Below are 115343 nucleotides of genomic sequence, written 5' to 3' on the forward strand. Positions count from 1 at the left end.
CATAGAAAAAATAAGGGTGCTGATTTGTTATCTGAGACCATAAAATAAGGACCGCGGATTTCTGCGGCCCTTATTTGGCATATCGGTGTAAGCCTTTTATAGGAGCCTTAGTCGACCAGCTTTAAAGGAACGGCAGCTTCCGGGGTGTTTACGTTAAACGTAAATGTTTCAGTATAATATAAGGATACTACTGTATCATTGTGCTCTTTATAACCGATCGAGATGTCCTGTCCCGATACGAGCTCGAAATCTCCGCCGCGAAGGGAGACAACTATTCCGTCGTTTATCTGGGAAGATAGGATTATCCTGCTGTCGCCAAGAATGTCGCTGATTTTCTTGTAAAGGGGATAGCCTTCTCCTGCGGAGAATATCCTGGTATAAAGGGCCGGGCTTGCAACAAGGGCGTAGGGTCCTTCGATGCCGTGTAAGGTAAAATGCGCCCTTACCTGTGCCAAGCTTGCTAGGAGCTCCGATGGGTCTTGAAGGGGCAGTTCCTGGACAAACTCTTTTGAGGCAGCGAAAATGCCTTCTATGCAGGCATCGTCCAAACCATAGAATACTGCTTTATCTTCGAAGGATGCTATCTTTCTGGCTGCTTCTTCGAGACTAGAGAGATCGGGAGATTTGGAGCCTCTGGCTATACTGTCTAATTCGCATAGGGATAGCTCGAAGGGCACGTAAGCTTCTACCAAAGGCAAACTCAGGCGCGTAGCATAGCAAACCTCTTTGGAGGCATCGCCCTTTTTAAGCTTTCCCGTCGGGTAGGCTGCATAGTCCCAACCGAGGGGGCCTATGAAATCCACAAACTTTCTTGCGGAGAGGTTCTGTTTTAATATCTCTTCCGATCTTTGGAGTATCTCTTCCCACGCAAGGTTATTTACGGGTGCGAGCTCTTTTTTTAAAAAATCCATCTGATTCATCCCTCCTTTACTTTTTAAGAGATCCGATGTTTAAGCTCGAAGGGGCTTTATCCTTCGAGGGTGTTTCGTTTGACGTCGCCGATTCTTCAATTTCCGTAATGGGCTCTTCGGTAAAAAGGTAGGTACGAAGAGCCTCGTCCCAACCCGGCATATTTCGCCTCAGCCATTCAAGAAGCATGGCTGCGTGTTCCATTTCTTCGTCGCGATTATGCTCTACTACTGCTTTAATCGCTGGATCCTTTGTGGCTGCAGCTCTGTCGTTGTACCACATGACTGCCTCTATCTCTTCTTTGAGGCTGGCCAGGGCTCTGTGAAAATCTCTATCCTGTGCAGTGAGCTCTTCTACCGGTTCATGATATTCGGCCATGGAAAATCCCTCCTTAATTTGATATGCTTTCGAAATTTATTATACTTCACAATTGGAGCTTAGGCAAAAGAACTTATTCTTTAGTACAATGAGATAGCTATCAAAGAATCAATATAAACGATCAGGGAGAGATATATAATGGAGAACAGGGAATTTCAAGTCGACGAAGCGACCGTCGATACTTCTTTAGATTGGTCGAGCCTCATTGCCTTGGCAGTTACTCTTTTAGTGTGGTCGTCGGCCTTCGCTGCGATAAAGGCAGCTCTAGAGCATTATACTCCTCTTCATCTCGCTGTCCTCCGTTTTATGATCTCTTCGCTAATATTGCTTCCCTTCGTATTTTTTAAGTTCGGTTTGCCCCAATTAAAGGATCTCTCATTCATATTTTTTCTGAGCGCTACGGGCATGCTCCTTTACCATATACCGCTTTGCATTGGAGAACAGACGGTTGCGGCGGGTTCGGCAAGTCTCTTGATCGCCACGGCTCCGGTTTTCACTGCCATATTGGCCGTTATCATCTTAAAGGAAAGGATGAACCCTTTGGGCTGGGCCGGCATTATCATAAGCTTTGCGGGAGCAGCCGTGATTTCACTTGGCGAAGGCGATTTTGGCCTGGAGTTGGGAGCTCTCTGGATTTCATGTGCGGCCTTTATGGAGTCCTTCTATTTCGTTTACCAGAAAAAGCTTTTACCTAAATATGGTGCCTTTCGTCTTACAACTTATGTAATAATGGCCGGAACTATCTTGATGATCCCCTTTGGAAAGGACCTTTTGAAGGCGGTTATAACGGCACCTCCATCTGCCACTATCACCGTCGTGTATCTCGCCATTTTCCCGACCTGCATCGGCTATGCGGGCTGGGCTTACGCCACTTCCAGAAATCCTGCCTCTCTGGTTGCCAGCAGTCTATTCCTGAATCCTGTAATGGCTATATTCATAGCTTGGATATGGCTGGACGAAATGCCCACTTTCATATCGATTATGGGTGGCGTAATCGCAATAGTTGGAGTTTGGATGTTGCAAAGATCTAGAAGGTCTGGTTCGATAGGGGATGTTTCTAAACGAAAAACCTAATACCCAATTAGATTAATATTATAAAATTTAGATAATATTTTGTTATTTATAAATTATAACATTGACATGATAAGTATTAGTATCAATGTAGAAGATATAAAGTGAGCACAAGAAGCATATGAAAATGAATTTTTAATGTATCAACCTATAATAGAGAGAAAGGCTATGGACCTTTATAGTAAAAATCCTGCTGAGGCGCAATCTTATTTGACGGATTACGTTAATGACAATATAAATAAGGTTGTTGATGTCTACCACACGATAGAGAAGACTTCTTTTCTATCGTGTAGTATTATAATCAAACAAGAGGTGTAAAAACATAACCAGATACAAAGTCCTTGTTACAGGAACAAGGGGAAAGAGCACTTTGGTAAGGTTAATGACGGCCGGGTTTAAGGCATTAGGTATCTCATGTTTTTCTCGTATTACCGGAGTCGTCCCGATGGAAATATCGCCCAGCGGTGTTCGGCAGATAGTCAGATCGAGAGAGGGGCATATCGAAGAGCTCCGGTGGTGGCTATCCCATGTGCCCGAAGATTCGGAAGCTATCGTCGTGGAAAACAGTGCTGTCTCCGCCGAGCTTCAGCCTCTGGCGGCAAAGTGGCTCAAGCCCAACCTAGTAATCTGGACCAACTTAAGGGAAGACCATCCAGAAGCTTGGGGTCCGACGAAAGAAGGTGCGATGCGGGCTTTGCTTTCTGGGATCCCGAAGGGCGTGCCTGTAGCATTGGGCCCTGACATGTATTTGGAAGAAAAATTGCTTGGGATTTTAAAACAAAATCGTAACGAGGTTTTTTTGACAGGAGATGCTGTAGATTTTGAGGAAGCAAATAAGGCTTTAGCTATAAATGCTCTAAAGACATACGGGCTTAATGTAACAGAGGAATCCCTGAGCAGTAATTTAACTGATGATCCAGGTAGATTTAGAGTTCTAAAGATGGGTAATGGTCTTCTGGCATGGGGTTTTTCGGCTAACGACGTAGAAAGCACCGTAAGCCTTCTTTTTTCCCTTAAATGGCAGAAAGAAGAGACTACTGTGCTTTTTAACAATCGTAGAGATAGGCCGGGAAGGCTGAAGGCGTTTGAACCATGGTTTAATAATGCTCGGTACAAAGGTATTTACATTTGCGGTTCCCATCCCCTTCGTCATGTAAAAGGTGCTAAATGGATTTATTTTAGGGATGTTAACGAGATCGTTTCTTTCGTGAGTGAAAGAGGTTTAGTTTTCGGTTGCGGTAATATAGCGGGGTTGCCCCTTCGAGAACTGCTCTCTTATGAAGAGGTGAATTAAATCTGCGACAGGATTTAATCATTATCGCTGTAAGTATAGCTTTAGGTTTGATATTTTATCGCAGGACAGGTGTAGCTACGGGAGGGATAATTTCGCCGGGCTTGCTGGCTTTGGGGCCATTTGCACCACGTACGTTTGCCTTCGTCATACTGAGTTCGCTTCTTGTACTCTCTTTACTGGAAGTCCTCGTCAGGGTTTTTGGCCTATACGGAAGGGAAAGGGTGTCCTTTGCTTTGCTCATCGCAGCATTGCTTGGCTTTTTCTCGAGCCCCCTTTTGCCATGGGTTGGATGGGTGGTCCCAGGCCTTATTGCTGCTGACATGCAGCGTCAAGGAGTCATTCCAACGACCTTGGCGCTATTTATCGTCACCGGATTATCTGTTTTAATGGGGAATTTGGTATATGAGATATTTTAACGCCTTCGTGCGTGGCATATTTTCGATGATCCTGGGAAAGGACACAACATTATCGCGAAGGTGTAATCTGTATCTTTTCATGCTTGCCGCCGTTTTATCTTTATTGATATGGTCCTGGCCTTCAGGAACTCTCACTGTCGAGGAGGAAAGGGTTTGGGATCGGATCAGAGAAGCTCAATTTTATCTTTACAGTTTAAAAACGCAAAGTGAAGGAGTTGCTCCCTCTCAAAGCTTGGATCCTTGGCAAAGCGGTCTTATCGGGACCGAATGGAGCATCATAACTACCACAGTGGGCTCTTTGGCGTCCAAACAGATTTCATGTAATCCCCTCTGGGGCGCGATCTTTCTGCGTTGGTTCGATAAGGCGGGACTAAAGCGAGGAGACAGGATTGCAATCTTAAGCTCAGGTTCTTTTCCAGGTTTTTTGATATCTTCCCTGGTCGCCGCGGAGGAAAGGGGGTTAGATGTGCTGCTTGTTGTCTCGCTGGGCGCATCTTCCTATGGCGCTAACGATCCGAATTTTCCTATCCCGATAATTCTAAGGGAACTGAGAAGGGCAGGATTTATCTCTACGAAGGCGGCTTTTTATACCTTTGGCGGAGACTACGAAATAGGAGCAGGCATTCCTCCGGATGGACTTGAAATATTGTCGCAATCTGCGATATCGGACGATGTACCGCTTTTACAAGCGAAGTCATTGCAAGAAGTGATTGATGCAAAGGTAGGACGTTTAGATATATTTAAACCTGCTTTGGTGGTGCAAATTGGCGGATCTCATGCAAATATGGGAACCGATGATGCTGTATTGTCGTTACCACCAGGTTTTTTGGATTCAAGATATGCCGAACGCGCCGGCAATGGGGTTATAGGATTGGTCCTTAAAAGAGGAATACCGGTTATACATATACTTAACGTCAAAAGTTTATGCCGGATGACCGGCGTTTCCGAAGGGGTAGAAGTTGCAAAGAAAGGACCAAAGCCCTTCAAATTTTCAAGGGCCTTTTTAGGCCTACTATTTTTTGCCGTCTTTTTGTATAAGTATGAGCGATGGGCCTTTGAGTAAAAGTGTAAGTATCCTCTTTTTAAATGATATACATAGCAGCTTAATATAACAATGAACTCGCCTTAATTCCTTTTTATATCAGGATAAAAATATATTTTTTTGATATTCGTGATACAATTAATCTTAACCTCTAAGTTCCTCTTTATTAAAAGATGTTGCGGAGGTGATTCGGAAGCGGGAGCTTCAAGGGGGTGTTTTGATTGAATGATGAAAGATTTGATCGACTGGCCGGTGAGCTTTTGAGGCTCATAGAAATTCCAAGTCCGAGCGGAAACGAAGGACCTATCCTGGAATACCTCGAAAAAAGGCTGCAGTTTCTTGACCTTCCTTCAAAAAGGCAAATGATAACCGAAAATATGGGAAATTTAGTCTTTAACCCGGGTTCTAAGGTGTTGTTCGATCTTCATGTAGACACCGTTCCTGAAATCATGGAAGGTATTAAGTGTAGCCCGTATCTGGACGGAGATTTGGTTTACGGCAGAGGGGCATCCGACATAAAAGGGTCAATAGCATCGCTCATAATTGCCCTGGAAGACTATGCACAGATAACCAAAGGGGATGTTGACTTTCCTGCGAGCATAGTTTTTACCGTGGACGAAGAACAGGGCGGCAGAGGAGCCTGCGAAGCAGTGAACCTAAAGCCGGAAGAGGTCATCGTCTTTGAACCGACGGAGCTTGATATATGCACAATGGAAGCAGGAGCCATAGGAGTCAGACTGAATTTTTCAGGTAGGCCCGCCCATGGAAGCGATTTCGAGGCGGGAGAAAACGCCATTACAAAGGCCATCGAATTTTTGTCCAAATTGAAGGAATTACCCTTTCTCGAAGGGGAGCATCCTCGCATTGGTGAGGCCGGATTCAACGTGCAGGCTCTGTTTGGCGGCTCTGCCGACGAACTGGTCATTCCAAGCCGAAGCGAGATGTACGTCGATTTCAGGTTATTGCCCGAGGTAGATCACAGAGAGGCAGAGATTCAGTTAAGGCAGTTCTTTGAGGAGAATGGGGTCGACTACGAGATCGACGATGTCTCGCCTTCCTTTCGGTTGGACGATGAAGTTCCAATCGCCAGGAAACTTAAGGAAGTTGCTTCAGCAAAGTTAGGCCTGAGCTTGCAGACGGGAGCTTTTAAAAGTTGGAGCGATGCAGAGCCCTACGTTACGGCGGGCATCCCCGCGATAGTTTTTGGTCCAGGAAAGCTCTCCATATCCCATACGCCCTTTGAACACATCTCCTTGGGGGAAATGGATGTTGCAAGCAGGATTTTGACGGCCTTTTTGGTTTCCCTTACAGATATCTCGAGGGATGAATTGAATATTTCAAGGGTTCGCTGAACATTTAAAAATAAAGGCTGTTTTAGGTTTAACCTAAAACAGCCAATGTTAACTTAAAAAGCATCCCTTCAAAGATTTTTTATAAACCTTATCCATTTTCCTCTTTTTTCTTTTTCCTCGAAACCCTGGCTTTTGTAAAAATTTTGGGCGTGGAAATTCTTTTCGCCCGCCCACAGCTCTATCATCTTGACGCCTCTTTTAGCCAATAAGTCCACGGCCTTTTCCAGTAGCAGTTTCCCGATCCTTTTGCCCTGGTAATTGGGGTCGACCAGGATTTCATGTATTTCTCCCACGATATGGCTCTCCGGGGAAAGCCATTTGTGGTCTATGGAGACGAAACCTACGATTCGCGATCCGTCAAAGGCGACCAAAAAACCGCCATCGGCTCGCCTGTAAAGCCATCCGAGATATCTTTTGATCGTCTCGATTTCGGTGTCAGCGTACTCCTCTAAGCCTTTGTAAGCACGTCTGTAGAGGTCAACGATCTCCGATTCGTAGTCGGCGGGGTTCACGCTCTTTATTTCGATAGTACCTGAGGCCTCTCCCTGTTCAAAACCCCATGGCTCACCACCTCCTTCCCTAAAGAAATTCATGTAAAGGCGCTATCTTTCCCTTGGGGGTAACATACCTTACCTCGCATTCGAGCCAAAAACCAGTCCTTTTGTGGACTGTCTCTCTAATCATGGAAATCAGCTCAAGGGCGTCTTTGGAGCGCCCGCCTCCGACATTAACTATAAAGTTGGCATGCATTGTGCTGACCATGAGCCCCCCCACGCGAAGTCCCTTCAAGCCCGCCTCTTCTATTATCTTGCCCGGCGGGCCGCATACTTCGTATATTTCCGCATTGTTCGTGAAGACGGAGCCGCAACTTGGAAGTTTAAGGGGAAATTTGCATTTTCGCTCGGCAAGTATGTCTAAAATGCGCCTTTTGATGTTTTTGGGGTCATCGCCTATGCCCTCGATGCAGGCCTTGAGGATTACATAATTTTTTCTTTGAAAAAGAGAGCTGCGATAAGAAAATTCGCACTTATCGCGAGATATCTCGATAAGATTTGTATCTTCGTCCAAAGCCAAAACGCTTTTTACATTATCGCCGATTGAACGCCTCAAGCTGCCTCCGTTCATGTAGATAAGCCCGCCCAAGGTACCAGGTATTCCGCTGACGTGCTCAAGTCCCGAGATGCCTTTTGAGGCGGCGATCTTTGCCAAGCGAGGAGTCCACATGCCGGCATCGGCGACAATACTTGTGCCGCTTGTCCGAACACTTGCGAAGGCTTTGCCGAATTTTGCCACTATGCCACGCAGGCCTTCGTCGGGAAAAAGTATATTGCTTCCCCTTCCGATGACGATAAAGGGGATGTCCCACTCCTTGGCGAAGACGATCAACTTCTGCAGGGAGGGTATGTCGCTCACATTTACCAACACATCGGCAGGTCCGCCGATCTTCCAGCTCGAGTGGAGGGCCAGCGGCTCGTCTTTTTTTAGGTCCTTTATGCCTATTTCTCTCAGTCTGTTGGCCAATATTTCAAGTTTCAATTCTATCCCTCATGTCTGCTTTGTATGTGAGATGCTCGACATTTCGTCTCGTAATAGGATATCAAACTTTCGTCATATTTCTAGGGGGAACTTCACGAAAAAGCTTCTTCCCAGAGCGCGATTTATCCTCAGATTTATCCTCATTAATATAATACAATATACAGATAATTTACTTTTAAAGCGTAGTATAATATAAAAAACATGTTACTAGTCAAACATATCACTATCACTAAAGAAGGGAAAGAGGTGAGGTGTGTGACTAAAGGCACTAAGGAAGTCGAGCTCGACATTAAGGAGCTAGAGGATATCGTAAACAAGGCTAAGGAAGAGAATTTAGGTTTAATACCTCTGCTCCAGAGGACCCAGGAGGTAATCGGTTATTTGCCGAAGGAGGCCCTGGTAGCATTGTCGGAGATGTTGCACATTCCCTACAGCAAGGTCTTCGGAGTAGCTACATTTTATGCACAGTTCCATTTGACGCCAAGAGGACGTCATGTGATCCAACAATGCGACGGTACTGCCTGCCATGTCAAGGGAGGTCCCAGGATAAGGCGTGTCATAGAGGAAAAATTGGGCATCTCTCCCGGCGAAACTACCGAGGATTTGAAGGCTACATACGAGATCGTCTATTGTTTGGGTTCCTGCGGCCTGGCGCCAGCTGCAATGATCGATGGCAAGGTGATTGGAAGGCTGACTCAGGAGAAAATGAAGAGAATTTTAGATTCGATGGAGTGAGGGGAGCGAAATGTGCAGCTTTAAGTTGAAAGGCCCCGAGGATCTTGAGAAGTTGGCCGAAGAGGCCAGGAAGGAGCTGGTAATTAGGGAGGGTGCTGAATTTACGGTAAAAGTCTTCATCGGACCGCTAAATAACAGAGAGACATATAAAAAAGTGGCCAAGGCCTTTGTGGATGAAACGAAAAGGGCTAACGTCAGAGCCAGGGTGATAATTGCAGAGGGTGAAGCTGCCTCCGGCTTCGATCCACTTGTCGAGATAGATACACCGCGGGACGGCGTTGTTCTTTATGCAAACATCACTCCCGACAAAGTTCCCATCTTGGTAAGAGAGCATTTGGTAAGGGGAAAAATTGTTTCTGAGTGGATCATCTCTCAGAAGCGCAGCCAGCATGTGCTCTTTAGCTGGCATTAATTTCTTATGATGTATTGGAGAGATTGTCATGTCAGTTAATTATCGTGCAAATATTTTGTGTTGCAGAGGTACGAGTTGTACGGCGGGCGGATCCCGTGAGATATTGGAATCCTTTAGAGAACAAATAAAGTTGCATGACCTGGAAGATGAGGTCTCCCTTTCCTTTTCCGGTTGTCACGGGTTGTGCTCCATAGGTCCTGTCGTGGTGATATATCCGGAGGATATATTTTATTGTCAAGTAGAGCCAGAAGATGTGCCTGAAATAGTGGAGAAAACCCTTATTCGGGGCAAATTGGTGGATCGACTTTTGTTTAAAGATCCTATCACGGATGAAGCTATCCCTCACTATCATCAGATTCCCTTTTACATGAATCAGACGAGAATTTTGTTGAGAAATTGTGGCCTCATAAATCCGGAACGCATCGAGGAATACATAGCAAGAGAAGGTTACCAGGGTTTGGCCAAGGCGCTCTATAAAATGTCTCCGCAACATGTCATAGAAGAAGTAAAAAGCTCAAATTTGAGAGGGCGGGGAGGCGGCGGTTTCCCAACGGGGGTTAAATGGGATTTAACAAGAAAAAACCCCGCGGAACCTAAATACGTGATTTGCAACGCCGACGAAGGGGATCCGGGAGCCTTCATGGATCGAAGCTTGATTGAGGGAGATCCTCATGCTTTGATCGAAGGGATGCTCATCGCAGGCTATGCTATAGGAGCGCAAAAAGGATTTATTTACTGTAGGGCCGAATACCCTTTGGCCATACAGAGGCTGAAAATAGCCATTGACCAGGCTAAGGAATATGGTTTGTTGGGAGAAGGCATTTTAGGTTCCAACTTTAATTTCGACATAGAAATAAAGGAAGGCGCTGGAGCCTTCGTCTGTGGTGAAGAGACGGCCTTGATTGCCTCTATAGAGGGCCGAAGGGGAGAGCCCAGGCCGCGGCCACCCTTTCCCGCAGAAAAGGGTCTCTGGGGCAAGCCGACGAATATAAACAATGTAAAAAGCTACGCCTTCGTCCCTCAAATCATTTTAAACGGTCATGAGTGGTTTTCTTCCATCGGCACGGAAAAAAGCAAGGGGACGGCAGTGTTTGCCCTGACCGGCAAGGTAAAAAACACCGGATTGCTTGAGATTCCAATGGGAACGACTATAGGGGAAATCATTTTCGATGTGGGAGAAGGTGTGGCCAAGGACAGGCAGTTCAAGGCAGTGCAAACGGGAGGCCCTTTGGGAGGATGCCTTCCCTCTGACGCTTTAAACCTCCCCGTCGATTTCGATTCCCTCACGGCTTCAGGCGCCCTGATGGGTTCCGGCGGAATGATCGTCGTGGATGAGACTACCTGCATGGTGGAGCTCGCGAGGTTCTTCCTACAATTTGCCGTGGCTGAATCCTGCGGGCAATGCACCCCCTGTCGGGTTGGCGGAAACAAGATGCTCGAGATACTCATGCGGATAACAAAAGGACAGGGCAAGATGGAAGATTTGGATATGCTGGAAGAGATAGCGAAGTTCATGAAAAAAGCTTCTCTCTGCGCCCTCGGACAAGGTGCTCCAAATCCGGTGTTGTCGACGCTCCGTTATTTTAGAGATGAATACGAAAGGCATATATTGGACTTAAGATGTCCTGCCGGGGCGTGTACGACTCTTGCGCCCTCCCCCTGCCAAAGCGCCTGCCCTGCAGAGGTAAAAATTCCCATCTATGTTTCTTTAATATCGGAAGGAAGGTATGACGAAGCGCTGGATATACACAGGGCATCCAATCCCTTCCCTTCCGTTTGCGGGCGGGTTTGTCCCTCTTTCTGCGAAGATAAATGCAGGAGAGGAGAGGTCGATGAACCCGTTGCAATAAGAGATTTGAAGCGCTTCATGGCTGATCGCGAATCTGAAGAATGGTTCCCTAAAGTTTACGAACCAGATAAAGGAAAAAGCGTAGGTATAGTTGGGGGCGGACCGGGAGGCCTTACCGCAGCTTTAAGATTGGCTCAACTTGGATATGAAGTTTTCATTTACGAAGAAAGCTCGGAACTGGGCGGCATGATGAGGTGGGGCATTCCCGATTACAGGTTGCCTAAGGACGTGTTGAGAAAGGAAATAAATTCGATCTTGAACGTCGGGAAAATCGATGTCAAGTTAAATACTAAAGTAAGTCGCGATATCACAATTGAAGACCTGCTAAAAACTCATGATGCCCTTTTGCTGGCCATAGGGGCACAGGGCTCCAGGGATTTAGGAATTCCTGGCTATGAGCTTTCCGGCGTCGAAAGCGGCGTTTCCTTGCTGCGAAAGCTAAATATGGGCGATGATCTCTCCTTCGTCAAGGGTAAAAGGGTAGTAGTGGTAGGCGGAGGAAATGTCGCCATGGATGCCGCACGATCCCTTCTCAGGCTAGGGGCCAAGGAAGTTCACCTGGTCTATCGAAGGGAGCGCAAAGATATGCCTGCCCTTGTGGAAGAAGTTGAGGCTGCCGAGGAGGAGGGAATCCACTTCGATCTCAGCACACGCAGATGGCGCAGACGGAGAATATCGGCAGAAGAGGAGAGGGTTATATTCCATTATTTAACATCTCCCGTAAAGGTGCTCGGAGAGAATGGAAGGGTTACAGGATTGCTTTGTCAAAAACTCAAACTTCACGACGAAAGTGGTAAAAGCCAGTTCGATTCCTCGGCCAGGAAGGTCTCCTTTCCGGTGAAAGGAAGCGAGTTTGTTCTTGACGCTGATGTAATCGTTGCCGCCATAGGGCAAAAGGTAGAGCAGCTCTCATTGGAGGATTTGGGCATCAAACAGCACAGGAATGGCACGATCTTGGTAGATGAGAGGAGCTTGATGACCAGTCGGGAGGGTGTGTTTGCAGTTGGAGATGTAGTGTTGGGGCCGGCAAGTATAGTGGAAGCCGTCGGCCAGGGAAACAAAGCGGCACGGGCAATCGACAGGTTCCTAAGAGGACTATCCCTTCCTGAACCGCCTTCATTTATCGAAAGACCGGAGCCGCAAAAGTACGAAATCTCCGAAGAAGAGGCGGAGCGACCGAGGGCTAAGACGTCCATATTGTCGCCCGAAACGAGGGTTTACGATTTTAGGGAGGTCAACTTGGGTTTTCCCAACGAAGCTGTGGCCAGGTCGGAAGCGAGAAGATGCCTTCGATGCGACCTGGAAGAGCGCTAAAGGAAGTGTTGACGATGTCTGATATTACCTTGGAAATTAACGGCAGGAAAGTTCAGGGGAGCTCGGGAGATACGATACTAAAGGTATGCGAGAAAAATGCGATTGTCGTGCCTACACTGTGTCATTTCGGGGGCCTTGCCGATATCGGAGTTTGCCGCATGTGTCTGGTTGAGGTAAAGGGCGCAAGAGGTCTCGTTCCAGCCTGCACAACGCAAGCTATGGATGGCATGGTGGTAGTTACCGAAAACGATGAAATCAGGGATCTCAGGCGTTCAAATCTCGAAATGCTCTTTTCCGAGCGAAACCATTTTTGCATGTTTTGTGAAAAGAGCGGAGATTGCGAACTTCAGAAATTGGCCTACGAGTATGGCTTGGACCACATCAGCTATGGTTTCTTTTGGCCCGAATTGCCCATGGATATCAGCAGAAAATATTTTTTATACGATCAAAACCGCTGTATTCTCTGCAGGAGATGTTTGAGGGCCTGCGAAGAGTTGGCTGGGCATGCCGTTTTAACAGTTCGAGACAGGGGGCCCAAAAGTATGATATGTGCTGACGTCGACCTTCCATTCAACGAGTCTACCTGTGTCTCTTGCGGAACCTGTTTGCAAGTCTGCCCAACCGGGGCCTTGGCGGACAGGAAGAGCACATACATCGGAAGGCAAGAACATATGACTAAAACGAGAAGTGCCTGTGCCTTCTGTAGCGTTGGCTGTGAAGTAGAGATATACTCTCGAGACGGCGAGCCATTGCGAGTAGAAGGAATATTCGGCCAGGGGCCTACTTCCGGAATTTTGTGTTCAAAGGGAAGGTTTGAGCCCCTTTTCGAGGCAAACAAAAGGCTGGACAGGCCGCTATTGAGGGAAGATGAGGGCAAAAGAGGCTTAAATCTAAATGAAGCCTTGTCTGTTTTAGCAAAAAAGATCAAAGAATGGGGAATTAATTCCTTTGCGGGATTGATATCCCCTCGAGCCACAAACGAAGCTGCGTTTCAATTCAAAAAGCTGTTTGGCGATAACGTCTTTTTAATCGATTCCTTTTCTGTGCCCCTTGGCAATGCCTCTATTGAGGAGATCGACGATGCAGATTGTATAGTCGTTGTCGGTGCAGATCTGGACGAGGAATTTAAGGCCCTAAGTTCCTTCGTCAAGAGGGGCGCGAATCTGGGATCGACCGTCGTAGTCATGGGTTCTGCCGGGGCAAAGGTAGATATTCGTGCGACATATCGCTTTCATGATGAAGATATTGACTCTCTGAGCGAGGTCATGGGAAGGTTCTCCAATCCACTTGTCGTCTATGGGCCGGGGACGAAAAGATCGGTTATGGAGTTTTTATGGGGGCTACGTCCCGGCGTCAGACAGCTTGGCCTGGCTCGAGGAAGCAACATTCGCGGTATTGAAAAGTTGAAGATCAAACCTTGGAAGAAAAACAAAGGGTTCAGAGGCTTATACGCTCTGCTGGGCGATTTCGAAGTTTCCGACGATTTGTTGGGACAACTGGGCAATGCCGAATTCCTTGCGGTACAGTCTTGCTACGAAAATGAAGCGGTAAATTACGCCGATTTGGCCTTGCCTTCCAGGCTTTGGTTCGAACGTTCGGGCACTTATATAAATACCGAAGGAAAAGTTAGACATCTCGAGGCCATACCTGAAATTGCGCTGTCCCTCCCTTCCGATGAGGAAATCTTAAAGGGTTTAATTAGACTGTTGGGTTAAACCGTAACATTAAATTGGTATATATCCTTAAAATAAAATATATGGGAATGTCTGAGACATTCCCATATATTTTGATGATATATATAAAAATTATATTATTATTTTATTTAAAAGCTATTATCGCTTATGCCGTCAATGAGACCTGACTCATCTCAACGGGTTGCATATCTTTAATCCAATCGCCGTTCTCGTCTTTAAACCATGTGCCATTACTTCCAAATATTTCGGTAAAAAGAGTATCTTGTAATATAAACCAGTTACCGCTTTTATCTTTCAACCACATATTTAAAACCTCCCAACCAGGAAAATTTTTTGGTGAAAATCAGCTCTTCCTTGTTGTGAGGCTTCGTCTTATTCGTCCTGGGCGTCGAAAGAAACCGTTCATATCTGTGATCCCCCTTTTTGTCCTTGGAAGATTTATATCACATCCGAAGAACATTGTCAACTTAGGTTTACTAAAAATCTATAAATCTTATATAAGTTTATGCAATCGTTTGCATTTCGGTCCCTTGCGCTTTATTAGCGGCCGAACGCTTTTTTTGCTATAATATATTTGGCTTAATAAAGTAGATACCCCGATGGAGGTCCTGTCTTGAAATTTTCGTCCAATAACGATGATTTTGCTTCTTTGGGTGACGTTGTGGCCTTGATCAATGCAGAGAAAGGTGCGTTGATCTACATGCGGAATGGGAAGATACTGGAGACGGACAAAAGCGTCAGGGCTTTGAAGAGAAAATACGAGGAAATCTTGGATTATTATCAAAAAAATTGGCGCGATAGATAAAGCCAAGACTATTGGATATGAAATGCAAAGGGGAAGTGGTGAGTCGATGAAGACAACAGTCGCTAATTTAAAGGAATATACTGCAAACGATATACAGATTTTGGAAGGCCTTGAGGCGGTCCGCCGCAGGCCGAGCATGTACATCGGCGATACGGGCATCAGAGGTTTGCATCATCTGGTCTACGAAGTGGTGGATAACGCCATAGATGAAGCAATGGCGGGATATTGCGATCAGGTGAGCGTGATCGTTTATCCCGATGGCAGCGTGTCCGTGGAGGATAACGGAAGGGGTATACCCGTAGATACCCATCCGAAGGTGAATAAGCCTGCGGCGGAAGTGGTGTTGACGATTCTCCATGCCGGTGGCAAATTCGACAACAAAGCCTACCAGGTATCGGGTGGGCTACACGGTGTCGGCGTATCCGTCGTCAACGCCCTTTCGACATGGCTTGAGCTTATCATATGGCGTGACGGGATGGAGTGGCATCAGCGCTATTCCAGGGGCGTTCCCCAGTGCGAATTGACCCCTGTAGGCAAGGCCGACCGGACTGGCACTAAAGTGCACTTCTTGCCCGACGATACTATCTTTGAAGAAAAGGATTTTTCCTTTGACGTTTTAAGCTCCAGGTTGCGGGAAATTGCCTTTTTGGTGCCCGGCTTGAAGATAGATCTGAAGGATTTGAGGAACAACAAATCTGTTGCCTTTAAATACGATGGCGGCGTGATTTCCTTTGTGGAGTATCTGAACAGAGACAAAAACCCTCTGTTCAAGGAGCCAATTTACATAAAGGGAGAAAAGGACGATGTCCTTGTGGAGGTCGCCCTCCAGTACAACGATTCCTTCCAGGAGAGGGTCTTTGCCTTCGCCAACCTAATCCATACCGTAGAAGGCGGCACACATGTGGTGGGTTTCAGGACGGCTTTGACCAGGGCTGTAAACGAAATGGCGAGGAGGCAGAAACTTTTAAAGGACAAGGATGCAAACTTGTCGGGCGATGATTTGAAAGAGGGGCTTACTGCGATAATATCGGTTAAGCTTAAGGAGCCCCAATTCGAAGGGCAGACCAAGACGAAGCTTGGTAACAGCGATGTCAGGGGTATAGTGGATTCGATCGTTTACGATGGGCTGATGGCCTTTTTGGAGGAAAAGCCCGATTGTTTGAGGCCTATCGTTGAAAAGGCCATAAAGGCAAGGCAGGCGAGGGATGCAGCGAAAAAGGCGAGGGAGCTGGTCAGGCGAAAATCGGCCTTCGGAGGGCTGGACTTGCCGGGCAAGCTGGCCGACTGTTCCAGCAAAGATCCTGAAGAGTGCGAGCTTTACATAGTGGAGGGAGATTCGGCGGGAGGCAGTGCAAAACAGGGCAGGAACAGGACCTTTCAAGCGATACTACCCCTTCGCGGCAAGATACTCAACGTCGAAAAGGCGCGCCTCGACAAAGTTCTGTCAAATGCCGAAATCAGGACGATTATTCAAGCCCTAGGTTGCGGCATAGGGGAGGATTTCGACGTCAATAAACTTCGCTACCATAGGGTCATAATAATGACCGATGCCGACGTCGACGGCGCACATATCAGGACCCTTTTGCTCGCCTTCTTTTATCGTTTCATGCCGGGAATAATCGAGGGTGGGCACCTCTACATCGCTCAGCCCCCTCTTTACAGGGTACAGGCGGGCAAAAGCGAATATTACTGTTACTCCGATAAGGAGTTGCGCAATATGGCGGACAAACTTGCTAATAAGAAGATATCGGTGCAGCGTTACAAGGGCCTTGGCGAGATGAACCCCGAACAGCTGTGGAAGACGACGATGGATCCCAACGAAAGAATACTGAAGCGCGTTGATGTAGAAGATGCCCTCGCTGCCGACGAGTATTTCACGATATTGATGGGAGACAAGGTGGAGCCCCGAAGGGAGTTTATAGAGAGCCACGCTAACGAAGTGAGAAATTTAGATGTATAATTTGCTATAATGACTAAAGTAATAGATTTTTCAATAAAGGGGGCTTCATCATGTCCGATAATCCCGGCGGCAAAGGCGTATCTTTGAGGTATAAGTCGGTTCTGATCTCGGGTCTGATCACCCTGGCTGTAGTAATGGCAGTATTTATGGGCAGCTATTTCGCTGCAAAGGGAAACTTGTTGCGCAACATGAACGATCAGGCTAACAGCTTCGCAGGAAGTTTGAAGGATACTTTAGAACTTGAAATAACTCTCTTTCAGGATCGCAGTCAATCCAATCTCTCGGTCGCCTTGAACCAGCTTCCGGGAGATAGGATTATGGAATCGGTGAACAAGGTTAAGGTTGGTGAATATGAACTTCCCACTCTTTTCGTAATGGGCGTCGGGAGCGGGCTTAAGCAGATTACCGCTTCCAACGAGCTCGTGGATCTTTGGGCCGAACAGTTGAGCAGCCATTTTTCGATATATCAAATACATAGAAGCGATAAAGGAGAGCAAGCCATCCTGGTATCGACGAGCTTTAAAAGCTCTTCCGACAGGACTGTGGGGAAGGTAATGGATCCCGCCTCCCCCATCTACCAAACTGTAGTTAAAGCCGAAGGCCTCTATCAGGGTTTTGTGGAAATAGATGGCATGCCCTATTGCGTGTCCTATAAGCTAATCAAGGATGCCAGCGCTGTTCCGGTCATAATCGTAGGCACTGCCGTCTCGATCGAGCCCGTGATGGATTACATCGCAAAGGCATCATTCACGGAAGGCAGCTATGCCTTTGCCGTAAACGAAAAAGGAAATATAACGGTCCATCCCAAAATTGAAAGAGGCGCCCTCCTCTCGGAGGCCATGCCCGGCTTCTGGGAGTCGTTCAAGGAGGTAGAACAAAATCTGTCGAAGGAGTCTGGGCAGATAAATTTCAACTACAAGACCGGGGAAGGAGAGGGCTATTTGGCATCCCTTTTTGAAATTGGCGGTTTGGGGTGGCGGGTTGTGTTGAACATACCCGAATCCTATATATTCGCCCCCGTCTCCGCTATGGAAAAGGGAATGCTTCTTTATGGCCTGCCCGCTCTCATCGCGGGCCTTGTTCTGTTGGTTTTGGTGTTGGGCAAGTTTCTTGCTCCCCTTAAGTCGGTGTTGACTGTGGCAACCTCCATAGCAGAAGGCGATCTCTCCCTCCCCATCGAAGGTGACATGAACAGCAAGGATGAGGTCATCGCCGTTTTGGGGGCCTTTGAGCGCATAAGGCTGTCTTTTAAGGATTTAGTAGAAAAGTGCAGCGAGCTTTATCGTAAACTTGAGGCCAGAGACGAAGACCTGGGGCGCATAGAGGACAAAATCGAAGCATCCAGCAACAGAAGCCTGGAGGCCTCTAGGGAGATAGTCTCGGTCATTGCTTCGGTGTCATCAGCCGTGGAAGAGACAAATGCAGGCGTTGAGGAGGTAGCCTCGGGTGCGCAGAATACTGCCAAGATAACTACAGAATTGAGCGAAAGGTCTAATGTTGTTAACGAAAGTGTTAAAGCCGGCAGTGAGTCGGTATTTGAAACTGTTGCAAAGATAAACAGCGTGGGGGAATCGGGAACTCGCATTCGCAATGCAATTTCATCGCTCGATTCGGCTATAAAAGGCATAACCCAATTTGTTGAAACTATAACCAGTATAGCCGACCAGACGAACCTTTTGGCTTTGAACGCGGCGATTGAGGCTGCCAGGGCCGGTGAAGCGGGCAAGGGATTTGCCGTCGTTGCAGATGAAGTCAGGAAGTTAGCCGAGGCGTCGGCCGAAGCGGCGAAAAAGGTGCAGGAAGTAATTAGCGATATCCAAGAAAGGGGCAAGGAAGCGACTAAAGAGGTCAACGAGACCGTGCACCTGATAGAGGAAGCCGTGGCTTCCTCTCAGGAGACGAGCGCACAGATACAGAGCATTACGGAGCAGGTGAAGAGTATAAGCGATGGAGTTCAATCCATAGCTGCCGTTGCGGAAGAACAGGCTGCCTCTGCCGAGGAAATAGCTTCCGCCATGGAAGATATTTTGAACAAAGTGACTCAAGGTCAAGTGCAAGCTGAAGGTGTGGAGGAATCGTCGCGCGAGCTGATGGAACAGATATCAGTCCTGGCTCAGATAAGGGAAGAACAAAGTGCTCTGGTAAGAGACCTTAAAGAAGCGTTGGCCTTTTACAGGCTTGAGAAATCCGAGAGCGCGGGTTTGGTTCCCCTAGATTAACCTTGAATAAATAATTTTGGAAGTCTTTGTGGCTTAAAGATATAAAATAAAGGGAGGAGGATTTCCTCCCTTTATTTTATAGTTTTTATTATCTTCGCGAAGGAGGAAGGCCACATGGAAATTTCGTACGAAAGATTGGTTTCTAAGGCAGAAGATGCGGTCGATCGATATTCGGGCGAAGCTGTTGCTTTGAGCGATTATCTGGCAGAACATCCCGAGGTCTCGGAAAGGGAATTTCAGTCTAGCAAAAGACACGCGGAGCTGCTCCGCCGTCACGGTTTTGAGGTCGAATACCCCTTTTTAGACATTCCCACGGCATTTTGTGCAAAAAAATCCAACGGAGAGGGTGCGAAGGTGGCTTTATTGGTCGAATACGACGCCCTTCCCGAGATCGGCCATGCTTGCGGGCATTGTCTCCATGGTGCCATGTCTACCCTTGCCGGCATAGGGCTGGCTCCTCTCCTGGATGAGGGAGATATCAAAGGCACCTTATTTATTATTGGGACTCCAGCAGAGGAGACGAACGGAGCGAAGGTCACTATGGCGGAAAAGGGCGTGTTCGATGATCTTGATCTTGCCATCATGATTCACTCTTCCGGGAATAAAAGCTACGTCAGATACAGGAGCCTCGCCATGGATGCCATGGAATTTAGCTTCAAAGGAAAACCCGCCCATGCGGCAAGTTGCCCCTGGGAGGGCCGTAACGCCTTGAATGGCGTTCAGCTGTTTTTTCACGCCCTGGACATGTTGCGCCAGCACATTCGATCGGAAGCGAGGATGCACGGGATAATACATAGAGGTGGCGATGCGCCAAATATCGTTCCCGAAGCTGCTGCCTGCAGATTTTACTTCAGAGCGCCCACCAGGGCTTATCTGGATCGTTTGGTAGAACGAATCAGGAAAATCTCCCTGGGCGCGGCCATGGCAACGGAGACGGAAGTAGAGATGAAGAACTTCGAATTTAGCTTCGACAATATGTTGAGCAACGAGGCGGCGGAAAGTAAGATGGAGGAAATAATGAAAGGCCTTGGCATAGAAATAAGCGAAGAGGAGGGTTATGAGGGTTCTTCCGACATGGGCAACGTGAGCCATCGCTGCCCCGCTTTGCAGCCAAAACTGGCTATAAGCGATGAACCTCTGGTGACCCACAGTCGAGAGTTCGCAGGAGCAGTGACGACTTCCAGGGCGCACGAGGCTTTGATCTTAGGCAGCAGGGCTTTGGTCAGGATGACCCTAGCCATTTATTGCGACGGAGATCTTAGGAGGGCTGTCAGGGAGGATTTTGAAAGGGCCAAGCATGGGGAAGAACTTTTTTGATCAATGTTTAAGAGGTGATAATTGATGATTTCTTTGGAAGACGTAAAGAAGGCGAGAGAACGAATAAAGGGTTGGATTCATGAGACGCCGCTTTTTTCCTCGGCTACCTTCAGCTTATGGTCCGGAAACGAGGTTTATCTAAAGGCGGAAAATTTACAGAAAAGTGGAGCCTTTAAGTTCAGGGGAGCGATGAACTTCATGCTTTCTATGGATGAAGAGGAGAGAAAAAAGGGAGTGGTTACGGGATCCTCAGGAAATCACGGTCAGGCCCTTGCCTGCGCAGCCAAGATTTTGGGTGTAAAGGCGATAGTGGTAGTTCCTGAAGATGCTTCTTCCGCTAAAGTGGCTGCTATCGAAGGATACGGAGCACTTGTAGAAAGATGCGGACGTTCGTCGACGGAACGCATATCAAGAGCTATGGAGATAGCAGAACAAAGAGGGATGACCTTTGTACCCCCCTTCGATCATCCTTGGATCATGGCAGGTCAGGGAACGACTGGTCTCGAGATCCTGGACGAATTGCCCGACGTCGATGCCGTCCTTGTCCCATGTGGTGGTTGCGGTCTGATCTCAGGAGTGGCTACGGCCCTAAAAGAATCCTCTAAAAAGGTCAAAGTTTACGGTGTAGAACCCGAGAGGAGCAACAGCACCTATTTGTCCCTTAAGGCCGGTCACATAGTAGAACTTAAAAACATCGAGACGATTGCAGATGGCCTGAGGACTGCAAGCCCCGGGAAGATTACCTTTCCGATAGTTCAGAAATATGTAGATGATGTCCTTCTGGTGTCGGAGGAGGAAATTAAAAATACGGTTCTCTTGCTCCTGGAAAGGGCTAAATTGCTCGTGGAGCCGTCGGGAGCGGTACCCGTTGCCGCACTTTTATACGGGAAAGTTCCCTTTAAGGCTAAGAAAACAGTGGCCTTGATGTCGGGCGGAAACGTAGACCTCTTGACCCTTAGCAAGTGGATAGAAGAATCGAAGGCATAAAAGTGAAGCTTTTGGTTAGCGCCTGTCTGGTAGGATGTCGCTGTAGATATGACGGCAAGTCCTATGAGGATGAAATTTTAAGGGTCTTAGTTGAAAAAGGCCTGGCGTTATCGGCTTGCCCGGAGGTGCTTGGAGGGTTTGCAATACCCAGGCCCAGGGCTGAAATAGTCGATGGGACGGGAGAGGACGTTTTGCTTCGACGTGCCAGAGTCATAAATGAAAACGGAGAGGATGTAACGCCTCAATTTGTGAGAGGAGCTTTTAAGTTTTTGGATTTAGCGATAAAAAACAACATTAAATATGCTATCTTAAAGGATAAAAGTCCATCCTGTGGTGTATATAACATTTACGACGGATCCTTCACGGGTAAACTTAAGCAGGGCAGAGGTGTATCCTCTGCCCTGCTTCGTAAATGGGGAATAATTATATATTCCAACGGTCAGATAAAATAAATGCCCATCGCAAAATACCTCCGTTATTTTCTGTCATGGCCTGCTCTATATTGCTATTTGACATGAATTTATTTAGAGTTTAAAATAAAACAAGATTAGGGTTACCTAATTATATGGAGGTGATTTATTTATGGACGTTATAGAGGCCATTCAAAAGAGAAGGGCCATCAACTTCTTCGATTCCGCTAAGGAAGTGCCCGATGAAACGATACAGAAATTGCTCGAGCTCGGCAGCCTTGCCCCATCTTCTTTTAATTTGCAACCCTGGGAAGTCATTGTAGTTAAAGATCCCGATAGGAAGAAAGCCTTGAGGCGTTGTGCCTCCGGCCAGCCGAAGGTGGAAGAAGCCTCGGCAGTTTTGATATTCATAGCCGATCCGGGTGCTGTGGAAAAGAACTTGGATAAAATACTGGATAAAAATGTCGAGCTTGGCTATATGAAACCGGAAGGACGCCAGGGAACGACAGAAATGGTCCATAAATTATATGGTCCAAAGGAAAGCGTCAAAAGGAAGATCTTCGCCGCCAAGAACACGGCCTTTTTCGCCATGATAGTCATGATTGCCGCACAGGGCTTGGGGCTTGAAACCCATCCCATGGATGGTTTCGATGAGGAGGCCATAAAGAAAGAGTTCGGTATATCGGAAGATAAGATCATACCCTGTATCGTTGCCCTTGGCTATATGAGAGAGGGGATAAATTTACTGCCCAGGTTCCGCTTCCCCGTAAAGGAGATAGCGAAGTTCCTTTAAATTCATTGTAAGATCAGGGGGGGAAGAAAGAAAAACCTCTTTCCCCCTGATCTTTATCCTTAGAGGGAACCCCCCAATAGTTTATTGGCGATAGAACCTATGACGAAGGAGATGGCGGCGACGCCGAAACTCACCAAAGCCATTTCAGTGAACATCGGCTTAAAGCTGACGGACCTTACGACGGAAACGAAGAAGGTAAACAGAGCAATGATAATGAGGGCGTTGACCAAGCTCCAAGCCAACGCTGCATATACCGAAGAGGATACGAAAAAGGGAAATATGAGCAAAGCGACTGTTATGATGTAAGCCACTCCCGTATACACAGAGGCCTGCACTGGGAGGGTATCTCTTTCTTCCGACTTTTGGGAGAGGTATTCCGAGGCTGCCATCGATAGTGATGCGGCGATGCCCGTAATCAGGCCGGCTAAACCGACTATTCTGCTGTTTGCCAAAGCAAAAGTCAGTCCGGCCAAAGTTCCGGTAAGCTCCACCAACGCGTCGTTTAGCCCTAATACTATTGAGCTGGTGTATTTTAGCCTCTCTTCGTCAATCAAGTCCAGCAGAGCTTGCTCATGTTTTTCCTCTTCCTTTAATACTTCTTCGGCGTCCGGAAGGAGCGTCAGAAACTTCTTGTATTTTTTCTGAGCCCTGTCTTCGTTTAGCTCCATGAGTTTCAAGGTGAAGGTAATTCCAAATAGCATATTCAAAAATGTGTACAAGATAACTGCCACAGGATTTGGCCTTACTTTTGTGTTCGTATATCTTTCCCATATCGAAGCATGTCGAGCCTCGTCTTCAGATATTTGTTCTAAAATTTCCGCGTTCCTGCCGCGCTGTTTTTTAGCTAACCTCTTGTAGACGACATGTTCCGTCATTTCAGTCTTTTGCGATTTTAAAACTGCATCTTTAGTTTTTGCGTCCAGTTTCGTTTCAATATCCTTCATCGTCATCACCTCATCCAGCCATGTTGTCGTATAATGCTAACCAAGGTAATAAAACATTCTAACATGATAAGGAGAAGGATGCAGAATGAAAATTGTTCGTTTCGCGGCCCCAAAGGGGTCAATTCATTGGGGTATAGTCGAAGAAAATGAGGTCAAAGAGACAGAAGGTTTGTTGGGATCTTTTACGGGAAAGAACTTTGTTCTTTCCGAAGTGAGGCTCTTGGCCCCCGTTGAGCCGTCAAAGATCGTGTGCGTCGGGAAAAATTACGTCGATCACATCGAGGAAATGGACGGGGATGTAAGCAGCCTTCCAAAGGAGCCCGGACTTTTTTTGAAGGCACCGAACGCTTTGGCCGATCCCGAGGACATAATACCCTACCCTGCTTTCACTAAGGAATTCCACTACGAAGGAGAGCTTGCGGTAGTAATCGCTAAACCGATGAAAGAGGTTCCGGAAGATGAAGCATTAAACTATGTGTTGGGTTATACCTGCGCCTTCGATCTTACAGCTAGGGACGCTCAGAGGGAAGACTTGCAGTGGATAAGGGCCAAATCGGCCGATAAATTTTGTCCCATCGGTCCCTGGATCGAGACTCGGCTCGATCCCACCGATCTCGGCATAAAAACGGAAGTGAACGGACAGATAAGGCAAAACAGCAGGACATCCCTTATGATATTTTCCGTCAGGAAGATATTGAGCTGCATATCTTCTTTCATGACATTATTTCCTGGAGATGTGGTTTTGACGGGAACTCCTAGCGGCGTTGGAGAGCTTCGCAGGGGGGACGTCGCTTCTGTAACGGTGGAGGGGATAGGAACCCTTAAAATCTCCATAGGCAGTCAAAAATAAATGGGTTGTCACGAGGCAGGGCGCTGAAGAACCTCTTGCCACATGGCCTTTAGTGCCCTGCCTTACTTTTTTATCGGTTCTTAAGATTTATCCCTGCGCCTTCCTGAACCAATTTTTACCTTCGAGGAATCGGGCCACAAGCATGGAGGAAGCTGTGTCCCCCGTGGCGTTGACCATGGTGGCTGCCGGATCGACGAGAAAGCCGATGGTTGCTATTATGGGAAAGGCCTCCGGGGGGAAACCGTATAAGCTTACGATCAGCATTTCGCCCACCAGGCCGCCTCCGGGAATCCCCGAGAGGACTACTCCGCTTAAGGCGGCAATTGCGATGGCGGTGGCGAAGGTGTTCACGCCTGAGAAACTCAACCCGTAAAAGCCAAAGAGAAAGGATATCTTAAGTATGCCGCTCAAGCACGATCCTTCCATATGAATTGTCGCTCCCAGGGGCAGGACCATGTTTCTTATGTCTTCCGGAACTCCGATATTTCTCGCGGCCTCCAGATTTACGGGCAGTGTGGCGTTGCTGCTTCCCGTTGCAAGGGCAGTAATGGCGGGGGTGATCATGTTCTTCCAGAAACGGGCGATACCCTCACCGTCCGTCGAAATGTAAGCATAGACGCTGAAGGCGATAAAAAAGTAGGCAAAGGTAACTGTGTGATAGACTATCATGGCTCTTGCGTATGAACCGAGAAGTTGCGGTCCGAAGTCGCCTACCAGGGTGGCGAAGTAAGCCCCAAGCCCGATGGGTGCATAATACATTACGATCTTGACCAGTTGCAACATGGCATCGGATAGTATTGATACGATATTAACTACGGGGCGAGCTTTCTCGCCGAGGGCGTTCAAACTGACGCCCAGCAATATGGAAAAGATTATCAGGGGTAAAATGTGCCGTCTCGAAAATAGGTCAGCAAAATCCTCTACCGTGAAGGCTTTTACGATTTGTTCGGCTGTGTTCAAGGGCTCGAAATCCTGAGGAGCAACTCCCTCTATCACTATGCCCTGTGCAGGAGGAAAAAATACTACGGCGGCGAGCATTAGTACGGCAGCTATGACGCCGGTTATCAGAAAAATAGATATAGTCGTTCCGAGCACTTTCCCCAAACGTTTAAGGGACGACATTCCGGCAACGGCGTTCGTTATGGTACAAAATACCAATGGCACGACTATCATGAACATTAGATTTATAAAGACGTCGCCTAGGGGCTTGAAGACCAATGCCTCTTTGCCCATCAAGGCGCCTATAGTCGAACCTACTGCTATAGATATCAGCAAGATTACGGGAAATCCGTAGTTCTTCAACAAGCCTGTCTTACTATCGGTCATTGCTTTCCCCTCCCGACGTCTTATTCAAAGCCTTCTTCTTCTGACAAGGCCTCTTCCGTAATAAGGCCTTCTGCCACTATTAGAGCTTTACCCGAAAGAGAGGCCTCGAAGACCTTTTCGGATGTGAGCCTCAATGCCACTTTATTTACGCCCCCCGGATTTTTAACCTTCATCGCAAGAGGAGAACCGAAAAGTAGATGGGATGCTAGGCAACAGGCTATGGATCCCGTGCCGCAGGAAAGGGTGAAATCCTCCACCCCTCGTTCGTATGTCATCGCCCCTATGCAGTCTTTATTCCTCTCTGCGAAGTTTACGTTTGCCCCTTCGTCGAAGATCGCGCCCTTCCGGCGTATATGGCGTGCAAGGGAAAGCAAACTGTCGCGCGGTATGTCCCGAAATCCAGGAAAAAAGAGGACGCAATGAGGTACGCCAACGTAAAAGGCCACATAGGGAATTTCTTTGCCAAAGGCGTTGATCTTTCCCTCTTTCAGGTTTGAGACATCGATTTCGCCCATGTCAATTGTAGCCCAGGGAGGATTTACGGAAGCCCTTATAGGGCCAGCTTTGGTCTCAAAGGTCATGTCGCTTTTTGCATGGCCTTTTTCAAAGGCATATCTTGCAATACACCTGGCACCGTTCCCGCACATCTCTCCCTCCGATCCGTCGGCGTTGAAAAGCCTCATATAAAAATCGAACGTTTTCGAACCCTCGAGCACCAGGACTCCATCTGCGCCTAAAGAAGTCTTTCTGCGGCATATCTTCTTTGCCAGATCGGATAACCTATCGTCGCTGTATGTCCCTTCTTTGTTTTCTATTATAATGAAGTCATTGCCGTTGCCATGGGCTTTTGCAAAGGATATCATTTGTGGGTCGCCTCCTTTTCAGGTAACATCATTACTGAAATTTTACACTAAATGCAGGCATTCGGGACAATGGCCAAGTTTTAAACTCCATCAAATATTTTTTATGCTATGCTTTCATAGGTTTAATATCGATATCGGAGGTGGAAGAAGTGATAGGCAACGTCTTTTTGAAATCCACGAAGATCAAGTCGAGACTGTTATTGCTCGTAGTTATTTTGATCATCGCCAATATTGGGACTTCCTGGTATTTGCTCAGATCCATGCAGAACCAGAAAGGCAACGTAGAGCTTTTAAGGCAAAGCGGAGAAGGCATCAGATATGCTGCCGAGGCCAACGTCAACATTGTAGGCGCTTTAAGCAACGTTTACAGAGTAGTCAACGAACCTCAGGCTACCTGGTCGCTTGAATCAATGAACATAGAAAGCCTGCTTCAAAACGCCAGGCTAGCCTTCGAGCGGTACGAAGGGGCTTTGTTTACCGAAGAGGCGCGTCAGAGATACGACCGGACGGCTGAAGTATTCGAACGTTGGCTTAAAGCTATGGAAGGCATTAATAAAATGCTCTCCGAAGGTGCGTCCCATTCGGAGGTGTTGGACGGCATCAATAAGATCTATCTTGACACCAATATGCTGACCGGAGCAATAAACGAGGCCTTTGCCTTTTCCGCTCTCGACATGAACTCGACGGCCGATGAGGTTTCTCAGGCGATAGATTCGACGACGAAAAGCTCGATAATAATTGTTGCAGCTATAGCCCTCGTTGCGCTGTTTTTCGGAATTATGCTGGTGCACTCGATAAATAGGCCTCTGAAAGATATGGTGATTTTCGTCAATTCAATTGCTGACGACTTGGATTTGACGAAAAGGTCTGAAGGTGCAACCAAAGATGAAATAGGAGAAGTCTTGAAAGCCATCGAGAAATTGCTCTCCCGATTTAGAGATGCCCTTCTCGGTGTTATGGATGCCAGCAGGGATCTTGCCCTTACCTCCGATGAATTTTCAGATTCCACGGAAAAGGCTACGCGGATCATGGAAGAAGCCATGAAAGAGGTCAACAGGGTGTTCGACGACATCTCCTTCCTGGCTTCTGCCGTGGAAGAAATCAGCGCAAGCTCGCAAGAAGTTGCCGCAGGAGCCCAATCGGCAGCAAAGAGGAGCACCGATGTGGCGGAGCAGGTCGAAAGGTCGCGGCAATCGGCGCAAGAAGGGATCGATGCAGTCAAGAGAGCCGTGGCGTCATCCATGGAGGTATCGGAAAGCGCCAACAGGTCCGTTGCCGTGGTTAGCGACTTGAGCGCTAGGGCAAAGCAGATTCAAGGGTTCGTCGAGACGATTGGCCAAATAGCCGATCAGACCAACCTGCTGGCCCTGAATGCAGCCATTGAAGCAGCAAGGGCCGGCGAGCACGGGAAGGGTTTTGCCGTCGTCGCGGAGGAAGTGAGAAAACTGGCAGAACAATCAAATAATGCGGCGGGACAGATCACGAATCTGGCCGAAACGATAGTACAAGATCTTGAACAGGTTGTTGGCATAACGAAGGAGAACGCCAAGCTGACCGAGCAGGCCAAGGAAGAGGCAAACGGTGCCGAAAAGGCCATAGAGAAGATAATCGAATCGCTCGATTCTATCGCAGGCGCTGCTCAAGACATGGCAGCTGTTGCCGAAGAACAGGCTGCCTCGGCCGAGGAAATAGCAAGCACCGTCCAAAACCTGAACGAAAGGTCGGCCACCTTAAACAAGTCAGTCGAGCATTTGCTCGAGAGCATTAAAACAGTCTCGGGAGTTATAAGTGGTATAGCTGACGAATCGCAGAATTTGGCCTCTCTGGCGGCAAGGATGGAGACTCAGGTAAGGGCCTTTAAATTGGCAGAGGAGGGGGAAGAAGCCGGCGAAGAAGAGATGATCGCCCTTGAAAGCGGACGGACTAGTCCTTGAAGGAAAATTCGCCGTTTTTAAGTAGGCTTGAGCAGGCTTCCACTACCCAAGGATCGTAATACGTGTCTTTGAAGGCCTCTATTTCCGCAAGGACGGTTACTACGGGGAGCCCCTTTCTGTAGGGCCGGTCTGAAACCATGGCCTCCACTACGTCGGCGGCGGTCAGTATGAGGGCTAAGGGGTGAATTTCGCTTCTCCATAGCCCTCGCGGGTACCCGCTGCCGTCCAGTTTTTCGTGATGCTGATAGACGATCTCGGCTATGGGCCACGGAAACTCTATACTTTTCAAGATTTCAAATCCTACACGGGGGTGCGTCTTCACGAGCTCGTATTCTTCGAAGGTAAGTTTCGACGGTTTGGTCAGTATCTCCGCAGGAATGCGAATCTTGCCTATGTCGTGAACTAGGGAAGCCATATAGAGGGCCTTAACGTCATCTTCTGTCAACTGTAACTTCAAGGCTATGGCTTTGGCTAATTCTGCGACCCTCCGTTGATGACCTGCCGTGTAAGGGTCTCTTTGTTCCAATGCGAAACCCAAAGCCGATATAGTCTGAATCCATGCCCTTTCTAAGTAGCCGACGTATTCTTTCAGCTTTCGTGCGGCCCTTTTCCTTTCGGATATATCCCTATAAATAGTGTATATTCCGAAGAATTCGTCACCGAACTTAACGGGGATTGCGGTAATGGCTACTTCGAAAAGGGTGCCGTCCTTCTTCTTTCTCACCGATTCCAAATCGAGAGCTTTGCCGGAAGTTACCAGGGAGCTCAAATGAGATGCCTCTTCGAAGTAGGGGGAGTCTTTTGCCACGATCTCGTCGACATGCTTTCCCCTAACTTCCTCTTTATCGTATCCGAAAAGTTTGCAGAAAGGGTCGTTAACTTCAACGATAAAGTTGTTTTTATCCGTCAATACTATGGCCTCTGGATTGTCGTAAAATAAATATTGAAGGCGTGCTCTCTCCCTTTTCAATTCCTGTCGGGCTTTCGTCTCCTTGGAAATATCGCTCCAACTAATTGCTATGCCCTTTGGATTGACGTCTTTTAATAATCCGTGATAGGTGGCCAGCACTAGGTTTTTGCTCTTTTTTTGAGGGTTTAAGACTTGGTACGCCGTTGTTACGGAACCACCATCTTTCGATAGACATTTCAAAAGGCATTCTTTCGCCGTCGGTAAGTCCTTTTCATCGACAAATTCACAGATTGATCTTCCGATCAGCTCTTTCGGCGAAAGGCCGATGAAATATACGATGCTCGATGAAGCAGATATAACCTTTCCCAATTCGTCCGTAATGATTATTGCGATCTTGAACGGGTTCTCGTCAAATGTAGGCATGAAGGAAACCCTCTCTTTCTTTGATATGGGCAAGCCTGGGTTCTTATTATATACGTAATCTGGTTTAATGATTAGTAACTTTTCGGAATTTTCTCATTTCTTACGACAGGCAAAAGTATGATAATGTATATTTAAATCGACTGCATCATGACGGAAGATACATCCCTCTCAGGCACAAGCGTTTTTCCAGGGACAGGCATTGCAGCGTGAGGTGTCTTTTTCATATGGCCCAACAGCGGCCTTCAGGGCTGCCTCCTCAATGCTTCTTTTTATCTTTGCGAAGGAAATGTCTTCTGCGTCTAGCAAGATTTCTCTGCTTTCCCTCAACATGTAAAGCCCCATTAGCAGGTTCTTTTGGGGAAACTCCCGATTGACTGCATATCCGTAAAATTCCAGCTGCTTGCGATAAAGTTCCATGAAGGAGCCTTCGTCGAGGTCTTCGGTTATTTTGTAATCCCATATATGGGCAGTCGCGTCGTCCAGGTAAAGGAGGTCTATCTGGCCTGCCAGCCGAGTGCCCGATTCAAGCTCGAAATCGAAGGGTATTTCCCTGTAGGTTTTATATTCGGGATCTTTCGACGAAAGGATCCTTCTCAAGGTAGAGCCCAGAAAGCTGCCGGCGAATGCGGTGAGCCATCTTTGAAGAAGGGGCCAGTGGCTTTTGTCCTTTAGGATCGGGCGAAGTCCCGTGGGGAGCATCCTCAAGGTCCTTTCTAGGTTCTCGTCGTTTTCAGGGAAGAACCTCACGAGACTTTCTTCTTTCAAGTCCCAACGGGATAAGATCCAATGCACCAAACTGCCAACGTCGGGGCCTCCGTATTCTTCGGATCTCGGAAGTTCCCATTTCAACGGCAAACCCTGCCTGCAGCTCATCCTATATGCATGGGGACACCATGAAATTAAGGCATATTCAGTGGCGCTGAACTTATCGAGGGGAGAGTCGGCTATGGGCCTTATCAATTTTTTAAGGGATATGCCTCTGGAATGGGACAGTTTATTTTTTTTGCTCCCGGCGTCGCTTGTCTTCGGTGTAATTATTTCAGCTTCGTCAATGTCGTCGGGATCGGCGTATCTGCGAGCACCCTCCCAATTAAGTACGGTTTTAAGCCAAAGACCCGTTTTTTTTGAAGGGTTGCCCTGCGAATCGATTTCGTAATTGCCGCAGAGGATCAGGTGTTTCTTGGCGCGGGTGCAGGCGACGTAAAAGAGGCGCAGATTTTCTTCCTCCTGTTTTAAGCCCTCAAGGTAGTCGTGAGCTGCCTTTGAAGGCGGATTTTTCTTTCTGTCAAAGGGGTCACCGTATGAGCTTGCCACGGTGCCTACGAAAATTGACGGTACCAGGGAGGAGCCGCTTCTCGGGTGACGGGCGTATTCGAGGCCGAAGACGGCAACAACGGGAAACTCCAATCCCTTTGCGGCGTGGACCGTCATTATCCTCACCACATCTTCGTCCTCTCCCAGGGGTGTTGCTTCTTCGTAGGGAGCGTTTAGCCTTGCCGTCTTTTTGAGATAGTCGGCTGCCCCGGCGAGGTCCTTTCCGAAGGCGTCTTCATAGCCTCTTAAAAAGTGTATTAGATACCTGATGTTAGAAAAGGCCCTCATCCTTTTGTTGGAAGGAAGGGCAAGGAGCCACAGGGGTTCTTCCAGAAGGTAATTTAAGACGTCGGAAGGGCCGCGCAAAATTGCCCTTCTGCGGAGATATTCTATCTTTTCGGCCGTACCTTTGAGGTTTGTCTTGAGGTATCTCCAGATCCTCCCCTCTCCACCTTCGCCTTCTATAGAGGAAAGGGCCTTCGATACCCTTTCCTGAGATAGTCTCAAAAAGGGAGACGAAAGCATCCCGATCAGGGCAAAATCATCCTCGGGATTGTTTAAAGCGGTCAACAAAGCCGTGGCATCCAACGTTTCGGACCTTGAGAAAAAGCTCCTTTGGTCCACGAATACTGCAGGTATTTCTTCCCTTTCAAAAGCCTCTTCCAGAGTGTCGAAATAATTGCGGGTTGGAACCAGGACCACCATATCTTTCCAGAAAACTCCCCCTTCGTGAAACATCCTGAAGCGGTGCGCCAACTTCGTGGCCAGGGAGTTTTTTCTTTGGGCGGAACTTGCCTTGTTCCCATCTTCGTCTTCAGCGTTCGTCTCAAGCAGTATTTTTAAATCGCCTGAGCTATTTTCGTTTTTTAACGTTTCCGGATAGACCAACGGTTCGTAAATCTCTTTCAAGGAAGAGCTTATTCCATCCTTCCAGATATACTCGAAAAGATCGTTTATCCTTTCCAACAGATCCCTGGTCATCCTAAAAGATTCCTTTAAGGCAACGTACTTGCCGGCTCCACTTTTGGCTTTCTCGATGTAGTCGGCGAAAATCCTTAGGTCGGCGTGGCGAAACCTGTAGATGGACTGCTTAAGGTCTCCCACGATGAACAATTTTGTCGCTCCTTCTTTACCGGCGGCGATGTTTTTTATCAGAAGGTTTTGAACGCCGTTTATATCCTGAAATTCGTCGACTAATATGTATTTGTATCGTTCGACAGCCTTGGGATATTTGTTTACCATATCCTTTGCTTTGGTCAACAAATCATCGAAGGAAAGGATGTTCTTTCTTTTTTTCTGTTCCTCCCATAGGGCCCAAAGCATGCTGGCAAACTTGAGCAAGGTTTCGCGAAGGGGTCTGTCTTCATGGGCCTCCTTCGACCATTTGGCAAGAGCCACCTCCTGAGATAGGCTTTCGCGATGGATTTTCAGCCCCTTATGGCCAAAACGATCGCTTAGAAGCGATTCCAGTTCCTTTTTGAATTTTCCACCGCCTTTGATGTTCGAGAGAAGACTGTCGTTTAAGTCCAGCAAAAAATTGACCCATGTGGCAGGTGAGTCGGGGTAAATGCCCTTCCACCGATTTTGAAATTCTCTAACCCTCTCGGACAGGCCGTCGTTGTTGTCGTCTTCTGTCCTAATTTCTTCAACCCAGAAGTCATAGAGGTTGCGATATAAGTTAAAACGTTCCTTTAAGCCGAAGATCATCTCCTCTGCCCTTTTGTCAACCTTTTCAAGGGAGGCCGATTCTTTGAAGAGGTCCTCGGGGTTTAATCCTCTGCTTCCAAAGAGGGAGGAAGCTGCCTTAGAAAGTTCGACGATGGCATTTGCGCCGAAGAAGTCTAAGGCTTTTTTGAAATTATCGTCGGAAATCATTGCTTTAATTCTTTTTTTCCACTTAGTGGGGGCGTTTTGTGCAAACCATTCCCCGTCGAGAAAATCCAGGGCGCTGAGGGCAGATTGGTAGAACAGGTCTTCCTGTTGTGGCGTAACGATATTAAAAGCGGGGCTTATCTCCAAAAATTGGCTGTAGGATTTTAGAAGGTTCATGGCAAAGCTGTGAATTGTCGAAATTTGCGCTTCATCGAAACGACTGCAGGCAAGCTCCAGTCTCTTTTCTGTGTCCTCTCTTTTCTGCCGGGAAAGGTTCGAGCTTCTCACGGCGTTAAGCCAGTCCCCCAGAGTCGATAATATTTTATCTTCCATCTCTTGTGCTGCCTTTTCGGTAAAAGTGATGGTCAATATCTCATCGTGCCTTGCCCTTCCCGTTGCGACCAGCCATGCAAATCTCCACGAAAGGGTGCGAGTCTTCCCGCTTCCGGCCCCGGCGCTAACCACCACTAAATCGTCTTCCGCTAAAACTGCTTCACGTTGATTGGGTGTGGCGGTAGCCAGGAAAATCTCGGCCATTGCTTCATCATTGTTCGCCATTTTCTAACCATTCTCCTCCTTCGATTTCGCTTTTGCGACAGAGGACCTTATATTGACAGTCCTTGCAGGTCTTTCGATCGTAATGGGGTTCGAAGGACCCGGAGGTCAAGTCCTTTGCCCAACTGATCAGCTGTTCTTCGGCTCTCTTTGCGATATCCTCGAGTTTCTCGCGTTTTATTTTTATGTTATCGGAGTATCCTTCCGGGACCAGTCTCTTGTCGAGGCCTTTGTGCTCCTTTGAAATATGCCCCAGACACATGCTGTCACTGTGGCACAGGTAGAAGGCGCCTCCTGTCTTTTGGTCGGCCTTCGATAGCGCCAGGGCGTAGGAGGCAAGTTGCAATGAATTTTCGTAATTTTTGGAACCCGCAGTCTTGTAGTCCCAAAGGATTTGGCCAATTTCCTTCAGGTGGTCTATGCGGTCTGCCCTGCCGCGAAAGGAGACATCGTTTATCGTAAACGGAGGAAGCTGCCTTTCCCATTCAGTCGATGCGAAGGCTGTGCGAAGTTTTAGGTATATCTCTTCCTGAATGCGGGCAAGGCGCAGGACCTGCAGGCGAAGCCTTTCGCGATGGCGATGGAGCTTCCTGATGTGGTTAAGAAGGGGATAGGTCGATTCCACCACTTCTTCCCACAGTTGCTCCACACAAGCTTCAAGGGAAAGCCCCTTTTCAGAACTTCTCATTTTCCATGCCTTCGACCAGAGGAGGTGAAGCATATTACCGCACTTTTGAGCGTCCAGCCCTGCTTCTTTCGGTTGAAAGAGCTTTAGAATGCTTCTGTAAGCGTAGAGGGCGGGGCATTGAACCCAGGTGTCGATATCGCTTAGATAGCCTTCGTCCTTTGGTTTTACCGAGGGGATAGGCTTCCTTCTCGGGCGGGAAAGCTTGTCTTTGGGAACTTCCGCTTCGCGAAGGAACCTCTCTCCCTCGGGCAACAACTTGCTCAAGGGCCTTCGTGTCTCTTCTACGATTATATAGAGATCTTCCTTTTCACCGTCCATTTCCAAAAAGGGAGAGAGCTTGTTCGGCCTGCCCTGGGCGTCGATAGCTGAAAAGGTTAACCAGGTTTCTTCCGTGGAAGCGTATAAATGCCTTCTGAAGAGGGCTTCCTTTTGTTGTCGCCTTTCGTGCCTTAAGGGCAAGTGGATTCCTGCAAGATTGGCATTTTCGTGTATTATCCTCCTCGCCTCGTCGTTCAATAGGGGGGGATCTGTTATCTTTCCGGGCCATTGTTGTGAAGTTGCGTTTATTACTACGTATAATTTATGGGTTGCCAGAACGGGAGAGCTGTCGAAGTAAATCGTTACCGATTCTCTTTTTCTCTTCGGAGGCAGGATTCTCGTCTCTTCGGCGAAGCGATTTAAGTATTCCCATCCTTCGGCCTCGGAGAGCATGTCTTTCTGAGCCGGCCCCAACTCAGGCAAGGACTCGGCCAAAGAAAGCGCCTTTTTCTCTAAAGCTTCCAAGAATTTAGATACCTCGTACAAACTTTCGTCTAATGAGGGGTCGGTTACGCAAGCTCCTGCCCTTTTTCGGATTTCAAGCTCATCGTCGAGCAGTTTGAGAAGTCTTTGAAATAAACTTTCTACATTGGAGCCCCTTTTGATGTGGTTGAAAAAGGAGTCCCATTTTTTAATGATGCGAGTCGACTCCGTTGCGCCGCTTTTACTTAATATATCGGTCCATTCCTTCGCTCCCGACGGAATCCTTTCTTTAAGAAATTCTAAGAATTCTTTAGGCAAATCGAATCCGAATAGAGGGTTGGAAAGAAGTCCTATGGTGGCAAGGAAGGGCCAATTTTCATCCTTGGCGATTTTAAGTCGCTTTACCAAATCCCAGCACATCGTTTCGTTCAAATATTTTCCCGAGCCTGATTTCCATGGAATTCGGTAAGCGTTTAAAACGTCCTCCGCGATGCTTTTGTAAGGGGAAGGTATCTCTATGGCAATGTCCTTAAAAGTTAAGACTCCCTCTTCGACCTTAAACCATAAATTTCGCGCGAGCGTTTCGAGTTCTTGCCTCGGATCGCCACAGGTGAAAAGACGAATCTTTGCAGGCCTGTCCTCTGAGACCTTGCCGATAAAGGCTTTCTCGGCGAATTGTTGTTCGGCATCGTAAAATTCGTCGCCCATCGTCGAATCCGGTTTGAATATGTCTATGCTTGCCCCTATATCGTCCAAGGTATCTATGAACTCTCGCTGAGCCCTCATGAAGCTCATAAAACCCACCAGGACGAAGGGCCTGTCTTTCAATTGGCGGGCAAGACTTTCTGTGTCGAGCAACTTTCGGGCAAGGATGGGTATCTGGGCACTGTCGGCAAGGTCGTTTTCATTTAAGTAACTCAAGTATTTTTTGTAGATATGACACAAAAGACCCGTCGGTTCTGTCAGGTGGGGGCAATCATCGGTGCAGCTTTTGCAATTTAGTGTCGTCGAAAGGTCCTCGGGCAATGTGTCCTCGCCGATTAGCTCGTGAAGCTGTCGTCCTATGGTCTCTATGAAGGCAGGCTGCCCGACCGCCGGGATCTTTTCTTTCAATTCTTTCGATGATGCGAGGATATCGTGGACCAGATGCCTTACCACTAGCCAATGGTCAGGGGGGTCCAGCTGTCTTTTGACCACTGTTTCGAACCCAGACCTTCGAAGGATGTCGGAAAGTCCGCTGTACAGGTCTCCCCATTGCCATATCTGGGGCAAATTGAACCTAAATCCCTTTAGTGACAACATTTCAAGGAGCAAGTTCTTGTCCTCGCGGGAAGGTACTATGAATATGAGGTTTTTGCGGGCTTCGTATATTTCGTTTAGAGGTCTTTCAAGCTGATGCGCCAATCTGTAGGTGTGAATGGTGATGGCCAAGAAGATCACCTCAATAAAACTTTATATTATGTGGTATATTGAATGAAGCGTAAATACCGGGGATGGACGATATCTCTGTTCAATCCTATGATATCATATGATCTGTTTTTCATGCCGGTAAATTACCGACAGCTCAAAGGGAGAGTGACTTTCAGTGGACAAAAGTAATTTTAAAAGGATATTTATGCATATATATCACCTTTTAAAACAAGAAAAAGACAGTTTTCTTACTATTACCTTTGGTACGACTATCTCTGTAATCGCAACCCTCACCCTCATCATGCCCTACAAATTTCCCGATTCCGGGCTGACAGGCCTGGCCGTATTGTCTTCCTATGTCTTCAATATTTCTCCGTCGTGGCTGTTTGCCATCGGCAACGCTGCATTGCTGGTCTGGGGATGGAAAGAGCTGTCTCCAAGGTTTGTGATACTCACGATTTATGGCGTGGGGTTGTTCTCCTTACTTCTAAAGCTCCTCGAATTTATGCCGGCTCCTTCTTTAGACGATCTTTTCTTGATTGCCGTATTTGCAGGAGTCATAAAGGGAATAGGGGGAGGGTTGGTCTTCAGATCCGGAGCCTCCCTCGGGGGGACCGATATCGTTGTCGTTGCCTTAAGAAACAGATATGGCGTGGAAGTGGGAAAGTACGGCTTTTACATAAACCTGGCAGTCCTATTGATCTCCGCTCCGGTAATTGGTATCGAACGAACGGTGTACGGGCTTGTGGCTATATACATAAGCGGAATTGCCGTTGATGGGGTGTTGAGGTCCTTCGACAGGAGAAGGCAGGTTTTCGTAATATCCAAAAAGTACGATCAGGTTAAAGATTTTGTAATCAACGGACTGGGTCGCGGAGTGACATTGCTCAAAGGCGAGGGGGGATTTACGGGACATGAACAGAAAGTAGTGATGTGTCTTTTAACTCCCCGACAGACTATGGAGTTGAAGAGATACTTGGCTATGGTCGACAAAAATGCCTTTATGGTTATAACGGAGGCTTCGGAAGTCGTGGGAAAGGGATTTAAGTCTTGGAAGGAGTTGTAAGGCTTTAGGTCGGTGATTTGTTTGACACCTTTGTATGGGTTTATATTGCTCCTTGGCGGAGTAGGGCTTTTTTTATACGGACTTAACGTCTGTCCCGAGAATATAAAGAAGTATCTCGGCAGAAGCGGAAAAGTATTTTTGTCTCAAGTAGGAACCAGAAAAGGGTCTTCTCTGCTCTTTGGTTTGGCCTTTTCGATAATGGTGCAAAGCAGTGCTGCAGCAACATCATTTATCGTGGGCTTGGTAGAGGTGGGGCTTATGGCCTCCGAGGGCGCCCTCGTCGCCATAATGGGAGCAAGTGTAGGTACCGGATTAATCGTGTATTTTTTGAGCCTTGACGTCATTTTATACAGCCCTGTAGCCTTTTTCGTCATAGTGTTTTTTGGACGTTTCGCTAAAGGGCGCTGGAAGGAATATTTTAAGATAGCAGAGGGGATTTCCGTCGTGTTCCTGGGGATGGCCCTTATAAAGCTGGGGTCTCAGCCGCTCGTCTATTCGGAGCTGGTGAGGGACTTGATGACTTTCTTGACAGGTTCCTTTCTTCTCATGGCTTTGACGGCTTATTTGCTTACATCGATTATCCAAAGCAGCACGGCAACCCTTGCTGTAGCAATGGGTATGGCCGGATCCGGCTTGCTCCCCTTTCCCTCTGTCTTGCCTATCATTCTGGGAGCTTACGTTGGTTCTTCCAGCTCAGCCCTTCTGGCGGCTTTGGGAAAGAAAAGAAAATCTCAGGGACTTGCATGGAGCACATTTCTTTACAGGGTCTTTGGAATATTGCCCATGATCCCTCTGGGTGCCCTTTATGTAAAAATAGGAGAGAGCTTGCCCGTAACGATAGACGTTCATATAGCTTTTCTCCAAATATTGCTGGTATTGACTAACATGATCTTGCTGTTGCCCTTTGTCTCGTTTCTTTCCAAGATGGGAGAAAAGCTTGCCAGCTTCAGCGGCAGGGAATCCATAGAGCCCTTATACCTCGATTGGGCCTTTGTGGACATCACGCCCCTGGCAGTTTCGCTGCTTACAAAAGAGATAGTTCGAGCCTCCAATTTTTTGGAGGAATTTCTTTACGGATTGTTTCACGGAGACATAGACGAGGGACGTCTGTTTTTATTGAAGTCAAGTTTGCCCGATCTGGTCGATTCTTGTATCTTCTATCGGTCGGCAATAACGTGGATTTCGAAGGAAGATAGCGCCCTCGTTAAGGAGTTTGTCGCCACCTCTTACTCCTTAAATGCCCTTAAAAATATGGTCATCCTGGCCACGGCAAGGCTTTTTCCTCTACTCAGAGGAGAGAGGGAAGTTGTGGGATACTCTCTTCTCCTTTCAGAAATGGAGGAAATTAAGGGCCTTTTTTTCGACATATTCACTAGCAGTCTAGGCGCCTATGCCCTGGACGATCCTTCCTTTGCGAAGAAGGCCTTTAAGCTCTATGGAGAGTTTTCTCAGATAATAGCTGAAAGAAAAAACAGGCTTATGTTATCTCATCATAGGATCGAGGGTGGTACCGAATTGATCGATCTGTTAACCCTGCTCGATGCCATTTTGAGAGAATCTCTGGAATTTGCGCGCGTAGCAAGACGTTATAATGATAAGAGTGAAGATGACAATAAAAGATTTATCAATCGACAGGGAGAGAGGGAATTTGATCTTTAAGAGAGAGTCCAAAGAGGATCAGAAGGTTGGGGGGCTTTTCGAGAGGGACAGAAAATGGCTCTTCGAGCGGCTCAATTCGATGGCCGATTTGGTGGAACTGTCAATAAGCGATTCTTTGGAAGCCATCATGAAAAGAAGCGACGATATGGCTTTGGAGGTCATCGGCAAAGACGATGCAATAGACATCGTGGAAGTCGAGGTTGAACAGGAGTGCCTTCGCTTATTGGCTATGCGCCAGCCGGTTCGAGAGGATCTGCGCTTCGTCTTTACTATCATCAAAGTTATTACGGAATTGGAACGCATCGGAGATCAGGCCGTGAATATAGCAGAAAGGGCATTGGAGTTAAACAGGGAAGGTCTGCTCAAGCCATTGATCGACATACCGAAAATGGCGAGGATAGTAATAGAGATGGTAAGGGGAGCTATCAAGGCCTTCGAGGAGAAAGAAGTGGATAAGTTGGTAGAAGTTTTTAAACGCGACGACGAGGTAGATGCGCTGAACAGGGGCATATTTGCAGAGATAATTCAGATCATGGCTTCAACAAAGATGGATGATCCCTATTCTGTGAAGAAGGCAACTGATCTGCTTCTGGTGTCCAGGTATCTGGAAAGGGCCGGCGATCATGCCAGCAACATAGCAGAACGCGCCTTTTTCAGCGTCACGGGGGAGAGGATAAAAGAAAAGCTAAAGGGGAGAGCCTAGGGGGGGATGATTATGGATGTTGCCTTTGAACTTAAGGACGAACTTCATCGAAGAGGTGCTTCTTTGGTCGGCTTTGCCGATCTGAAGGGTATTTCTCCGGAAGCGGGAATGCCTTTTGGAATATCGATTGCCTATGCCCTTGATCCCGACGTTATATCGCAAATAAGCGACGGGCCAACGGGCGAATACGCGGCCCTTTACCACAGGGCCAATGAGATTTTGGGCAAATTGGCGGAATTTGCTGCGGATTTCATTGCCTCGCGGGGATGGAAGGCCAAATACATTCCGGCCACAACAAATGTGAGTGCCGACAGATTAGCCACGCCTTTACCCCATAAGACTGTAGCTACAAGGGCAGGCCTCGGGTGGATAGGCAAGTGCGCCCTTTTAGTGACAGAGCAGTATGGATCGGCTCTGCGGCTGGCCTCCGTCTTGACGGAGATGGCCCTTCCCAGTGGCGAGCCGGTAGAAAGCTCCCGATGCGGTAGTTGTGATTCCTGCGTTAGCGCATGTCCGGTTTTGGCGCCCTCGGGGAGGGAATGGAATCCATCGTTGAAAAGGGAGGAATTTTTCGATGCCGGTCTTTGTTACGAGAAGACCAGCGAAAACGCCAGACGTCCCGAAATTGGAGCTACCATATGTGGGATATGCATAGCTGCCTGTCCCTGGACGAAGCGTTATCTTCGGTCAAAAAATAGAGAAAGTTGAAGGTGATCTACTTGAAAAAAGTGGAAGGCATATTCGCGCCAATAGCCACCATATTTGATGAGGCTGGCGACTTAGATCTGGAAAGTTTTTGCGATAACGTCAGGAAGTTCAACGAGACTAAACTTTCCGGACTGGTCGTCCTGGGGAGCAACGGAGAGTTTCCCCTGTTGAGTTATCGGGAAAAGATGGCCCTAGTGAAATCAGCTAAAGAGACGCTTGACAGAGATAAGCTTCTCATTGCAGGGACTGGATGCGAGTCTTTGCGCGAGACGATTATGTTGAGCAATGAATCTGCTGACATAGGCGTAGATGCGATTTTAGTCGTCACGCCAAGTTATTACAAAAGCGATATGACTGATGAGGCGTTGGAAAGGTATTTCACGACAATTGCCGATGGATGCAAGGTGCCCGTGATGCTTTATAACATGCCCAGGAACACGGGAATAAACATGGGCCCAAGCCTTGTGGCAAGGTTGGCAAAACACCCAAACATCATCGGCATCAAGGATAGCTCGGGAAATATCTCCCAAATCGCAGAGATCATAGCAAAATGCCCTAATGATTTCGCCGTCTTTGCCGGTTCCGGGAGCTTCCTTTTGCCCACACTCATGCTTGGGGGAGTGGGCGGTACCTTGGCTGTGGCAAACGTCTTGCCAGATTACTGTGCAGCGATCCACGATCTCTATAAAGAGGGCGACTTGGATAAGGCCAGAAAACTGCAGCTTGGCTTGCTAGAACTTAACGCAGCGGTTACAACTCGTTACGGCATCGGGGGAATGAAGGCGGCCATGGAAATTGTCGGCTTTCACGGAGGATCGCCAAGATTGCCCATACTTCCTGCCAGTGGAGCAGTAAAAGAGGAGATATCTAAAATAATAGTTGATGCATTGAAGGTTTTTTCCGAGGTTTGTGGGAGTTAGGGATTATTTTAAAGAAGAATTTTCGACCTGAGGGGCATTGCTTTTCTTCCTGTTCACCATCCATAGTCCAAGGAGGACGAGTAAGGCCCCTGTCGCGTCTTTAAGGGAAAGCGATTCGCTTAAAAGTATTACGGCAGTTATCGTAGCCGTCAAGGGGTTGAGGTACATAAAGACGCCGACCTGAGACGCCGGCAACGCGTATAGCGCTTCGTACCAAAATATGTAGGCGATACCGGAGCACAGTACGCCTAAAAAGAGAAGGCTAATCCATGCCTGCCAGGAAAAGGAAAGGGAAAAACCCGAAAAGTAGGCAGGTATGTTCGAGAAAAGCCAACCGAAGGACATTATGTAAAAGAGGGAGACTATTTGGTCCCTTCTTTCCAGGAACTTTCTCGAAATTACAGTAAAGGCCGCCCAATTTATCGCGCTCAAGGAGATTAGCAAATCGCCTACTGTTATTCCTTTAGGCAAGAGCGAACTTCCTTCCCCTAGGACCAGCAGTACGCCGAGGGCTGCCGAAAAAAGGCCGATGACCCCCTCCCTCGCGATCCTCTCTTTTAAAAAGATCCGCCCAAATAAGGCTATTATCAAGGGCGTTGTCGATACTATCCAGGCGGATGTGGCTGCCTGAGCAGTCTTCAGCGCTTCTGCCTGGATAAGGTTGTGAAAGGTTACTCCCATGAGTCCCAGGGCGGCCATGTATAACAAATCCTTGGGCGCTACATATGTCCCGCCATTTTTCCTTTTCCATAACCATAAGGATAAAACGCCGAATCCGGCCAGGGATCGAAACCACACTATCATAGATGGACTCGTCTCATTTACGGCTATCTTCATGGCGACAAAGGAAGCTCCCCAAAACATGGTCGCCAATGCTGCCTCGATAAAGGCTCGATTTCTCCGACTCATACTCATTTTTTCTATTTAACCCCTTTGACCTTTTTCTTTCGAGACAAAGCATTTTAGGGGGCATAAAAAAGGACGCCCGATTAGATTTTACAACCAGGCGTCCTTCGTTGCATTATTGCGATCTTCCAAGATTAAAATTCTTTATATATATCTTTTTTGGCTCCACATACGGGACACTGATCGGGAAGTTCGTCCAAGACGGTATGTCCACATACAGGGCAGATGTAAACTTTCTTGAATTCGAAATCCTTGCCCTGCTCTGCTGCTTCTTTGGCCTTTTTGTAAAGTTCGGCGTGTATCTTTTCTGCCTCTAAGGCGAAGGTGAAAGACCTGACGGCTTCCTTTTCCCCCTGCATCTTGGCCACTTCCAAATAGGCAGGGTACATTTGTTCCACCTCGTGCTCCTCTCCCATGATGCCCCCGAGCAGGTTTTCTGCGGTCTTTTTACCGCCGAATACGCCGCCTGCAGTTACAGAGTGGTCGCCAATGTCTCCATCTAAGACATTGAAATGATTCCCGGCGTGGACCTGTTCGGCATAGGCTATTGCTTTAAAAAGGCGGGCTATATTTGGAAAACCTTCCTTTTGCGCAATCTCGCTCCAATGCAGATACCTCATATGGGCCATGCTCTCGCCACCGTAGGCGGAGCGCAAGAAATCGGCCGTCATTGCGTTTTTTACAGCCATTTGTATCACCCTCCCTTATATTTTATACATCATAATTTCGGAAGCATGTATAATTTAAAATAAATTCAACTTGTTTGTCAAGCGGAGTCATATTATACTCCAGATTAAGTCAACGCTCTTAGGTCATTATATCAATATATAAAGCCAATAAGTGTTTTTTTGACCGTGGTTTTATGCCATCATACGAAAGGGGGTAGCGGCAATGAAGGATTCATCGAAAGTTTACGATGTGAAAAGGGCTTCCATGCGTTTTATATTGATGATGGGGCTTGTGAGCCTTTTCGGGGATATGGCCTACGAAGGTGCCAGAAGTTCCACCGGTGCTTTTATGGCAACTCTCGGTGCCAGCGCAGGAGCTGTCGGCTTTGTTGTCGGTTTTGGAGAGCTGCTTGGCTACGCCGTGCGCATTTTTTCCGGTCGCTTGGCCGATCGGTCCAAGGCATATTGGCCGCTGGTCTTTTTGGGGTATGGTCTCATCTTGTGTGTTCCCCTGCTCGCAGTGGCGCCCTCGTGGAAGATAGCTGCCCTATTTATTTTGGGCGAACGGCTCGGAAAGGCCATCAGAAGCCCTGCAAGGGATGCTTTGCTTTCATATGCCACCAAGCAGGTGGGGAGAGGTTGGGGTTTTGGGATTCATGAGGCGATGGACCAAATAGGCGCTATAATTGGTCCGCTTATAATGTCCCTTGCTTTATACCTTGGCTTGGGTTTTAGAGGGGGATTTTCACTTCTCTTTGTGCCTGCAGTGTTTATTTTGCTTGTATTGACTCTCGTGAAAAGGACGACTCCGGCTCCCCAGAGTTTCGAGGTGGAAGAAGAGGCAAAGGGGGAAGAGGAAAAGGATGCCAAATTGCCAAGGGTATTTTGGCGATATATGTTGTTCGTCTGTCTTGCTGGAGTGGGACTCATACCATTTCAGATAATGGCCTATCATATGAAATCGGGAGCATTCGTCTCTGACGTGAGCATACCGATATATTACGCCATGGCCATGGGAATAGATGCCCTGTTTGCCTTGATAGTCGGAAGGTTGTATGACAGCGTTGGTTTGAGGTGCCTTCTTTTCGTTCCCGTTTTTACCCTTCCTATACCGCTTTTTGCCTTTGCCAGAGATCCAATATCCTTGGGCCTTGGTGTCGGATTATGGGGTTTGGTAATGGCTGTTCACGAGACTATAATGCGAGCGGCTATAGCCGATATCGTTCCGCCTGCCCGCAGGGGAACCGCTTATGGCATATTCAACGCCGCATACGGTATTTCTCTTTTTTGCGGAAGTTTTATTATAGGGCGGCTTTACGACAAAGCGTTGGCTTACGTAATCCTCTTCGTTTTGCTGGCTGTGCTCCTTTCCTATTTGGCTTTTGTTATGTTTTTGGGAAAGCACAGGCAGTATCAAAAATGACCGGAAAAAACAAAAGGAGTGGCAGGTTTGGCAAAGATACACCCTATAAATTTGAAAGGGCTTTGGGAGTTGGGTTTTGCTCTTGATGAACATACGATTAGCAGTCAATTCATAGGATACGATGAATCAGGAAGAGAGCGGTTTCAGACGGAACGCAGCGTGATGGAGGATTTGCTCTATCGTTCACTCGGGTAGTAATGGCGAAAGCCGCGATAGATGTCGGAGGTGCGGGATATGCGCCTGATGGGTTCCTGACGAAAGATGAAAAGCCCGTAGGTCTGGAGGAGAATAAAGCCTTCATGTGGTTTGTCACGGCCGGCGCAGTATGCAACGAGGCACGGCTCTTTGAGGATGACGGATCCTGGAACATCGATGGCAACCCGACGGAGGGGGCCCTCCTGACCCTGGCGAAAAAGGCGGGCCTGGAGCCTGAAGAGGCCATGAAAAGATGGAAGCGGGTCGATGCTATCCCATTCGAGTCGGATCACAAGTTCATGGCCACCCTCAACGAGTCTGGCGGGAACCGGAAGGTCTTTCTCAAGGGCGCTCCCGAAGCCGTCCTCCCCAGGTGCGACAGCCAGATGCAAGAGAGTGGGCAAATGGAAGAGATTGACGAGGGCCTTTGGGAGAGACTGAGCGGAGATCTGGCCGATGAAGGTTTTCGTCTTCTGGCGGTAGCAATCGCCGACGACGCTTCAGGCAAGGATGATATTGACTTTGACGATGTTGAGAAGGGTTTCACTCTCATCGGTTTTGCCGCCATCATGGACCCGCCAAGACCCGAGGCGATAGAGGCCGTCGAAGAATGTCGCCGGGCGGGAATCCAGGTCAAGATGATCACCGGCGATCGAGCCCGGACGGCAGCTATCGCGAAAAGCATGGGGATCAGTGACAGTGAACATGTCATGACAGGACCGGAGATCGAAAAGACCACCGATGAAGAACTGGCGGATCTCGTCAAGGACATCGATGTTTTTGCCCGGGTGTCTCCGGAACACAAGCTCAGGCTTGTTACCGCCCTTCAAAAACTTGGGTACATCACCGCCATGACTAGAGACGGCGTCAACGACGCGCCGGCACTGAAAAAGGCCGACATCGGGATCGCCATGGGGAAAAGGGTACCGAGGCGGCCAAGGAAGCGGCAGAGATGGTCCTCGCCGACGACAACTTCGCCTCCATCGTCCATGCCGTCGAGGAGGGACGGACCGTCTATGACAACCTGAAAAAGACGATTCTCTTCATGCTGCCTACCAACGGCGGCGAGGCCCTGGTCATTGTAACGACCATCGCCCTTGGCTTTGTCATCCCCCTCACGCCGGTACAGGTCCTGTGGGTCAACATGGTGACAGCCGTAACTCTTGCACTGGCCCTTGCTTTCGAGCCCATGGAGCGAGACGTCATGTAAAGACCGCCGAGGCCGCCCAAGGAGCCCCTGGTACAGCTTTCGATGCTTTTCAGGATTTCCTATGTTTAAGTGCTTCTCATGGCGGGGGCTTTCGGCATGTTCGCGTGGTACAAGGCCGGTGGCGCGGGAAACGAGTTCGCTCGTACAGTGGCAGTGAACACCCTGATTATCGGGGAAAGTGTTGGTGTTGCAGATGCCCTTTACATATCTTCCCCTGATGCAGTCTGTTTTCGGAACGGTTTCGATTGGTGTGGTGGAGTGACTCCGGATTTTAGGCGTGGGAGTGGCCATTTTCCTTGTGGTAGAGGCGGAAAAAGCCTTTCTCGGCAAAATAACATGATTTTTCGGACCGTCAGGTTTATTGCTTTCTGGTAGAATTGTCCGATACGTGAAATCCGGGAAAGGATATTGTCATGGATCGGTCTAAAATGCTAAAACCCACGATTCTCTCGCTCTCGCTTCTGACAATTGTTTCCACCGGAGCAGTGGCTCCCGCACTCGGAGAGATCGGAAAATTTTTCGCGTCGTCGGACCACATGCTGGTCCAACTGGTGGCAGTCATGCATGCCGTCGCGCTTGTCCCGTCGTTGCTTCTGGCGGGTCGGGCCGCCGAGCGGTTTTCGGCAAAAAGGTTATTCTGGACGGGCTGGCGCTTTTTTCTGTCAGCGGCATCGCGAACAATATCTGGCTTTTGTTATTCTCCCGGCTTTTGATGGGCGTCGGCCTCGGCATGGTCATCCCTTTCTCGACGTCGCTGATTTCCGACCTCTATGAGAGAGAGGAGCGGACCAGGATGATGGGGCTTTCAAACTCATTCAACATGCTGGGCGGCATGTTCGCCCTGGTGCTTTCAGGGCAGCTGGCTTTCTTTTCCTGGCGTCTGCCTTTTTTGCTCTATGCGTCGGGGGTTCCGGTCATGATGATGGTCGCCTTCTTTCTGCCCGGTGAGGTTGCAGGTGAGAAAGATCCCCAGCCTACGGGTGGAAGTCTCCCCCCGAAACGTATATTTCGTCGCTTTGGAGATGTTCCTTTTTTGTGTGCTCTTTTTTATTCTGACGCCGATTTTAGCCCTGCACATGAAAAACAACGCCCTTGGTGATGTCAGGATAGCCGGTATAGCTCTCTCCTGTTCCACAATCGGGGGTTTTGCATCAGGCTTTGCCCTGCCGGTGACGAAGAGGGTGTTCAAAAAATATCTCGTTCCCGTCATGCTGACGGCCATGAGTGCGGGTTTTCTCGTCTTGTCCTGGTTTCCCATATCCGTGGCTGTTTTTGCGGCGTTGCTTCTCATAGGTTTTGCGAACCGGTCCGTTTACCCGCTGTTTTTTCTCAAAGCCACGGAGCGCACCACGCCGGGAGAATCTGTGAAAGCTACAGCCTTTCTGAGCGCCATGATCTACCTTGGACAGTTCTCGGCCCCACCCTTCCAGCGGTTTGTCGGCGTCCTTTCCGGGCGGCCCGAGACAGGGTTCCTCTATCTTTTCGTCGCACTTGTGACCCTGACGGTGGCTTTGGCCCTGTTCGCCTGATCTTTCTTTCAGTTGAAAGAAGAGACAGTAACAGAGAGAAGATAGCCGGAACAAGAGAGGAATTTTTCAGTGAGCACTATATTGATCATCCAGGTTCAAAAAAATGACGAAAGGGAAATTACCGAGGCCGTCAAAAGGGCCGTGGATCAGATCGAGGGGCTGGAAGACATTGTATCCCCCGGGGATCTTGTGCTGGTCAAACCGAATCTGGTGAGGATCCCGCCTTCCGATAACGGTACGGCCACGCGCTGGAAAGTGTCGAAAGCCGTGGCGGACCTTGTAATTGAGTTTGGCGCCAGGGCGGTGAAAAGCCCGTGGAGATGGAAAGAAAACGGTAATTCGTCCGTTTAGCGAAGAAGGCGATGGCACTTCCAACGCCTGTGGCCAACCCGCCAGGGTCGTAATCCCAAGGGCGAAAAGAACTTCCGACACAGGGGGCGCCCCTTCCCTTGGAAAGATTCGAGTTTCCCTGTTTTTCGGCCATTGTTGCAGTTTGCCCAAAACCAGTAACGTTTATTACCTAAAACTACGGGAGCGTCTGTCCTGAAATGAAACAGGCGGCCAATTGGCCGCCTGTAAAAATTTTCCAGCTGCGTCCTCAGGGTTTGTCGAGGTTTTCGAAGTCCGTGTCGTCCTTGAGGAAGTTGGACTTTTCCTCCTCGGTGGTCCGGCGGTAGCAAAGGTCGCAATGTGGGTCCCCGTCGGGCATGCAGGTTTTGTGCACCAGCACCCAGTCAGGGTTGAAGGCCATTGATTTTGCGGAGTCGATGTAGCAGTAGATGCGGCCCAGTTCTTCTTCTCCCAACTCGCGCCAGAGTTTCCCCATTTCGCAACCTTTCAGCCGCCTGATCAGTCCTTCTCCGGTCTCGATTTTTTCCAGTTCTTCATAAAGGCCGAACTCGGGCAGGTCTTCCACGTAATTCTCCGGGGTATTCTCCAGGCCCTGGGCTTCAACCCTTTTACGGGCTGAAGCCCCGACCTGCTTCCCGTATGTCTTGATGGCCCGCATGGCGAGACGCTTGCCCTCTTCGGGGCCAAGTTCTTCCACCAGAGTTCGTGCGTAGGCGATATGGAGCATGGCAATTCTTCGGCACGCCTTTGCGACCTGTTCCTTTGCCTTTTCCAGGGAAACAGTTTCCTGCTTTTCCGGTTCCAAAGCGGTCACTCTCCTTTGGCTGTTGAACAAGTTATGTTATACTTATATACGCTCCAGCCAAGATTTACAATTCAGAATTTTCGCCTTACAGAAGGGGCACCTTGCGCCGCTCAGGGGAAGGGGGCACGCGATGTTTTTACTGAGCTTTCGTGAGGGAGCGCTGTTCTGTATTCAAATAAAGGAGGTCGTTTCAGTGAAGAGACAAATTACAATGCTTTTTTCAGCGCTTTTGGTCGTCATGCTTTGCTCTGGGATTGTTTCGGCGACTCCGAAAAAAGTCGTTTTCTCAGATCTTTCCTGGGACAGCATCCAGTTTCACAACAGGGTAATGGCCTTTTTGATGGAAAAAGGCTGGGATTACGAAACGGATTTTCTTTTCTCTGAAGAAATGCCGGGCTACGTGGCCCTTGAAAGGGGAGACGTCCACGTCGTTCTCGAGGTCTGGACTGAAGGGCAACTGGAGTGGTGGCAAGGAGCGACGAAAGCCGGCAAGGTTATAGATCTCGGGACGGTCTTTCCCAACGCCCGTTCAGGATGGTATGTCCCCTACTATGTTGCAGAAGGGGATCCGGAAAAAGGAATCCCGTCAGTCAGGAGCATAGAGGATATCAGAGAGCACTGGATGATATTCAAGAATCCCGAGAACCCTGAAATGGGACGTTTTATCAACGCCCCGACAGGTTGGGCGGCTCACACGATCAACAAGGACAAGATCAAGGGATATGGTCTCGAGGACAAATTGGAGCCCTTTGATACGGGCTCGGCCACGGCATTGCGCACGGTAATTGTCACAGCCTATCAACGTCACGAGCCCATAGTCGCCTATTACTGGGAGCCTACGCCGCTTCTTGGAGAGCTTGACATGGTTATGATCGAGGAACCTCCCTATGATCCGGAAATCTGGGAGACCACCCATGCCTGTGCCTCTCCCGCCTTTACCGTTGCAAAAGCCGTCAATCCGGCCTGGATACAGGCAAACGAAGAAGTCCGGGGCCTTCTTGAGCGTTATCATATGACCCTGGAAAAGACTAACGAGGCTTTGGCGTGGATGAAAAATAATGGTTACGATGTCGATAAAACAGCGATCTGGTTTTTGAAGGAAAATACCGACTTGTGGCATCAATGGGTCGAGGATGAAGAAAAGATCAAGCGGATTGAAAAAGCCCTGAAGACAGTGTCATAGATCGAATGATTGCCGGAGCTTTGATATTTCGGGGGCCGCCTGGTGCGGCCCCTTTTTTGGTTGTGTGCCCTGCAGGGCACACCGACTTGGAGGTGAAAGTCACCAAGCAGTGCGACATGCTGGCTCTTATCATCGAGTGCGTCCTGGAACTGCGTAACAACCCGGCCATACCTGAGATGCGGACCACCGCCAACGACTACCTTGAGCGCCTCAGAAACTCCGAGTGGTTTTCCCTCCGCCAGCTCGCCCAAGAAATCGGCATGGAGTACCCGGAGGTGCTTCGGGGGTAGGTGGAGCAGGTTTTCCGGGCATTCTTGCTTGATAAGGCGCCAGTCACCGGCGAAAGAGGTCCCAAGTTTGTCCCAAGCCTGTCCCAAGCGACATCTGTATTTCCCTGCTTGAAATCGCGAGTAATCCTATATTCATTGAGATGTTGATGAAGGCCGCGGGACAGACAAACAGGCCCCGGTTCCGTAAGAGCATCTTGCGCCCACACCTGGAGGTCGGGATGATCGAAATGACAATCCCAGATAAACCTCGAAGCAGCAAACAGAAATACCGACTTACAAAAACAGGCCGCGAGTTACTGGAGAAACATCCCGAAGGAGAAAAAAGAAATGAATAAAAACTCGCAACGACAATACCAACAAGGGATATTCGATCCCGAAGAGGCAAGATCAAGCCCCTAAACTGCTGCAAAAAGTTCGTTTGAAACAGCTGGCAGCCGGCGGTCAAGAACCTCATCAAGGATGCGCTGGAAGCAAATACGGGAGAGGAACGGAAAGAAAGGCTTCAGTAAAACAAACAGTCAACATGGCTCAACCGAGGCCGTAGCGGTGAGTATTTAACCGGGTCCGAATTTACTACGGTTCTCGGACTTGACTCTTTCAAAATTCTTTTTATCCGTGAAATAGTAGAGCGATAAGTCTCTTGACATCAACTGTCACTAACTATAAATTAAAGTATAATAATACTAATTCTTACTCGCGACACTGGAGGCGCTTCTGCAAGGAAATCATTTGCCTCTGCTTGTAAGAGATACACTGCTATACGCAAGAAAGACGGAGGAGCTAGGTAACGGCGGAACCCTTGGTAGATCAAGTACTGCGAAAGATCGGCGAAGCTCGCAAACTTTATCACCGCCTAATTCTAATGGTGGGCCCGCCGGGCAGCGATCTCCGTTATCTCCAGCATAGCGGTAGGATTTGAACGTCGGACGGATACAGTGTTTGCACGATTTCTTGTCTTGGTAAAGGCCTTGGCAAGTGAAATCAAGGCATAGTTCTACATTGCTTTGGACCAACTTCGCGAAATTCGGTAACATCTATCGGCCCCACCGTCACAGGGAGGCGCATGAGTAGCGAAGCAAATAGCGAAATGGCATTGCGCTATTATTGCACAATTGGCCAAGCGGCTGAAATAGGCCGGACAATAATCTGGAACGGCCAGCTTATTCCCAGCTTATTGGCAAATCTGTCAGCATGAGCTTGAAATGGCTGGAGCACAAAGTTGCAAGAAGCATGCGATGATGGTATTTTTAACTGCGAGGTACATGAGGAGAAGGAAAACAATGGAAGTATCTCAACTGACCTGGATCACCAATTTCATTTGGGGCATCGCCGATGACGTGCTGCGCGACCTCTACGTGCGTGGCAAGTACCGTGACGTCATTCTCCCGATGACCGTGATCCGCCGATTGGATGCGGTATTGGAGCCCACCAAGCGGGCCGTGCTTGACTTGAAAGCTTCGCTCGACAAAGCTGGGATCGTACACCAGGACGCTGCTCTGCGACAGGCGGCCGGCCAGGCGTTTTACAATACCTCCCCCTTCACGCTGCGCGACCTCAAGGCTCGCGCGAGCCGCCAGCAACTGGAGGCGGATTTTCGCGCCTACCTCGATGGCTTTTCGCCTAACGTGCAGGAAATCATCGACAACTTCGAATTCCGCAACCAAATCCCCCGCCTGACTAAAGCTGATGCCTTGGGCACGCTCATCGAGAAGTTCCTCGACCCCTCGATCAACTTAAGCCCCTATCCCGTCCTCGACAGCGCCGGCAGCGTGCGCCTACCTGGCCTCGACAATCACGCCATGGGCACCATCTTCGAGGAGCTCGTCCGCCGCTTCAATGAGGAAAATAACGAAGAGGCCGGCGAGCACTGGACGCCACGCGACGCCGTGAGGTTGATGGCCCGCCTCATTTTTGAGCCGATCGCCGACCAGATCGAATCCGGCACCTACCTGCTCTACGACGGCGCCTGTGGTACCGGCGGGATGCTAACGGTGGCCGAGGAAACCCTGTTGCAACTGGCGAAAGAACGCGGCAAACAGGTCTCGATGCATCTTTTCGGTCAGGAGATCAACGCCGAGACCTACGCCATCTGTAAGTCCGACCTTTTGCTCAAGGGCGAGGGCGAAGCCGCCGACAACATCGTCGGCGGGCCGGAGCATTCGACCCTATCCAACGACGCCTTCCCGGGGCGTGAGTTCGATTTCATGCTCTCCAACCCGCCCTACGGTAAGAGTTGGAAGAGCGACCTGGAACGCATGGGCGGCAAAAGCGGCATCAAGGATCCGCGCTTTGTCGTGCAGCACCGGGGAGAGGAGCTGTCGCTCATCACCCGCTCGAGCGACGGCCAGATGCTGTTCCTGGTGAACATGCTCTCCAAGATGAAGCACGACACTCCGCTCGGCAGTCGCATCGCCGAGGTGCACAACGGCTCGTCGCTGTTTACGGGGGACGCCGGCCAGGGCGAGAGCAATATCCGCCGCTGGATCATCGAAAACGACTGGCTGGAAGCCATCGTCGCCCTGCCGCTGAACATGTTCTACAACACCGGCATTGCCACCTACGTTTGGGTGCTCACGAACAGAAAGCCCGAGCACCGCAAAGGCCGCGTGCAGCTCATCGATGCCACGCAGTGGTACAAGCCCCTGCGCAAGAACCTGGGAAAGAAGAACTGCGAGCTGTCCGAAGAGGACATCCGTCGCGTCCTCGACACCTTCCTCAAATTTGAGGAGACCGAGCAGTCCAAGATCTTCCCCAACGCGGCCTTCGGTTACTGGAAGGTGACGGTGGAGCGCCCCTTGCGCTTGAAAGGTATCGATCCCGAGCGCACCTACACTCCCAAGGAGATCAAGGCGCTTCGGGAAACGGCCGAGCGGGCGGAGGACGCACCGCCGGTGATCAAAAAGATTCACAAGCCTGGCACCGCGCCCGACCCGCTGCGCGGACTCTTCGAGATGGTCATTGCCGGTAAGCCACGGGTGGTGGAGTATGAACCCGACAAGGAGCTTCGCGACAGCGAGCAGATTCCGTTCCTTGAGTGCCAGGCCTGCCATCAGCCCGGCTACCTACCAAGCCCGGAAGACCAGCGCACGGCGATCGAGGCTTTCCTGCGCCGCGAGGTGTTGCCTTACGTGCCGGATGCCTGGTACGACCCGGCCAGCGTCAAGGTGGGTTACGAGATCAACTTCAACCGCTACTTTTACAAGCCCAAGGCCCTGCGCCCGCTGGAAGAGATCCGAGCCGACCTGCTGACGGTGGAGAGAGAGGCCGAGGGGTTGTTGGCGGAGATTTTGGGAGGTCAGACACGATGAGGCTTGAAAATGGACAACAGGTCATCAAGACGCGAGACGACCCTATCCCACTGACTTTGGTGCCAGGAGATTCATCTAAGAAGGCTAATGATCGTTTTAAACTGAAAAAGGGCGTGAGTTGCTCTTGGGCAAAAGCCGACGAGGAATTTGGTCCTGAGAAACTACGGGAACGCATAGAGCCGTGGCTGACGGCACTTGTACAGTCCGAGCACTTGTCATTGCTCGTAGGGTCAGGTCTTACCCACGCGGTTCATAAATTGGCAACGAACAAAGCGCTTCGCGGGATGGGAACTATCAATATTGAGACGTTTATGAATGAGATCGAGGCCGAGGCGAACCGTAGCGCCAAAGCAGCAGGACGGGATACCGCAAATTTCGAAGATCAATTGCGAGTCGCTAATGAACTACTGCGTGGCCTGGAGATTATCGCATCCACAAAAACCAAGGATGCACCAGAGCGCAAGCAGATCGATGGCTTGCGACAAGAGTTAAGCGAGACCCTTAAGTCCTTCGCCGCGTCGATCCTGGAAGGTGAACGAAACCTGGCTTTGGCTTCTGCACCGGATGGCAACGAAAACGAGCGAGAGAACTGTGCGCAGAGCGAGAAAGTTAAGAAGTGCAACCGACGTGTGGCTGCATTCAACTACCTCGTTAGCTTCCTCATGAGTTTCGCAAGCCGATCCGGCACACGTGACCGCCTTCATCTCTTCACAACCAACTATGACCGCTATATCGAAGCGGGTGCGGATGTCGCGGGATTGCGCCTGATCGACCGTTTTGTCGGCGCGCTGGCACCAGTGTTCCGCGCCTCCCGGCTTGATGTGGATCTGCACTACAACCCCCCCGGAATCCGGGGCGAGCCCCGCTACCTCGAAGGTGTTGCGCGTTTCACAAAGCTCCACGGGTCGATTGATTGGGTTGATTGTCATAAGGCAATTCTTCGATTCGGGCTTCCCTTCGGCGCAGAAGAAATAAATCCCTACCTTCGCGCACCGGGTTTGGATGGGGCCGACGCCATGAAGCTCATGATCTACCCGAACGCTGCCAAAGACCGCGAAACAGCCGAATACCCCTATGTGGAGCTATTTCGTGACTTTGCTGTCGCCATCTGCCGCCCTAACAGTACGCTGGTAACGTATGGGTACAGTTTCGGCGACGAGCACATCAACCGCGTGATCGAGGATATGCTGACGATTCCATCAGCACACCTGGTGATCATCTCGTACAGCGATCCCCTCGGTCGGATCATGCGAACGTACGAGAGGTTGGGCCGAGGTGCTCAAATTACTCTCCTGGTTGGGGATCACTTGGGGGACTTGAAGGCGCTGGTGGACCATTACCTCCCCAAACCGGCCATCGATCGCACGACTTTCCGAATGGCGGAGCTGCTGAGAAAACGTTTTGGTGCGCAAGCGCCGCAAGATCAGGACGGCGGTACTACTGATATCGGAGGACAGTCCCTATGAGCCAAACTCCCTTCGAGTTAGCCGGAAGTTTTCGAGTCGGTACGGTGGAGTTCGTTGCTCCAGACGAGATCAGAGTCAGTCTCGACATCGAGGCACCGGAGTCCGTCGCCCTGAACACTGGCGGACCAAGACCCTTTCCAAGGGTGAATGGCTACCTTCTCATCCCAGTTGACGAAGCATTTCTGGTCGGGCAGGTGGAGTGGGTCACGGTCGAACCAGCGCCCTTTCCGAAGCGACGCGGCCTGCAGGACTTCGGGTTGGTGGATCTGCCATATCCGCTGCGCCGCCTCCGTCTCAACCCGATTGGCACTCTGCGTGCAAAGCCACGCCCCGGCGAATTTGTATTCCGCCGAGGCGCTGATGCGTTGCCTTCGATCGGTGCCCCTGTCCTCCTCCCCACAGATTTGCAACTGCGGTCAATCGTTGAGTCTGGCGAAAAGAAGCGTGTGTGCATCGGTACAAGCCCTGTGGCGAACGATGCAAAAGTATATGTCGATCCGGATCGGCTATTTGGCCGCCACCTCGCCGTACTCGGGAATACAGGCAGCGGCAAATCGTGCTCTGTCGCCGGGCTGATTCGCTGGAGCATTGAGGCAGCCCAGCGGGAGTGTTCAGGTCGTCCGAACGCCCGTTTTATCATTCTCGACCCTAATGGCGAGTATTCACGGGCGTTTCCGAAGGACGACGCCACCATTAGCGCGCGCATTTTCAAAGTAAACGCTGGAGAGGGTGAAGAACCGCTCAAGGTGCCTTTGTGGTTCTGGAACAGCGCGGAGTGGTGCTCGTTCACACAAGCGAGCGCGAAGACTCAGCGGCCTTTGCTCCGGCGCGCTCTGCGAGAGGTTAAGGCGGGCAGGACCGATGTCGCAGCACCGAGCGAGGAGGAGAAGAAACTTCACCTACGGAGGCGTCTCTCCTCGACGCTGATCACGCTTAGGCGTGACCTACGGTCAAACGCAGTAAAGACCGAGGCAACAAAGTTCGGGTTTCAGATAGAGGCCATCGTCGCTGACCTTGAGAAGTGGATACCGGACTATCCTGACATACCGCTGACAGCTATCCGCGACGCGGCGAACAGCGCGCTTGATTCAAGACGCAAAGACGGGGTCGACAAGCAATCAAAGAAGTCGTACGTCTACTTCGTCGCATTCACCGAAGACGAGGTGCAGAGTATCATCTCGTGCGTAGAGGCCGCATTGACCTATTTGGGCGGAGCTGTCTATCAAGAGGGTCCAGATGAAGACGTTCCGCTGGCATTCAACGGGACGGACTTAGCGGACCACTTGGAGATCCTCGCTGAGCAGGAGAACGCCAGCCAGTACCTCGATTTCCTTGTTGCTCGTATCCGAACGTTTCTCGCAGACCCAAGAATGAAGCCGGTAATCGCTGATACTGAGGGCGTCACGCTCAAACAGTGGCTTGACAATTATATCGGCGGAAACAATACTGAAAGCCACTGCGTTTCCGTCATCGATCTTTCCCTGGTACCCACCGACGTAGTGCATGTCGTTACGGCCGTAATCGCCCGTATGGTTTTCGAAGCACTGCAACGCTATGTCACGCTCAATCGAGTTGCCCTTCCAACGGTCCTGGTAATGGAGGAAGCGCACACGTTCATCAAACGATATAACGAAGATTTCGACTTCCAGGATGCGGCAGCCGTCTGTTGCCAGGTCTTCGAACGCATCGCACGGGAAGGTCGGAAGTTCGGCCTCGGCCTCGTTCTTTCCTCCCAACGCCCATCTGAACTCTCCCCGACGGTCTTATCGCAATGCAATACCTTCTTGCTTCATCGCATCAGCAACGACCGCGATCAGGATTTGGTTCATCGTCTCGTGCCGGACAACCTTCGAGGGCTGTTGCGCGAACTTCCATCGCTGCCGTCCCAACACGCAATTCTATTGGGATGGGCGTCAGAACTGCCGGTTCTAGTCAAGATGCACGACCTGCCTGAAACCCAGCGGCCGCGCTCCGACGACCCGGACTTCTGGGATGTGTGGACTGGCAAGAATGAAAAAGGCGAACCTGTAACGCGTAAGATAGACTGGAAGAAGGTTGCAGAGGCCTGGCAGCAAGGTTCAACTGAAAGAAGTGAGGAAGAGTCATGATCACCAACCTCAAACCCTACCCCGCCTACAAAGACTCCGGCGTGCCGTGGCTCGGCCATGTGCCGGAGCATTGGGAGGTACGGCGAGGCAAGACTCTTTTTCGCTGCATAGACGTGCGATCCCAGACCGGACAGGAAGAGTTACTTACGGTTTCATCTGAGCGTGGGGTTGTTCCCAGGCGCTCAGCGAATGTAACGATGTTCAAAGCGGAATCCTACGTAGGCTACAAGCTCTGCTGGCCAGATGATCTTGTGATTAACAGCCTGTGGGCTTGGGCTCGCGGCCTTGGCGTGTCGCCCTATCACGGCATAGTTAGTTCCGCTTATGGCGTGTACCGCTTGCGAAACAGACAGCAAGACAATCCCCGTTTCATTCATCAACTTGTACGTTCAACACCATTCCAATGGGAATTGCTGGTCCGCTCCAAAGGGATATGGGTCTCACGCTTGCAACTTACGGACGATGCATTCCTGGGTGCTTCCTTCCCCATGCCTCCTTCGAATGAACAAACTGCCATCGTCCGCTTCCTCGATTACATCGACCGGCGGATTTGGCGATACATCCGCGCCAAGCAGAAACTGATCAAACTGCTGGAAGAGTACAAGCAGGCCCTCATCCACCAGGCCGTCACCGGCCAAATCGACGTCCGCACGGGCAAGCCTTACCCTGCCTACAAAGACTCCGGTGTGGAATGGCTGGGTGAGGTGCCGGAGCATTGGGAAATTAGGCGACTGGGTAGTTCAGTACGTGGTTGTGTGAATGGCGTTTGGGGTTCAGAACCCAACGGAAAAGATGATCTGCCGTGCGTACGTGTCGCGGATTTCGATAGATCTCGACTTCGCGTGCACCTTGACAAGCCAACGATGCGAGCAATCAGTTCCAGCGATCGAGTCCGTCGCCTTTTGGAGCCAGGTGATCTGCTTTTAGAAAAGTCCGGAGGGGGTGATCTACAACCTGTCGGAAGGGTGGTCTTGTATGATCATCCGACTGTAGCAGTCACCTCGAACTTCATCGCTCGCATGCCAGTCGAAAATGGATACGACTCGATTTACCTAACGTATCTGCACGCAGCGTTGTATTCGATCGAGCTCAACGTTCGTTCAATCAAGCAAACCACGGGGATTCAAAACCTGGATTCGAGGACCTACCTTAGTGAACTGGTCGCTTTCCCGCCTCTCCCCGAACAAACTGCCATCGTCGAATACCTCGACACCCAGACGGCAAAGATCGACGCTGCCATCTCCGCCGCTCGCAGCGAAATTGATCTTCTGCGCGAATACCGCACCCGCTTGATCGCCGATGTGGTAACCGGTAAAGTGGATGTGCGCGAGGTCGCAGCACGGTTGCCGGAGGAGCCGCCTGAGGAGGAGGCTGAATCGATGGACGCCGACGTGATGGCTAAAGATGAGACGACAGATGAAGAAGTCGGCACCGAGACCGTTGAAGAAGAGGAGGTTGAACCATGAAGCCCACCGACACCAGCGAAGCCGGGCTTGAGAGCCTAATCTGCCGGGCTCTGACCGGCAGTGAATGTGTAACCCGACCTGCCGGCACTCCGACATTCGTAGCCGAGCTGCCGGCACCTTATGGCGGTGTGGGTTGGCTGCCCGGCGACCCGGCCGATTACGACCGCGAGTACTGCGTCGATCTGGTTCAGCTCGCGGCGTTTCTGCGCACCACACAGCCCGAGGTCGCCGAAGCGCTCGACCTGGATAACGACAGCCCCACGCGGCGCAAGTTTCTGACGCGTCTTCAGGGCGAAGTGAGCAAGCGCGGGGTGGTGGACGTGCTGAGAGGCGGCATCCAGCACGGGCCTTACCGCATCGAGCTCTTCTACGGCACTCCTTCCCCCGGAAACGAGCAGGCGCGGGCGCTCTATGAGCAGAACCGCTTTACCGTCACGCGCCAGCTGCGCTACAGCCGCGACGAGTTGCAACGGGCGCTGGACCTGGTGCTCTTTATCAACGGCCTGCCGGTTTTCACTTTCGAGCTCAAAAACCGCCTCACCAAACAGACGGTGCACGGCGCCATCGAGCAGTACAAACGTAACCGCAACCCGCGCGAGAAACTATTTGAATTGGGCCGCTGCGTGGCGCACTTCGCCATGGACGAAAACGAGGTGTGGTTCTGCACCCACCTTCAGGGCAAGGCGTCGTGGTTTCTGCCTTTCAACAAAGGCTACAACGACGGCGCGGGCAATCCTCCCAACCCGCAGGGGCTCAAGATTGATTACCTGTGGCGGGAGATACTCACCCGCGAGAGTCTGACCGACATCCTCGAAAACTACGCTCAACTCATAGAGGAGAAAGACCTCAAGACCGGCAAGAAACGGCGACGGCAGATCTTCCCCCGCTATCACCAGCTCGACGTGGTGCGAAAACTCTTGGCGGACGCGGCGGCGCACGGCGTGGGCCGCCGCTACCTTATCCAACATTCTGCCGGCAGCGGCAAGTCCAACTCCATCGCCTGGCTGGCCCACCAGCTGATCGGTCTCGCGAAGGACGGAAGACCTGTTTTCGATTCCATTATCGTGGTGACCGACCGTCGTATTCTGGACCAGCAGATCCGGGATACGGTCAAGCAGTTTGCCCAGGTGAGTGCCACGGTAGGGCACGCCGAACATTCTGGCGACTTGCGGCGGTTTATAGAGAGCGGCAAGAAGATCATTATCACGACACTGCAAAAGTTCCCGTTCATCCTCGACGAAATCGGCAACGAGCACCGCGGGCGACGTTTTGCCATCATTATCGACGAGGCGCATTCAAGCCAGGGCGGCCGCACCTCAGCCAAGATGAGCATGGCCTTGTCGGAGGCCGGTGCAGAGGAGGAAGACGAAACCTTCGAAGATCAGATCAACCGGCTAATGGAGGCCAGGAAGCTTTTGCCGAACGCCAGCTACTTCGCCTTCACCGCCACCCCTAAGAACAAAACGTTGGAGATGTTTGGTGAACCCGAGCCGCAGCCCGACGGAACGGTTAAACACAGGCCGTTTCATAGCTATACCATGAAACAGGCAATCCAGGAAGGGTTCATCCTGGATGTGTTGGCCAACTACACACCGGTCAAGAGCTACTATAGGCTTATCAAGACCATCGAAGACGACCCTGAATTTGACGTCAAGAAGGCGCAAAAGAAGCTGCGCCGCTTCGTGGAGGGGCATGAGCACGCCATCCGGCTCAAGGCCGAGATCATGGTGGATCACTTTCATGAGCAGGTGATCGCCAAGGGCAAGATCGGCGGCCAGGCGCGGGCCATGGTGGTGACCGGCAGCATCGAGCGAGCTATTCAGTACTTCCATGCCTTCAGGGCGTACCTTGCCGAGCACAAGAGCCCTTACCGTGCCATTGTCGCTTTCTCGGGCGAGCACGAGTATGGCGGTCAACAGGTCACCGAGGCCAGCCTTAACGGTTTTCCCTCGAACCAGATCGCCGACAAGATCCGGGAGGAGCCGTATCGGTTTTTGATCTGCGCCGATAAGTTCCAGACCGGCTATGACGAGCCGCTCCTGCACACAATGTACGTGGACAAGGTACTCTCCGGGGTCAAGGCGGTACAGACACTTTCGCGACTCAACCGCGCCCACCCACAGAAGCACGACACCTTCGTCCTCGATTTCGTCAACGACCCGGAGACGATCCGAAAGGCCTTCGAGCCCTACTACCGGACGACCATCCTCGCCGACGAGACCGACCCGAACAAGCTACATGACCTCAAAGCGGACCTCGACGCTTATCAGGTATACGCTCCCAAGCAGGTAGACGATCTTGTTCGGCTCTACCTGAGCGGGGCCGACCGCGACCAGCTCGACCCGATCCTCGACGCCTGCGTCGCCACCTACATGGAGCATCTCGACGAGGACGGTCAGGTCGACTTCAAGGGCAAAACCAAGGCGTTTCTGCGAACCTATAACTTTTTGTCTTCGATCCTGCCCTACACCAACGCCGAGTGGGAGAAGCTATCGATCTTTCTCAACTTTCTGGTACCCAAGCTGCCGGCGCCGAAAGAGGAAGACCTCTCAAAGGGCATCCTCGAGGCGATCGACATGGACAGCTACCGGGTCGAAAAGCAGACGACCATGAGGATCGCGCTTTCCGATGCGGATGCCGAGATCGAACCGGTGCCCACGGCGGGCGGCGGACACAAACCCGAACCGGAGCTCGATCGTCTCTCGAACATCATCAAGGCTTTCAATGATCAGTTCGGCAACATCCCCTGGACCGACGCCGACCGGGTGCGCAAACTGATCACCGAGGAGATCCCTGCACGCGTAGCGGCCGACACCGCCTACCAGAATGCCCGCAAGTACTCTGACAAACAGAACGCGCGCATCGAGCACGACAAGGCGCTGGCCCGCGTCATGACGGGGTTGCTTCAGGATGATACGGAGCTCTTTAAGCAGTTCAGCGACAACGAAGGTTTTCGACGCTGGCTAACCGATACGGTGTTTGCTTTGACCTTTGAATAAGACGATGCCGACAGTCCGGCACATCTTGAGCCATATTTCCCTGGTTCATCTGGTTTCGGTTTCCGGGCGGCTCGATGTGCTGCGACATGGCCTTGACCAGAACTTGATCATGCTCCGTAAGGGAAGCCTGCCAGGCGCGAAAGAAGGCGAATCATGAAGCTCATGGCGACATTGGACCTGTGGTACGGTTGTGTATCCCGACACCCATTAGTAAATGACTTTCAGGCGGGCAGACAAGTCAGGGCAGTAAAGGTTTAAAAGTACAAGAAGCAGGCCACGCTTCTGTCGTCTCCGATTTTCTTTAGGGGAGGAAGAGCGTGGCATCTGTCCGATGCATAGGGACATAGGGAGAAATAGGGGCAGCCTTTCCAGTGAGGAGGAAGGGGCCTTCTTTTCGTCTTTATCTCGATTGGCTTTCCAAGCCTTGGAAGAGCCGCGGAAAGCGCCATGGTGTAGGGGTGGAGAGGATCTTTCAGGAGGGGGGCGGTATGGCCTGTTTCACACATGTGACCCCTATAAAGGACAATCCCCCGTTCGGCGATGGCCTTGGCCAGTAAGAGATCGTGGGTGACGAAGATCAGAGACATGCCTCTTCGGTGGTGTCCTCTTATCAGATTGACCAGATCCATGCGCGTTGATGCATCCTGCATGGAAGTGGGTTCGTCAGCGAAAAGCAGCTTCGGATCCGTTACAAGGGCACGGGCCAACATTATCCTCTGGCGCTGGCCACCCGAAAAACCCTGGATCAATTTTCTGTTCCATAGGGTTTCTCCTATGCCCAAAGATGACAAAAGCTTCTTTGCCCTCTCCCGTCCTGTCTTTTTGACGTTTAATCGGGTAATTACAAGCGGCTCCGTTACAGCTTGAAGGGCAGTAAGGGTTGGCGGTAGACCTCCGAAGGGATCCTGGGGTATGTAGCTGCAAGCTCTTCTTATCTCCCGAAGCTCTTCGTCGTCGACTTCATCCAAATATTTGTCGAAGAGGCGCACCCTTCCGCTGGTGGGTTCAATAAGGCCTAGGAGGATTCGTAACATCGAAGTCTTGCCGCTCCCTGATTCTCCTATAAAGGCGATGCTTCCGCCTCTTTGTATGGAAAATGAGACGCCGGAAAGGGCATAATTTTTTTCTTTGTCGAAGGCAAGGGTCACATTTTCCGCCGAAACTATCTCTTCTTTCAATGTTCTTCCTCCATTGTGCGCAGGGATCTGATCAGAGAAGCCGTATGGGGGTGCTTTGGATCGTTAATTATTCTATCCCTTTCGGCGGTCTCCACGATTCGGCTTCTGTGCATAACTGATATTTTATTGGCAATGGAGGCGGCCAGGGCCAAATCATGGGTTACCATCAACATGCCCATATTGCGTGCCTTCACTATTCTTTTGAGGAGATCTATTATCTCAGCTTGCGTTATGACGTCCAGGGCGGTGGTCGGTTCGTCCGCCAGCAAATAATCGGGGCTGCAACATAGAGCCATCGCAATAGCGCAGCGCTGTTTTTGGCCCCCCGACATCTCGTGAGGAAATCTACGGAGAAACTTTCGATCCAAGCCCACTTCCTCCAGAAGTTCGCCTGCCCTGGCCGCTGCGTCTGTCTCCTTCATATTCAGATGTTCTTGCATTGCCTCGACGAACTGTCTTTCCATCGCCAAGACAGGAGTGAAGGAGTTCATCGAACCTTGAAGCACCAAAGATACCTTCTTCCATCTGAATTGTCTTTTCCTGTCGTGGGGAAGGCTCAAGAAGTTCATGCCGTCTAAAAAGACTTCACCCGATGTCTTGGATCCTCTGGGCAAAAGGGCAAGGGATGCGTAAAGGAGGCTGCTTTTGCCGCTGCCCGATTCTCCTACCAGCGCCACTATCTCACCGGGTGAAAGCATTAGATTGGCGTCTGTAACGGCCTTGATGCCGTTGGGGTAGGTAACGCTTAAATGGCTAATCTCCATCATTTCCTCAAACTCTCCTTCAATCGCGGATCTGTTCTCTCCTCGAGTTGCCTTCCTATGCCGATAAAGGTAAGGCATATCGCGGCTATTCCCAGGCCAGGCGGAAATATAAGCCACCAAGCGCCTCCTGTGAAGGCGCCAAATACGTGAGCTTCGTGTAACATCCGCCCCCACGAGGGCATTAAAGGATCGGAAAGGCCCAGAAAAGAGAGCCCCGCTTCGGCCAGTATCGCTCCAGGAACGCCGAGCGCCATTTGGGCAAGCAGGAGAGGCAGCGCTTCCGGCACGAGATGTCGGGCCAAGATGTATCCCGTTGGCGCTCCCAGGGCTCTAAGGTTTTCAATGTAAGGAGCTTCTCTGATCGATAGTGTCATAGCTCTGACGACCCGTGCCGTTCCCATCCAGGAAAAAATGGACAACACCAATACTATCTGCCAGAGCCCTCTTCCCCATATCCCTGAAATGACCATCAATATCGGCAGAGTCGGTATGGCAAGCAGAACGTCGATCATCCTCATTATCACCGAATCGACGAAACCGCCCAAATAACCTGCCAGCAAGCCCAACCCCATTCCCAGCGTAGAGGCCAGCAAAGTGGCGGATATTCCCACCAAGAGGGAAATTTTGATGCCCTCCACGAAGAGGCGTAAGACATCCCTTCCCCTTTGATCAGTCCCAAAGATACCCCATCTTCCGACGTGGATGTCCAGGTTCAGATCGATGGTCGCATCCTCGTCGGATTTAACGATTAATTCGTATATGCCCCTTTCGGAGAAGGCGATCTCCGAAAGGTCTGAGAAGGGATCCATGCCCAATTCCAATTTCAGGGGCACATCCCTGGAATCGATGTCGATATCGAACCTTTTGGCTCCCGAGAGATCCGCCAATTTGTAAGCTCCGCTTGGCGTTACGAGTAAAATAAAGGCTTTTTCGGGAGGTCTGTCGAAGGATACGGTGCCTTTTAGAGAGAATGTCGCAGGAGGATTGTCGTCCCATTTAAAGGAAAAGATCTCGTCCTTCACGCTGTAAGATCGGGGAGCCGGCGATTTAAGGTCTAGCCAGAGTGGCTTGGAAAAGGGCGGAGCTACCGTTTCGTTTGCAGGTCCCATGAAAAGCGGGGCCAAAAATGCCAAAATGAGGAAGATGATCAGGATGAGAATGCCGTAACGTCGCAAGATCATCGCCTTACCTTTCTGAAGCTTATTCTCGGATCCACCAAGGCATAGGCTACGTCAGCCAGCAGATTGCATATGACGGTTATTAAGGCAAGAAGGTAAAAGGCGGCCCCGGCTGCCGGATAATCGTGTCCCGAGACGGCCTCGAGCAGAAATTTTCCAACGCCGTGGAGGGAAAAGACCGTCTCCGTGATCACCGCTCCCGATATAACCCCCGGCAGGGACAGGAAAAAGATGGTTATAATTGGAGGGAGGGCAGTCCTGAAGGCATGTCCCCAAAGGATTTGGCCTTCTCTCAGCCCCTTCGCCCTAGCCAGCAAGACGAAGTCCTCTCCCAAGGTCTTTACCATAAGGTTTCTGACGTAAAGCGCCCACGAACCAAAGCCGATCAGCACCAGAGAAAGGACCGGTAAGGCCATATGCCATACCTTGTCTCCAAGGAGGTTCCAGAAACCGACGGGTGGAGGGATGGAGGCGCTGCCCCTCAGGGGAAAGAGGGGAAGGACATGGGCGAAGAGCAGTAGGAGGACTAGCTGTACGAAGAAGGATGGAAAGGAAAACGATACTGCACCCGACATCAATACGATCTTCTCGCTGAATTTCCCCCTCCCTTTTGCAGCCATCACCCCCAGAAAGGTACCCAATAAGGCAGAGAGAAAAAGGGAAGGCAAAAGCAGCGCCAACGTATTGGGCAGCCTCTCGGCCAATTCCTGCCAAACAGGTTTTTGAGATAAAAAGGAAAGTCCGAATTTGAAGGAGAGCATTTGTTTGACGTACAAAAGAAATTGTTGGAATAGAGGTTTGTCCAGGCCGTAGGATTTCAACAGCTCCTCCTTTGCTTCGGGAGAAAAACGCGGGTCGAGTAAGGTGCTAGTAGGGTCACCGGGCATCAGCCTGAAAAGAAAAAAGTTAAGAGATAGAACAATGACTATGACCAAAAGGCTTGTGAAGATCCTGCGCATCCAGTAATTACCGCTTTTCAACGAACAGCTCTCCTCCAGTAATTATTGTTTTTAAGAAGTTTTACATACTCTCCGGGTTTATAACTTGCAAATTGGAAGGGACCTGTGCCGATCAACTTATCCGGAGAAAGGGACCTCCAATCCTCTGTGTTACAAAGCACGTGGGCGGGCAGTATGGGCAATCCCCCGATTTGATGTAAATACCAAAAGCTTCTTTGTGAAAATGTTATGACGACGAGGTTTCCCTGTGTCTTTATGTCTTCTATGTCTTTGATATTATCGTAGTACCTGGGGATGGAGTGTCTACGCATGAAGGCTATGGTAGCTTTTACGTCTTCGGCGGTAAAGGGTTTGCCGTCATGCCATTTAATATCTTCCCTGACGACAAAGAAAAGGCGCGTCCTTTCTCTGCCATCGTCGGTGGTCTCTATCCTCCAGCTTTTTGCAAGCCATGGAATGTCTTCCAGTGTGAAGGGATCGGTGCCCAGTAGTGATTCGTATATCAATGAAAGCACTTGCCAATCGTAGGCACTGCCCGCAGACAGAGGGTTCAGATTGCGGGGCTCTTCGGGCAGGCACCAATAGAAGTTTTTTCTGCCTTCTCTGTGTTTTAGGGACAAAAATGAATAGACGTTATCGGGAGTCGTGTATTTAGAGGTTACGGCGTTTTCCCAATTACTTTGCAGTGCCGTGACGTAGTATCTGGAGTATATCGGCACCTGAGGGACGTACTCATAAAGGAGCTTTTGCGCTTCCCTGGCAGCTGCGCGCGCCTCATTTTCATCCTTTGCGGATTTAAGAGCTTCCAGCGCCTCATCCAAATCAGGCATCTTTATGCCGCTAATGTTATAGCCACCCTCTATATCCATTGAGGAGTGATAGAATGCGTATAAGCTGTCAGGGTCTCGAGACAGCCCCCAGGCAATGACGTAGGCATCGAAATCCCTTCTATCGAGGCGGGAAACCATCATGGAAAAATCCATAGGCTCCGTCTCGATGGGAATGCCAAGGCCTCTCATCGATTCGCAGATCCTCTCCGCTATCTCCGCTGTAGTGGGTGCCACCTGGGCTGTGGGTGTCATGAGTTTCATCCTGGGAATAGCTTTGGTCTGTCCCGGATATATCAAGACCCCCTTTTTGCTCCAGCGCCAGCCGGACTTCTCAAGCCTCTCCCTTGCCTTTTCGAGATTTGACTCCCCTAGAGGTGATTCTGCCTGGTAGGAAGAAGCGGGAGGCAAAAAGGAAAAAAGAGGCAGGGCATAACCTCCAAAAACATCTCTCACAATTTGCTTTCTATTCAGGACCTCCCATATCGACCGTCTCAGCTCCACCCTGTCCCATGGGGGCTTTCTTAAATTAAGCCCCAGAAAGAAAGCATGAAATCCCTCGGCTAGGTAGAGGTCTATCTCTTCGTTATCGCTAAGTCTTCTTATATCCGAAATACGAGCGATATCCCCCAGCATATCTACCTTGCCGCCTTCCAGCGCCAAAAGCTGGGCGTCGTTGTCCTTTATGATGACGCAATAAAGATCTTCAATGGTTGGCAGGTCGGTTAGCAGATCGTATTCGTCGAAGGGCGCTGCCGCTCCTGTATGGGGTGCAAAGGCAAAAAGAAGGGTCGTAAAGGCGACGAAGGCAAAGACTTTAGATTTATAAAGGGCTTTACTGTCTCTCACGGACGTATCCTTTTGATTAGCCTAACACTCCGGCGGCGGTGCCCAGATGCCCTCAGCAGCGTCGCGCATTACGGGACAATAAACGATACCGGCTTTGGCGGTCCTGGAGCAGGCGTTGCAAGAAATGCATTCGGCCGGCTCTCCGTCTCCCGAGGCCCATCGATTAACCAGGTCCGGTTCCGCTATGAGGGGCCTCGACAGGGAGAAGGCCTCTGCCGTACCTCTATCGAAAAGATTTACCATCCTTTCCTGGGATCTCAATCCGCCGACCAATATTACCTGGGTGGTCTTGCCCACCCGCTCCCTTATAGCGCTGGCTTCTTCTGCAAAATAGCCCTCATTTTTACCGGCTATTATGCCCGCACGGGATGGCGAAAGGTTTTTGTCTCCGTAGAAGGTTCCGCCCGAAACTTCAATGGCGTCGACTTTTACCCTGGCCAGCTCCTGGGCAAGCCTTATCCCCTCAAGGCTGGAGTAACCCTCGTTAGCTCCCTCTGTGACCGATATCTTGACCCAGAGAGGAAAATCTTCTCCGGTGCGATATCTGATTTCCTCAAGGATCTCAAAAACTATTCGCGCCCTTTTTAGGATATCCTCTCCTCCGTATGCGTCCTTCCTTTTGTTGAAGATGGGGGAAAGAAATTGAGTCAGAAGAAATCCGTGAGCGAGGTGAAGCTGTACCCCATCGGCATTAGAAACCTTCGCTCTTTGGGCTGCCTTTGCGAAATCCGTTATGAGCGAATGAATCTCGGATATGGTCATCCCTTTGCAGGGACGGCCCGTCATTGGGTTTTTGACATCCGAGGGAGCAAGGGTAACCCCGTCTTCTGCTGTAATGCTAAAGGCACCGGCATGTGAGATCTGAACTATCATGGGGCATCCTGTCCCATGAGCTTCGCTGACGAGATTGGCGAGCCCGGAGATGTTATCGTCGGAAGATATGGATAGCTGGCGGGGGGAGGCCTTGCCGTTGGAGTTAACGTACGTATGACCTGTTATAATGAGTCCTACGCCACCCTTGGCCAACTCCTTGTATTTTTCGATTAATTTGGGAGTTGGATTTCCCGTTTTTTCGTCTGCTCCTGCCATATAAGTGGCCGATCGAATAATTCTATTTTTTACGCCAATCCGTCCTAGCGTGGCAGGTTTCATGATGCTATCGGCAAATGACATAAATGATCCCTCCCTTTGTGTGGTCGCCCTGATATTTAGATTATATGTCATTTCCATGGGGCTTGATGTAGAATATGTAATTGAAAATGACTGAAAATATGGGACTATTATTATATTAGCATAGCAAAAGAGGAGATAAATATGAAACGTTTCTTCGCGGGCATAGATATAGGTTCATCTACTATTCATAGCGTCCTTTTGGATGAATCGGGCAAAATCTTTTACGTCTCTCCGAGCCTGTCCCATTTTGGGGCCCCTTTGAATAAACTTCCCGATGTATGGGCGTACCTGTCGGCAAACTCAAAAGACGGAGAGATTGTCTCAACTGCTTTTACGGGCATTGGTGCTCAATACATTAAAGACGTCTTTCCCAAATTGCTCTTCGACTACGAAAGCGTAACAATTCCAAAAGGGGTATCCCTTTTATGTCCCGATGCGGTTTATGTCTTTCACATCGGCGCAAAGGATTCCTACTTCTTCCGATTGGGCCATCTGGAGAAAGAGGTCAATCTGCTCGAATGGTCCGCTAACAGCAAATGCGGCGGAGGGTCGGGCATGCTTATAGAAAAGCAGCTGAGGCGTCTTTATCTCAAAGAAGATGAATTGCTGTTCAATTCTAATGCTGCCGATGAGAAATCCAAACTCATGGAGAGCCTTTACGAGCAAGCCGAGAAGGACCTGGCCCGACATGAGTCCGTGCAAGGTTTTAATGCTCGCTGTGGGGTAGTGATTCAGTCGGATTTGATACACGAACAGAACGAGGGAGCAGATCGTGCATATCTGGTATCGCGCCTGTTTGCTACAGTTGCTCGAAATTACAAAAACGATGTAGTTGGTGCAAGAGATCTCGATACCTCACTTTGTTCCGTTGCCACGGGAGGTGTTTTTGCAAGCGATTATCTTCTAAAGCGCCTTCAGGAACTTTTGGGCGTGGTTTTGAAACGCCCCCGGCATTTTAGGGCCGTCGCTGCAATAGGAGCAGCCTATGAGGCGATAGAAAAGGGCAATCGTCACGTTATGGATTTTTCAAAGGTAGGCGAAATTACTTCTTTCGTTAGGGATAAACGTCCCTCCGCACCTCCTCTATATACATTCTTGGATAAAGTGCACGTATACGATGGAGAGGTAAAGGAAGTAGACGATGGCGATATCAGGGATGTAGTTATTGGCGTTGACGGTGGTTCTACTACGACCAAGGCAGCTGTGGTGGACGTATCGACGGGAGACCTCCTCGATAAGATATACATAAGTACTCATGGCGACCCCGAGGGAGCCTTGAAGGAAGTCTTCAGATATCTCTCGGGTAAGGCCGAAAACTACAACGTCCGGGGTATATGCACTACCGGTTCGGCCAGAAAGCTTTATGAGCGCATCCTCGTTAGCCAATCGAAGAAAAGGGTCCTTGAATCCGAGGGCTTTATAGTCCTTGACGGTGCCGTAGATGAAATCACCTGCCATGCCGTTGGCATTAAACATCACGATCCGGCCATAGATACCATTTTCGAAATAGGCGGCCAGGACATGAAGTTTACGACCTTTAAGGTAAAAGGCAGTGTGCCCACAGATGAGATTGAGGAAGCTCGCATGAACTATTCCTGTCAGGCAGGAGCGGGTCAGACCCTTGAGAATATGGCACAGCTTTTGGACCTCGACGTTAAATCCAGCCTCCAGGAGGCGGCGCTCAAGGCCGATACAGTTCCTCTGATAGATTCAACTTGCGGCGTCTTTATGGAGATGGAAGAAAACAGGCTCATAGCAGAGGGCTTCTCAAAGGAACAGATTGCAGCGGCGATCATAAGGGCTACGGCTGCTAGTTATTTCAACAAGTTCGTGGGAGGGCCGCAGCACGTAAAAAGCAAATGCTCATGCCAGGGCGGTCCCGCTTTGGGGTTGGCCTTTCTGGCTGCAATGGCCCAGGTCACGGGCAAGGAGATATATGCATATCCCCATAGAGAGCTTTTCGGCGCTTGGGGAGCAGGACTATTTTTGCGCAACAGGATATTGCAGCTGCAAACCGAAGGAAAGGAAGTGCGATCCGCCTTCAGGGGTTTCGAAGTGGTTGACATAAAATTCGAGAAACGGGATGTCCTGTGCAGCGACCACTTTGGGCCTTTGTCCTGCGGAATGAGAAACTGTAAGTTGAAGATATTTTCCATAGGAGGAGAAGAGGTTATAACAGGAGGATTCTGTCCCAGGGGAAACAGCGAGGGGGCGGGTCAAAGCAGAAAGGATTACGTCGAAATCTATCATAAGTTATTGGATGAACACTTCGACGGCATTTTGTATGAAGACCTGGATGAGCTCGATGGATTGGATTTGCCCACGATTGGAATACACAGAAGCGGCGTCACCCTGGGCGATTTGGGCATATGGTCGTCAGCTCTCTTTAAAAAGCTGGGATTTCTACCCGTGTTCACACCGAAATCGGATGACGAGATAGCCCAAGTAGGCATAAACATCGCTCCCACAGAGTTTTGCATTGCCATGAAGCTTGTAATAGGACATGCTGCGCTACTTTATCACGACAGAAGGATCAAGCATCTTTTCAACCCTTGTTTCATAGAGGAAACCAGGCCCGAGAAGCCCCATCGCAAGTTTTGCATCTATACCGAAGCTGAGGGTTATCTGCTGCAGGATATATTGGGAATAGAGCCCGAAAGGGAATTTTTAAGCGTGCTCTACCTTGGGGACGACGAAAGATCAGCCAAATATTTACACGAAGAATTTCGCAGGCTCGGTTACGATTTCAGCGTTGAAAGAATTTTGGAGGCCATGTCCTATGCAAAAGAGAAGCTCAAGGCTTTCAAAGAAGCAGTTTATAAACACGGCGACGAATTCTTGGAGGAGCTGGAAAGGTCAGGCGAAGTGGGCTATGTGGGATTGGGAAGGGATTACGTGATTTTGGATCCCCAGGCCTCGTCAAACTCGGGGTCGATGTTCTCGAAGCAGCGGGGCATGAGGTATATTCCCCAAAGTTTTCTCGAGAAATACTATCACGATATCCCCATCGATGAGCTATGCTACAACGAATATTGGTATCAAAATGCCCACATACTTCAGGCTGCCATATATACGGCAAGACATCCCAGGCTTTTCCCGATCAGGCAGATGAACTTCGCCTGCGGTCCCGATTCCATGAAGTTTTATCATGAGAGCGAGATCTTCAGGAGGGCGGAAAAACCCTTTCTTCATCTTGTTACCGATGCCCAGACAAATAACGCCCCCTTCGTCACGAGGGCCGAAGCTCATGAGCGCGTCGTCCAAAGGGCAAAGCCCAAGACGGACTTGCCTCTGTCCGACTTTGTACTTTTTCCTCATGACGGGGAAAAGGAAAAGGTGAGCTTAGGGTCCCGCGTATGGTTAATACCTTACATGGGTGAGGCCAGTCGTTTTGGAGCTGCCGTCTTGCGACATTACGGCGTCAATGCCATGGCCATGCCCACGGCCACCAGCGCATCCAAGGACGCCGCAAGCAGGTTCATAACGACGGAGACGTGTTTCCCCCTTCGCGGGGTAGTTGGTGACGTGATGGCTTCCATAGAGGAGCTTGCCCGAGAAAGGGGAAAGGAGTGGGTCAGAGACAACATCGTTATATTTTTACCGACCACGTCGGGTCCATGCAGGTTCGGCAAATACGGAGAGGTATTAAAGATATTTTTGAAACAGGAAGGACTTGACTCTGTCCCCATAGTGAGCCCCTCCACGGACAGCAGCTACATAGAGATAGAGGCCCCCGAGCAATTCGGCGGAACATTGGGAAAGGCCAATGCCCTTATAAACGTATTTAGGGCCATTAAAATGGCGGATATGGTGGATGATCTTATCCGCAAGTTCCGCCCCTACAGCGACGACAAAAAGGCCTTCGACGAGCTGTGCAAGCAGAGATTGGATCTGCTGGAACATTTGTTAGTTGAAAATAGCGCTTCTTATGCAACGCTGAAGCGGTGGACGAATGAGACCATGGTCCTTTTTATGAAAGAGGCCCCAAAGGCCAAACATCATTCCTTGCCTCTCATCCTTTATGTGGGAGAAATTTACACGCGGCAACACGATCCCTACACGGAATACGTGATAAAGAGGCTGGAGGAAGAGGGTTTGGAAGTGGTCAGGGGGAGCATCACGGAGTGGCTAGAATATATCAACTATCTGACGATCAGGGACAATCCTAAATTTCCTTATAAGTTTGCTCAATTTTACATGGAATACGCCGATTGGCGATTCAAGCGGATCTTCGGGGAGACCGCCAAGGAAAGGGAGGTCCTGCCTAAACCCAGAGTCATAATAGAAGACCTCCAAAAAAGCAGGAGATACCACGGAGATATCACCGGTGAATCTCCTTTGGTAATAGGCATCTTTTTGAAGTTTTTGCGAGGGGAATTACCAGGCAACGGGCAGAAGGTCTGCGGGATATTCCATGTGGGTCCCTTTACCTGCATGCAAGAAGGCGTCGCCATGGCCAAGATGGATGCCATGTTGAAGGAAGAGACCAAAGACAACCACGGTTTGATCGTGCCCGTGGTCCATGCCTTTTTCGGAGACTCGGCCAACACCAACCTGGAGGCGGAAATAGCCGCCTTCAGAGAGCAGTGCCGTCTTAAGGCCAGGATGAACGGTTCCGTGGGTTTTAAAAGCAAAAGAACGAGCCCTGCCGTAAAGGGTAATCTCGTGATTCAAGAAAGGTCTTAGCACTGAAATAACGAGCTTTTGTCAGACCTTTGCCCGGCTCGGAGCGATGAGTGGAATTTTCCACGATTTGTTCCGAGCCGGGATTTTTGTTGACTACTTATGCTATTATCTGCTAGTATCAGCTATAGCATATTGCGGGAGGAATAGGTCATGAATCGCGCAGAAAGGCTTGAGAAAATCGAAGAAATTATGAAAAACGCCTCCTCGCCCGTAAGCGGCTCCTATCTTGCTGATCTTTTTGGGGTCAGCCGTCAGGCCATAGTTCAGGATATAGCGATCTTACGAACCCAAGGCCTGGAGATCATATCCACTCCTTCCGGATACTATCTAGACAGGATAAAAAAATTACGGAGGATTATAGCCGTTAGGCACAGCAAGGAGGAGATATTCGATGAACTTCTGGCCATCGTCGAAGCCGGAGGGAGAGTGCTCGACGTTATGGTCGATCATCCTCTATATGGCGAGATAAGGGGAAGCATAGGAGTGGCTTCGCGTAACGAGGTAACCCGTTTCGTAAATATGCTCGAAAGTTCAGGCCAGGAACCGCTGCTTTCCCTTGCAAGGGGCTTTCACTTGCATACTGTCGAAGCCGATGACGAGGAGACCATGAAAAGGGTAGAAGAGGCCCTGAAGAAGCTGGGCTTTCTATTTTTGGGTTAATCAAACTTGAGGGAGTGTGATCATCTTTGGTCGAGAAAGAAAGATATTTGATTGTTCTGGCTTTGGGCCTTGCCCTTTGCAACTTGATTGTTCCCTATTGTTTTCTGAGAGAAAGCGGGTCCTTTCTGTTTTGGATATTGACCACCCTCTTCATGATTGTAGCTGGGACCGCCTATACCAGAAATTGGGGCAGAAAAAAGGAGAAGACCTCATGACAGCCTCCCTTTTAATGGCAAGCGTTGGTTTATGGTTCGTCATCGGCTCCTATATATCCTACTCTTCGCGCCAGAGGGGAAAAATCGATTTGGCGGATTACTTTTTGGGCAGTCGAAGGATAAACGGCTTTGTTTCCGCAATGACCTATAGTGCCACTACATACAGCGCCTTCATGATGGTGGGGCTTGTGGGGTTGACATATCGTTATGGCGTAGCAGCCCTTGGGTTTGAGCTTACCTACCTCATGGGTACGGTTATTCTACTCGTCCTCTTTGCGCCAAGATATTGGATTGCAGGGAGGAAATACGATCTTATAAGCCCGTCGGAGCTGTTGAGTTTCAGATACGAAAATAAAAGCGTAGGTGCGCTGAATTCTTTGTTGTGTATAGTTATGTTGATACCTTACGCCTCTGTGCAGTTAATTGGAGCAGGCTATCTCGTCGAAACTTTATCAGACGGCTCTTTAAGTTATACGACTGGTACCGTCATTGCTGCCATTGTCACCTTTGTTTTTTGTTGGTGGGCAGGTCTCCGTTCGGTGGCCCGCACCGATGCTCTCCAGGCGGTTATCATGTTCGTAGCCAGCCTCATGCTTGTAGGTTATCTGGCCTTGAAGTTGGGTGGTGGCGGTTTTCACAGGGTCCTCGTCGCCGAAAGAAGTGATTTGCTTCGCCTTAACTGGTCGCCCTCCTTTTTTGTGGGATTGACATTACCCTGGGCTTTTTTTGCAATCACCAACCCACAGGTGGTACAACGCCTTTTCATTCCAAAGGATTGCATCAGCATAAGAAGGATGATAGTGGGTTTTTCCTATTTCGGTTTCTTTTACACCGTGATTTGCTGCATATTGGGGTTGATGGCCGCGTTGATGGTGCCGGGCCTTGATCTTCCCGATAATGCAATGCCCATGTTGTTGAAAGAAGTTCCGCCGGCCATTTCGGTGGTGGTATTTGTGAGCATATTGGCTGCGGCGGTATCGACGATGAATTCCATCGTCCTTACCTTGAGCAACATGTTCGGAAGGGATTTGCTCAAGGCCTATAACCCGGGCCTTTCTGAAGAAAGAGAGCTAGCCATTTCCAAAATCATCATAGTATGCCTAATAGCCGCATGCCTTTTATTTTCTCAGCTTAAGCTCGACTTGATCGTCGTACTGTCCTCGCTTGCTTCGGGGGGGTTGCTCGTGCAATTGCCCTCGATCATTGGAGCCTTCTTTTGGAAAAAGTCCAGCGCTAAGGGAGCGGTGGCCAGTATATTGGTTGGCGGGATTACTGTAGGCTTTTTGACGGTCGCCAACCTAAAACCCTTGGGGCAGTGGCCTGCCATTTGGGGGCTGCTGACATCCTCCGTCGCATTCGTCCTTATTAGCAAAAAGACCCAACCCCCAAAGGGGGCAGAGTCTTTTTTAAGGGAACTTAAGGAAGATTTAACGGCCAAGTTTGGCTTTTAATTCTCTCTTCCCAACTGCCTTTCCGCTTCGTCGCAAGCGTCTCGGGCAAGGCGCTGTGCTTTAAGAGAAGCATCGCGTATGGCCTTCATGAAGGCAGTCCTCACCTTGCCGTCCTCAAGTGCATAAATGGCATCTATGGTGACGCCCCCGGGCGTCACCACCATATCTCTCAACTCGGCAGGGTGTTTCCCGGAGCTCAAGAGCAGGTGAGAAGCTCCTATGACGGACCATGCCGCAGCTCTGAGGGCGAGATCTCTTGGCAATCCCACTTGAAGTGCCCCGTATATCATGGCTTCTACTACTGTGTAAAGATAGGCCGGGCTTGAGCCTGCCATAGCCGTCAAAACGTCGAGGTGCTGCTCGTCCACTTCTTCGTATTCACCCATGTCCCCGAAGATTTTTGTGATGACGTTCTTGTCTGAGTCGGTTACGTTTTTCCCACAAGAATATACGGTATATCCTTCCTTTACCTGAACGGCAATATTGGTCATAGCTCTGACCACTCGAGAGTCGGGAATTACACGTTGTATCAAGTCAAGGTTTATGGATGCCGCGAAGGAGATCACCAGCTTATCCTTGAGGCCGTGAGAGAGATTTTTCAAGAGAGGTATCACCTGATAGGGCTTTACGGATATGACGATGACCTCTGCTTCCGATACCGCCTTATCGTTGTCGGAAGTTATGTTGATGCCCCTTTCGGCTAGAGGGGACAACCTCTCGATTTTGCGCCTAGTGGCAGTAACCTGAAAATCATCGCTTATGGCGCAGGCTATAGCCCCACCAATGACTCCTGCGCCTATAATGGCCACTTTTTCCCTTTCCATCGCGATCCTATCCTCCTGTCTGTGTATATCTTGAAAGGGATTATTGTCTATATTAGCCCGATCAAGAATTTTTCTCGCCATTATAACAGCTAAATCTCCTTTGCGCACCTACCTTTTGCCAGTTGAGTCGCTGTCCGTCTATGGTAAGATAACAGAGAGTGTCGAGGAAAGGAGGGACCTTCGTGCTCGTGAGGGCGCATCTTTGGCTTACGGGAAGGGTGCAGGGGGTGGCCTTCAGGTATTATGCAGCCGCTAAAGCGAAAGAACTAATGATTTCCGGTTTTATAAGAAATCTGGACGATGGAAGGGTTGAGGTCGTGATCCAGGGAGAGCCGGAGAGCGTGGAGAAGATGATCAATTGGTGCAGAAAAGGACCCCCTCACGCTATTGTAAAAGATGCGATCATGGTCTACGAAGACCCCGATCCGGAGTGGAAATATTTTCAGATAAGAGGTTGATCGATTAAATGGAAGAGATCACGGTCTTTGGCGCCGGCAGTTGGGGTACGGCTTTGGCAAATTTGCTTGGGGAATTGGGACATCGGGTTGTCCTATGGTGCAGGAGGTCCGATCAGGCCCGGGCTATAAATTTGTTGGGCGAAAATCCGAATTATCTTAGAGGATACAGAATCTCTTCAAATGTAATGGCTACTTCCAAAATCGACGAGGCAGTTGAGTCGCCGAAATGGGTTTTGGCGCTCCCAACTCAGGCCGTAAGAGGATTTTTGACGGAACTTTCTGGGAATATGGCACCCCAAAGGCATGAAATATGCAACGTTGCCAAGGGCATAGAAATAGATTCGGCGTTCACCGTCAGCGAAATAGTAAAAAATGTCTTGGGCGATGTTTCCTATTCCGTGTTGTCCGGCCCCAGCCACGCCGAAGAGGTAATCCGGGGTTTTCCCACGGCAGTGGTGGTCGCTTCCTTGAAGGTCGAGGCTGCTGAGATGTGGCAAAACGTCTTTTCTCGTCCCACCTTCAGGGTTTATACTTCAAACGATGTCATCGGGGTGGAGATCGGCGGGGCGGTCAAAAACGTCATAGCCATCGCTGCCGGGATTGCAAAAGCCATGAAATTGGGAGATAATGCTTTGGCAGCTCTTGTAAGCAGAGGGCTGGCCGAAATAATGCGGCTTGGAGCGAAGTTGGGAGCTAATCCCCTGACGCTTTCCGGCCTTGCAGGCGTGGGAGACTTGATCGTTACTTGTTTCAGCGGCCACTCGAGGAATATGCGCCTGGGTTTTGCCATCGGCATGGGAAAATCCATGAAAGAAGCGTCGGATGAACTAGGTCAAGTCGCAGAGGGAATCTATACCGTTAAAGCTTTGAAGAAAATGGCACAACAGGTGGGAGTGGAACTTCCTATCGTCGAAGAGGTGTACGCCATATTGTACGAGGGCCTTTCGCCCAATGAGGCATTGAGCAACCTTCTGTTGAGGGATCCAAAGCCCGAGTTGCCCCCGGCTATGCAGTGGATGTAAAATTTGACATGATTGTAGCTTTTGAAGAAACTTCAACAAAAAATAGGAGGGATTTTCATGGCAAAAGCGGTAGTTGATAGGGATACCTGTATAGGATGTGAAGCATGTGTTGGCGTTTGCCCGGCCGAGGCGATCAGCATTGAGGACGGGAAAGCTAAAGTGGACCCCGATACCTGCATAGAGTGTGGAGCCTGCGTGTCCACCTGCCCGGTATCGGCAATATCCCAGTAGCATCGTTGAGTTCTAATGTTTTGGGGCCTAGGCGACTAGGCCCCTTTTGTTAAACAAATGTCGAAAGATAAACTGGCAAAATCGTGCGATATTTTGCGCCTTTTCGAGAAAGGCGGTTTTGAGGCCTACATAGTAGGAGGAACTGTAAGGGATTTGGCTATGGGATCTCCCTTTGGCGACGTCGATATTGCGACATCGGCAAAGCCCATGGATATAGCGAGCCTCTTTCCTGAGGCCAAAAAGGTGGGCGGTGATCCTCTCTGTACCTTCGTCATCCCTCAGGATGGGTGGACTGTCGAGATAACGCCTTTGCAAGGTGAAGTACTGTCAGAAGACCTATCGCGAAGGGATTTCACCATAAATGCCATGGCCCTAGATAGGTTTGGAGATCTCTATGACCCCTTTGGCGGTATGGAAGACCTTGTAAATAAGGTTCTTCGCTTTACCGGCTCTCCGAGAGAGCGAATTGAAGAAGACCCCGTCCGTTGCATAAGGTTGTTCAGATTCGCCTCAACTTTGAGGGAGTTCGAAGTTTCCCACTCCTCTATGAATGCCGTAAGGGAGAGTTTATCGCTCTTTAAGGACGTTCCCCTTGAGCGAATAGGCAAAGAAATCTACAAAGCCTTAAGAGGAAGCCCATTTACGTTCTTAAAGCTTTTGGAAGATACCGGATTTCTGGCCTCAACCCTTCCTTGTGTCTATGCACTTCGTGGGGTTCCTCAGGATCCCCAATTTCATCCCGAAGGCGATGTCTATGAACACACCAGGCTCTGTTTGAGATATGCCGAAAAGATCACGAAAAGGTGTGATGTGCGGGCGGCAGCTTTGTTTCATGACATAGCAAAACCTTACACGATGAAAGAGGAAGAAGAAAGGCTGCGATTCATAGGTCACGAGAAGGAAGGGGGAACTTTGGCCAGGGATATAATGGGTCAGTGGGCATGGCCGTCCTATTTCGTGAAAAACGTTTCGTCCTTGGTGAGATGGCATATGGTCCCTTTGGTCTCGACAGCTCCAAAGCGCATTCCCCGTCTTTATCTTGAGTACGGCAAAGCCTGGTTGGATGGACTTTTCCTCCTTTCATATATAGATATAAGTTCAAGCAACAGAGATTATTCCAAATGGATAGAGAATCGACAGATTGCCCTGTCGTGTCTTTTTAAACTTTCTGAAGATGAGAAGTTGATATCTGGCAGAGATGTCATGGATATACTAAAAATCGAAGAAGGCCCTGAAGTGGGGCGTGTCATATTTGAAATATACGAGATGATGGCAAAGGGCGATATTAGAAGCCGGGAAGATGCCATTGATTACCTAAAGAAATTAAATGAAAGTTAAATTAAAGAGAAGCTGTAAGACATTTTCGAGTATATTTGATAAAATATAATTGGTTCGTTACCAGTAAACAATATACAAGCGAGGTGAGTTGCGATGGCTTGGAACCCCAGAGAAATCATGAAAGAGCTTGAAAGCGGTGTGAAAGAAATCGGCCGTGAACGCCCGGAAGTGGAGGCCTTTATAGAGTTCACGGGTAAGCTGATGGCGCCAAGGTCTTTGGATCTCAAGGCCAAAGAGCTGATATGCGTTGCCGTGGCAGTATACACCAATTGTAAATATTGCATTGTCACCCACGTCTATAATGCCCTTAAGGCTGGCGCTACTGGCGACGAAGTCATGGAAGCTGCTCTGGTTGCCTCGCAGTTTGGAGGCGGTCCTGCTGTAGGCCATAGCGTCACCTTGGTAAACGAAGCTATCAAGGAGTTCGCCGGCGATTTCGGGAAGAAGTCTTAACTAATTCAGGCTTCTTTGATGCCGTAAAACATATCTTCAAGCAGTTTTTGGATCGCCCTTCGCTGCCAGTCTATCGGGAAGGGCGATCTTTTATAGGGGTTACAGAAGTTGACAAGGCAAGCCTAGAAGACAGGAGGGAGATTTTTGCAAGAAAGGCAAAAAGTCAGGATAAGTTCGAAGTATTGGCTGGAGATGGTCAAAGAACGGGGCGGTCATTTCATGATCGCCATGCGTACCAATATAGCCGGCTGATGAATGGCTTATGTAGGCCCGGCGGGCCTCATAGGCAGCCCCGATGAAGCGGATAGAGAAAATTTCATACCCTTCGTCGTAGAGGGAGAGGATGACATAACCTGTTGGATCCATAAAGAGGTATTAGAACATTTAAAAGAGGTCTCCCCAACGCGGGAAGGCGACTACTTATTTGCTTCCGACGGAGCAGGGAGGCTGAGATTCAAGTTCTGCGATCGAAGTTGAGTGCAGCTGCCGGGCATTTGAAGAAAGAAAGCGATTCATCTTCGCTTTTAAAGCTTTACTTTGCCTGACGTGCAAAAGGCGATAAGTTCATCCTTTTCCAGAGGAGGGCTGTATAGGTAACCCTGAACGTATCTTATGCCTAAGTTCCTTAATATTTCGAGCTGTTCCTTCCTTTCCACTCCCTCGGCTATTACTTCCATGCCCATAACTTCGCCGACCTTTGCTATTCCCCTCACGATAACCCTGTCCCTTTCGTCGGTTTCGACGTTATCGATGAAGGATTTGTCGATTTTTAATATATCTACCGGAAAATCTTTTAAATAGGAAAGGGAGGAATAGCCGGTGCCGAAGTCGTCAATGGCAACCCCGATTCCCAAGGTTTTCAACCTTTTGAACAGCTCTTTTATCTTGTTCCTGTCCTCCATGAGCACGCTTTCCGTTATCTCCAACATTATCCTCTCGGGATTTACGTCAGCATCGGAAATTATCTTAAATACCCTTTCGAGGAAGGTCTCGTCGTGGCACTGCGAGGCCGATACGTTGATCGAAAGCTTTTCGAGCTCAATGCCTTGGTTTGTCCATTCTGACATCCTTTGGCAACATTCCTTTAAAACCCAAAATCCTATATCTGGCGCAATGCTTATTTCCTCCGCTACGGGCAAAAATAATGCGGGAGAAATGTCCTCACCGTTATGTCTCCACCTCAACAGGGCTTCGGCACCGAAGACCCTGCCCGTCGAAACATCTATCTGTGGTTGAAAGGCCATTCTAAATTCTTTTCTCTCGAGGGCGGATAAAAGGGCATTTTCGAGGCTAAGTCTACTTCTGTATTGTTTTTCAAAATAATTATCGTAAAATGCGAAACTATTGCCTCCCCTGGATTTCGCCTTATTCAACGCGATTTCAGCTTTTCTCATTAGTTCAGATTCTTTCGTCCCGTCAACGGGCGCAATGACTATTCCCATGCTCAATCGAACGTATATGGGGCCTTTATCGCTGGCGAAATAGTCCTGCATGACCTTGATAAGATCCCTACCTATTCGCCTGGCTTCAAGGGGGTCTTCTAAAGTTGCTATGAGGGCAAACTCGTCTTCTCCCAAGCGGTATAACGTGTCATTTCTATGCTTTTTGTTCGATGATATACGTTCCGAAACAAGCTGCAGAATGTGATCTCCGTAAAGATAGCCAAAGGTGCTGTTTATTAATTTGAAACGGTCTAAATCCATTAAAAAAATACCGACTTGTTTCGTCGAATTAAGGGCATCGCCTACCTTCGATTTCAGGTCCTTCAAAAAATAATTCCTGTTATAAAGGCCCGTAAGAGGGTCCACGTAAAGGTAATTGTGAAGTTGCCGGTCTTTTGCCTTCACGTCGGTCAGATCGGTGAAAATGCTTACGAAATATCTGGTTATGTTACGATGATCCTTTAAGGCATATATGGAAAGCAATTCCGGGTAAACTTCACCGGACTTGCGCCTGTTCCAAATTTCCTGTTCCCAGAAACCATCCGTCAAAATTGAGTCCCAGAGGTTTTTGTAGAATGAATGGTCGTGATAGTCAGATTTTAAAATTCTAGGATTTTGTCCGATGGCCTCTTCGGCGGAATACCCGGTAATTGTCGTAAATGCCGGATTTACCCAAAGGATAGTCCCGCCCGTATCGGTGACGACGACCCCCTCCTTGATGTTATTAACAATCAACTCGAGCATGGGAAAGTGGAAATCGGAATTTATACTGTTCAGTTTATCGCTCATGATGAACCCCGCTTCGTTTTTTAATCAGCCCCAAAAAGGCATCCAAGGATTGTGCATTTGCAACGTCTTCGACGGTTAGCCATGCCCGCCTTGCCTGGGCCACCCCGAAGAACATGTATTCCTGCTCGTATATATCGTGGGCATCAGTGCTTATCACAAATTTACAGCCCAGATTGAAAGCCTGCCTTATCCTTTTTTCCGACAGATCGAGCCTGCTTGGGTGGGCATTTATCTCAAGAAGAGTTCCCGTCGATGCGGCAGTCTGGAAAATCTCCTCCCAATCCGCCTCCGCTTCCTCCCTTGATCCGAAAAGCCTGCCCGTTGGGTGAGCCAGGATGTGAACGAGGGGATGAGAGATCGCCCTTATATATCGCTCGGTCAGTTGAGCTCTATCCTGTCTCAAATTTGAGTGGACGGCAGCTACTACCACATCGAAGCTCTTTAAAAGCTCATCGTCATAGTCTAAAGAACCGTCAGCTTTTACCTCTACCTCCGTTCCTTTAAGTATCACTATTTTACCTGCGAGCATTTCGTTCAGCTCGTCTATTTCGCGCCACTGTTGCATAAGTCTGTCGGGAGTAAGCCCCTTAGCTACGCCCAAACCCTGAGAATGATCGGTTATCAGGATATAGCTTCGGCCAAGCTCGCAGGCTTTCTCTACCATCTCTTTTAAGGGCCTCTTTCCGTCGCTCCAATTGGAGTGTATTTGAAGGTCGCCCTTTATATCCTCTGTCTCTATCAATTTTGGGAGTTTCTTTTCCAGGGCAAGCTTGATTTCCGCGGTTCCCTCTCTCAGTTCAGGCGGTATCCATGACATCCCAAGCCTTCCGTATACGTCTTCCTCTTTTGGGCAAAGTATTTCTACGCCGCTTATTGTATCCGTCAACGCATATTCGCTCAAGCTCAAGTTCTTTTTCAAGGCCGCCTCTCTCAATAAGATATTGTGCTGCTGGCTTCCCGTAAAGTATTGCAGCGCCGTTCCCCATCTTGCGGGTTCAACTATGCGCAAATCGGCCTGCAACCCTCCTTTTAGCCTCACGCTGGTCTTCGTCGGACCCGATAAGATGACCTCGTCCATGATGCCTAGATTTGTAAAAGTATTCGTAATTTTTTCCGATGCCTCGGCTTCGGCTGCGACGAGAATGTCCAAATCTCCCACGGTTTCTTTCATGCGTCTCAATGAGCCGGCGGGGCAGATGGCGATTATGCCCTCGCAGTTTTTCATGTGATCTAAAATGACCTGTAAATACTTCCACGCCTCGCCCAGGGGAAATCTCGAGCTTAGACGCTTTTCTTTAAAGGCCTTAATGCCTTCGAGTATTTTTCGCTCGACCTTCGGTCCAAAACCCGGCAAATCCTTGAGTTTTCCCTCTCGTGCCGCTCTTTCAAGTTCCTCCGGCGTTTCGATGCCGAGCATTTCCCAAACCGCTTTTATTCTCTTTGGACCCATCTCCGGTATTTCATAGAGGGAAAGCAGCTTATCGGGGACTTCCTCCGTCAATTTTTCGTAAAATTCCAACTTCCCGCTTTCCAGAAGTTCGCAGATTTTCTGTTCTATGGCCTTTCCGACCCCGGGAATTTCCTTTAACTTTCCCTCTCTGTAGAGTGCATATATGTCTCTACTTTCGTTTCTCAAACTTTCGGCAACGCGTCTATATGCATTAATTTTGAACCTATCCTCTCCCTTTATCTCCAAGAGGAGGGCTATACGCTCAAAGATCTCCGCGACGGCATTTGAGTCGATATTCCCTTCCATCCTATTTACCTCCTGTTTTAACAACATGTTTCGTTGTCCGATAGAAAAGTTAGTAATATTATAAATGCAAAAGATTTCCATGCATCGACTGCACCCGTAAGATTTATCAAATTATTAAATTAGAGGCCGAGCTTCGATGAAAGATAAAAAAGGTACGTTGCCATTATTTATGCCATTTCTGGTCTTGGGAGTGGGAGTCATAGCCGTATCGACGGGAGCAACAATCATCCGTCTTGCGGAAGCGCCGGCTTTAGTAATATCCGCCTATCGCGTGGGGCTTGCCAGCCTTCTCCTCTTTCCCTTTACCTACCATTACGCCAAGGAAGAGATAAAATCGTTGACGTTAAAGGATCTAAAAGTTGCAGTTGCTTCAGGTGCTTTTTTAAGCCTGCATTTTGCTTTTTGGATATCTTCGCTCGATTATACTACAGTAGCAAGTAGCGTAGTGCTGGTCAATACAAACCCCATTTGGGTTGCCCTGCTTACGCCCTTCATGAGCAGTGACAGACTAAGAGGGATGTCCTTGCTGGGAGTGGCTTTCAGCGTGATAGGGAGCGCTGTGATAAGCGCAGGTGATTTTGCTCTCGGGGGGAAAGCCCTTTACGGGGACTTTCTTGCCATAGCCGGAAGTTGGTGCGCTGCCTTTTATCTTCTGTTCGGTCGCAGGCTGAGGCAAAAGCTGTCTCTGCTTTCATATATAACAATTTGTTATTCCACTGCAGCGGTGATCTTGTTCGCCCTAATCATATGCCTTGGCTATCCTCTCTTCGGTTATCCCAAAAGAACGTGGCTATGTTTCTGGGGATTAGCGCTCTTTCCTCAGATCATCGGACACAGCAGTTACAACTGGTCCCTCAAATATTTTTCAGCAGGTTTTGTGGCAATCGCCCTGTTGGGAGAGCCCGTGGTAAGCCCTATTTTGGCCTACTTTGCGTTGGGCGAGGCGATAATGCCCATTACGATATTCGGCGGATCGCTGGTATTGGCAGGAATTGTTCTGGCTGCTTTAGGAGAAAACAGAGGAAAGCAGGAGTCTTAGTTCAAATACACTAATATAGTGACAACATATCGGTTTTTAAGACGATCTCTTCACTTTTTAGTATCGAAGTGATATCATATATGCAAATAAGGGGATTGTTATCGGGGGATTGGAGCAAATAAGGGGGAATTTTAATGCTAAGTGCTACGTCAAAGGAAGCGATAGAGGATTTGCTCTATCGTTATGAAAAAAATCCGCGTTTCTTGTTACAGCTGCTTCTCGATGTCCAAGAAAGATTTCGTTACGTGCCAACCGAAGCAATGCGTTCAATTGCCAGATATTTCGATATTCCGGAAAGCAGAGTCTTCGCTGTTGCCACTTTTTACAAGGTTTTGAGCCTGGTCCCCAAAGGTGAAAAGACAATAAAGGTCTGTCAGGGGACGGCTTGTCATCTGCGAGGCGGAAAACAGGTATTAAGTGCTATTGGCGAAAAGTTGGGTATTGCCGCCGGGGAGACCACCGAGGACGGAATTTTTACCTTGGAAACGGTGAATTGCCTCGGATGTTGTGCCATGGCTCCCGTTATGATGGTTGGCGATAAGGTTTACGGCAAGCTTACTGTGGATGACGTAAGCAGGATATTGGAGGCGGAAAAAGAAGATGCAATCCTTTCTAAGACCAGATGACCTTCGCATTTATAGGCAAAACTTAAAAGAAGCCAGAGCAAAAGTTTGCGATACCCCAATGGTGCGGGTTTGCTGCGGGACAGGATGTGTATCAAACGGCAGTATGGAGGTCTTGAAAGCCTTCGAGGAGGCTTTGCAGAGAGTGGGCGAAGTCGAGGCTACGGCGAAATTTACAGGTTGCCACGGTTTTTGTGAGAGAGGACCTATAGTGATCGTTTCTCCCGGCGAGATATTTTATCAAAACGTAAAGCCGAAGGATGTTGATGAAATTGTGCAGAGGACGATTCTGGGGGGCGAAGTTGTAGAGCGCCTGCTTTACCGTGACCCGGTAACAAAGAAGACATTTAAAAAGGACCACGAAATTCCCTTTTACGCCAATCAGCACAGGCTGGTTCTCAGGAGGTCGGGGCATATAGATCCCACATCAATAGAAGATTATATAGCTACGGATGGCTACGAAGGATTGGCGCTGGCTTTAGAACTTGGCCCCGACGAGATTATAAGGCAAGTTACTGATTCCTACCTGCGAGGACGCGGAGGAGGAGGTTTCAGGACAGGGTACAAATGGAAGTCTTGTAGGGATGCGGAAGATTTCCCAAAATACGTGATAGCTAACGGTGATGAAGGCGACCCGGGTGCTTTCATGGATAGAAGCTTGATGGAAGGAGACCCCCACAGCGTCATTGAAGGGATGATAATCGGGGCTTATGCCGTTGGGGCACGGGAAGGTTATATTTACGTGAGAAATGAATATCCTCTTGCGGTTAGAAGGCTGGAGATAGCTATAGAGAAGGCGCGAGAATGGGGTTTGTTGGGCAAAAACATACTGGGTTCGGCTTTTGATTTTGACATACAGATATGCAAGGGCGGCGGAGCTTTCGTGTGCGGCGAATCATCGGCTCTGATGCGATCGATAGAAGGCTTTCCCGGCGTTCCCAGGGTCAAGTACATTCATGCTACCGAACAGGGCCTCTGGGATAAGCCAACGGTGCTCAATAACGTCGAAACTTGGGCTAACGTGCCCATCATTTTGATGAAGGGCGTCGAGTGGTACAAAACATTGGGTACGGATAGAAATCACGGCACAAAGATCTTCGCCTTGGTGGGCAAAGTTAAAAACACTGGGCTTGTAGAGGTTCCGATGGGAGTTACGCTACGTAAAATAATATACGACATAGGCGGCGGAACTTTGAAGGATAAGGCTTTCAAGGCAGTTCAGACGGGAGGTCCTTCGGGAGGTTGCATACCCGCATCTTTACTTGATCTGCCTGTGGACTTCGATACCTTGGTCAAGTCAGGATCTATGATGGGTTCTGGTGGTATGATCGTAATGGACGAGAGGTCGTGCATGGTCGACGTCGCAAAGTATTTCATAGATTTTCTCGTCGAGGAGTCCTGTGGCAAATGCACTCCATGCCGCGAGGGGCTCAAGGTGTTGCAAAAGTTGCTGCGCGATTTGAGCGAAGGAAAGGGCAGTTTAAAGGATGTGGCGCTTTTGGAGGATATGGCTAAGGAATTGAGCAAGACTGCACTATGCGGATTGGGAAAGACGGCGGCTAATCCGGTGTTATCCACTTTAAAGTACTTTCATGAAGAATATGAGGAACATGTCGACGGTTATTGTCGTGCAGGGGTGTGTCAGGGGCTTTTCGTGGCAAACATAAACCAGGGCAGCTGCATCGGTTGCGGGCAGTGCGCCAAGGTGTGTCCTGCAAAGGCTATTTCGGGCGAAGTTCGCAAACCTCACGTTGTCGATGCGTTGAAATGCGTCGGTTGCGGACAGTGTATGGACATCTGTCCTACCAACTCGATTACCTCCTCGAGGAGGGGTGAAATTGCATAATTTCGTGGACTTAAACATAGACGGGAAGGCTTTATCGGTTCCTTCGGGGACTACCATATTGGAGGCTGCAGGGATGGTGGGCATAGAGATCCCTACGCTTTGTTATCATCCTGCATTGCAGCCCGACGGCAATTGCAGGCTCTGCATGGTCGAGATATTCAGACCGGGCAAAGGGGGCGAGCTTGCCATATCCTGCATGTATCCTATACGAGCCCCGATTGAGGTGCGAACGAAAAGCGATGAAGTGGTGAAGGCGCGTAGGTTCGTTATAGGGCTTTTGCTCTCTCGAGCGCCTGAATCGGAAAAGTTAAAGGCGTTAGCGGAAGAATACAGCGTAAAAGAGGACCCTCGCTTCTTGTTTGATCCGGACAATTGCATAAGGTGCGACAGATGTGTAAGGGCCTGCGAAACGCTGGGACCCAGCGCCATAGGACCGGCGTGGAGGGGATTTAATAAAAAAATTGTTACGCCCTTTATGGAACCGCCAAAAAGTTGCATAGGGTGTGGGGGCTGTGCCGAGGTGTGCCCTACCGGCTACATAGAGTGCGTCGATGAGAGCGACAAAAGGACGATATGGGACCGCGAATTTGCTTTGATCCGATGTCCGGATTGCGGTGAGGTCTACACCACCGAAGAAGCATTGAGGTTTACGGGAATAGAGGATCCCGATGCCAAGCTCTGCCCAAGGTGCAGAAAGCGTGAATATGCGTCTAAGTTCAGGATCTTTTGATATTCGGAATTTAAATAGTAAATAGGTTTAGGCCTGTTTAAGGGGGAATAGGCCTATGCGAAAGCTAATCAAAAAATATAGAGGGGGGATTGGAAATGGAGAAAGTGCTTCTCATTTCTCCCGAGAAGTGTGTAGGCTGTGGCAGTTGTGAGCTGGCATGCTCCTTGGCCAAAGAAAGCGAATTCAGACCTTCTTTGGCACGCGTAACGGTCTACAGGTTCGAGGCGGGAGCAAACGTACCCATGACCTGTCAGCAATGCGATGACGCTCCTTGCATCGGTGTGTGTAAGACAGGAGCCCTTTCCAGGGACGACAACAACGTGGTTCAGGTGGATGCGTCCAAGTGTATAGGATGCAGAATGTGCGTGATGGCTTGTCCCTTTGGCAACATGTCCTACCATTGGGAAGAGAATACTGCCATCAAATGCGATCAGTGCGATGGCAATCCCTACTGTGTGGAATTTTGTCCAACTAAGGCTTTGGACTATGTGCCGGCGGATGCTATAAGCCTCCAGAAGAAAAAAGAGTTTTCTGCCAAGTTTGCCAAGATAGTCCAGGAGGTGAGCGAGTGATGTTTGGGTACATGGGCAAAGTCCTGCGCGTAAATTTGTCGACCAAGAAGGTTACTACGGAACCTCTGAGGATGGATTGGGCCAAGGATTTCTTAGGAGCTAGAGGTTTGGGAAGCAGGTATTTTGTCGAGGAGGTCGATCCCAAGGTCGATCCGTTAAGCCCCGACAACAAACTCATATTCGCTGCCGGACCTGTTACCGGCACGCTTGCTACATCGGCGGGGAGATTTAACGTCGTAACAAAAGGGCCTTTGACGGGTACGATAGCTGCTTCGAACTCGGGAGGTTATTTTGGCCCCGAGTTGAAATATGCGGGCTACGACATGATAATTTTCGAAGGAAAATCTGCAAATCCGGTGTATTTGTGGATCTATAACGATCACGTAGAGCTTAAAGATGCCTCTCACGTTTGGGGCAAGGATAGCTACGAGACCACAGATACTCTTTTATCCGAGACTGATCCCGAAGCTAAGGTGGCCTGCATCGGTCCTGCAGGAGAAAAGCTGGTGCTTTTTGCCTGCGTTATGAACGATAAGCACAGGGCGGCCGGCAGGACCGGGGTTGGAGCCGTCATGGGCTCTAAAAACTTGAAGGCTGTGGTGGTAAGAGGAACGGGTGGGATAAAGGTCGCGGATAAAGAGGGATTTTTGGAGGCAGTTAGGAAGGCCCGCAAGAAGATAGCCGAACACCCAGTGACCGGCGGAGGGTTGCCGGCCTACGGCACGAACGTCTTGGTGAACGTGATCAATGCCGCCGGTGCGCTTCCGACGAGGAACTTTAAAGAGGCGTGGTTTGAGGGAGCCGATAAAATTTCCGGCGAGACGATGACCGCAACCATCCTTCTGAAAAACAAGGCCTGCGCAAGCTGTGCGTCCGCTTGCGGAAGGGTTACTAAAGCTATGGGAGAAATAGGGGAGGGTCCTGAATACGAGGCAGTCTGGGCCTACGGAGCGCAGTGCGGCGTGGACGATCTGGAAGCCATCTCCAAGGCAAACTTCATCTGCAACAAGCTTGGCATGGATCCTATAACTATGGGAAGCACTATAGGTTGTGCGATGGAGCTGGCGGAAAGAGGTTTGATAAAGGAGAAAGAAGCAGGTGTTTCACTGCATTGGGGAAACGCTGAGGCAATAGTGAAACTGACGGAAGACACGGGCTATAAACGAGGCTTTGGAGAAGAATTGGCGCTAGGATCGTACAGGTTGGCCGAAAAGTACGGACACCCAGAACTTTCCATGTCGGCCAAAAAGCAGGAGATGCCCGCTTACGATCCGAGAGCTCTTCAGGGCATGGGTTTGGAGTATGCCACAAGCAACAGAGGAGGGTGTCACGTAAGGGGATACTTAACTTCGCCCGAAGTCCTCGGCATACCCGAAAAACTAGATCCTACCGATACTGCATCCAAACCGCAGTGGGCCAAGGTCTTTCAGGATTTGACGGCTGCGGTCGATTCATTGGGCTTTTGCTTGTTTTTGACCTTTGCCTTGGATGCAGGCGATCTGGCCTCTGAGGTTGCACCTATCATCGGCAGAGAGGTAACCGCGGAAGATCTGCTCCTTGCCGGCGAAAGGATATGGAACTTGGAAAGACTTTTTAACTTGACGGCCGGCATATCTCCGAAGGAAGACACTCTGCCTCCGAGATTGCTTAATGAGCCGATTCCGGCCGGTCCGTCCAAGGGAAGGGTGAACAAGCTTCACGAAATGCTTCCCAAATATTACGAACTCAGGGGATGGAGTAAGGAGGGAATACCTACAAAGGAAAAGCTAAAAAGCCTTGGGCTGCTTGACATTGCAGCAAAATATTCGTTGTAATTTTAGCTTTACATACCACTTAAATCTGCTAAGAAAAAACTCAGGGAAGGAAGTCCCTTCCCTGAGTTTTTTTGGATAACATGCGATAGTATGTTTGACATGGACAAGGGAAATATTTGCCATAAATTATGCAGCCGAAATCAGATGGAGAGAAAAGATGATGAAAGTGTTGGCGGCCTATTTCTTGGATTTAGCGTTAGGGGATCCCGAGGGCTATCCCCATCCCGTAGTTGTCATAGGTAAAGCCGTTACCTGGCTGGAAGAGGGACTGAGAAGGCGGGCTAGAAGCTCTAGAGAATTAAAAACGGCCGGCTTCATCCTGTGTTTTTTGATAGTAGCTTCATCTTTCATCTCATCTTATGTGCTCATCCTTTTGGCCCGCTTAATACATCCTTATCTTGGAGATTTGATAGAGATTTTTATTATATACACATGTCTTGCCACCAGGGAGCTTGGCAGGGCCGCAAACAGGGTGTATGATGCCCTGATAAGGAGCGAACTTGCAGAAGCCAGGACAAGATTGTCCTATATAGTGAGCAGAGACACTCACAGGATGAACCAAGAAGAGATTTCAAGGGGCGCAGTAGAGACAGTAGCGGAAAATATATCCGATGCCATCATAGCTCCCTTGTTTTACGCATTTATAGGAGGGGCTCCTTTAGCGCTTTTTTATAAAGCGACGAACACATTGGACTCCATGGTCGGTTACACTAACGAAAAATATAAGGATATAGGATACGCTTCGGCAAAGCTGGACGATATATTGAATTTTATACCTGCCCGCATAACTGCCCTTTTGATAGTATTAGCTTCTTTTCTTATGGGCTATGATTATAAAAACTGCTGGCACGTCCTTCTCAGAGACAGGTTAAAGCATAAAAGTCCAAATAGCGCTCATGGCGAAGCGGCCGTAGCTGGTGCTTTGAACATTCAGCTAGGTGGTATTAACTACTATTTTGGAAGACTTGAAATGAGGCCGATCCTTGGCGATAAAAGAACAGAAATTTTGCCAGGGCATATAAAAGACAGCATAATGATCATGTACGCTTCCTCGATATTGGGGATCGTCTCCTTTTATGCGTTTTATGCGTTGGTTTTATTGTTTTGACGTTAACGGAGTCTTGCAATTTGCGGGGACAAGTTGAGGAGGAATGAGTATGCGCCCCTATGAACACGGTGGCAATGTTTATGACTACGAAGGCGAGTTAATCGATTTCAGCTCGAATATCAATCCCTTGGGAATGCCGAAATGCGTCTTCGATATCATAAAAAAAGCAGATCTTACTAGGTATCCAGATATAAAATATCGCAGCCTTAAAGAGTCAATAGCACAATACACGGGCATTTCTCAAGAGAGCATTATCGTTGGGAATGGTGCTTCAGAGCTCATACATCTTTTTGTGAGAACCTTTAAAGTAAAAAGACCAATCATACCATCGCCTTCCTTTTTGGAGTACGAAAGGGCTACATGTGTAAACGGCGGAGAACCCATATGCTTTAGGCTAGAGGAGAGAGAGGGTTTCAAGCTAAATTTAGGCGATCTCATTTCACATCTGCAATGTGGGGATTCTTTGATTATAGGTAATCCGAATAATCCTACCGGACAGGTAATCTCGGCCGATGAAGCGACGGATCTTTTGAAGGCTGCCGATGCTTTGAACATGCCCGTTATGATAGACGAAGCTTTTATAGAGTTCGTTAAGGAGTGCAAAAACTACGAATCCCTTTCTTTGGTCGAAAAATATGACAACTTGTTTGTCGTAAGGGCAACAACCAAGTTTTTCGGAATGCCGGGACTGAGATTGGGATACGGCATTGGAAACCCTAATCTTATTGAAAGGCTGGACAGCAACAAGGAACCGTGGACGGTCAACGCCTTTGCCGATCTTGTGGGCAGGGAAATTTTTAAGGACAGCTCCTATATAGAGGAAAGCAGGATGTATATCAATAACGAAATAGATTATATGCTTAGTGCGCTGAATAAGATAGATAATTTAGTTGCCTTTGATACGAAAGTTAATTTCCTTTTGTTAAAATCCAAATATGCGAAGGCGAGCCTGATCAAGGAAAGACTAGTCGAGAGGGGTATATTGATCAGGGATGCCTCCAACTTCAAGTATCTGGACGATCGCTTTTTCAGGGTGGCCGTCAAGCGCCGAGAAGAGAACGAAAGGCTCATAGAAGCGTTGAAAGGCATTCTGCCTTAATTTTCCCGTGGAGAGTTATTCCTTATGGAAGACCGGTACGATTTAAAGATAAGGGCGCGTTATGCTCGTAGGGTTATATCGATTGGCTTGGTATGCAATTTGTTGCTGATGATTTTTAAATTGACGGTAGGGCTGTGGGGCAAGAGCAGCGCCCTCGTGGCCGACGCCGTCAATTCCTTGTCCGACTCCATCACCGATGCCGTAGCGTTGATAGGCTTTTGTATTACCGGAAAGCCTCATGATGCCACCCATGATTTTGGCCATGCCAAGTTTGAGACACTATCCACTTTGGTAATAGGCATTTTCCTCATCGCAGCTGCCGGGTTCATATTGTGGAACAGCATAGACAAGATAATTTCCGTGGCCGGAGGAGTGTCTATAGAGAAGATAAGCATCATAGCCTTAATTCCGGCGGCCTTTACAATGGGAGTCAAAGAGCTATTGTACGTATATACTAACGGAATGGCGAAAAAGCTGGATAGCAGCACCTTGAAGCTCAAGGCGTGGGACCACAGAAGCGACGTCTTTCTCGCAGGAGGAACTTTTTTGGGTATCGCCGGAGCAGTGCTCTTGGGCGAAAAATGGCGCGTATTGGATCCCATAACAGCGGCAATTTTGGGAATGATCATATTGAGGCTCGCCATCCCGCTGGTAATGGAGAGCATAAACGAACTGTTAGAGGCTTCTCTCCCCGAGCAGGAGGAGAAGGACATTCTTGATATCATATGGAACATACCTGATGTAAGGGGAATTCATGATTTGAAGACACGTCGTTTAGGACCCCATATCGCCGTGAGCGTTCACATCATGCTAGAAGGCGGGATGACGCTTAATAGAGCACACGACATAACGGTTCAATTGGAGAGAGATTTTAAAAGGCGCTTCGGTCCCCATAGCATTATAACGATACATATGGAACCGGCAGACAGCAGGAGGTTGTCGAAAAGTTACCCGAAGCCCGAGGAGAAAGAAAGTTAAGGCAAGCCATAATGGACTCAGGAAGTTCCCCAATCCGCGTCCTTCACTGCTTGCCTTTTGGACTTAAGCCACCTCAGGGTGACAAAATACGGCTTTTTTAAAAGGGCTCAAATCCCATCTCTGTCATGAAATCTTTGTGCATTTGTTGAAGTTGGGAGTCTATTATCGACATATGCTCCGCTTCCCAGTTTGCCAGCATATTTAAGACCTTTTTTCCATCGGTATTATCGATTTTTTCGGCAGCCTTCTTGTAGAAGTTGTTGAAATCGCGCTCCAAAGCCAAGGCCATTCTAAGCAAACTTATATCGGATACGCTGGATGCGAGGGAGCTTTGAAGCTCTCCCTCTATCCAGGGTTTTCTCAAGAACTCCCGGGCGGACTCTTCGTCCATTTCTGTCGCGGCGGCAGGATCCCATTTGCCGGCGCTTTCGATTTTTTTCAGTTGATCTTGAATGAAATTGCAATGAGACAGTTCCCAATCGGCCAGATAGTTCACGAGCGATTTGGCCATGGGATCGTTAACTTTATTTTTGGCGTTCAGATAAAAATCCCTCGCTTCGCCTTCCATTTTTAGGGCAAATTCCAATATTTTTTTCTCCATTTCCAATACTATCCCTCCCTTGATGTCCTGGTTTCCTTTTAAGTATACCACTCTTTCCCTATTTAGCCTCCGGCTCTTAAGAATCGCAACCTGAATTTGCTCATAAAATCATCGTATTTATCGTCCTCGACGACAATTTTAATGCGTATGGAGATAAAGTTCATAGCGCCAAGTTTGATATTTTTAGGTTCGTCTATATGGGCATTCCAGAATGGTCCTTTGTAAACATCGGGTTCCTCTTCCTTTCCCCCCATTTGGCGAAACCATTCGATAAACTCTTCCTTTTTAATTGTCCTCATCTCAAGGAGTATCTCTTTACTCATTGTGAGACCACCTTATCGTTAAATAAAGTTAACTTCGTTATCAATCTCTATATATCACATTAACGAACAATGCAAATCCTGTTTTTGCCCTCCTTCTTTGCTTTATATAGAGCTTCGTCCGCTCTCTTGAAAATTTCGTCTAAAGATTCACCGGGATTTGCGTGAGTGAGACCAATGCTTACTGTGGGCGATATCGCTTCCAGGAAAAAAGCCTCTTCGATAATATGTTTTAACCTCTCGGCCATAGGGATCGTTTGATCGATGGAATTTTGACAGAATATCATAAATTCGTCTCCCCCCCATCGTACGAATATGTCATTCTTTCTCAAAGACTTCTTTATAACTTCTCCAATTTTTGAAAGAATCGCATCCCCCATAAGGTGTCCGTAAGTGTCGTTTATAAGTTTAAAATTGTCCAAATCGATCATTATTAAGGAAAATGGGCAGCCAGGTTCTTGATTTAAGCCTCCATTATTCGTTTTATCCAAAATGCGCTTTATATAAGCCTCTCCGGCCCACCTCACCAAAGCACCCGTAAGGCTATCGGTTGTGGCGATGCTGTAGAGATCGCTGATGATTTGTTCCTGCCTCAAAACTTTACTTTTATAGCCCGTTATGTCGACCATAACAGCTGCGATTTTAGCCGGTTCGCCCGAATCGAAGTCCTTTTCGATGGGTCTGGCTTTCCACTCCAACCAGATATACTCATCATTTGGTTTTTTGATCCTAAACTGTAGTACAAATATTGCGTTTCTTGCCAGGCATGCATATAAGCCAGATATGAAATGTTCCCTATCATCGGGATGTATCAAATTGACAAATTTGTCCAAAGAACCTAGATAAACAGTACTTTCATACCCTAATAACTGAAGTAGGGTATCGCTAATATAAATTTCGTTAGTTTTCATATCAAGTTCCATGTAGGCGATACTTCCTATCTCAAGGGCAAGTTTCAGGCGGTTCTCTTCTGCGATAAGCTTTTCCTGGACTTGTTTTAATTCGGTTATATCTATGATTATTCCGATTATTCCCAATATTTCTCCTTTATGGTCGCTTATAGCCCTTTTTCGCTCGATGACATAGTGCTTTTTGCCGTTTATAATTCTTACACTTTCGTAGGTGACGCAGTCAGTTTCTTTGGGATCAAAAAGGGGTTTTTCCTTTTCGGCGCAGGTTTTTGCATCCTCCGAAGGCAGTATTTCAAATACGCTTTTGCCAATAATATCTTCTTTTTTTAAATGCAGAAAATTTTGAAGAGCTTCGTTGCAGATCAAAATGATTCCCTTGTCGTCTTTTAGGTAAATTGGTTCCGGCAAAAGATCTATCAGGGTGAACAAAAAAATTCCGTCATAAAGCCTGTCTGAGAGAGGTTTGGCGTGTCTTTTGCGATGATTAACCACCAAAATTGTTATATATACTGAAATTGCCAACAAAAGGAGGATAACAATATGAGAAATAAGTTTAGGTCCTTCCGTCGGATTAGATGCCAATAAGGTTTTTAATATATTCATAATTGAGATTAACGAACCCCTTTCAAAAAGCATTGCAATCATACATCGGAAAGCAGCGAGCATTCGATCTGATATGAAAATTTATCCGGGTATTGATAGCGCTTCATAATTGACGAACCGGGATATCCGTAAAAGCCCGAAATTATTGCAAAAACTTTGTGCAAAAAGGTGGTATAATTTAAAAGAATTATAAATGCTTACAGGAGGGATGTAAAATGGCCCGGATGGCAGAAGCAAAATTCACCATGCCCCATATCGGTCACGAAGAGCATCTTTGCTATTTGGAAAACGTAAGATATATAGATTCTAATTTAGAGGAGTATAAAAAATTAGTCAGAAACGCCAAATTCGTCTGTCGAAGATGCGGCAGGGCGGCTGCAAAAGCTGAAAATCTTTGCGATCCTGAAGCACTGTGAAATAAATTCATTTAATGTGGCTTAAGGCGGGATAATTTATCCCGCCTTAAGCTGTCTTTTTACAGGCCCAGTAAAGTTTCGACCTCTTCCTCGTGATGCATTTCCTCACCCATTATATGACGTATCACGTGGAACGTAACGGGGTCTTTGGCTGTTTTCTGCAAGAAGTTAATGATGTCTGCATATACCCCTATAGCGCCCTGCTCGGCAACGTGGACTGCTTTCAATATGCCCTCGTAATCGGATCTGTCCTCGGGTATATCGACTTTTGGGTAATTGGCCTTTTTGGTTATCTCGTCCCAGTCGCTAATGGGTTCTCCGCCCAGCTGTATTATGCGTTCTGCCAGCTCTTCCGAGTGCTCCATTTCTTCCTTGGCAATCTCTTCGAGCTGATCAGCCACAGTTTTGGCGTGAATTCCCTTAACTAAAAGGGCGGCAGTTTTGTAATAAAAATAGGCTACAAGTTCATCGGCATAAGCTTTGTTCAACAGCTCTATCAGTTTGTCTGCATGTTCTTCGACCAGCTTCCTCGTTTTCTGTGCCATTTCTCATCCCCTCCTAAAGGCAAAGTTTTCATACTTTTATAAAAATATTTTAGCTCAAATATTTTATTTACACAACGAATTGACGAAGAGCGGGTCGAGTAAACTAAAGTTTCGATATAAGCCCTACACTGAATTTGCACATAGTGGTATACTAGAACAAAATGAAAGTGAGACGATGAGAGAGTTTAGAGATAAATCGTCAACGCGATATGCAGATAGTAAATCTGCAAGGAGGTAAGAATGATGAGTGTTGTCAAGACAGGAGTGAAGTATGTATATCGCTTTGACGAGGGTAACGCCGGAATGGTGGACCTTCTGGGCGGCAAGGGGGCTAATTTGGCCGAGATGAAATCGCTAGGTTTGCCCGTCCCAAACGGGTTCATCATATCGACCGAGGCTTGCCGTGCCTATATGAAAGAAGGCCTCGGACTGCTTGATCAGCTGTGGCCTAAAATCGTAGAGCATATGCATTATCTTGAGCATCTCAGCGGAAAGACCTTTGGAGGAGAAGAAAACCCGCTTTTGGTGTCGGTTCGCTCTGGAGCTCCCATATCCATGCCGGGCATGATGGATACCATCTTAAACCTTGGGCTTAACGACCGTACGGTTCTAGCTCTTGCCGAAAACACCAGGGATCCACGTTTTGCTCACGATTGTTACCGAAGGTTTATACAGATGTTTGCTAACGTGGTATTAGGTATCGACATTGATCATTTCGAGAAGGTTTTAAGGGAGCATAAAGAACAACTTAATATCAAATTTGATCATCAGATACCTGAAGAAAATTTGGCGAAAATAATCAGCCGTTTCAAGGAAATAGTGAAATCGGAAAGCGGAGAACCCTTTCCTCAAGATCCTTGGGTCCAGTTAAAGATGGCCATCGAGGCCGTATTTAGGAGTTGGAACAACAAACGAGCGGTAACCTACAGGAAAATTGCCAATATACCCGATGATTTGGGAACCGCTGTCACGGTAATGGAAATGGTCTTTGGAAACTTGGGGAGCGACTGTGGCACGGGCGTGTTATTTTCCCGCAATCCCTCTACGGGCGATAGGGAGCTTTTCGGCGAGTTTTTGATTAACGCTCAGGGCGAAGATGTCGTGGCAGGAATCAGAACTCCTCAACCCATAGGAGCGTTAAAGGAGGCCAGTCCACATATTTACGAAGAACTTAAAATTGTCGCCGAAAAGCTTGAAAGACATTTCAAAGACATGCAGGACATAGAGTTTACGGTAGAAAGGGGCAAGCTATATATACTCCAAACTCGAAACGGGAAGCGCACGGCTAAGGCTGCAGTAAGGATAGCATCAGACATGGTCAAGGAGGGCATAATCGATGCCCGCACAGCGGTAACCAGAGTAACGCCAAAAGAGATCGAACAGCTGCTCCATCGACAAGTCGATCCTTCGGCAGATTTATCTTCCATAGCAGAAGGTATAGCCGCATCTCCTGGCGCCGCTACAGGAAAGGTGGTTTTCAATGTAGACGAGGCCGAAGAGCGCGGCAAAAGCGGAGAACCTGTAATACTCGTACGACCTGAAACGACCCCTGAGGATATACACGGTCTTTCCAGGGCAGCCGGGTTGCTTACGAGCAGGGGAGGGCAGACGAGCCACGCCGCTTTAGTTGCCCGTTCATTGGGAATTCCCTGTGTTGTAGGATGTGAGGCGGTAAACATCGACCTTATCGGCGAGAGATTTACCGTAGGAGAATTTACCGTTAAAAAAGATGATGTAATAACGATCGACGGAACCAGCGGAAAGGTGTACACGGGAGAGGCTCCCTTAATCGAGCCCTCCATGCACGAAGAATATCTTCATCACTTCCTGGATATGGCCGACATGTTCGCCAGGCTTCAGGTGTGGGCAAACTGCGATACTCCCGAAGAAGCGAGGCAGGCTCGAAAGCTTGGCGCAAAAGGAGTCGGGCTGTGCAGGACGGAACATATGTTTAGAGAAAGCGATCGCCTTTCCATAATGCAGCAGGTTATTGTGGCGGAAAAGGCCGAAGACAGAATGGATGCATTGGAGAAGCTCGCCAGATTGCAGAAGGACGATTTCGTGGAAATTTTTGAAGTGATGCAAGGCCTTCCCATTATTGTGAGATTGTTGGACCCCCCTCTAAACGAGTTTTTGCCAAAGGGGAAGGATGTAGCCAAGAAGTTAGCCCAGCTTCGGTCCGAGGGCAGGGGAGAATCTTCAGAAGCGCAGAGACTGGAGATCCTTTTGAGGAGGATTGAAGGGCTTCAAGAGAGCAACCCTATGTTGGGCTTCAGGGGTTGCCGTATCGGCGTGCTCTACCCCGAAATATACGAAGCTCAGGCGAAGGCCATTGCTCAGGCGGCCTGCGAGCTGATTAAAAGAGGCGTTGACGTCAAGGTCAAAATCATGGTTCCGCTTGTCGCGACCGGGCAGGAGATGTGCATGCTTCGGACGAATATCGAAAGGGCAGTTGCCGAAATTGCCGAATCTTACGGAGAGAATTGGAGATGCAAAATAGGCACGATGATCGAGTTGCCAAGGGCAGCTATAGTCGCCGATGAGATAGCTGAATACGCCGACTTCTTTAGCTTCGGCACCAACGATCTCACTCAGACAACTTTAGGCGTATCCCGGGATGATGCGGAGGGTAAATTTTTGGCAGCCTACGTGCGTCTGGGGATATATACGGAAGACCCCTTCCGCACTTTGGACCGCAAAGGGGTGGGAGCCTTGATGAAGATGGCAGTCGAAAAGGGCAGAAGCGCGAAAAAGGACTTAGAGCTTGGTATATGCGGGGAACACGGCGGGGATCCGTCGAGCATTGCCTTTTGCGACTGCGTAGGGCTTGATTACGTCAGCTGTTCGGCAATGCGTATTCCCGTAGCGAGGCTTTCGGCCGCCCATTCATCGTTGGGTCTGCTAAATTAGATCTTCGACCTTAGCATCATATCGGGGATCCAGGCATGAAAAGGGTTTAATGTCGATAACGGGGGTGCCGTCTATCGCTTCCAAACCGATAAGATCTATATAGGAATTCCTCAAAGCGATCAGGCGGCACCTGTTTGTTCCTATCGAATTTGGCCTCGTCGGAGAGCAGGTTGCAAATACTCCCCGCAAAGGCCTCGAAGTATCTCCCCTCGGATGTACTAGAAGGGGAGATTTCTCAATATTGAGGTGAAACAAAAACATTACTAGGACTTCTCTTTCTTCTTCTAAACCTAACAATCCTTCTTTGAACTCGGGATATATTTCCACGGAGCATCTGACGTTGTGAAATAAATCCGGTTTGACGGGCTCCTTTATGGAGGATAAAACTTTTCCTATAGGAGAGATTTCCCACAAACCACTCACACTTGTTCCTCCTTGTCCTCGTAGGATTTTATCTGTTCCAGGAATTTAAGGTTCCTGCTCTGCTGGTATTCCTCTGGGCTAAACTTTCGGATCGGCTTGTAGGTTTCCTTAAGTAGTGGCGAGGAAATCAGATAATCTGCCGTAGATCTGTCGCAGGCAGTAGGTATGTTGTAGACGACCGATATCCTCAGCAGTGCCCTTACGTCAGGATCGTGGGGTTGAACGTTAAGGGGGTCCCAAAAAAAGATCAATATATCGATCAAGCCATCGGCAATTCGAGCTCCCAACTGTTGGTCTCCACCCAGGGGGCCCGATTTGAATTTAAAAACCGGAACTCCAAGCTCTCTTTCCAGCAAGAAACCAGTGGTTCCCGTAGAGTAGAGGTCGTGTTTCGTTAGGGTGCCTTTATTATAAAGCGCCCACTCGATGATGTCGCCCTTCATGCTGTCGTGAGCGACCAAAGCAATTCTTTTCCTGTCCACAGCTTTTCACTCCCCTTTATTACTTTTACGATATAAAATAACAGAACGTCTAAAATGCTATAATTGTTTCCGGGTGATGTCAAGTGAAAAATGGCGATGATAAGAGGGTCGAAGAGGTATTTGTACTTCTATATTCCGCGGCCAAGTGGGGTATTCTTTCCCTGTTGGCGGGTTTAATTGTAGGAGGGGCGGCTTCTGTCTTTTTGCTTCTCCTAGAAGGTTCTGTTTCCTTCGTGGGCGGACTGCCTTTTTGGCGTATTTTGCTGCTGCCTTTGGGGCTTCTTGCAAGCGCCTTTTTGATAAAGACCTTTGCCCCAGAGGCTCACGGGCACGGAACGGAAAAGGTCATCGAAGCCGTCCATTGCAAGGAAGGATATATTCCTTTAAAGGTAGTTCCCGTTAAGCTTGCAGCCACTATAACGACTCTGGCTTCGGGGGGCTCCGCAGGCAAAGAGGGTCCCTGCGCTCAAATAGGCGGAGGCTTGATGTCCTGGCTGGCAGGTCTTCTTCGCCTGGACGTAGAGGACAGAAAGAAATTGGTAGTTTGTGGTATATCTGCCGGTTTTTCGGCGGTCTTCGGAACCCCGATCTCCGGTGCGGTATTCGGGGTGGAGGTGTTGTACATAGGACAGATGCTTTATGATGTATTGTTGCCGTCTTTCATAAGTGGTATTATAGCCAGAATCGTTGCAACCAGTTTTGGCATTCCAGGTTTAGCCGGTAGAATTATCCCGATCTCGTTAGAATGGAAGGTCATATTATTATCGGTAATGGCAGGCATTTTTTTCGGATTTGTTTCAATTATGCACATCGAAATGCTTAATTATACGGAAAGCAGGTTCAAAAGGCTCGATATGTCTTGGTGGAAAAAGCCCCTTTTTGGCGGATTTTTGCTGTTGACTATGGCTTTGATGCTGGGTACCAGATATCTCGGTCTTGGCATGGATACGGTTTACGAAGCCCTTTCAGGCGCCAGAGTTCCCCTGTTTGCTTTTTTTATAAAGTCCCTTGCCATGGCGATCACCCTTTCCTGCGGAGGTAGCGGGGGTGTGTTGACCCCAACCTTTTTCGTGGGTGCGACAGCAGGAGCAACCTTTGCGCGACTTACGGGATCCGATCCGATTTTATTGAGCGTAATGGGGTTTACGGCCGTGCTCGCCGGTGCCGCTAATACCCCTATAACCGCCAGCATTATGGCCATGGAAATAATGGGTCCCCAAGCTACGCCCCTGGCTGCCATAGCTTGTGTCCTTTCCTTCGTAGTCAGCGGTCACAGGAGCATCTATCCCACACAAGTATTGGCAAGGCCCAAATCCAAGGTTTTCGAGATTCCACCCTACTCCGGCGAGCAAGCTTTTTATAAAGTTAAGATCCTATCTTCTAAGATATTTCTATCAAGATATATCAGGGCTTTAAGAATAAAGCAGAAAAACAAATAGCTAAACCGAGACTTTACTTTTCTGGTGAGAATAGGGGAGATGAATTTATCGATGAGGACGGGTCTTTATTTCGATGGCTGTAATTTGAGGGATTTAGCTTCAAAATACGGGACTCCTTTATATGTGGTTTCAAAAAGCATCATCAAAGATCGATGTCGAGAAATACGGAGAGGTTTTCTTGACCGTTACGCAAACTCTCGTGCCTATTATGCCGGGAAGGCTTTTTTGACTATTGCCATCTGTCGTTTGATAAAAAAAGAAGGATTGGGCCTTGATGTCGTATCGGGAGGGGAGCTTCACCTGGCTTTAAAGGCCGATTTTCCTACGGCAAATATAGTGCTTCACGGCAACAACAAACTTCGTCAAGAAATCGAGATGGCTATAGACAGAGGCGTGGGCAGGATAGTCGTCGACTGGGAAGGGGAATTGGATTTAATTAATGAAATTGCATCTTCGAAGGGGCGGCGTGCGTCGGTCCTTCTTAGAGTGACGCCCGAAGTGGAGGCTTTAACACATAAATATATACAAACAGGTCACAGGGGATCCAAATTCGGCATCCCTTTGGAGCGCGTGCCCTGTTTGGCGGAAAAGTCGCTCTCGATGGAGCACATTGCTTTAAAGGGCCTTCATTTTCATCTGGGGTCTCAGATAGAAGATCATAGGCCCTACGTCCAGGCCATAGATGTCGTTACTGAGCTTATGGCAAACTTAGAAAGCGATAAAGGTTTTATCCTCGAAGAGCTGGATATTGGGGGCGGTTTTGGCATCGGAACCTACGGAGATGCTTCTTCAAAACCGCTATCTTATTTTGTGGATCCTGTAATGGAAAGATTAAGGGCCAGATGTTCTGCCTTTGGGTTACCTCTCCCCTCCGTTGCTATAGAGCCCGGTCGATGGATAGTAGGTGAAGCGGGAATAACTTTATACACCATAGGAGCCATCAAGGAAATAGCAGGTTCTACTACCTATATAAGCGTAGACGGTGGAATGGCGGACAATCCCAGGCCCGCTCTGTACGGGGCTAAATATGACGCCGAAGTGGTGGGCAAGGAAGGCCTGCCAAAGGACAGAATCGTAACCGTGGCGGGCAGGTGTTGTGAAAGCGGCGACATTTTGATAGAAAACCTTTCTGTTCCAGGTGACGTCAAGCCAGGAGACCTGCTGGCGGTTTTCAACACGGGAGCATACAACTATTCTATGGCCAGCAATTATAATATGCTTCCCAAACCTGCAGTTGTTTTCGTCGAGAACGGAAAGGATTTCCTGGCCGTCGAGAGGGAAACCTACGACGATTTACTGGCCAAGCAAAGGTCGATTTGTGACGATTAAAAGCCTTTTTACAGAATTTGTCTTTTGGCTCATAAGTGAATTATAATTTAAAAATATAGGCAATTTAAAGATTATTGCGATTAATTTGAGGGGGAATGAAATTGGCTTTCGGATACAACAGAAGGGTTTTACACGTCGACTTATCTGCGGAAAGGATCGAAGTGGAGAATGTTAGCGACGAGTTTTACAGGACCTACATGGGAGGTTCGGGTTTAATAGGCTACTATTTACTTAAGATGATGAAGCCAGGCATTGATCCTCTGGGGCCGGACAACGTTTTGGTCTTTGCCCCCGGAGCTTTAACGGGCGCACCTTTAGGGGGGATGTGTCGCTTTGCTGTGGGCGCCAAGTCGCCTTTGACAAATGCCTTCGGACAGTCTGAGGCCGGAGGTTTTTGGGGGCCTGAGCTAAAGCGTGCCGGCTTTGACGGGATTGTCATAAGGGGCAAAGCCTGTAAACCGGTTTATCTTTATATAAACGACGGAGATGTGAGCATATGCGATGCCGGAGATCTATGGGGGAAAAAGACCGGCGAAGTTCAGGATGCGATAAGAGATAGACACAAAGACCTCGCCATTAGAGTTGCCCAGATAGGGCCCGGCGGAGAAAACCTAGTAAGGTATGCCTGCATAACTAATGAATTAAAACATTTTAACGGCAGAAACGGACTTGGAGCCGTGATGGGTTCCAAAAACCTCAAAGCTATCGCTGTCCGAGGTAAAAAGCAGATTCCCATAGCGGACCATAAGCTTATGTCGGAAATATCCAAGAAATTCGGCTCTACGGTAATGGAGAATCCTCTGACCAGGGGGTTGTACGAAAGCGGAACAGCGGCTTCCGTTTTGGGAAATAATGCGGCCGGGATTTTGCCGACCAAAAATTTTCGTTACGGTGAATTCGACAGGGCCGAGGCAATTTCTGCGAAGGCTATGAATGAGAAGATATTAGTGGCCAGGGAAGGCTGCTATGCCTGTCCCGTGAGGTGTAAAAGAGCCGTTAAATCGGATCGTTATGGAGTAGAGCCACGATTCGGCGGCCCTGAGTACGAGACACTTGCTTCTTTTGGATCGCTCTGTTTAGTCGATGACATAGAAGTTATAGCTAAAGCAAATCAGATGTGCAACGAATACACCTTGGACACCATCAGCACCGGGATGACCATAGCCTTTGCCATGGAATGCTTCGAGGCAAATATTTTGACCGGAGACGATACCGACGGAATAGAGCTGACCTTTGGCAACGGCGAGGTCCTCCTGGCCATGATAGAAAAGATAGCAAAAAGAGAAGGCTTTGGCGACGTTCTCGCCGAGGGCAGCAAAAGGGCCTCCGAAATCATAGGAAAGGGTTCGGAAAAGTTTGTCTTGACGGCAAAGGGTCAGGAGTTACCGATGCATGAGCCAAGGGGGAAATATTCATTAGCCTTAGCTTACGCTGCTTCCGAAAGGGGGGCAGACCATATGGTTGCTGCCCATGATACTATGGTTGCTTCAAAGGACCAATATGGTTTCAAAGAAATAATGCCTCTGGGTATTTTGGAGCCCGAAAGTCCTACCGTCTTCTCAAACTTAAAAGTGCGGACTTTTGCCTACCTTTCCATGTGGTGGAGCTTTTTTAACGCTGCAGGTATATGTGATTTCGTGCCGGTGCCTAGAAGCTCTATGCCCATAAAAGATGTCGTAGATGCCATGTGCGCCTTCACCGGATGGCAAACGAGCGCATTTGAGCTGATGAAAGTCGGGGAGAGAGCTTTGGTGCTCGCCAGGATGTTCAATGCCCGTGAGGGTTTCGATGTCAAAGAAGATACCTTGCCGGAAAGGTTGTTTTCTCCCCTCGAAAAAGGTCCTCTTTCCGGGAATTCGCTTTCTGAGGAGGAATTTCAGGAGGCGCTGCAAATATATTACGCAATGATGAATTGGGACGAAAGGGGCATTCCTACCAGAGGAAAATTGTCGGAATTGGGGCTCGACTGGATAGCGGAAGACGATGGCCAAGGTTATAGTATTTAGCGGCGATCGATTGACGGAGCATATTGTAGAGCTGGATCGGGCCGTGACGTTGGGATATATACTCAATAAAGTAAATATTTCAAGGGAAGAAGTGGGATTTGCAATCTGTCGCTCGAAGTACATCTCCCTGGATGATCTGGTGAATCCGGAAGATGAAGTGCGGATCTTTCCTCCCTTGGGAGGGGGTTAAATGTATTATGGCTCTTAATTCTCTATACGTTAAGAAGGGGTTTGAACAAAGCATCCATGAAGGGCACCCATGGATTTACAAAAATGCGATAAACAGGATCAGGGGCGACTTTACTCCGGGCGATTTAGTCGAGATCAAGGATTGGCGGGGGAAATTCTTAGGTATAGGGTATGCCAATCCCTCTTCGTACATTGTTGCACGAATCCTGACCAGAAAACAAGAAAGGATAGACGAAAGGTTTTGGCGCAAAAGGCTCAAATCTGCTCTGAACTTCAGGAGCAAGACCGGAATTGCCGAGCTTGATGCCTACAGGATGGTCTTTAGTGAAGCGGACTTTCTGCCCGGTGTAATTATTGACAAATTTGGCGATTATATAGTCTTGCAGACCCTGACGCTCGGGATGGATAGGTTCAAGGAAATCATCGTAAGGGTATTAACCGACCTCTTTCCCGTAAAAGGTATATACCACAAAAACGACGTGCCCGTTAGAGCGATCGAGGGATTGTCTCAAGAGGATTGCCTTCTCTTCGGTGAAGTGCCCGATGAAGTGATAATCGAAGAGAATGGCGTAAAGTTTTGCGTAAATATCGCCGGAGGCCAAAAAACGGGACATTTTTTGGATCAACGTCGAAACAGGGTCCTATTGAAGGATATATCAAAGGGGGCCGATGTGCTGGATGCCTTCTGTTATACTGGGGGTTTTGGCCTCAACGCTGCCAGGTTTGGCGCGAAAACTGTCTTTGGCGTAGACGTATCGGAGGATGCTGTAGCGACGGCAAGGCGCAATGCCGGCCTGAACGGATTTGACGCTGTTTGCCGATACGATGTGGCAAACGTTTTCGACCGCCTAAGGGAGTTAGAGCCAAAGGGTCAAAGGTACGACGTAATCGTTTTAGACCCGCCGGCCTTTGCCAAAAACAAAAAGGCTGTTGAGGGGGCTCTCAGGGGATATAAAGAGATCAACTTGCGAGCCATGAAAATAATCAAAGAAGGCGGTTTTCTTCTGACCTGCTCCTGCTCTCACCATATATCGTGGGATCTCTTTGAAGGGGTTATATTTGAGGCGGCGAAGGACGCCGGCAAAACACTTCGCGTTGTTGCCAGGGAGGGTCAACCGCCGGATCATCCGGTGCTTATGGGCTTTGACGAGTCGCTGTACCTCAAATGTCTTCTTCTCGAAGTTTCTTGATGATTTTATTCGGGCAAAGTGCCTTGGCCGTCTCCCTGTAATTTTGCTGAGACAGCGGCCTTTTCCTTTTTTCTTATTACGGCGACAAAATACAAGCTCAGGATGGGCAAGGCACCGATGACAGCCAACGCCCAGGTGATGCCAAGGAGGTCGCCTATAATCCCCAAAGGCGGAATCAATAGGCTTCCCAATCCCCATGCAAAACCCATGACTATAGAGCTTGCCATTGCCCTCGACTCGGGCATCCATTCTTGAGAGATGGCGCCCGTTATGGGAGTCGTGGCCTCGATTAAGGCGGCTCCCAAGGTGAAAAGCAAAATCGATATGACGCCTTTTAGCAGTGCGGCAGGGATGAGTAAAGCTCCCCCCAGAGCCATGCATAAGAAGATTATCCTGCTTTTGCTGGTGCGGTCGGCGATGTATCCTCCTATTAAAGGCGATATCGATCTTGCTATCATTATAATGAAGAGTACCTTCCCCACATCCCCGATGGTACCTCCTTTGATGGCTATGGCTATGGGCATGAAAAATTGAATGCCCTGAATCGATGTATCCCTTATTACGGCGACGCATAGGGGCGCGAAGGTTATTTTTATAGAATGTAATATGAACTTTAAGCCCTTTGTGTTGTCCGATCTGCGACTTGTCTCCTTGCTGGGGATGGAGGGGAAAAACTTAAAGACCAATACTGCATAAAGCAAGACCGGAAGGGAGGTCGCTATGGGCATGAAGGCCTCTCCCAACCTTTGGTAAAGATAGGCACCGTAAAGGGGGCTCAAGGCGCTCGCCAATATTCCTCCCATCGAAAAAATGGAAAAGGAAAAGGACAGATTTCGCGAGGATGATACGTGTCCTACCGATCCCTGACCTTGAGGATGAAAGGTAGCGCTTCCTATGGCCCACAATCCTACGAAGAAAAAGGCCAGCGCGTAGCTGGGAGACGAAGGTATAAGCGAAGCTCCCAATGCAGCAAGTATCGGGCCTACCAGGATCATCAGCGGACGCGATGTTTGGTCTGAAGCGTAGCCCAAGAGAGGCTGCAAAAAGGAGTTTATTATACCCGACAGAAAAGTCAACATGCTGGCCTGTGTTATCGACAGCCCCAGCTTCATCATCAAGATTGGGGTGAACGTAACCAAAAAGGCGGCATGTATATCGTTTATAAAATGACCCATGGTGAGAATGGCAAGTCCTTTATGGGCATTAGCTTTTAAATCACCGGTTTTCAAAAGAGCATCCCCTTTTTATTAAAATTAAATGTGTTATTATTTAAATGTAATATACCAAAATAGGTAGTTTAGTCCAGAGGAGGTGCCGAATATGCCTGTAATTACTGTCAGTGGTCCGGCTTTGAGCCTAGAAAAGAAAAGAGAATTGGTTAAAGACCTTACAGAGGCGGCGAGCAAGATCATGGATATACCTAAGGAAGCCTTTGTGGTGCTGGTCTCCGAAAATCCCCAGGAAAACGTAGGAGTTGGCGGGATGCTTTTGGCCGACAGAAAACAAGATTGTTCCGAGGAAGCCCCTGCGGAAAAGCCAAAGCGTGGGGGCTGTCGAAGGAAGAAAACAGAAGCTTAGGTTATTTGAGATCTATCCATTGCCTGGGGATAAATAATTAAAACAGCAGGATTAAGCAATCAATAACCCCCGCGTAGATCCCTCTGAGGAAGGGGAAAGCTTGCGGGGGTTATTGATTGGCATCCTTGGTCGCCATGTTTATGCAAGTTATTTTATGTTCTTGCCAGAAAAAAGAATATCACCAAAGCAGCGATGATGACATGGATTGTATATTGACGTAGTTTGCCTGTATGAATTTTAGCCACTATAGTCGGGCAGAGGATCAGGATGCCGTAAAGTTTGATTAACAGAAAATCCAGATCATAAATTTCGTGTTTTCCGGGGGTAAGGGTTTTTTTAAAGACGATAAATAATATGCCGCCGGTGAAGATTGGGATTATGGCCGAGAGTAGAGCTTCGGTCTCGAAGAAATTTCCAAAATTCATTCCCATAAAGTTTGGAAGAAGTTGGGGGCATATTCCCAAGAAGATCGTCATAAAAGCTAAAAGTGCCATTCCCGTATTTTGAAATATTCTCTTTTTGCAGGACAAAATAGGGTTATAATGTGGATCTTTTCGAACAACATCTCCTTTAAAGAAGAATCCGTAATAGCCCAACTTGCAGAAAGACAATACTGTTCCGACATTTGCTGCTTGAAGGATCCAAACTACTGGATAAAATGAAATTTCTTTTAACGATGCTTTGATCATGGCTTTGCTAGCAAAACCGCTCATGCCGGGAAAGCCCGATATTGCTAAAGCTCCTATCAAAAAAAATGCGAAAGTAACGGGAAAAGCTCTCGCAGTGCCATGACCCCAAAGGTTAAGATCTCTCGTACCGTAAGCTTTTTCAATTGAACCTATGCACAAAAACAATAGGCCCTTAAAGAGAGCATGAGCTACTGTGTGATATACTCCAGCAACGATACCAAGAGCCGTCCCAACTCCTATTGCCGAGACGATGTAACCCAATTGACTTATTGTATGATAGGCCAGCAACCGTTTAGCGTCGTGTTGGGTTATTGCTTGGATGATGCCGTATAAAGCCATTGATGGACCGAGAACCATGAGCACGTCTGTCGCAGGAAGAGAGGCCAGTCTGATAAGGCCATATATTCCTAATTTGACGGAAAAACCCGATAGGAGGGCACTAGTAGGTGTGGGAGCTTCGCTATGAACTTTCGGAAGCCAAAAGTGAAGCCCCAAAAGGGCGGTTTTAATGCCCAATCCCGAAAGGAACAGCCAAAGGAGGTTAGGAGGAACAGGGCCCATGACAGCGCTTCCTCTTTCGGTTATCATGATGGCCGCACCGACAAAGATAAGAAGAGATCCGGAAAGTTGAGTCAGCAAATAGTAAAGGGCTGTACGAAAATTTAAGGGCAGGATCATGAAAAATAGCATTATTGAGGACATTTCGAGAAATACCCCAAAGAAAAACCAGTCTCCCGAGAAGAGGGCCATACAGGAAAAGACACAAAACATCCAGGGGGAGAGGACGAAAAACCTACGTTCTTTGCCTTGTTTCTTTTCTACGTAATCCAGAGAGAATATGGAAATTGCAATTGACATAAAAAGGGCCAACATAGCCATAGACAGGGAAAGTTTATCGAAGACGAAAGAAAACTTTAATATTTCCATTGTCGCCACTGTGTCATCACCAGCCTAAAAAAATCGAAGCTAAACATGAAGCAAGCCTCATTTTGACAATATCGTAGATATGTATTCTGCCGTATCGACTGCATTGAGGCCGATATCCGAAAACAACTTCCAAAGAGACGGAACGAGGGGAACGATTCCCAAAAAAACGCAACACAGGGAACAAGCTCCTGCTATAACAAGGTTCCAGTAAGGGTTTGTTTGTCGTGGCGGCGGATCTCCTGATGAGTAAAAAAACGATAAAACACGCATGTAGTAAAAAGCCGAAATTACTGTTCCAAAGGCTATGGCCAACGCTGGAATTACATTTCCTGCTTTTGTCGCAGCGAGCATCAGGTACCATTTGCTCATAAATCCGTTAAGAGGAGGAATGCCTACTATTGCAGCAGTTAAGAGGGAAAAGACGATGACGAACCACCGGCGATGATGGTAAAGACCTCGAAGATCGTAGATGTTGCGGGTTTTCATGTCTTCGGCAATATGTCCGGCCGCAATGAAAAGCCCCACTTTCATAAACATGTGGTTGATCGCATGGAAAAAAGCTGCAGAAATGCCAGCAGCCAATCCCGTTCCAACCCCTATAAGCACGTAACCTATCTGTGCAACCGTGGAATAAGCCAATAATCTTTTTATGTCTTCTTGCCTCAATGCCATTAAATGACCGCCCAATACGGATAATGTTCCTACGACGGTGATAACTGTAAAGACAGCTGGTTTTGTATCGAGGAAGAGTAGTAGAGACAGTCTGAGAAGGGTATATATCGATACCTTCACCACGACTCCCGAAAGGAGGGCACTTACGGCCGTTTGGGCGGAAGAGTGGGCATCTGGCAACCAGAAATGCGCAGGAAAAGCTCCAATTTTAATAAAAAGGCCTATTAGCAAAGAGGCTGCAATAACTGTCAAAGCTTCATTCGGTATGCGGGGTAATGTAAGAGAAAGTACTGCCATATTTAGCGATCCGGTGGCCATGAAAATATAGGCGATACCCAGCAAAATAAAAAAAGCGCCAATCGTGCCGAGTACTAGATACTTAAATCCTGCTTCTATAGCTTGCCACGATAGGGTAAAGGCAACGAGTAGGTATGCCGCCAGCGAAAAAACTTCATAAAAAACGTATAGATTAAATATGTCTCCCGTTACCAAGACGCCATTCATTGAAGCCTGAAGCAGGAAAAAAATAACGTAATATCTCCACGGTCCCTCCTTTAAGTGTCCGTAGGAAGCTAAAAATGCCGCTCCTCCTCCTATGGCCGAAAGAAAGAGAAAGGCAGCTGATAGTTTATCTACAATGAAGACAATACCCAGCTCTGCAGGCCAACCCCCAAGAGAGGAAAGGGCGGATTGCTTCCATCCCGATATGGCTGCAGAGATTGTGACGAAAAAGACAGCTATGCCAAATAATAATATAGCCCTTTTTAGCCAAGTTTTTTTGAAAATATGGATCAAAGGGATTAAAAAAGCCCAAGTGAGGGGGATGAGTACACTCAATAGTGAAATCATCCTCGAAGACCCCTTATTTTATCCAAGTCCACCGTTTTGTAACGTTGATGTAGCTTTATTACGAAGGCAAGGGCCAAAGCCAAATCGCTTGCCCCTATTACGATTGCTGTCAAGGTAAAAGCATGGGGGAGGGGGTTTGCGGCAATACCTTCTATTGGCAAAATGGGAGGACGCCCCCCCTCCACGAAGCCAGCGGCTACTATCAGCAGTAAAACAGAGGATTCCATAAGGGAAAGACCTATGACCGTTTTAAAGAGATTTCTTTTGGATATTATTGTATATAAACCAATGCAGAATAAAATTATAGCAGTGCCGTGGCTTAACATAATTATAGTCATTTATTCTTCACCCCCGGAATCTTGGTGACCTCGAATTCCAAGAGCTTTATCATGCTGTAAAAGATAGTGGACAGCCCCGCGCTTACTTTCATGCCTATCGCGATATTTAGCAGCGGTATGGATCCGCCACTTAGAAATCTGCCTACCTCCCCCTTTGGGTAGCCAGCGGCGATATTAGAGAGAAAGCCCGCTCCTGTCCAAAGCCCTACGAATCCAATGAGAACAAACATGAGAGCTCCCGACGATTCTATCAGTTCTTTTGTCTTGGGCTTGATCATGACTGCTTCAAAGCCAGAGCCGTAAACAATACAGAAAAGGATTGTAGCGGTAGCAAAAACTGCTCCACCCTGAAAGCCTCCGCCGGGAGATATGTGTCCCATGAGCACTATCCCTGCGGCATACAATAGCAGAAAAGGAATTATAAAGCTTACTCCCTTTTTCACGATGAAGGACAATCCCGTAGAAGAGATTTTGAATTTGCTTTTGGCAAATAACATCGCGATGCCGCAAACCGACGTGTAAATTACCGACGCTTCGCCTAAGGTGTCTAAGGCTCTGTAATCGAAGAGTATGGCGGCAACTATGTTTGTTGCGCCCGTTTCTTCGGCGGCGCTTTCGATGTAATGTGCCGCAGGGCCTATTATGATTTGGGTCGGTTCAAGGGCTAGTATGCCCTTCCAGAACTGCCATCCTAGTGCAAGGCAAAGCAAGAAAGTCACAATTCTTAAAAAACAGGACTTAGACATAACTGCTACTCCTCGTCATTTTCTCGTCTGCCTTCTTTTTGTGTTTGGCTGTAGGCAACCAAAAAAAGAGACGTGATCAATCCGGAGCTAATGACAGCCTGTGTAAGCGCAACATCGGGGGCTTGAAGCGCAACAAAGGCTATTGCCAATAATACGCTAAAAACAGAAAGACTTATCACAGCACTTAAGATGTCTTTTATCTCGGATGCCACCAAAGCGGTCAAAATCAAAAAAAAGCAGATAAAGGAGTAAAGGGGGGCACTCACCGCTCGGTCTCCTCGCCGTTGTTGTTTAAATTTTCTCCATAGTCGTCTTTATAGGAGACCGTAGGCTTTATTCCGTGCAAATAGCAGGCTCTGGCAATAGCGTGGGAGGAAATGGGATTCGTGATCAGAAAAAAGAGAGCTATGAGCAGAATTTTCGCCTTGACTTGCCATGCAGGATAGTAAATAGCTGCTCCGACCAATGTCATTAATGCTCCTCCCGTTAGCGCCTTGGTTCCGGCGTGAATTCTGGTGTAAACGTCGGGGAATCTTATCATTCCCAGAGCGGATGTCATGGCGAAGAATACTCCAACCACCATAAAAGCGCATGCAATTGCCGAAGTGATATCAATATTCATCGGTGAAGTTCTCCGTGCTCAAAATACTTAGCCATTATAAGGACATCTGCGAAGGCTAAAATGGAAAAGGCCAGGGCAATGTCCAAAAAAATTCCATTTCCGAAATCTATGGCAAGTAAAGCCAGGACTGTTGTTAAAATAATCGTAAGAGCATCGGCAGCTACTATTCTGTCTGGAACCGTCGGTCCTATTATGACGCGCCAGAATCCCATGAGAGAAGCGATCATCAATCCCCAGAGGGCCAGTCTTATCATTCCATCATCCTCCTTAGTCGTTCCTCGAGCTCTTTGACTTCTTTGCGCACCGCGTCCGCATCTAAGGTGCGAAGATTTATGGAATGGACGAATAAATTGTGATGCGCTAAATCAATGTCGACAGTCAAAGTGCCAGGTGTTAAAGTGATCTGGTTTGCCAAGATGACCAAAGTTGTTTTGTTTCTAATTGAGGTTTCAAGTTTGACGACGCCAGGTTTTAACTCAATATGCGGTTTTAAAGCTAAGAGGGCGACCTGAGCGGTAGCCAGGAGAATATTTAAGACATATAAGGGAAAAAAGGTAATTGCTTCCCTAAAGCGAAAGTGCAGAGGCGGTTCTTTGTGGCGATACAACTCGTGTACAGTGGGGAAAAAGGACAGGTGTGAAATTCGGGTAACGACAAAGCTCAAGGCCAACCCAACAACCAGAGCAGGAAGTTCTAACTTCCATGTAAAAAGAATCCAGAATAAAAAAAGAACCATGAAGAGCAAAATAGATTTTTTACGATAGGTCTCCATATTACAGCTCCTTTTCTATCTAGAATTTAAAGGAGTTGCAGGAGCATACGATTGACAATACAAAAATATTACAGGCTATGAGAAATTGTTGATAAGGTGGATCACAGACAATCCCTTTGAATATCCTTTTGCAATTGCCGCCGCTATTTTAAGCCTACTAAAATTAGGTAGCAAAAAATCAATTAATTAACCTTTGTTGCTATAGGACATTAAACGAGCAGGTACGATCTTATCATGTCCTAATTTTTGAAGTCAACCCCTTTTGGGCTATATTTCAAATAATGCACCGGCTTTGCGTCGACGAATAAAAGGTTCCTGAAAAATGGTCTAAAATGATCTAACAAATAACATAAGGCGCATTTAAGCTAATGGCATTCAAAAAAGTGACGCCGGATCGACGGCATTTCCTAAAAGATAAAGCCCAAAGTGCAAGTGTGGGCCCGTCGCCCTTCCGGTCTGTCCGGAAAGAGCAATAACTTCTCCTTTTTGTACAAATTGGCCTTCCTTTACGGAGATCTCGGATAAATGCATATAGCAGGAAATGACTCCGTTCCCATGGTCGACGTACACGCTCTTTCCGCCGAAGTAATGATCTCCTGTAAGGGATACAACTCCGTCTGCGGCGCATTTTACAGGCGTTCCGACGGCTGCCCTGAAGTCGATTCCCCGGTGGGGATTTCCTGGGGTGCCGTTGTAAATTCTTTTAAATCCGTAGGGTGATGTAACGATCCCATTAACGGGACGTTGTAACGGCAATTCCCAATGTCGTCTGAGACTGACAACGTTGATGATATCTCTTACCAATTTCGATTCCTTTTCTATCCTTTCCAGGGCTTCTTTGGGAGGCGTTGCCATAGCTTGCGGTACCTTCAGTTCCTGGGTCTGATAAGATTTTGGCTCCACCTTTACATCATGCCGCAGAGTCCAAAATTTACCTCTTTCGTGATATCTCACTATCAGTTCGTGAACGCCGGGACCTGTATCCTTTACATCTGTTCCCAAAAGCATACTCGCTTCATATTTGTCTTCCGAAAAGGTGACATTTAATGGACCTTCTTTGTCAAGCCAACGAACAGTGACGTCGGTTAAAGGGTAGGGCGAGACGAGACGCATTAAGAAGGGTTCCCCCAGGCGCGTCGCATAGGTGCATTTAAGTTCTGCGGCTTCCGCCAGCGTAGATAAGACTAAAATCGTTATAAAAGTACTGTATAATATATTTTTTATCTTTTTATTCAAAATATTATTCAAAATATCGACCCCCCAAAAAAATTAATGTCGCCATATGTGCAAGGGAAATGGTAACATACTTGTAAAAGATATCAAAAAACCGTTATGTAACGCTGATTGAGAAACCAATAAAGATAATTGGAGGTAAAATGATGAATTATCGTAATGAAGACAGAACTGGAAGCCGCTGGCCGGGCGGGCCATCCCTTAA

108 protein-coding genes and 1 pseudogene (1 of these 109 running past the window's edge) are annotated in these 115343 nt (G+C 48.7%); 70 read left to right on the forward strand and 39 right to left on the reverse strand.

Translation table 11 applies throughout. From position 1 onward, the window contains the following. Window positions 1-107: 107 nt before the first annotated feature. Together HMPREF1705_RS04720 and HMPREF1705_RS04725 are read right to left on the reverse strand one after the other, a co-directional pair. Entirely contained in the window at window positions 108-911 is an 804-nt protein-coding gene (locus tag HMPREF1705_RS04720) for a family 1 encapsulin nanocompartment shell protein (RefSeq protein WP_040348743.1), read from the reverse strand. Between the two features lie 16 nt (window positions 912-927). Continuing rightward, the gene (locus tag HMPREF1705_RS04725) at window positions 928-1287 is read right to left on the reverse strand and encodes an encapsulin-associated ferritin-like protein (RefSeq protein WP_009202032.1); all 360 of its coding nucleotides are present in this window, start codon (window positions 1285-1287) and stop codon (window positions 928-930) included. A gap of 138 nt (window positions 1288-1425) precedes the next feature. Here HMPREF1705_RS04725 and HMPREF1705_RS04730 point away from each other — a divergent pair, with 138 nt between their 5' ends. The 5 genes from HMPREF1705_RS04730 (at window position 1426) to HMPREF1705_RS04750 (ending at window position 6462) form a co-directional block, all read left to right on the forward strand. After that, window positions 1426-2361: a DMT family transporter gene (locus HMPREF1705_RS04730; protein ID WP_009202031.1), complete on the forward strand. Its 936-nt coding sequence runs from the start codon at window positions 1426-1428 to the stop codon at window positions 2359-2361. A 319-nt stretch (window positions 2362-2680) separates the two neighbouring features. Then, window positions 2681-3652 (forward strand): Mur ligase family protein, encoded by a 972-nt coding sequence (locus tag HMPREF1705_RS04735; protein ID WP_040348741.1) that lies wholly within the window; start codon window positions 2681-2683, stop codon window positions 3650-3652. Between the two features lie 35 nt (window positions 3653-3687). Then, complete coding sequence (locus HMPREF1705_RS04740; RefSeq protein WP_262349491.1) at window positions 3688-4068, forward strand: poly-gamma-glutamate biosynthesis protein PgsC/CapC; 381 nt, start codon at window positions 3688-3690, stop codon at window positions 4066-4068. Continuing rightward, the gene (pgsW, locus tag HMPREF1705_RS04745; protein ID WP_009202027.1) at window positions 4055-5131 is read left to right on the forward strand and encodes a poly-gamma-glutamate system protein; all 1077 of its coding nucleotides are present in this window, start codon (window positions 4055-4057) and stop codon (window positions 5129-5131) included. The genes HMPREF1705_RS04740 and pgsW overlap by 14 nt, the downstream gene beginning before the upstream one ends. 200 nt (window positions 5132-5331) lie before the next feature. Further along, window positions 5332-6462: a M20/M25/M40 family metallo-hydrolase gene (locus HMPREF1705_RS04750; protein ID WP_009202026.1), complete on the forward strand. Its 1131-nt coding sequence runs from the start codon at window positions 5332-5334 to the stop codon at window positions 6460-6462. A 68-nt stretch (window positions 6463-6530) separates the two neighbouring features. Here the strand turns inward: HMPREF1705_RS04750 and HMPREF1705_RS04755 are convergent, their stop codons facing one another. Both HMPREF1705_RS04755 and murB read right to left on the reverse strand, forming a co-directional pair. Beyond that, window positions 6531-7055, reverse strand: coding sequence for a GNAT family N-acetyltransferase (locus HMPREF1705_RS04755; RefSeq protein WP_009202025.1), 525 nt, complete (start codon window positions 7053-7055; stop codon window positions 6531-6533). Next, complete coding sequence (murB, locus tag HMPREF1705_RS04760; RefSeq protein ID WP_009202024.1) at window positions 7042-7998, reverse strand: UDP-N-acetylmuramate dehydrogenase; 957 nt, start codon at window positions 7996-7998, stop codon at window positions 7042-7044. The genes HMPREF1705_RS04755 and murB overlap by 14 nt, the downstream gene beginning before the upstream one ends. 201 nt (window positions 7999-8199) lie before the next feature. Here murB and nuoE (HMPREF1705_RS04765) point away from each other — a divergent pair, with 201 nt between their 5' ends. From nuoE (HMPREF1705_RS04765) to HMPREF1705_RS04780, 4 genes are read left to right on the forward strand one after another with little or no spacing between them, the layout of a single operon-like run. Then, window positions 8200-8733: an NADH-quinone oxidoreductase subunit NuoE gene (gene nuoE / locus HMPREF1705_RS04765; protein WP_009202023.1), complete on the forward strand. Its 534-nt coding sequence runs from the start codon at window positions 8200-8202 to the stop codon at window positions 8731-8733. 10 nt (window positions 8734-8743) lie between these two features. Next, window positions 8744-9145 (forward strand): thioredoxin domain-containing protein, encoded by a 402-nt coding sequence (locus tag HMPREF1705_RS04770; RefSeq protein ID WP_009202022.1) that lies wholly within the window; start codon window positions 8744-8746, stop codon window positions 9143-9145. Window positions 9146-9173: 28 nt separating this feature from the next. Then, complete coding sequence (locus HMPREF1705_RS04775) at window positions 9174-12308, forward strand: FAD-dependent oxidoreductase (protein WP_040348736.1); 3135 nt, start codon at window positions 9174-9176, stop codon at window positions 12306-12308. Between the two features lie 14 nt (window positions 12309-12322). After that, window positions 12323-14023, forward strand: coding sequence for a 2Fe-2S iron-sulfur cluster-binding protein (locus HMPREF1705_RS04780; protein ID WP_040348734.1), 1701 nt, complete (start codon window positions 12323-12325; stop codon window positions 14021-14023). A gap of 124 nt (window positions 14024-14147) precedes the next feature. On the opposite strand, the gene HMPREF1705_RS10915 is transcribed toward HMPREF1705_RS04780, so the two are convergent. Continuing rightward, window positions 14148-14306, reverse strand: a complete 159-nt coding sequence (locus tag HMPREF1705_RS10915) for a hypothetical protein (RefSeq protein ID WP_009202019.1) — start codon at window positions 14304-14306, stop codon at window positions 14148-14150. Window positions 14307-14615: 309 nt separating this feature from the next. On the opposite strand from HMPREF1705_RS10915, the gene HMPREF1705_RS04785 reads away from it, so the two are divergent. From HMPREF1705_RS04785 to HMPREF1705_RS04815, 7 genes are all read left to right on the forward strand, one after another. Then, window positions 14616-14807, forward strand: a complete 192-nt coding sequence (locus HMPREF1705_RS04785; protein WP_009202018.1) for a hypothetical protein — start codon at window positions 14616-14618, stop codon at window positions 14805-14807. Window positions 14808-14853: 46 nt separating this feature from the next. After that, entirely contained in the window at window positions 14854-16767 is a 1914-nt protein-coding gene (gene gyrB / locus HMPREF1705_RS04790; RefSeq protein ID WP_040348732.1) for a DNA topoisomerase (ATP-hydrolyzing) subunit B, read from the forward strand. A 50-nt stretch (window positions 16768-16817) separates the two neighbouring features. Continuing rightward, window positions 16818-18986, forward strand: coding sequence for a methyl-accepting chemotaxis protein (locus tag HMPREF1705_RS04795; RefSeq protein WP_009202016.1), 2169 nt, complete (start codon window positions 16818-16820; stop codon window positions 18984-18986). A gap of 114 nt (window positions 18987-19100) precedes the next feature. Beyond that, complete coding sequence (locus HMPREF1705_RS04800; RefSeq protein WP_009202015.1) at window positions 19101-20303, forward strand: M20 family metallopeptidase; 1203 nt, start codon at window positions 19101-19103, stop codon at window positions 20301-20303. Between the two features lie 24 nt (window positions 20304-20327). Beyond that, entirely contained in the window at window positions 20328-21290 is a 963-nt protein-coding gene (locus tag HMPREF1705_RS04805) for a threonine ammonia-lyase (RefSeq protein WP_009202014.1), read from the forward strand. A 2-nt stretch (window positions 21291-21292) separates the two neighbouring features. After that, window positions 21293-21742 carry a DUF523 domain-containing protein gene (locus tag HMPREF1705_RS04810; RefSeq protein WP_040348730.1) on the forward strand — a complete coding sequence of 150 codons (450 nt, stop codon included), beginning with the start codon at window positions 21293-21295 and terminating at the stop codon, window positions 21740-21742. A 130-nt stretch (window positions 21743-21872) separates the two neighbouring features. Then, window positions 21873-22493: a nitroreductase family protein gene (locus tag HMPREF1705_RS04815; RefSeq protein ID WP_009202012.1), complete on the forward strand. Its 621-nt coding sequence runs from the start codon at window positions 21873-21875 to the stop codon at window positions 22491-22493. 59 nt (window positions 22494-22552) lie between these two features. Here the strand turns inward: HMPREF1705_RS04815 and HMPREF1705_RS04820 are convergent, their stop codons facing one another. Beyond that, window positions 22553-23437, reverse strand: a complete 885-nt coding sequence (locus HMPREF1705_RS04820) for a VIT1/CCC1 transporter family protein (protein ID WP_050767888.1) — start codon at window positions 23435-23437, stop codon at window positions 22553-22555. 85 nt (window positions 23438-23522) lie between these two features. Here HMPREF1705_RS04820 and HMPREF1705_RS04825 point away from each other — a divergent pair, with 85 nt between their 5' ends. Next, window positions 23523-24287 (forward strand): fumarylacetoacetate hydrolase family protein, encoded by a 765-nt coding sequence (locus HMPREF1705_RS04825; protein ID WP_009202010.1) that lies wholly within the window; start codon window positions 23523-23525, stop codon window positions 24285-24287. Between the two features lie 87 nt (window positions 24288-24374). Here the strand turns inward: HMPREF1705_RS04825 and HMPREF1705_RS04830 are convergent, their stop codons facing one another. Together HMPREF1705_RS04830 and dapF are read right to left on the reverse strand one after the other, a co-directional pair. Continuing rightward, window positions 24375-25613: a dicarboxylate/amino acid:cation symporter gene (locus HMPREF1705_RS04830; RefSeq protein WP_009202009.1), complete on the reverse strand. Its 1239-nt coding sequence runs from the start codon at window positions 25611-25613 to the stop codon at window positions 24375-24377. A 20-nt stretch (window positions 25614-25633) separates the two neighbouring features. Continuing rightward, window positions 25634-26476 carry a diaminopimelate epimerase gene (gene dapF / locus HMPREF1705_RS04835; RefSeq protein WP_009202008.1) on the reverse strand — a complete coding sequence of 281 codons (843 nt, stop codon included), beginning with the start codon at window positions 26474-26476 and terminating at the stop codon, window positions 25634-25636. A gap of 149 nt (window positions 26477-26625) precedes the next feature. Here dapF and HMPREF1705_RS04840 point away from each other — a divergent pair, with 149 nt between their 5' ends. Next, window positions 26626-28410 (forward strand): methyl-accepting chemotaxis protein, encoded by a 1785-nt coding sequence (locus HMPREF1705_RS04840; protein ID WP_050767887.1) that lies wholly within the window; start codon window positions 26626-26628, stop codon window positions 28408-28410. Here HMPREF1705_RS04840 and HMPREF1705_RS04845 read toward each other — a convergent pair. From HMPREF1705_RS04845 to HMPREF1705_RS04855, 3 genes are all read right to left on the reverse strand, one after another. Beyond that, window positions 28400-29743: an HD domain-containing phosphohydrolase gene (locus tag HMPREF1705_RS04845; protein ID WP_009202005.1), complete on the reverse strand. Its 1344-nt coding sequence runs from the start codon at window positions 29741-29743 to the stop codon at window positions 28400-28402. The genes HMPREF1705_RS04840 and HMPREF1705_RS04845 overlap by 11 nt on opposite strands. A gap of 168 nt (window positions 29744-29911) precedes the next feature. Next, window positions 29912-33487 carry a UvrD-helicase domain-containing protein gene (locus tag HMPREF1705_RS04850; protein WP_009202004.1) on the reverse strand — a complete coding sequence of 1192 codons (3576 nt, stop codon included), beginning with the start codon at window positions 33485-33487 and terminating at the stop codon, window positions 29912-29914. Then, entirely contained in the window at window positions 33474-36353 is a 2880-nt protein-coding gene (locus HMPREF1705_RS04855; RefSeq protein WP_009202003.1) for a PD-(D/E)XK nuclease family protein, read from the reverse strand. The genes HMPREF1705_RS04850 and HMPREF1705_RS04855 overlap by 14 nt, the downstream gene beginning before the upstream one ends. A gap of 145 nt (window positions 36354-36498) precedes the next feature. On the opposite strand from HMPREF1705_RS04855, the gene HMPREF1705_RS04860 reads away from it, so the two are divergent. Genes HMPREF1705_RS04860 through HMPREF1705_RS04880 form a run of 5 tightly spaced genes read left to right on the forward strand, consistent with a single transcriptional unit; the run spans window position 36499 to window position 41379 of the window. Next, on the forward strand, window positions 36499-37389 hold the full coding sequence (locus HMPREF1705_RS04860) for a YitT family protein (RefSeq protein WP_306337021.1): 891 nt from the start codon (window positions 36499-36501) through the stop codon (window positions 37387-37389). A 12-nt stretch (window positions 37390-37401) separates the two neighbouring features. Next, window positions 37402-39048, forward strand: coding sequence for a Na/Pi symporter (locus HMPREF1705_RS04865; protein WP_057940713.1), 1647 nt, complete (start codon window positions 37402-37404; stop codon window positions 39046-39048). Further along, complete coding sequence (phoU, locus tag HMPREF1705_RS04870; protein WP_040348728.1) at window positions 39038-39751, forward strand: phosphate signaling complex protein PhoU; 714 nt, start codon at window positions 39038-39040, stop codon at window positions 39749-39751. Before HMPREF1705_RS04865 ends, phoU begins: the two co-directional genes overlap by 11 nt. 12 nt (window positions 39752-39763) lie before the next feature. Next, window positions 39764-40459, forward strand: a complete 696-nt coding sequence (locus HMPREF1705_RS04875; protein ID WP_040348726.1) for a 4Fe-4S double cluster binding domain-containing protein — start codon at window positions 39764-39766, stop codon at window positions 40457-40459. A 20-nt stretch (window positions 40460-40479) separates the two neighbouring features. After that, a complete protein-coding gene (locus HMPREF1705_RS04880; RefSeq protein ID WP_242603597.1) occupies window positions 40480-41379 on the forward strand; it encodes a dihydrodipicolinate synthase family protein in 900 nt (299 codons plus the stop codon). A 3-nt stretch (window positions 41380-41382) separates the two neighbouring features. Here the strand turns inward: HMPREF1705_RS04880 and HMPREF1705_RS04885 are convergent, their stop codons facing one another. Then, the gene (locus HMPREF1705_RS04885; RefSeq protein WP_009201997.1) at window positions 41383-42294 is read right to left on the reverse strand and encodes a DMT family transporter; all 912 of its coding nucleotides are present in this window, start codon (window positions 42292-42294) and stop codon (window positions 41383-41385) included. A 125-nt stretch (window positions 42295-42419) separates the two neighbouring features. After that, a complete protein-coding gene (locus HMPREF1705_RS04890; protein WP_009201996.1) occupies window positions 42420-42974 on the reverse strand; it encodes a rubrerythrin family protein in 555 nt (184 codons plus the stop codon). A 202-nt stretch (window positions 42975-43176) separates the two neighbouring features. On the opposite strand from HMPREF1705_RS04890, the gene HMPREF1705_RS04895 reads away from it, so the two are divergent. The 10 genes and pseudogenes from HMPREF1705_RS04895 (at window position 43177) to HMPREF1705_RS10930 (ending at window position 47661) form a co-directional block, all read left to right on the forward strand. Next, window positions 43177-44376, forward strand: a complete 1200-nt coding sequence (locus tag HMPREF1705_RS04895) for an MFS transporter (protein ID WP_009201995.1) — start codon at window positions 43177-43179, stop codon at window positions 44374-44376. Window positions 44377-44403: 27 nt separating this feature from the next. Next, window positions 44404-44571 carry a hypothetical protein gene (locus HMPREF1705_RS10920; RefSeq protein WP_159428510.1) on the forward strand — a complete coding sequence of 56 codons (168 nt, stop codon included), beginning with the start codon at window positions 44404-44406 and terminating at the stop codon, window positions 44569-44571. 104 nt (window positions 44572-44675) lie between these two features. After that, a pseudogene (locus HMPREF1705_RS11260) lies at window positions 44676-44942 on the forward strand (hypothetical protein); the annotation flags it as partial. A gap of 15 nt (window positions 44943-44957) precedes the next feature. After that, the gene (locus tag HMPREF1705_RS11060; RefSeq protein ID WP_242603531.1) at window positions 44958-45599 is read left to right on the forward strand and encodes an HAD-IC family P-type ATPase; all 642 of its coding nucleotides are present in this window, start codon (window positions 44958-44960) and stop codon (window positions 45597-45599) included. A gap of 17 nt (window positions 45600-45616) precedes the next feature. Further along, entirely contained in the window at window positions 45617-45781 is a 165-nt protein-coding gene (locus HMPREF1705_RS10925; protein WP_009201992.1) for a cation transporting ATPase C-terminal domain-containing protein, read from the forward strand. Between the two features lie 96 nt (window positions 45782-45877). Beyond that, window positions 45878-46156 (forward strand): hypothetical protein, encoded by a 279-nt coding sequence (locus HMPREF1705_RS04905; protein WP_050767886.1) that lies wholly within the window; start codon window positions 45878-45880, stop codon window positions 46154-46156. Window positions 46157-46194: 38 nt separating this feature from the next. Next, a complete protein-coding gene (locus tag HMPREF1705_RS11065; protein WP_009201990.1) occupies window positions 46195-46494 on the forward strand; it encodes a hypothetical protein in 300 nt (99 codons plus the stop codon). Beyond that, window positions 46464-46880, forward strand: coding sequence for an MFS transporter (locus HMPREF1705_RS04915; RefSeq protein ID WP_242603598.1), 417 nt, complete (start codon window positions 46464-46466; stop codon window positions 46878-46880). Before HMPREF1705_RS11065 ends, HMPREF1705_RS04915 begins: the two co-directional genes overlap by 31 nt. Beyond that, window positions 46819-47310: an MFS transporter gene (locus HMPREF1705_RS04920; protein WP_131725250.1), complete on the forward strand. Its 492-nt coding sequence runs from the start codon at window positions 46819-46821 to the stop codon at window positions 47308-47310. The genes HMPREF1705_RS04915 and HMPREF1705_RS04920 overlap by 62 nt, the downstream gene beginning before the upstream one ends. Window positions 47311-47379: 69 nt before the next feature. Continuing rightward, complete coding sequence (locus tag HMPREF1705_RS10930; protein ID WP_009201987.1) at window positions 47380-47661, forward strand: iron-sulfur cluster-binding protein; 282 nt, start codon at window positions 47380-47382, stop codon at window positions 47659-47661. A gap of 247 nt (window positions 47662-47908) precedes the next feature. On the opposite strand, the gene HMPREF1705_RS04930 is transcribed toward HMPREF1705_RS10930, so the two are convergent. Then, window positions 47909-48466, reverse strand: a complete 558-nt coding sequence (locus HMPREF1705_RS04930; RefSeq protein WP_040348720.1) for an L-2-amino-thiazoline-4-carboxylic acid hydrolase — start codon at window positions 48464-48466, stop codon at window positions 47909-47911. A 193-nt stretch (window positions 48467-48659) separates the two neighbouring features. On the opposite strand from HMPREF1705_RS04930, the gene HMPREF1705_RS04935 reads away from it, so the two are divergent. From HMPREF1705_RS04935 to HMPREF1705_RS10935, 9 genes are all read left to right on the forward strand, one after another. Beyond that, window positions 48660-49649 carry an ABC transporter substrate-binding protein gene (locus tag HMPREF1705_RS04935; RefSeq protein WP_159428511.1) on the forward strand — a complete coding sequence of 330 codons (990 nt, stop codon included), beginning with the start codon at window positions 48660-48662 and terminating at the stop codon, window positions 49647-49649. A gap of 86 nt (window positions 49650-49735) precedes the next feature. Then, window positions 49736-49939, forward strand: a complete 204-nt coding sequence (locus tag HMPREF1705_RS04940) for a hypothetical protein (RefSeq protein WP_091461415.1) — start codon at window positions 49736-49738, stop codon at window positions 49937-49939. A gap of 113 nt (window positions 49940-50052) precedes the next feature. Then, entirely contained in the window at window positions 50053-50274 is a 222-nt protein-coding gene (locus HMPREF1705_RS11265) for a Fic family protein (RefSeq protein WP_370739601.1), read from the forward strand. Between the two features lie 945 nt (window positions 50275-51219). Beyond that, the gene (locus HMPREF1705_RS04950) at window positions 51220-53247 is read left to right on the forward strand and encodes a type I restriction-modification system subunit M (protein ID WP_040348716.1); all 2028 of its coding nucleotides are present in this window, start codon (window positions 51220-51222) and stop codon (window positions 53245-53247) included. Beyond that, window positions 53244-54713 carry an SIR2 family protein gene (locus tag HMPREF1705_RS04955; protein ID WP_009201981.1) on the forward strand — a complete coding sequence of 490 codons (1470 nt, stop codon included), beginning with the start codon at window positions 53244-53246 and terminating at the stop codon, window positions 54711-54713. Before HMPREF1705_RS04950 ends, HMPREF1705_RS04955 begins: the two co-directional genes overlap by 4 nt. After that, on the forward strand, window positions 54710-56821 hold the full coding sequence (locus HMPREF1705_RS04960; protein ID WP_009201980.1) for an ATP-binding protein: 2112 nt from the start codon (window positions 54710-54712) through the stop codon (window positions 56819-56821). Before HMPREF1705_RS04955 ends, HMPREF1705_RS04960 begins: the two co-directional genes overlap by 4 nt. Then, window positions 56818-58287: a restriction endonuclease subunit S gene (locus HMPREF1705_RS04965; RefSeq protein WP_057940714.1), complete on the forward strand. Its 1470-nt coding sequence runs from the start codon at window positions 56818-56820 to the stop codon at window positions 58285-58287. The genes HMPREF1705_RS04960 and HMPREF1705_RS04965 overlap by 4 nt, the downstream gene beginning before the upstream one ends. Continuing rightward, window positions 58284-61286, forward strand: a complete 3003-nt coding sequence (locus tag HMPREF1705_RS04970; RefSeq protein ID WP_057940715.1) for a type I restriction endonuclease subunit R — start codon at window positions 58284-58286, stop codon at window positions 61284-61286. Before HMPREF1705_RS04965 ends, HMPREF1705_RS04970 begins: the two co-directional genes overlap by 4 nt. Further along, window positions 61279-61443, forward strand: a complete 165-nt coding sequence (locus tag HMPREF1705_RS10935; RefSeq protein ID WP_207382502.1) for a hypothetical protein — start codon at window positions 61279-61281, stop codon at window positions 61441-61443. Before HMPREF1705_RS04970 ends, HMPREF1705_RS10935 begins: the two co-directional genes overlap by 8 nt. A 97-nt stretch (window positions 61444-61540) precedes the next feature. Here HMPREF1705_RS10935 and HMPREF1705_RS04975 read toward each other — a convergent pair whose 3' ends face one another. Genes HMPREF1705_RS04975 through HMPREF1705_RS05000 form a run of 6 tightly spaced genes read right to left on the reverse strand, consistent with a single transcriptional unit; the run spans window position 61541 to window position 68214 of the window. Next, complete coding sequence (locus HMPREF1705_RS04975) at window positions 61541-62464, reverse strand: ABC transporter ATP-binding protein (protein WP_057940716.1); 924 nt, start codon at window positions 62462-62464, stop codon at window positions 61541-61543. Continuing rightward, a complete protein-coding gene (locus tag HMPREF1705_RS04980) occupies window positions 62461-63231 on the reverse strand; it encodes an ABC transporter ATP-binding protein (protein WP_009201976.1) in 771 nt (256 codons plus the stop codon). Before HMPREF1705_RS04980 ends, HMPREF1705_RS04975 begins: the two co-directional genes overlap by 4 nt. Next, entirely contained in the window at window positions 63228-64409 is a 1182-nt protein-coding gene (locus tag HMPREF1705_RS04985) for an ABC transporter permease (protein ID WP_009201975.1), read from the reverse strand. Before HMPREF1705_RS04985 ends, HMPREF1705_RS04980 begins: the two co-directional genes overlap by 4 nt. Next, complete coding sequence (locus tag HMPREF1705_RS04990) at window positions 64406-65365, reverse strand: ABC transporter permease (protein ID WP_009201974.1); 960 nt, start codon at window positions 65363-65365, stop codon at window positions 64406-64408. The genes HMPREF1705_RS04985 and HMPREF1705_RS04990 overlap by 4 nt, the downstream gene beginning before the upstream one ends. A 17-nt stretch (window positions 65366-65382) precedes the next feature. Then, the gene (locus HMPREF1705_RS04995) at window positions 65383-67041 is read right to left on the reverse strand and encodes an ABC transporter substrate-binding protein (protein WP_009201973.1); all 1659 of its coding nucleotides are present in this window, start codon (window positions 67039-67041) and stop codon (window positions 65383-65385) included. Between the two features lie 21 nt (window positions 67042-67062). Then, window positions 67063-68214, reverse strand: a complete 1152-nt coding sequence (locus HMPREF1705_RS05000) for an oxidoreductase (protein WP_071804885.1) — start codon at window positions 68212-68214, stop codon at window positions 67063-67065. Window positions 68215-68355: 141 nt separating this feature from the next. Here HMPREF1705_RS05000 and HMPREF1705_RS05005 point away from each other — a divergent pair, with 141 nt between their 5' ends. The 4 genes from HMPREF1705_RS05005 to HMPREF1705_RS05020 all read left to right on the forward strand — a co-directional run bounded on the left by HMPREF1705_RS05005 (window position 68356) and on the right by HMPREF1705_RS05020 (window position 75226). Continuing rightward, window positions 68356-72900 carry an acyl-CoA dehydratase activase-related protein gene (locus HMPREF1705_RS05005; RefSeq protein WP_057940718.1) on the forward strand — a complete coding sequence of 1515 codons (4545 nt, stop codon included), beginning with the start codon at window positions 68356-68358 and terminating at the stop codon, window positions 72898-72900. A 150-nt stretch (window positions 72901-73050) separates the two neighbouring features. Then, window positions 73051-73560 (forward strand): transcription repressor NadR, encoded by a 510-nt coding sequence (locus tag HMPREF1705_RS05010; RefSeq protein ID WP_057940719.1) that lies wholly within the window; start codon window positions 73051-73053, stop codon window positions 73558-73560. A 26-nt stretch (window positions 73561-73586) separates the two neighbouring features. After that, window positions 73587-73775, forward strand: coding sequence for a hypothetical protein (locus HMPREF1705_RS10940; protein WP_040348709.1), 189 nt, complete (start codon window positions 73587-73589; stop codon window positions 73773-73775). Next, entirely contained in the window at window positions 73772-75226 is a 1455-nt protein-coding gene (locus HMPREF1705_RS05020) for a sodium:solute symporter family protein (RefSeq protein ID WP_040348707.1), read from the forward strand. The genes HMPREF1705_RS10940 and HMPREF1705_RS05020 overlap by 4 nt, the downstream gene beginning before the upstream one ends. Here the strand turns inward: HMPREF1705_RS05020 and proC are convergent. Then, on the reverse strand, window positions 75223-76050 hold the full coding sequence (proC, locus tag HMPREF1705_RS05025) for a pyrroline-5-carboxylate reductase (RefSeq protein WP_040348859.1): 828 nt from the start codon (window positions 76048-76050) through the stop codon (window positions 75223-75225). The two genes, HMPREF1705_RS05020 and proC, sit on opposite strands and share 4 nt — an antisense overlap. Window positions 76051-76232: 182 nt before the next feature. Here proC and HMPREF1705_RS05030 point away from each other — a divergent pair, with 182 nt between their 5' ends. The 6 genes from HMPREF1705_RS05030 to HMPREF1705_RS05055 all read left to right on the forward strand — a co-directional run bounded on the left by HMPREF1705_RS05030 (window position 76233) and on the right by HMPREF1705_RS05055 (window position 80029). Then, on the forward strand, window positions 76233-76508 hold the full coding sequence (locus HMPREF1705_RS05030; RefSeq protein ID WP_040348704.1) for an acylphosphatase: 276 nt from the start codon (window positions 76233-76235) through the stop codon (window positions 76506-76508). A gap of 8 nt (window positions 76509-76516) precedes the next feature. Then, a complete protein-coding gene (locus tag HMPREF1705_RS05035; RefSeq protein WP_057940720.1) occupies window positions 76517-77530 on the forward strand; it encodes an NAD(P)H-dependent glycerol-3-phosphate dehydrogenase in 1014 nt (337 codons plus the stop codon). 57 nt (window positions 77531-77587) lie between these two features. Beyond that, window positions 77588-77761, forward strand: a complete 174-nt coding sequence (locus tag HMPREF1705_RS05040) for a DUF362 domain-containing protein (protein ID WP_009201965.1) — start codon at window positions 77588-77590, stop codon at window positions 77759-77761. A 57-nt stretch (window positions 77762-77818) separates the two neighbouring features. After that, window positions 77819-79099 (forward strand): CCA tRNA nucleotidyltransferase, encoded by a 1281-nt coding sequence (locus HMPREF1705_RS05045; RefSeq protein ID WP_009201964.1) that lies wholly within the window; start codon window positions 77819-77821, stop codon window positions 79097-79099. A 93-nt stretch (window positions 79100-79192) separates the two neighbouring features. Beyond that, window positions 79193-79552: a carboxymuconolactone decarboxylase family protein gene (locus HMPREF1705_RS05050; RefSeq protein WP_009201963.1), complete on the forward strand. Its 360-nt coding sequence runs from the start codon at window positions 79193-79195 to the stop codon at window positions 79550-79552. A 255-nt stretch (window positions 79553-79807) separates the two neighbouring features. After that, window positions 79808-80029, forward strand: coding sequence for a trimethylamine--corrinoid methyltransferase (locus HMPREF1705_RS05055; protein ID WP_009201962.1), 222 nt, complete (start codon window positions 79808-79810; stop codon window positions 80027-80029). A gap of 47 nt (window positions 80030-80076) precedes the next feature. On the opposite strand, the gene HMPREF1705_RS05060 is transcribed toward HMPREF1705_RS05055, so the two are convergent. Both HMPREF1705_RS05060 and polX read right to left on the reverse strand, forming a co-directional pair. After that, window positions 80077-81783: a sensor domain-containing protein gene (locus tag HMPREF1705_RS05060; RefSeq protein ID WP_009201961.1), complete on the reverse strand. Its 1707-nt coding sequence runs from the start codon at window positions 81781-81783 to the stop codon at window positions 80077-80079. After that, window positions 81773-83539 (reverse strand): DNA polymerase/3'-5' exonuclease PolX, encoded by a 1767-nt coding sequence (gene polX / locus HMPREF1705_RS05065; RefSeq protein ID WP_111089566.1) that lies wholly within the window; start codon window positions 83537-83539, stop codon window positions 81773-81775. Before polX ends, HMPREF1705_RS05060 begins: the two co-directional genes overlap by 11 nt. Window positions 83540-83675: 136 nt before the next feature. On the opposite strand from polX, the gene HMPREF1705_RS05070 reads away from it, so the two are divergent. From HMPREF1705_RS05070 to HMPREF1705_RS05110, 9 genes are all read left to right on the forward strand, one after another. Further along, window positions 83676-84578, forward strand: coding sequence for a DMT family transporter (locus HMPREF1705_RS05070; RefSeq protein ID WP_057940721.1), 903 nt, complete (start codon window positions 83676-83678; stop codon window positions 84576-84578). A 134-nt stretch (window positions 84579-84712) separates the two neighbouring features. Further along, window positions 84713-85204: an NADH-quinone oxidoreductase subunit NuoE gene (gene nuoE, locus HMPREF1705_RS05075; RefSeq protein WP_009201955.1), complete on the forward strand. Its 492-nt coding sequence runs from the start codon at window positions 84713-84715 to the stop codon at window positions 85202-85204. After that, window positions 85179-87047 (forward strand): NADH-ubiquinone oxidoreductase-F iron-sulfur binding region domain-containing protein, encoded by a 1869-nt coding sequence (locus HMPREF1705_RS05080; RefSeq protein WP_040348696.1) that lies wholly within the window; start codon window positions 85179-85181, stop codon window positions 87045-87047. The genes nuoE (HMPREF1705_RS05075) and HMPREF1705_RS05080 overlap by 26 nt, the downstream gene beginning before the upstream one ends. Further along, window positions 87034-87777, forward strand: a complete 744-nt coding sequence (locus tag HMPREF1705_RS05085; protein WP_009201953.1) for a 2Fe-2S iron-sulfur cluster-binding protein — start codon at window positions 87034-87036, stop codon at window positions 87775-87777. Before HMPREF1705_RS05080 ends, HMPREF1705_RS05085 begins: the two co-directional genes overlap by 14 nt. A 95-nt stretch (window positions 87778-87872) precedes the next feature. Beyond that, the gene (locus HMPREF1705_RS05090; RefSeq protein ID WP_009201952.1) at window positions 87873-88349 is read left to right on the forward strand and encodes a 4Fe-4S dicluster domain-containing protein; all 477 of its coding nucleotides are present in this window, start codon (window positions 87873-87875) and stop codon (window positions 88347-88349) included. Continuing rightward, window positions 88349-90163 carry an aldehyde ferredoxin oxidoreductase family protein gene (locus tag HMPREF1705_RS05095; RefSeq protein WP_057940722.1) on the forward strand — a complete coding sequence of 605 codons (1815 nt, stop codon included), beginning with the start codon at window positions 88349-88351 and terminating at the stop codon, window positions 90161-90163. The genes HMPREF1705_RS05090 and HMPREF1705_RS05095 overlap by 1 nt, the downstream gene beginning before the upstream one ends. A 94-nt stretch (window positions 90164-90257) precedes the next feature. Continuing rightward, window positions 90258-91271 carry an adenosylcobinamide-phosphate synthase CbiB gene (gene cbiB, locus HMPREF1705_RS05100; RefSeq protein WP_207382503.1) on the forward strand — a complete coding sequence of 338 codons (1014 nt, stop codon included), beginning with the start codon at window positions 90258-90260 and terminating at the stop codon, window positions 91269-91271. Between the two features lie 49 nt (window positions 91272-91320). After that, window positions 91321-92370: a threonine-phosphate decarboxylase CobD gene (gene cobD, locus HMPREF1705_RS05105; protein WP_057940723.1), complete on the forward strand. Its 1050-nt coding sequence runs from the start codon at window positions 91321-91323 to the stop codon at window positions 92368-92370. Between the two features lie 24 nt (window positions 92371-92394). Then, window positions 92395-93348, forward strand: coding sequence for a cation diffusion facilitator family transporter (locus tag HMPREF1705_RS05110; RefSeq protein WP_057940724.1), 954 nt, complete (start codon window positions 92395-92397; stop codon window positions 93346-93348). Window positions 93349-93445: 97 nt separating this feature from the next. Here the strand turns inward: HMPREF1705_RS05110 and HMPREF1705_RS05115 are convergent, their stop codons facing one another. The 3 genes from HMPREF1705_RS05115 to HMPREF1705_RS05125 all read right to left on the reverse strand — a co-directional run bounded on the left by HMPREF1705_RS05115 (window position 93446) and on the right by HMPREF1705_RS05125 (window position 95783). Next, a complete protein-coding gene (locus HMPREF1705_RS05115) occupies window positions 93446-93949 on the reverse strand; it encodes a ferritin-like domain-containing protein (protein WP_242603600.1) in 504 nt (167 codons plus the stop codon). A 62-nt stretch (window positions 93950-94011) separates the two neighbouring features. Then, the gene (locus HMPREF1705_RS05120; protein ID WP_009201894.1) at window positions 94012-94272 is read right to left on the reverse strand and encodes a hypothetical protein; all 261 of its coding nucleotides are present in this window, start codon (window positions 94270-94272) and stop codon (window positions 94012-94014) included. 59 nt (window positions 94273-94331) lie between these two features. Continuing rightward, on the reverse strand, window positions 94332-95783 hold the full coding sequence (locus HMPREF1705_RS05125; RefSeq protein ID WP_057940726.1) for a sensor domain-containing diguanylate cyclase: 1452 nt from the start codon (window positions 95781-95783) through the stop codon (window positions 94332-94334). A 215-nt stretch (window positions 95784-95998) separates the two neighbouring features. On the opposite strand from HMPREF1705_RS05125, the gene HMPREF1705_RS05130 reads away from it, so the two are divergent. After that, entirely contained in the window at window positions 95999-96199 is a 201-nt protein-coding gene (locus HMPREF1705_RS05130; protein ID WP_009201892.1) for a hypothetical protein, read from the forward strand. A 59-nt stretch (window positions 96200-96258) separates the two neighbouring features. Here HMPREF1705_RS05130 and HMPREF1705_RS05135 read toward each other — a convergent pair whose 3' ends face one another. Continuing rightward, window positions 96259-96744 carry a ferritin-like domain-containing protein gene (locus HMPREF1705_RS05135; RefSeq protein ID WP_057940727.1) on the reverse strand — a complete coding sequence of 162 codons (486 nt, stop codon included), beginning with the start codon at window positions 96742-96744 and terminating at the stop codon, window positions 96259-96261. 240 nt (window positions 96745-96984) lie between these two features. Between HMPREF1705_RS05135 and ppdK the strand changes: the two genes are divergently transcribed. Further along, window positions 96985-99654, forward strand: coding sequence for a pyruvate, phosphate dikinase (gene ppdK / locus HMPREF1705_RS05140; protein ID WP_083489953.1), 2670 nt, complete (start codon window positions 96985-96987; stop codon window positions 99652-99654). Here the strand turns inward: ppdK and tsaA are convergent. Both tsaA and HMPREF1705_RS05150 read right to left on the reverse strand, forming a co-directional pair. Further along, complete coding sequence (gene tsaA, locus HMPREF1705_RS05145; protein ID WP_057940729.1) at window positions 99646-100077, reverse strand: tRNA (N6-threonylcarbamoyladenosine(37)-N6)-methyltransferase TrmO; 432 nt, start codon at window positions 100075-100077, stop codon at window positions 99646-99648. The two genes, ppdK and tsaA, sit on opposite strands and share 9 nt — an antisense overlap. Further along, window positions 100074-100559, reverse strand: a complete 486-nt coding sequence (locus HMPREF1705_RS05150; RefSeq protein WP_057940730.1) for a methylglyoxal synthase — start codon at window positions 100557-100559, stop codon at window positions 100074-100076. Before HMPREF1705_RS05150 ends, tsaA begins: the two co-directional genes overlap by 4 nt. A gap of 83 nt (window positions 100560-100642) precedes the next feature. Between HMPREF1705_RS05150 and HMPREF1705_RS05155 the strand changes: the two genes are divergently transcribed. From HMPREF1705_RS05155 to HMPREF1705_RS05175, 5 genes are all read left to right on the forward strand, one after another. Then, window positions 100643-101998 carry a chloride channel protein gene (locus tag HMPREF1705_RS05155; RefSeq protein WP_057940731.1) on the forward strand — a complete coding sequence of 452 codons (1356 nt, stop codon included), beginning with the start codon at window positions 100643-100645 and terminating at the stop codon, window positions 101996-101998. Window positions 101999-102049: 51 nt separating this feature from the next. Then, window positions 102050-103327, forward strand: coding sequence for a diaminopimelate decarboxylase (gene lysA, locus HMPREF1705_RS05160; RefSeq protein ID WP_057940732.1), 1278 nt, complete (start codon window positions 102050-102052; stop codon window positions 103325-103327). A gap of 95 nt (window positions 103328-103422) precedes the next feature. After that, window positions 103423-105333, forward strand: a complete 1911-nt coding sequence (locus tag HMPREF1705_RS05165; protein ID WP_057940733.1) for an aldehyde ferredoxin oxidoreductase family protein — start codon at window positions 103423-103425, stop codon at window positions 105331-105333. Beyond that, window positions 105311-105523, forward strand: a complete 213-nt coding sequence (locus tag HMPREF1705_RS05170) for a ubiquitin family protein (RefSeq protein ID WP_057941009.1) — start codon at window positions 105311-105313, stop codon at window positions 105521-105523. Before HMPREF1705_RS05165 ends, HMPREF1705_RS05170 begins: the two co-directional genes overlap by 23 nt. Before the next feature lie 7 nt (window positions 105524-105530). Further along, window positions 105531-106712 carry a class I SAM-dependent rRNA methyltransferase gene (locus HMPREF1705_RS05175; protein ID WP_057940734.1) on the forward strand — a complete coding sequence of 394 codons (1182 nt, stop codon included), beginning with the start codon at window positions 105531-105533 and terminating at the stop codon, window positions 106710-106712. 5 nt (window positions 106713-106717) lie between these two features. Here HMPREF1705_RS05175 and HMPREF1705_RS05180 read toward each other — a convergent pair whose 3' ends face one another. After that, a complete protein-coding gene (locus tag HMPREF1705_RS05180) occupies window positions 106718-107941 on the reverse strand; it encodes an MFS transporter (RefSeq protein WP_057940735.1) in 1224 nt (407 codons plus the stop codon). Window positions 107942-108032: 91 nt separating this feature from the next. Between HMPREF1705_RS05180 and dmpI the strand changes: the two genes are divergently transcribed. Beyond that, window positions 108033-108290, forward strand: coding sequence for a 4-oxalocrotonate tautomerase DmpI (dmpI, locus tag HMPREF1705_RS05185; RefSeq protein WP_057940736.1), 258 nt, complete (start codon window positions 108033-108035; stop codon window positions 108288-108290). Window positions 108291-108442: 152 nt separating this feature from the next. Here dmpI and HMPREF1705_RS05190 read toward each other — a convergent pair whose 3' ends face one another. The 9 genes from HMPREF1705_RS05190 to HMPREF1705_RS05230 form a co-directional block, all read right to left on the reverse strand. Then, a complete protein-coding gene (locus HMPREF1705_RS05190; RefSeq protein ID WP_242603601.1) occupies window positions 108443-109906 on the reverse strand; it encodes a complex I subunit 5 family protein in 1464 nt (487 codons plus the stop codon). Between the two features lie 57 nt (window positions 109907-109963). Further along, a complete protein-coding gene (locus HMPREF1705_RS05195; protein WP_242603532.1) occupies window positions 109964-111415 on the reverse strand; it encodes a complex I subunit 5 family protein in 1452 nt (483 codons plus the stop codon). An 8-nt stretch (window positions 111416-111423) separates the two neighbouring features. Continuing rightward, window positions 111424-111765, reverse strand: coding sequence for a sodium:proton antiporter (locus tag HMPREF1705_RS05200; protein ID WP_057940739.1), 342 nt, complete (start codon window positions 111763-111765; stop codon window positions 111424-111426). Then, window positions 111762-112511 (reverse strand): hydrogen gas-evolving membrane-bound hydrogenase subunit E, encoded by a 750-nt coding sequence (gene mbhE, locus HMPREF1705_RS05205; protein ID WP_057940740.1) that lies wholly within the window; start codon window positions 112509-112511, stop codon window positions 111762-111764. Before mbhE ends, HMPREF1705_RS05200 begins: the two co-directional genes overlap by 4 nt. Before the next feature lie 5 nt (window positions 112512-112516). Continuing rightward, a complete protein-coding gene (locus tag HMPREF1705_RS05210) occupies window positions 112517-112777 on the reverse strand; it encodes a Na(+)/H(+) antiporter subunit B (RefSeq protein ID WP_057940741.1) in 261 nt (86 codons plus the stop codon). Further along, complete coding sequence (gene mnhG, locus HMPREF1705_RS05215; RefSeq protein WP_057940742.1) at window positions 112774-113133, reverse strand: monovalent cation/H(+) antiporter subunit G; 360 nt, start codon at window positions 113131-113133, stop codon at window positions 112774-112776. The genes HMPREF1705_RS05210 and mnhG overlap by 4 nt, the downstream gene beginning before the upstream one ends. Then, the gene (locus HMPREF1705_RS05220) at window positions 113130-113387 is read right to left on the reverse strand and encodes a monovalent cation/H+ antiporter complex subunit F (RefSeq protein ID WP_009201874.1); all 258 of its coding nucleotides are present in this window, start codon (window positions 113385-113387) and stop codon (window positions 113130-113132) included. Before HMPREF1705_RS05220 ends, mnhG begins: the two co-directional genes overlap by 4 nt. Further along, entirely contained in the window at window positions 113384-113905 is a 522-nt protein-coding gene (locus HMPREF1705_RS05225) for a Na+/H+ antiporter subunit E (RefSeq protein ID WP_057940743.1), read from the reverse strand. Before HMPREF1705_RS05225 ends, HMPREF1705_RS05220 begins: the two co-directional genes overlap by 4 nt. Before the next feature lie 375 nt (window positions 113906-114280). After that, on the reverse strand, window positions 114281-115153 hold the full coding sequence (locus tag HMPREF1705_RS05230) for a M23 family metallopeptidase (protein WP_071804889.1): 873 nt from the start codon (window positions 115151-115153) through the stop codon (window positions 114281-114283). Window positions 115154-115284: 131 nt separating this feature from the next. Here HMPREF1705_RS05230 and HMPREF1705_RS05235 point away from each other — a divergent pair, with 131 nt between their 5' ends. Next, window positions 115285-115343: the 5' portion of a UPF0182 family membrane protein gene (locus HMPREF1705_RS05235; RefSeq protein ID WP_242603533.1), read on the forward strand. Its footprint extends 2749 nt past the window's final position; 59 of the gene's 2808 nt are visible here — the first part of the coding sequence; its start codon is at window positions 115285-115287; the stop codon falls past the right edge of the window.

It is taken from the genome of Acetomicrobium hydrogeniformans ATCC BAA-1850, assembly GCF_000160455.2.
Taxonomy (GTDB): domain Bacteria; phylum Synergistota; class Synergistia; order Synergistales; family Acetomicrobiaceae; genus Acetomicrobium; species Acetomicrobium thermoterrenum.

Excerpts from the sequence above, each read along its gene's own strand:
- HMPREF1705_RS04720 (WP_040348743.1), bottom strand. The coding sequence starts at position 911 with ATGGATTTTTTAAAAAAAGAGCTCGCACCCGTAAATAACCTTGCGTGG.
- HMPREF1705_RS04725 (WP_009202032.1), bottom strand. The coding sequence starts at position 1,287 with ATGGCCGAATATCATGAACCGGTAGAAGAGCTCACTGCACAGGATAGA.
- HMPREF1705_RS04730 (WP_009202031.1), top strand. The coding sequence starts at position 1,426 with ATGGAGAACAGGGAATTTCAAGTCGACGAAGCGACCGTCGATACTTCT.
- pgsW (WP_009202027.1), top strand. The coding sequence starts at position 4,055 with ATGAGATATTTTAACGCCTTCGTGCGTGGCATATTTTCGATGATCCTG.
- HMPREF1705_RS04755 (WP_009202025.1), bottom strand. The coding sequence starts at position 7,055 with ATGAATTTCTTTAGGGAAGGAGGTGGTGAGCCATGGGGTTTTGAACAG.
- nuoE (WP_009202023.1), top strand. The coding sequence starts at position 8,200 with ATGTTACTAGTCAAACATATCACTATCACTAAAGAAGGGAAAGAGGTG.
- HMPREF1705_RS04770 (WP_009202022.1), top strand. The coding sequence starts at position 8,744 with ATGTGCAGCTTTAAGTTGAAAGGCCCCGAGGATCTTGAGAAGTTGGCC.
- HMPREF1705_RS04775 (WP_040348736.1), top strand. The coding sequence starts at position 9,174 with ATGTCAGTTAATTATCGTGCAAATATTTTGTGTTGCAGAGGTACGAGT.
- HMPREF1705_RS04780 (WP_040348734.1), top strand. The coding sequence starts at position 12,323 with ATGTCTGATATTACCTTGGAAATTAACGGCAGGAAAGTTCAGGGGAGC.
- HMPREF1705_RS10915 (WP_009202019.1), bottom strand. The coding sequence starts at position 14,306 with ATGTGGTTGAAAGATAAAAGCGGTAACTGGTTTATATTACAAGATACT.
- gyrB (WP_040348732.1), top strand. The coding sequence starts at position 14,854 with ATGAAGACAACAGTCGCTAATTTAAAGGAATATACTGCAAACGATATA.
- HMPREF1705_RS04795 (WP_009202016.1), top strand. The coding sequence starts at position 16,818 with ATGTCCGATAATCCCGGCGGCAAAGGCGTATCTTTGAGGTATAAGTCG.
- HMPREF1705_RS04800 (WP_009202015.1), top strand. The coding sequence starts at position 19,101 with ATGGAAATTTCGTACGAAAGATTGGTTTCTAAGGCAGAAGATGCGGTC.
- HMPREF1705_RS04805 (WP_009202014.1), top strand. The coding sequence starts at position 20,328 with ATGATTTCTTTGGAAGACGTAAAGAAGGCGAGAGAACGAATAAAGGGT.
- HMPREF1705_RS04815 (WP_009202012.1), top strand. The coding sequence starts at position 21,873 with ATGGACGTTATAGAGGCCATTCAAAAGAGAAGGGCCATCAACTTCTTC.
- HMPREF1705_RS04820 (WP_050767888.1), bottom strand. The coding sequence starts at position 23,437 with ATGAAGGATATTGAAACGAAACTGGACGCAAAAACTAAAGATGCAGTT.
- HMPREF1705_RS04825 (WP_009202010.1), top strand. The coding sequence starts at position 23,523 with ATGAAAATTGTTCGTTTCGCGGCCCCAAAGGGGTCAATTCATTGGGGT.
- HMPREF1705_RS04830 (WP_009202009.1), bottom strand. The coding sequence starts at position 25,613 with ATGACCGATAGTAAGACAGGCTTGTTGAAGAACTACGGATTTCCCGTA.
- dapF (WP_009202008.1), bottom strand. The coding sequence starts at position 26,476 with ATGATATCCTTTGCAAAAGCCCATGGCAACGGCAATGACTTCATTATA.
- HMPREF1705_RS04845 (WP_009202005.1), bottom strand. The coding sequence starts at position 29,743 with ATGCCTACATTTGACGAGAACCCGTTCAAGATCGCAATAATCATTACG.
- HMPREF1705_RS04850 (WP_009202004.1), bottom strand. The coding sequence starts at position 33,487 with ATGGCGAACAATGATGAAGCAATGGCCGAGATTTTCCTGGCTACCGCC.
- HMPREF1705_RS04875 (WP_040348726.1), top strand. The coding sequence starts at position 39,764 with ATGGATGTTGCCTTTGAACTTAAGGACGAACTTCATCGAAGAGGTGCT.
- HMPREF1705_RS04885 (WP_009201997.1), bottom strand. The coding sequence starts at position 42,294 with ATGAGTATGAGTCGGAGAAATCGAGCCTTTATCGAGGCAGCATTGGCG.
- HMPREF1705_RS04890 (WP_009201996.1), bottom strand. The coding sequence starts at position 42,974 with ATGGCTGTAAAAAACGCAATGACGGCCGATTTCTTGCGCTCCGCCTAC.
- HMPREF1705_RS04895 (WP_009201995.1), top strand. The coding sequence starts at position 43,177 with ATGAAGGATTCATCGAAAGTTTACGATGTGAAAAGGGCTTCCATGCGT.
- HMPREF1705_RS11060 (WP_242603531.1), top strand. The coding sequence starts at position 44,958 with ATGCAAGAGAGTGGGCAAATGGAAGAGATTGACGAGGGCCTTTGGGAG.
- HMPREF1705_RS10925 (WP_009201992.1), top strand. The coding sequence starts at position 45,617 with ATGCTGCCTACCAACGGCGGCGAGGCCCTGGTCATTGTAACGACCATC.
- HMPREF1705_RS04905 (WP_050767886.1), top strand. The coding sequence starts at position 45,878 with ATGTTCGCGTGGTACAAGGCCGGTGGCGCGGGAAACGAGTTCGCTCGT.
- HMPREF1705_RS11065 (WP_009201990.1), top strand. The coding sequence starts at position 46,195 with ATGGATCGGTCTAAAATGCTAAAACCCACGATTCTCTCGCTCTCGCTT.
- HMPREF1705_RS04950 (WP_040348716.1), top strand. The coding sequence starts at position 51,220 with ATGGAAGTATCTCAACTGACCTGGATCACCAATTTCATTTGGGGCATC.
- HMPREF1705_RS04955 (WP_009201981.1), top strand. The coding sequence starts at position 53,244 with ATGAGGCTTGAAAATGGACAACAGGTCATCAAGACGCGAGACGACCCT.
- HMPREF1705_RS04960 (WP_009201980.1), top strand. The coding sequence starts at position 54,710 with ATGAGCCAAACTCCCTTCGAGTTAGCCGGAAGTTTTCGAGTCGGTACG.
- HMPREF1705_RS04965 (WP_057940714.1), top strand. The coding sequence starts at position 56,818 with ATGATCACCAACCTCAAACCCTACCCCGCCTACAAAGACTCCGGCGTG.
- HMPREF1705_RS04970 (WP_057940715.1), top strand. The coding sequence starts at position 58,284 with ATGAAGCCCACCGACACCAGCGAAGCCGGGCTTGAGAGCCTAATCTGC.
- HMPREF1705_RS04980 (WP_009201976.1), bottom strand. The coding sequence starts at position 63,231 with ATGATGGAGATTAGCCATTTAAGCGTTACCTACCCCAACGGCATCAAG.
- HMPREF1705_RS04985 (WP_009201975.1), bottom strand. The coding sequence starts at position 64,409 with ATGATCTTGCGACGTTACGGCATTCTCATCCTGATCATCTTCCTCATT.
- HMPREF1705_RS04990 (WP_009201974.1), bottom strand. The coding sequence starts at position 65,365 with ATGCGCAGGATCTTCACAAGCCTTTTGGTCATAGTCATTGTTCTATCT.
- HMPREF1705_RS05000 (WP_071804885.1), bottom strand. The coding sequence starts at position 68,214 with ATGTCATTTGCCGATAGCATCATGAAACCTGCCACGCTAGGACGGATT.
- HMPREF1705_RS05005 (WP_057940718.1), top strand. The coding sequence starts at position 68,356 with ATGAAACGTTTCTTCGCGGGCATAGATATAGGTTCATCTACTATTCAT.
- HMPREF1705_RS05010 (WP_057940719.1), top strand. The coding sequence starts at position 73,051 with ATGAATCGCGCAGAAAGGCTTGAGAAAATCGAAGAAATTATGAAAAAC.
- HMPREF1705_RS05020 (WP_040348707.1), top strand. The coding sequence starts at position 73,772 with ATGACAGCCTCCCTTTTAATGGCAAGCGTTGGTTTATGGTTCGTCATC.
- proC (WP_040348859.1), bottom strand. The coding sequence starts at position 76,050 with ATGGAAAGGGAAAAAGTGGCCATTATAGGCGCAGGAGTCATTGGTGGG.
- HMPREF1705_RS05035 (WP_057940720.1), top strand. The coding sequence starts at position 76,517 with ATGGAAGAGATCACGGTCTTTGGCGCCGGCAGTTGGGGTACGGCTTTG.
- HMPREF1705_RS05040 (WP_009201965.1), top strand. The coding sequence starts at position 77,588 with ATGGCAAAAGCGGTAGTTGATAGGGATACCTGTATAGGATGTGAAGCA.
- HMPREF1705_RS05045 (WP_009201964.1), top strand. The coding sequence starts at position 77,819 with ATGTCGAAAGATAAACTGGCAAAATCGTGCGATATTTTGCGCCTTTTC.
- HMPREF1705_RS05050 (WP_009201963.1), top strand. The coding sequence starts at position 79,193 with ATGGCTTGGAACCCCAGAGAAATCATGAAAGAGCTTGAAAGCGGTGTG.
- HMPREF1705_RS05055 (WP_009201962.1), top strand. The coding sequence starts at position 79,808 with ATGGCTTATGTAGGCCCGGCGGGCCTCATAGGCAGCCCCGATGAAGCG.
- HMPREF1705_RS05060 (WP_009201961.1), bottom strand. The coding sequence starts at position 81,783 with ATGAGCGATAAACTGAACAGTATAAATTCCGATTTCCACTTTCCCATG.
- polX (WP_111089566.1), bottom strand. The coding sequence starts at position 83,539 with ATGGAAGGGAATATCGACTCAAATGCCGTCGCGGAGATCTTTGAGCGT.
- HMPREF1705_RS05070 (WP_057940721.1), top strand. The coding sequence starts at position 83,676 with ATGAAAGATAAAAAAGGTACGTTGCCATTATTTATGCCATTTCTGGTC.
- nuoE (WP_009201955.1), top strand. The coding sequence starts at position 84,713 with ATGCTAAGTGCTACGTCAAAGGAAGCGATAGAGGATTTGCTCTATCGT.
- HMPREF1705_RS05080 (WP_040348696.1), top strand. The coding sequence starts at position 85,179 with ATGCAATCCTTTCTAAGACCAGATGACCTTCGCATTTATAGGCAAAAC.
- HMPREF1705_RS05090 (WP_009201952.1), top strand. The coding sequence starts at position 87,873 with ATGGAGAAAGTGCTTCTCATTTCTCCCGAGAAGTGTGTAGGCTGTGGC.
- HMPREF1705_RS05095 (WP_057940722.1), top strand. The coding sequence starts at position 88,349 with ATGTTTGGGTACATGGGCAAAGTCCTGCGCGTAAATTTGTCGACCAAG.
- cobD (WP_057940723.1), top strand. The coding sequence starts at position 91,321 with ATGCGCCCCTATGAACACGGTGGCAATGTTTATGACTACGAAGGCGAG.
- HMPREF1705_RS05110 (WP_057940724.1), top strand. The coding sequence starts at position 92,395 with ATGGAAGACCGGTACGATTTAAAGATAAGGGCGCGTTATGCTCGTAGG.
- HMPREF1705_RS05115 (WP_242603600.1), bottom strand. The coding sequence starts at position 93,949 with ATGGAGAAAAAAATATTGGAATTTGCCCTAAAAATGGAAGGCGAAGCG.
- HMPREF1705_RS05120 (WP_009201894.1), bottom strand. The coding sequence starts at position 94,272 with ATGAGTAAAGAGATACTCCTTGAGATGAGGACAATTAAAAAGGAAGAG.
- HMPREF1705_RS05125 (WP_057940726.1), bottom strand. The coding sequence starts at position 95,783 with ATGAATATATTAAAAACCTTATTGGCATCTAATCCGACGGAAGGACCT.
- HMPREF1705_RS05130 (WP_009201892.1), top strand. The coding sequence starts at position 95,999 with ATGGCCCGGATGGCAGAAGCAAAATTCACCATGCCCCATATCGGTCAC.
- HMPREF1705_RS05135 (WP_057940727.1), bottom strand. The coding sequence starts at position 96,744 with ATGGCACAGAAAACGAGGAAGCTGGTCGAAGAACATGCAGACAAACTG.
- ppdK (WP_083489953.1), top strand. The coding sequence starts at position 96,985 with ATGATGAGTGTTGTCAAGACAGGAGTGAAGTATGTATATCGCTTTGAC.
- lysA (WP_057940732.1), top strand. The coding sequence starts at position 102,050 with ATGAGGACGGGTCTTTATTTCGATGGCTGTAATTTGAGGGATTTAGCT.
- HMPREF1705_RS05165 (WP_057940733.1), top strand. The coding sequence starts at position 103,423 with ATGAAATTGGCTTTCGGATACAACAGAAGGGTTTTACACGTCGACTTA.
- HMPREF1705_RS05170 (WP_057941009.1), top strand. The coding sequence starts at position 105,311 with ATGGCCAAGGTTATAGTATTTAGCGGCGATCGATTGACGGAGCATATT.
- HMPREF1705_RS05175 (WP_057940734.1), top strand. The coding sequence starts at position 105,531 with ATGGCTCTTAATTCTCTATACGTTAAGAAGGGGTTTGAACAAAGCATC.
- dmpI (WP_057940736.1), top strand. The coding sequence starts at position 108,033 with ATGCCTGTAATTACTGTCAGTGGTCCGGCTTTGAGCCTAGAAAAGAAA.
- HMPREF1705_RS05190 (WP_242603601.1), bottom strand. The coding sequence starts at position 109,906 with ATGGAAATATTAAAGTTTTCTTTCGTCTTCGATAAACTTTCCCTGTCT.
- HMPREF1705_RS05200 (WP_057940739.1), bottom strand. The coding sequence starts at position 111,765 with ATGACTATAATTATGTTAAGCCACGGCACTGCTATAATTTTATTCTGC.
- mbhE (WP_057940740.1), bottom strand. The coding sequence starts at position 112,511 with ATGTCTAAGTCCTGTTTTTTAAGAATTGTGACTTTCTTGCTTTGCCTT.
- mnhG (WP_057940742.1), bottom strand. The coding sequence starts at position 113,133 with ATGAATATTGATATCACTTCGGCAATTGCATGCGCTTTTATGGTGGTT.
- HMPREF1705_RS05220 (WP_009201874.1), bottom strand. The coding sequence starts at position 113,387 with ATGATAAGACTGGCCCTCTGGGGATTGATGATCGCTTCTCTCATGGGA.
- HMPREF1705_RS05225 (WP_057940743.1), bottom strand. The coding sequence starts at position 113,905 with ATGGAGACCTATCGTAAAAAATCTATTTTGCTCTTCATGGTTCTTTTT.